Origin of the sequence: Methylohalomonas lacus, assembly GCF_024808875.1 — a bacterium.
Classification (GTDB): Bacteria; Pseudomonadota; Gammaproteobacteria; order Methylohalomonadales; family Methylohalomonadaceae; genus Methylohalomonas; species Methylohalomonas lacus.
Map to the genome: position 1 here is coordinate 115,344 of NZ_JANUCT010000003.1, position 80,905 is coordinate 196,248.

The 80,905-nt window shown below is 59.6% G+C and carries 88 protein-coding genes (1 of these 88 running past the window's edge); 56 read left to right on the forward strand and 32 right to left on the reverse strand.

Going from position 1 to position 80,905, the window contains the following annotated elements; all coding sequences use genetic code 11:
- Together J2T55_RS02775 and J2T55_RS02780 are read right to left on the reverse strand one after the other, a co-directional pair.
- Positions 1 to 1,226, reverse strand: partial view of a MotA/TolQ/ExbB proton channel family protein gene (locus tag J2T55_RS02775; RefSeq protein WP_259054105.1) — the 5' portion only. 130 nt of this gene lie to the left of the window's left edge; the window shows 1,226 of its 1,356 coding nt (coding positions 1–1,226); the start codon lies at positions 1,224 to 1,226; the stop codon falls past the left edge of the window.
- On the reverse strand, positions 1,223 to 1,999 hold the full coding sequence (locus tag J2T55_RS02780) for a DUF3450 domain-containing protein (protein ID WP_259054106.1): 777 nt from the start codon (positions 1,997 to 1,999) through the stop codon (positions 1,223 to 1,225). Before J2T55_RS02780 ends, J2T55_RS02775 begins: the two co-directional genes overlap by 4 nt.
- A 191-nt stretch (positions 2,000 to 2,190) precedes the next feature.
- On the opposite strand from J2T55_RS02780, the gene J2T55_RS02785 reads away from it, so the two are divergent.
- The 9 genes from J2T55_RS02785 (at position 2,191) to J2T55_RS02825 (ending at position 10,451) form a co-directional block, all read left to right on the forward strand.
- The gene (locus J2T55_RS02785) at positions 2,191 to 3,558 is read left to right on the forward strand and encodes a histidine kinase (RefSeq protein ID WP_259054107.1); all 1,368 of its coding nucleotides are present in this window, start codon (positions 2,191 to 2,193) and stop codon (positions 3,556 to 3,558) included.
- The gene (locus J2T55_RS02790; RefSeq protein WP_259054108.1) at positions 3,548 to 4,198 is read left to right on the forward strand and encodes a response regulator; all 651 of its coding nucleotides are present in this window, start codon (positions 3,548 to 3,550) and stop codon (positions 4,196 to 4,198) included. The genes J2T55_RS02785 and J2T55_RS02790 overlap by 11 nt, the downstream gene beginning before the upstream one ends.
- A gap of 187 nt (positions 4,199 to 4,385) precedes the next feature.
- Complete coding sequence (locus J2T55_RS02795; RefSeq protein ID WP_259054109.1) at positions 4,386 to 4,955, forward strand: hypothetical protein; 570 nt, start codon at positions 4,386 to 4,388, stop codon at positions 4,953 to 4,955.
- Positions 4,956 to 5,017: 62 nt separating this feature from the next.
- Positions 5,018 to 5,557, forward strand: a complete 540-nt coding sequence (locus J2T55_RS02800; protein ID WP_259054110.1) for a cytochrome b — start codon at positions 5,018 to 5,020, stop codon at positions 5,555 to 5,557.
- Between the two features lie 341 nt (positions 5,558 to 5,898).
- Entirely contained in the window at positions 5,899 to 6,378 is a 480-nt protein-coding gene (locus tag J2T55_RS02805; RefSeq protein WP_259054111.1) for a 4Fe-4S dicluster domain-containing protein, read from the forward strand.
- A gap of 15 nt (positions 6,379 to 6,393) precedes the next feature.
- Positions 6,394 to 8,259, forward strand: coding sequence for an aldehyde ferredoxin oxidoreductase family protein (locus J2T55_RS02810; protein ID WP_259054112.1), 1,866 nt, complete (start codon positions 6,394 to 6,396; stop codon positions 8,257 to 8,259).
- 150 nt (positions 8,260 to 8,409) lie between these two features.
- Complete coding sequence (locus J2T55_RS02815; protein WP_259054114.1) at positions 8,410 to 9,693, forward strand: NAD(P)/FAD-dependent oxidoreductase; 1,284 nt, start codon at positions 8,410 to 8,412, stop codon at positions 9,691 to 9,693.
- Between the two features lie 183 nt (positions 9,694 to 9,876).
- On the forward strand, positions 9,877 to 10,134 hold the full coding sequence (locus J2T55_RS02820; RefSeq protein WP_259054115.1) for a MoaD/ThiS family protein: 258 nt from the start codon (positions 9,877 to 9,879) through the stop codon (positions 10,132 to 10,134).
- A gap of 35 nt (positions 10,135 to 10,169) precedes the next feature.
- Positions 10,170 to 10,451 (forward strand): hypothetical protein, encoded by a 282-nt coding sequence (locus J2T55_RS02825; protein ID WP_259054116.1) that lies wholly within the window; start codon positions 10,170 to 10,172, stop codon positions 10,449 to 10,451.
- A gap of 448 nt (positions 10,452 to 10,899) precedes the next feature.
- On the opposite strand, the gene lpdA is transcribed toward J2T55_RS02825, so the two are convergent.
- The 9 genes from lpdA to J2T55_RS02870 form a co-directional block, all read right to left on the reverse strand.
- The gene (gene lpdA / locus J2T55_RS02830) at positions 10,900 to 13,050 is read right to left on the reverse strand and encodes a dihydrolipoyl dehydrogenase (RefSeq protein ID WP_259054117.1); all 2,151 of its coding nucleotides are present in this window, start codon (positions 13,048 to 13,050) and stop codon (positions 10,900 to 10,902) included.
- Positions 13,051 to 13,084: 34 nt separating this feature from the next.
- The gene (locus J2T55_RS02835) at positions 13,085 to 14,014 is read right to left on the reverse strand and encodes a radical SAM protein (RefSeq protein WP_259054118.1); all 930 of its coding nucleotides are present in this window, start codon (positions 14,012 to 14,014) and stop codon (positions 13,085 to 13,087) included.
- 3 nt (positions 14,015 to 14,017) lie between these two features.
- On the reverse strand, positions 14,018 to 15,055 hold the full coding sequence (locus tag J2T55_RS02840) for a methyltransferase domain-containing protein (RefSeq protein ID WP_259054119.1): 1,038 nt from the start codon (positions 15,053 to 15,055) through the stop codon (positions 14,018 to 14,020).
- A gap of 227 nt (positions 15,056 to 15,282) precedes the next feature.
- Complete coding sequence (locus J2T55_RS02845) at positions 15,283 to 15,705, reverse strand: SRPBCC family protein (protein WP_259054120.1); 423 nt, start codon at positions 15,703 to 15,705, stop codon at positions 15,283 to 15,285.
- Between the two features lie 46 nt (positions 15,706 to 15,751).
- Positions 15,752 to 16,147 (reverse strand): DoxX family membrane protein, encoded by a 396-nt coding sequence (locus J2T55_RS02850; protein WP_259054121.1) that lies wholly within the window; start codon positions 16,145 to 16,147, stop codon positions 15,752 to 15,754.
- A 23-nt stretch (positions 16,148 to 16,170) separates the two neighbouring features.
- Positions 16,171 to 16,758 carry a carboxymuconolactone decarboxylase family protein gene (locus tag J2T55_RS02855; RefSeq protein WP_259054122.1) on the reverse strand — a complete coding sequence of 196 codons (588 nt, stop codon included), beginning with the start codon at positions 16,756 to 16,758 and terminating at the stop codon, positions 16,171 to 16,173.
- 76 nt (positions 16,759 to 16,834) lie between these two features.
- A complete protein-coding gene (locus J2T55_RS02860; protein ID WP_259054124.1) occupies positions 16,835 to 17,431 on the reverse strand; it encodes a TetR/AcrR family transcriptional regulator in 597 nt (198 codons plus the stop codon).
- A gap of 66 nt (positions 17,432 to 17,497) precedes the next feature.
- Entirely contained in the window at positions 17,498 to 17,758 is a 261-nt protein-coding gene (locus J2T55_RS02865) for a zf-HC2 domain-containing protein (protein WP_259054126.1), read from the reverse strand.
- Positions 17,752 to 18,363, reverse strand: a complete 612-nt coding sequence (locus tag J2T55_RS02870; protein ID WP_259054127.1) for an RNA polymerase sigma factor — start codon at positions 18,361 to 18,363, stop codon at positions 17,752 to 17,754. Before J2T55_RS02870 ends, J2T55_RS02865 begins: the two co-directional genes overlap by 7 nt.
- A gap of 578 nt (positions 18,364 to 18,941) precedes the next feature.
- On the opposite strand from J2T55_RS02870, the gene J2T55_RS02875 reads away from it, so the two are divergent.
- From J2T55_RS02875 to J2T55_RS02895, 5 genes are all read left to right on the forward strand, one after another.
- The gene (locus J2T55_RS02875) at positions 18,942 to 20,219 is read left to right on the forward strand and encodes a porin (protein ID WP_259054128.1); all 1,278 of its coding nucleotides are present in this window, start codon (positions 18,942 to 18,944) and stop codon (positions 20,217 to 20,219) included.
- Positions 20,220 to 20,410: 191 nt separating this feature from the next.
- Positions 20,411 to 21,361 (forward strand): hypothetical protein, encoded by a 951-nt coding sequence (locus tag J2T55_RS02880; protein WP_259054129.1) that lies wholly within the window; start codon positions 20,411 to 20,413, stop codon positions 21,359 to 21,361.
- Positions 21,362 to 21,797: 436 nt separating this feature from the next.
- A complete protein-coding gene (gene pip, locus J2T55_RS02885; protein ID WP_259054130.1) occupies positions 21,798 to 22,790 on the forward strand; it encodes a prolyl aminopeptidase in 993 nt (330 codons plus the stop codon).
- A gap of 22 nt (positions 22,791 to 22,812) precedes the next feature.
- On the forward strand, positions 22,813 to 23,640 hold the full coding sequence (gene folP, locus J2T55_RS02890) for a dihydropteroate synthase (RefSeq protein WP_259054131.1): 828 nt from the start codon (positions 22,813 to 22,815) through the stop codon (positions 23,638 to 23,640).
- Positions 23,641 to 23,990: 350 nt separating this feature from the next.
- Positions 23,991 to 24,281, forward strand: coding sequence for a GIY-YIG nuclease family protein (locus J2T55_RS02895; protein WP_259054132.1), 291 nt, complete (start codon positions 23,991 to 23,993; stop codon positions 24,279 to 24,281).
- Between the two features lie 415 nt (positions 24,282 to 24,696).
- On the opposite strand, the gene pqqE is transcribed toward J2T55_RS02895, so the two are convergent.
- The 4 genes from pqqE to pqqA form a co-directional block, all read right to left on the reverse strand.
- Positions 24,697 to 25,875, reverse strand: a complete 1,179-nt coding sequence (pqqE, locus tag J2T55_RS02900; protein ID WP_259054133.1) for a pyrroloquinoline quinone biosynthesis protein PqqE — start codon at positions 25,873 to 25,875, stop codon at positions 24,697 to 24,699.
- Positions 25,844 to 26,122, reverse strand: a complete 279-nt coding sequence (gene pqqD, locus J2T55_RS02905) for a pyrroloquinoline quinone biosynthesis peptide chaperone PqqD (protein WP_259054134.1) — start codon at positions 26,120 to 26,122, stop codon at positions 25,844 to 25,846. The genes pqqE and pqqD overlap by 32 nt, the downstream gene beginning before the upstream one ends.
- A gap of 5 nt (positions 26,123 to 26,127) precedes the next feature.
- Positions 26,128 to 26,856 carry a pyrroloquinoline-quinone synthase PqqC gene (pqqC, locus tag J2T55_RS02910; RefSeq protein ID WP_407660018.1) on the reverse strand — a complete coding sequence of 243 codons (729 nt, stop codon included), beginning with the start codon at positions 26,854 to 26,856 and terminating at the stop codon, positions 26,128 to 26,130.
- A 196-nt stretch (positions 26,857 to 27,052) separates the two neighbouring features.
- Positions 27,053 to 27,127 carry a pyrroloquinoline quinone precursor peptide PqqA gene (gene pqqA, locus J2T55_RS13220; protein ID WP_407660022.1) on the reverse strand — a complete coding sequence of 25 codons (75 nt, stop codon included), beginning with the start codon at positions 27,125 to 27,127 and terminating at the stop codon, positions 27,053 to 27,055.
- 358 nt (positions 27,128 to 27,485) lie between these two features.
- Here pqqA and J2T55_RS02915 point away from each other — a divergent pair, with 358 nt between their 5' ends.
- From J2T55_RS02915 to J2T55_RS02930, 4 genes are read left to right on the forward strand one after another with little or no spacing between them, the layout of a single operon-like run.
- Positions 27,486 to 29,015: a DUF6513 domain-containing protein gene (locus J2T55_RS02915; protein ID WP_259054135.1), complete on the forward strand. Its 1,530-nt coding sequence runs from the start codon at positions 27,486 to 27,488 to the stop codon at positions 29,013 to 29,015.
- A gap of 5 nt (positions 29,016 to 29,020) precedes the next feature.
- A complete protein-coding gene (locus tag J2T55_RS02920; protein ID WP_310521965.1) occupies positions 29,021 to 29,596 on the forward strand; it encodes a DUF447 domain-containing protein in 576 nt (191 codons plus the stop codon).
- Positions 29,596 to 30,339, forward strand: coding sequence for a (5-formylfuran-3-yl)methyl phosphate synthase (locus J2T55_RS02925; RefSeq protein ID WP_259054136.1), 744 nt, complete (start codon positions 29,596 to 29,598; stop codon positions 30,337 to 30,339). The genes J2T55_RS02920 and J2T55_RS02925 overlap by 1 nt, the downstream gene beginning before the upstream one ends.
- A 22-nt stretch (positions 30,340 to 30,361) precedes the next feature.
- Positions 30,362 to 30,748 carry a 4a-hydroxytetrahydrobiopterin dehydratase gene (locus J2T55_RS02930; RefSeq protein WP_259054137.1) on the forward strand — a complete coding sequence of 129 codons (387 nt, stop codon included), beginning with the start codon at positions 30,362 to 30,364 and terminating at the stop codon, positions 30,746 to 30,748.
- 385 nt (positions 30,749 to 31,133) lie between these two features.
- Here J2T55_RS02930 and J2T55_RS02935 read toward each other — a convergent pair whose 3' ends face one another.
- Positions 31,134 to 31,367 (reverse strand): hypothetical protein, encoded by a 234-nt coding sequence (locus J2T55_RS02935; protein ID WP_259054138.1) that lies wholly within the window; start codon positions 31,365 to 31,367, stop codon positions 31,134 to 31,136.
- A 173-nt stretch (positions 31,368 to 31,540) separates the two neighbouring features.
- Between J2T55_RS02935 and J2T55_RS02940 the strand changes: the two genes are divergently transcribed.
- Positions 31,541 to 32,116, forward strand: coding sequence for a biliverdin-producing heme oxygenase (locus tag J2T55_RS02940; protein ID WP_259054139.1), 576 nt, complete (start codon positions 31,541 to 31,543; stop codon positions 32,114 to 32,116).
- The gene (locus J2T55_RS02945) at positions 32,109 to 34,175 is read left to right on the forward strand and encodes a sensor domain-containing diguanylate cyclase (RefSeq protein WP_259054140.1); all 2,067 of its coding nucleotides are present in this window, start codon (positions 32,109 to 32,111) and stop codon (positions 34,173 to 34,175) included. Before J2T55_RS02940 ends, J2T55_RS02945 begins: the two co-directional genes overlap by 8 nt.
- Before the next feature lie 45 nt (positions 34,176 to 34,220).
- On the opposite strand, the gene moaC is transcribed toward J2T55_RS02945, so the two are convergent.
- Entirely contained in the window at positions 34,221 to 34,718 is a 498-nt protein-coding gene (moaC, locus tag J2T55_RS02950; protein WP_259054141.1) for a cyclic pyranopterin monophosphate synthase MoaC, read from the reverse strand.
- Positions 34,719 to 34,833: 115 nt separating this feature from the next.
- Between moaC and J2T55_RS02955 the strand changes: the two genes are divergently transcribed.
- The 3 genes from J2T55_RS02955 to pqqB all read left to right on the forward strand — a co-directional run bounded on the left by J2T55_RS02955 (position 34,834) and on the right by pqqB (position 36,500).
- Positions 34,834 to 35,067, forward strand: a complete 234-nt coding sequence (locus J2T55_RS02955) for a MoaD/ThiS family protein (protein WP_259054142.1) — start codon at positions 34,834 to 34,836, stop codon at positions 35,065 to 35,067.
- A 1-nt stretch (position 35,068) separates the two neighbouring features.
- A complete protein-coding gene (locus tag J2T55_RS02960; RefSeq protein ID WP_259054143.1) occupies positions 35,069 to 35,506 on the forward strand; it encodes a molybdenum cofactor biosynthesis protein MoaE in 438 nt (145 codons plus the stop codon).
- A 61-nt stretch (positions 35,507 to 35,567) separates the two neighbouring features.
- Positions 35,568 to 36,500, forward strand: coding sequence for a pyrroloquinoline quinone biosynthesis protein PqqB (gene pqqB, locus J2T55_RS02965; protein ID WP_259054144.1), 933 nt, complete (start codon positions 35,568 to 35,570; stop codon positions 36,498 to 36,500).
- A gap of 1 nt (position 36,501) precedes the next feature.
- Here the strand turns inward: pqqB and moeA are convergent, their stop codons facing one another.
- The 3 genes from moeA to mobA are packed head-to-tail and all read right to left on the reverse strand — an operon-like array spanning position 36,502 to position 39,003.
- On the reverse strand, positions 36,502 to 37,779 hold the full coding sequence (gene moeA, locus J2T55_RS02970; RefSeq protein ID WP_259054145.1) for a molybdopterin molybdotransferase MoeA: 1,278 nt from the start codon (positions 37,777 to 37,779) through the stop codon (positions 36,502 to 36,504).
- 46 nt (positions 37,780 to 37,825) lie between these two features.
- Complete coding sequence (gene mobB / locus J2T55_RS02975; protein WP_259054146.1) at positions 37,826 to 38,395, reverse strand: molybdopterin-guanine dinucleotide biosynthesis protein B; 570 nt, start codon at positions 38,393 to 38,395, stop codon at positions 37,826 to 37,828.
- On the reverse strand, positions 38,392 to 39,003 hold the full coding sequence (gene mobA, locus J2T55_RS02980) for a molybdenum cofactor guanylyltransferase MobA (protein ID WP_259054148.1): 612 nt from the start codon (positions 39,001 to 39,003) through the stop codon (positions 38,392 to 38,394). Before mobA ends, mobB begins: the two co-directional genes overlap by 4 nt.
- Before the next feature lie 113 nt (positions 39,004 to 39,116).
- Here mobA and J2T55_RS02985 point away from each other — a divergent pair, with 113 nt between their 5' ends.
- On the forward strand, positions 39,117 to 39,323 hold the full coding sequence (locus tag J2T55_RS02985) for a DUF6494 family protein (RefSeq protein WP_259054150.1): 207 nt from the start codon (positions 39,117 to 39,119) through the stop codon (positions 39,321 to 39,323).
- 8 nt (positions 39,324 to 39,331) lie between these two features.
- Here the strand turns inward: J2T55_RS02985 and J2T55_RS02990 are convergent, their stop codons facing one another.
- From J2T55_RS02990 to J2T55_RS03000, 3 genes are all read right to left on the reverse strand, one after another.
- Entirely contained in the window at positions 39,332 to 40,198 is an 867-nt protein-coding gene (locus tag J2T55_RS02990) for a formate dehydrogenase accessory sulfurtransferase FdhD (protein WP_259054151.1), read from the reverse strand.
- Position 40,199: 1 nt separating this feature from the next.
- The gene (gene moaA, locus J2T55_RS02995) at positions 40,200 to 41,219 is read right to left on the reverse strand and encodes a GTP 3',8-cyclase MoaA (RefSeq protein ID WP_259054152.1); all 1,020 of its coding nucleotides are present in this window, start codon (positions 41,217 to 41,219) and stop codon (positions 40,200 to 40,202) included.
- 94 nt (positions 41,220 to 41,313) lie between these two features.
- Entirely contained in the window at positions 41,314 to 41,796 is a 483-nt protein-coding gene (locus J2T55_RS03000) for a CYTH domain-containing protein (protein WP_259054153.1), read from the reverse strand.
- Between the two features lie 65 nt (positions 41,797 to 41,861).
- Between J2T55_RS03000 and J2T55_RS03005 the strand changes: the two genes are divergently transcribed.
- Entirely contained in the window at positions 41,862 to 43,124 is a 1,263-nt protein-coding gene (locus tag J2T55_RS03005) for an AmpG family muropeptide MFS transporter (RefSeq protein ID WP_259054154.1), read from the forward strand.
- Positions 43,125 to 43,129: 5 nt separating this feature from the next.
- Here J2T55_RS03005 and J2T55_RS03010 read toward each other — a convergent pair whose 3' ends face one another.
- Entirely contained in the window at positions 43,130 to 43,579 is a 450-nt protein-coding gene (locus J2T55_RS03010; protein WP_259054155.1) for a hypothetical protein, read from the reverse strand.
- Between the two features lie 66 nt (positions 43,580 to 43,645).
- On the opposite strand from J2T55_RS03010, the gene J2T55_RS03015 reads away from it, so the two are divergent.
- Positions 43,646 to 43,921, forward strand: a complete 276-nt coding sequence (locus J2T55_RS03015) for a SelT/SelW/SelH family protein (protein WP_259054156.1) — start codon at positions 43,646 to 43,648, stop codon at positions 43,919 to 43,921.
- A 157-nt stretch (positions 43,922 to 44,078) separates the two neighbouring features.
- On the opposite strand, the gene J2T55_RS03020 is transcribed toward J2T55_RS03015, so the two are convergent.
- The 3 genes from J2T55_RS03020 to nadB form a co-directional block, all read right to left on the reverse strand.
- Positions 44,079 to 44,378, reverse strand: a complete 300-nt coding sequence (locus J2T55_RS03020) for a chaperone modulator CbpM (RefSeq protein WP_259054157.1) — start codon at positions 44,376 to 44,378, stop codon at positions 44,079 to 44,081.
- Positions 44,375 to 45,316, reverse strand: coding sequence for a DnaJ C-terminal domain-containing protein (locus J2T55_RS03025; protein WP_259054158.1), 942 nt, complete (start codon positions 45,314 to 45,316; stop codon positions 44,375 to 44,377). Before J2T55_RS03025 ends, J2T55_RS03020 begins: the two co-directional genes overlap by 4 nt.
- 124 nt (positions 45,317 to 45,440) lie before the next feature.
- A complete protein-coding gene (gene nadB, locus J2T55_RS03030; protein ID WP_259054159.1) occupies positions 45,441 to 47,081 on the reverse strand; it encodes an L-aspartate oxidase in 1,641 nt (546 codons plus the stop codon).
- A gap of 246 nt (positions 47,082 to 47,327) precedes the next feature.
- Here nadB and rpoE point away from each other — a divergent pair, with 246 nt between their 5' ends.
- The 12 genes from rpoE to J2T55_RS03090 all read left to right on the forward strand — a co-directional run bounded on the left by rpoE (position 47,328) and on the right by J2T55_RS03090 (position 59,012).
- Complete coding sequence (rpoE, locus tag J2T55_RS03035) at positions 47,328 to 47,909, forward strand: RNA polymerase sigma factor RpoE (protein ID WP_259054160.1); 582 nt, start codon at positions 47,328 to 47,330, stop codon at positions 47,907 to 47,909.
- 11 nt (positions 47,910 to 47,920) lie between these two features.
- Positions 47,921 to 48,562, forward strand: a complete 642-nt coding sequence (locus J2T55_RS03040; RefSeq protein ID WP_259054162.1) for a sigma-E factor negative regulatory protein — start codon at positions 47,921 to 47,923, stop codon at positions 48,560 to 48,562.
- Between the two features lie 4 nt (positions 48,563 to 48,566).
- Positions 48,567 to 49,541, forward strand: coding sequence for a MucB/RseB C-terminal domain-containing protein (locus J2T55_RS03045; RefSeq protein ID WP_259054164.1), 975 nt, complete (start codon positions 48,567 to 48,569; stop codon positions 49,539 to 49,541).
- A gap of 81 nt (positions 49,542 to 49,622) precedes the next feature.
- Positions 49,623 to 51,050 carry a DegQ family serine endoprotease gene (locus tag J2T55_RS03050; RefSeq protein ID WP_259054165.1) on the forward strand — a complete coding sequence of 476 codons (1,428 nt, stop codon included), beginning with the start codon at positions 49,623 to 49,625 and terminating at the stop codon, positions 51,048 to 51,050.
- 202 nt (positions 51,051 to 51,252) lie between these two features.
- On the forward strand, positions 51,253 to 53,049 hold the full coding sequence (gene lepA / locus J2T55_RS03055) for a translation elongation factor 4 (RefSeq protein ID WP_259054166.1): 1,797 nt from the start codon (positions 51,253 to 51,255) through the stop codon (positions 53,047 to 53,049).
- Positions 53,046 to 53,840: a signal peptidase I gene (lepB, locus tag J2T55_RS03060; RefSeq protein ID WP_259054167.1), complete on the forward strand. Its 795-nt coding sequence runs from the start codon at positions 53,046 to 53,048 to the stop codon at positions 53,838 to 53,840. The genes lepA and lepB overlap by 4 nt, the downstream gene beginning before the upstream one ends.
- 45 nt (positions 53,841 to 53,885) lie before the next feature.
- Positions 53,886 to 54,275 (forward strand): DUF4845 domain-containing protein, encoded by a 390-nt coding sequence (locus J2T55_RS03065; protein ID WP_259054168.1) that lies wholly within the window; start codon positions 53,886 to 53,888, stop codon positions 54,273 to 54,275.
- On the forward strand, positions 54,272 to 54,964 hold the full coding sequence (gene rnc, locus J2T55_RS03070) for a ribonuclease III (RefSeq protein WP_259054169.1): 693 nt from the start codon (positions 54,272 to 54,274) through the stop codon (positions 54,962 to 54,964). Before J2T55_RS03065 ends, rnc begins: the two co-directional genes overlap by 4 nt.
- On the forward strand, positions 54,961 to 55,860 hold the full coding sequence (era, locus tag J2T55_RS03075) for a GTPase Era (RefSeq protein ID WP_407660021.1): 900 nt from the start codon (positions 54,961 to 54,963) through the stop codon (positions 55,858 to 55,860). Before rnc ends, era begins: the two co-directional genes overlap by 4 nt.
- A gap of 10 nt (positions 55,861 to 55,870) precedes the next feature.
- Positions 55,871 to 56,602 (forward strand): DNA repair protein RecO, encoded by a 732-nt coding sequence (gene recO, locus J2T55_RS03080; protein ID WP_259054170.1) that lies wholly within the window; start codon positions 55,871 to 55,873, stop codon positions 56,600 to 56,602.
- A 65-nt stretch (positions 56,603 to 56,667) separates the two neighbouring features.
- On the forward strand, positions 56,668 to 57,396 hold the full coding sequence (pdxJ, locus tag J2T55_RS03085; RefSeq protein ID WP_259054171.1) for a pyridoxine 5'-phosphate synthase: 729 nt from the start codon (positions 56,668 to 56,670) through the stop codon (positions 57,394 to 57,396).
- Positions 57,397 to 57,431: 35 nt separating this feature from the next.
- Entirely contained in the window at positions 57,432 to 59,012 is a 1,581-nt protein-coding gene (locus tag J2T55_RS03090) for a peptide chain release factor 3 (protein ID WP_259054172.1), read from the forward strand.
- Between the two features lie 49 nt (positions 59,013 to 59,061).
- Here J2T55_RS03090 and rne read toward each other — a convergent pair whose 3' ends face one another.
- The gene (gene rne / locus J2T55_RS03095; protein ID WP_259054173.1) at positions 59,062 to 61,812 is read right to left on the reverse strand and encodes a ribonuclease E; all 2,751 of its coding nucleotides are present in this window, start codon (positions 61,810 to 61,812) and stop codon (positions 59,062 to 59,064) included.
- A gap of 407 nt (positions 61,813 to 62,219) precedes the next feature.
- Here rne and J2T55_RS03100 point away from each other — a divergent pair, with 407 nt between their 5' ends.
- The 3 genes from J2T55_RS03100 to sppA are packed head-to-tail and all read left to right on the forward strand — an operon-like array spanning position 62,220 to position 64,862.
- Positions 62,220 to 63,158, forward strand: coding sequence for an RluA family pseudouridine synthase (locus tag J2T55_RS03100; protein ID WP_259054174.1), 939 nt, complete (start codon positions 62,220 to 62,222; stop codon positions 63,156 to 63,158).
- Complete coding sequence (locus tag J2T55_RS03105; RefSeq protein ID WP_259054175.1) at positions 63,155 to 63,844, forward strand: HAD family hydrolase; 690 nt, start codon at positions 63,155 to 63,157, stop codon at positions 63,842 to 63,844. Before J2T55_RS03100 ends, J2T55_RS03105 begins: the two co-directional genes overlap by 4 nt.
- 49 nt (positions 63,845 to 63,893) lie before the next feature.
- Positions 63,894 to 64,862 (forward strand): signal peptide peptidase SppA, encoded by a 969-nt coding sequence (gene sppA, locus J2T55_RS03110; protein WP_259054176.1) that lies wholly within the window; start codon positions 63,894 to 63,896, stop codon positions 64,860 to 64,862.
- Between the two features lie 18 nt (positions 64,863 to 64,880).
- Here the strand turns inward: sppA and J2T55_RS03115 are convergent, their stop codons facing one another.
- Entirely contained in the window at positions 64,881 to 65,474 is a 594-nt protein-coding gene (locus tag J2T55_RS03115) for a Maf family protein (protein WP_259054177.1), read from the reverse strand.
- A gap of 107 nt (positions 65,475 to 65,581) precedes the next feature.
- Here J2T55_RS03115 and J2T55_RS03120 point away from each other — a divergent pair, with 107 nt between their 5' ends.
- The 14 genes from J2T55_RS03120 (at position 65,582) to J2T55_RS03185 (ending at position 76,983) form a co-directional block, all read left to right on the forward strand.
- A complete protein-coding gene (locus J2T55_RS03120) occupies positions 65,582 to 66,157 on the forward strand; it encodes a YceD family protein (protein WP_259054178.1) in 576 nt (191 codons plus the stop codon).
- Between the two features lie 72 nt (positions 66,158 to 66,229).
- Entirely contained in the window at positions 66,230 to 66,421 is a 192-nt protein-coding gene (gene rpmF, locus J2T55_RS03125; RefSeq protein ID WP_259054179.1) for a 50S ribosomal protein L32, read from the forward strand.
- Between the two features lie 108 nt (positions 66,422 to 66,529).
- Entirely contained in the window at positions 66,530 to 67,588 is a 1,059-nt protein-coding gene (gene plsX, locus J2T55_RS03130) for a phosphate acyltransferase PlsX (RefSeq protein WP_259054180.1), read from the forward strand.
- Entirely contained in the window at positions 67,585 to 68,553 is a 969-nt protein-coding gene (locus J2T55_RS03135) for a beta-ketoacyl-ACP synthase III (protein ID WP_259054181.1), read from the forward strand. Before plsX ends, J2T55_RS03135 begins: the two co-directional genes overlap by 4 nt.
- Before the next feature lie 210 nt (positions 68,554 to 68,763).
- Positions 68,764 to 69,696 (forward strand): ACP S-malonyltransferase, encoded by a 933-nt coding sequence (gene fabD / locus J2T55_RS03140; RefSeq protein WP_259054182.1) that lies wholly within the window; start codon positions 68,764 to 68,766, stop codon positions 69,694 to 69,696.
- Between the two features lie 28 nt (positions 69,697 to 69,724).
- Positions 69,725 to 70,471, forward strand: a complete 747-nt coding sequence (fabG, locus tag J2T55_RS03145; RefSeq protein WP_259054183.1) for a 3-oxoacyl-ACP reductase FabG — start codon at positions 69,725 to 69,727, stop codon at positions 70,469 to 70,471.
- A gap of 144 nt (positions 70,472 to 70,615) precedes the next feature.
- A complete protein-coding gene (acpP, locus tag J2T55_RS03150; protein ID WP_259054184.1) occupies positions 70,616 to 70,852 on the forward strand; it encodes an acyl carrier protein in 237 nt (78 codons plus the stop codon).
- Between the two features lie 108 nt (positions 70,853 to 70,960).
- Positions 70,961 to 72,199 carry a beta-ketoacyl-ACP synthase II gene (fabF, locus tag J2T55_RS03155; protein WP_259054185.1) on the forward strand — a complete coding sequence of 413 codons (1,239 nt, stop codon included), beginning with the start codon at positions 70,961 to 70,963 and terminating at the stop codon, positions 72,197 to 72,199.
- A gap of 98 nt (positions 72,200 to 72,297) precedes the next feature.
- Positions 72,298 to 73,131 (forward strand): aminodeoxychorismate lyase, encoded by an 834-nt coding sequence (gene pabC, locus J2T55_RS03160; RefSeq protein WP_310521966.1) that lies wholly within the window; start codon positions 72,298 to 72,300, stop codon positions 73,129 to 73,131.
- A 6-nt stretch (positions 73,132 to 73,137) separates the two neighbouring features.
- Positions 73,138 to 74,172 carry an endolytic transglycosylase MltG gene (gene mltG, locus J2T55_RS03165; RefSeq protein ID WP_259054186.1) on the forward strand — a complete coding sequence of 345 codons (1,035 nt, stop codon included), beginning with the start codon at positions 73,138 to 73,140 and terminating at the stop codon, positions 74,170 to 74,172.
- Positions 74,172 to 74,798, forward strand: a complete 627-nt coding sequence (gene tmk / locus J2T55_RS03170; protein ID WP_259054187.1) for a dTMP kinase — start codon at positions 74,172 to 74,174, stop codon at positions 74,796 to 74,798. The genes mltG and tmk overlap by 1 nt, the downstream gene beginning before the upstream one ends.
- Positions 74,795 to 75,775: a DNA polymerase III subunit delta' C-terminal domain-containing protein gene (locus J2T55_RS03175; RefSeq protein ID WP_259054188.1), complete on the forward strand. Its 981-nt coding sequence runs from the start codon at positions 74,795 to 74,797 to the stop codon at positions 75,773 to 75,775. Before tmk ends, J2T55_RS03175 begins: the two co-directional genes overlap by 4 nt.
- Positions 75,772 to 76,131: a PilZ domain-containing protein gene (locus J2T55_RS03180; RefSeq protein WP_259054189.1), complete on the forward strand. Its 360-nt coding sequence runs from the start codon at positions 75,772 to 75,774 to the stop codon at positions 76,129 to 76,131. The genes J2T55_RS03175 and J2T55_RS03180 overlap by 4 nt, the downstream gene beginning before the upstream one ends.
- Positions 76,132 to 76,200: 69 nt before the next feature.
- Positions 76,201 to 76,983, forward strand: coding sequence for a TatD family hydrolase (locus J2T55_RS03185; RefSeq protein WP_259054191.1), 783 nt, complete (start codon positions 76,201 to 76,203; stop codon positions 76,981 to 76,983).
- A gap of 373 nt (positions 76,984 to 77,356) precedes the next feature.
- Here the strand turns inward: J2T55_RS03185 and J2T55_RS03190 are convergent, their stop codons facing one another.
- From J2T55_RS03190 to J2T55_RS03200, 3 genes are read right to left on the reverse strand one after another with little or no spacing between them, the layout of a single operon-like run.
- The gene (locus J2T55_RS03190; RefSeq protein ID WP_259054192.1) at positions 77,357 to 77,494 is read right to left on the reverse strand and encodes a DUF3096 domain-containing protein; all 138 of its coding nucleotides are present in this window, start codon (positions 77,492 to 77,494) and stop codon (positions 77,357 to 77,359) included.
- 47 nt (positions 77,495 to 77,541) lie between these two features.
- The gene (locus tag J2T55_RS03195) at positions 77,542 to 78,678 is read right to left on the reverse strand and encodes an aminotransferase class V-fold PLP-dependent enzyme (protein WP_259054193.1); all 1,137 of its coding nucleotides are present in this window, start codon (positions 78,676 to 78,678) and stop codon (positions 77,542 to 77,544) included.
- 6 nt (positions 78,679 to 78,684) lie between these two features.
- Positions 78,685 to 79,404 (reverse strand): hypothetical protein, encoded by a 720-nt coding sequence (locus J2T55_RS03200; protein WP_259054194.1) that lies wholly within the window; start codon positions 79,402 to 79,404, stop codon positions 78,685 to 78,687.
- Between the two features lie 237 nt (positions 79,405 to 79,641).
- On the opposite strand from J2T55_RS03200, the gene J2T55_RS03205 reads away from it, so the two are divergent.
- On the forward strand, positions 79,642 to 80,481 hold the full coding sequence (locus tag J2T55_RS03205; protein ID WP_259054195.1) for a pirin family protein: 840 nt from the start codon (positions 79,642 to 79,644) through the stop codon (positions 80,479 to 80,481).
- The last annotated feature ends 424 nt before the right edge of the window (positions 80,482 to 80,905 follow it).

Sequence of the window (80,905 nt, forward strand, 5' to 3'; positions counted from 1 at the left end):
ATGGCTGCCAGCAGACCCAGTGCAGTCGTCACCAAGGCCTCGGATATGCCGGCCGACATGAGCTTCGGGTCGCCGGTGCCGAACAGCGTGATCGACTGGAATGTCTCGATGATGCCGGTAACGGTGCCAAGTAGCCCGAGCAGCGGCGTAACCGCGGCGAGAATGGCGATCGTGCCGAGCCCGCGCTGCAGCGGGTTGATCTCGCGCAGTATTGACTCGTCCAGCTTGTGCCCCAGCGTATCCGTGTCGACGTGCTTGTTGTCGAAATAGACCTGCATGATGCGTCCGAGCGGGTTGTTGCCCGGGCTCTTGTCACGCAATTGCCGGCGAACCTTGCGGTAGGCGCTCGACAGTACGAAGAAACGTTCGATGGCGACCAGCAGGCCGATCAGGGCCAATGCGAGAATCACGTAAGCGACGATGCCACCCTGCTGGATACGAGTGGTGAGATCCGGCGATTGCACCAGCAGGGCCAGCAGACTGCCCCGGGTGGGGTCGATGGCTACCGGGTGCATGCCATCCTCGGCACTTTCGAGTGCCCGCGCCTGAGCCAGATAGCGGTTGCTGGGCTGGCGCTGCGGTTCGACCAGCTTGCCGCCGTCTTCCAGATAGCGCAGGTACTTGCCATCGGCCAGCGCCACAAAGGTACCGATCCGGGTGACCTGGCGTTGTTGTTTTTCGCCCTGGAGATTGATCACTGGAGCATTGAATTGTGTTACAGCGCCGGCGGCGGCAATTTCGTCAAGGGTCATTTGCCAGAGCCGGCGGATTTCATCCAGCGACGGCAGTTCTTCGCTGGTGGCCAGCTGTTCGACGAATTCGGCGCGATCCGGTATCTGTGCCGATACCAGAGAGTTCTCCAGTGACGCCTGGATATCGCCGGCAATCTGGCGTATGACGCCATGCAGCTCGTCCAGGTAGCCCATGCGTTCTTTCAGCTGTGCTTCCTGCGCCTTGATGTTTTCGGCGTTGCTTTCGAATTCCTCACGCAACGACTCGCTTTCGCCTTCCAGCGCGGCCAGCTCGGCGCGGGCCTGTTCCAGCATCTGCTGCTGTTCGTCGCGGGCGTTGCGGAATTCTTCCAGCCGCTGGTTGAACTCGCGTTTTTCAGTAGCGCTTTCCTGGCGTACTTGCTCGACCAGCTGATCGAGACTCTGGGCCTGTGCCGGGGCGGTGGCGAGCCAGCCGCAAAGGCCCAGAAGTAGGGTCAGTGTCTGTTTTTTCATTCGGCTTGCTCCGGCGCCGGGACCGGTATCCTGAAGAAATCCGGTGGTGCTTCCTTACGTGCGATTTTCAGGCCCTTGCTGATGGCGGCATTGAAGTCCTGCGACAGGGTCTGCCAGCGGTTGTTCTCGTCGTCCCAGTAGCCGGACTCCTGACCGTCCAGGGTCTGGTAATAGAGGCCGACGCGGCCCACCCGCAGGAACTCCACGGTCAGCCGGTCGCCGTTGTCACGTTCGAGTTCGCCCTCGTAAACCTCCATGTTGCGGCCATAGTCCATCTCGATCTGGTAAGCTTCCATGATGCGGCGGAACTTGTCGGGCAGGTTAACGTCCGGGCGATACATCATTTCCTTGAGTGCGCTCAGGCGCGCCTCACGTTCACGCGGCAGAAACGGGGTGTCGACCTCGATCATTTCGTCGAGCACTTCGATCATGCGCGACATCAGCGGCACGATATTGCGCTGGGTCTCCTCAACCTCGTTCAGTTGCCGCTCGAACGAGGCCAGACGCTGATTCTGCTGTTCGACCTGCTTGCGCAACTGCTCGTTGTAGGATTTGGCATTCTCAATCTTGCGCAGGGTATCGCGGTATTCCTGTTCCATGGTCTCGGTTTCGTCGGCGAGCTGATCGACTTCCTGCTCCGAGCGCTCGGCCTGTTCCTGAACCTCGACGCGTTCGCCGACAGCCTGCTCGACCGGGCCGGCGATGGCCTGCGGCGCTACTGCCGGCAACGCCAGCAGGTAGAGAAGGTGGTAATTCCTGGGCTGACACCACATGGGGATTTTTCCTATGGGTTAGCGGCTAAATAAAAGTTATTGTCAAATGATAAAGGTTATCAAATAATATCGATGTTAGACAGTCCTTATCAATTGCGATTCATGTTCGCTTCAGCCGGCGTTGATATTGTCTGTACTAAAACGGACCCGCATAATCCGTTACACACCACAACCGATCAAGTTGATTATTCATGAGTCTGCGCACGCGCCTGAATCTGCAGATCACCCTGTGTTTCGGTCTGATACTGATCCTCGGCACCGTTTTCGTTATCCAGCAGGCGCGTCTCGCCGTGCAGGAGGAGGTCGGTTCCACCGCCAACCTGACGCTGCGCCTCATCGAGGTCGCGTTGTCGAATGCTGAACCGGGCCCGGAGCAGTCCGGTGGGGTACAGCGCAATATTGTCCGCCAGATCGCGCGGCTCGGCGAAACCCGCCACCTGCATATCGAGATCCTGCGCCAGGGCATGCCGGTTTTCGACACCCGGCGGGAGATGCACAGTCGTTACGACGCACAAGCGCCGCGCTGGTTCATCAGTCTCATCGGTCCGGCACCGATGGAATTCCGCAGGGTACTCACGACCAACGACGACGTCGATACGGAAATTGTCATCCGCGCCGATCCCAGCGACGAAATCGCCGAGGTGTGGGGCGATGCCCGTATCGTCCTCGGCCTGCTGGTGCTGGCCGTGCTGACCGCGAACATTCTCGTTTATTTTACCATTGGCCGCGGGCTCAAGCCGGTCGGCACCATTCTCAAGGCGCTGGACGGCATCGAGCAGGGCGATTATCGCTTGCGCCTGCCGCGTTTCAACCTGCCGGAGATGGGTCAGATTTCGGACAAGTTCAACCATATGGCCGAGGTTTTGCAACGTTCGCGCGACGAGAACCGCGCCCTGGCACAGCGTTCGCTGGCCATCCAGGAGCGCGAACGGCGCAACCTGGCGCATGAATTACACGATGAAATGGGCCAGTCGATCAGTGGCATCAAGGCACTGGCGGTCTCCATCAGCCAGCAGGATATCGATGACCGCGAGCAGATCGCCGCCAGCGCCGAGACCATTGTCGCAATCTCGAACGACATTTACGGCGTCGCCCGGCAGATGATGCGGCGCCTGCGTCCGGTCATCCTCGACGAGCTCGGCCTGGTCGTGGCATTGCAGGAAATGATCGACGACTGGAACAGCCGCCATGAGGATACGTTCTGTCACTTCAGCCATAGCGGCGAGCTCGGTAACTTTGACGAGGAGCTGAAGATCAGCGTTTACCGCATGGTGCAGGAAGGACTGACCAACATCAGCAAACATTCCGACGCCAACGAGGTGTACATTAATCTGAACCGCGACTCCGCTCAGGGGCAGGACGTTGTGCAACTGGAACTCAGCGACGACGGCCTCGGCTTTGACGCGCAAAAGGCCCATTGGGGGCTGGGTTTGCTCGGTATGCGTGAACGCTGCGAAGCACTGGGCGGGAAATTTTCCCTAGTCACGCAGCCGGGTAAAGGGGTATCAATAGACATTCTGCTACCGATCAACCGGGATATATCGCTCCATGACCAGTAAACCCAATCCCATTCGCGTCATGCTTGTCGACGATCATGCCGTCGTGCGTGCCGGCTATCGCATGTTGCTGAAGAACTCGGTGGATATCGAGGTGATCGCCGAGGCGGATAACGGCGAGTCGGCCTGCAAGCAGTACAACCAACTGCAGCCGGATATCGTGGTGATGGATCTGTCCCTGCCGGGTATCGGCGGACTCGAGGCCATACGCCGCATTATTGCCCGCGATCCGGATGCGCGCATCCTAGTGTTCAGCATGCACGAGGACACGATTTTCGTCGAGCAGGCGCTGCAGGCCGGCGCCCAGGGCTACATGACGAAAAGCGGTGCGCCGGAGGCACTGATCGACGCGGTACGGGCGCTGGCCAGCGGCAAAACCCATCTGGACAAGAATATTGCCGAACGCTTGGCATTCCAGAAAATGCGCGGCAAGGACACGCCGTTCTCCGGCCTGTCGACGCGCGAGTTTGAGATCTTCTGTCTGCTCGCCGAGGGCCACAGCACCAGCGACATCGCCAAGCGCCTGTCGCTGAGCTACAAGACCGTGGCCAACTACAGCACCCAGATCAAGAACAAGCTTGAGGTCGGCAGCATCGCGGAGATCGCCCGTCTCGCCATCCGCCACCAGATCGTCAATGTTTGATCCCGGCAGCGTAGCGCAGGAATTTTTCCTGCTCTTTTATGCCTCAACGTCCTGCATCTGAAGGCTTACTTTCAGTTTAAACTCATTTTACCTGAGCATTCTGGCCATCATGCTTGTCATTAGTCTGACAAATCGCTGAATTGATCTAGAATTAGTCTAAAATTCCAACAAGAGATATAGGTGCTGCATGGCAACATCATTTTTTCAATCGAGTTCGGGTTCATCCGCCTTCGGGCCGGCCTGGGCCAGCAGTCTTGGCGTGGTCGCCATCGTCCTCGGCGTTTTCCTCACCGGTCTGCACGGTACGGAATGGATGAAGCAGGTCGTTATGGTCAACCACTATTCGGACACTATGGAAAAGCCGGCCGCGGATTGCCCCGAGGAGGAGCTGGAAGAAGAGGGCATCAGCCTGGCCGAGTGCGAGTTCATGGTTGATCACATCTGGGGGCTGGGTCTGTCGACACCGGACTGGTTCCCCGGGACGCAGATGACACTGGCTGCCATTGGTACGCTGCTCGCTTTCCTGTCGCTCATTATCGGTGGTGCATTGGTAAATTTCAGACCGTGGGCGGTACCGGCCGCGATCACCGTATTCGCCGGGCTGACGGCGGTTGATGCTTTGCAGTTTGCCGCAGTGGTTAATGCCGGCCCGATCATTCGCGATATCTATCTATGGAATATCCTGCTATGGCTGTTGATCCACCTGTTGATGCTGACCGGTGCGATTGCCGGCCGTCACGTTGAGCGCAGTCAATAATCAAACTGTCAGACGGTTTCCTTAACACTGACATGAATAAAATCAAATAAGCGGAATTGGTTATGCAAAATCAAGGTTACAGTCGTACAGCGGTTTTCCTGCACTGGACAATCGCGGTATCCATCTTCTTCCTGTTCATTTCCAGCTGGTGGATGCTGGGTCTGCCGTTACCGTCGAAGGAATTGCAGTTCCGGGCCTTTCCATTTCAGCTACACAAGAATATAGGCATCACGCTCGTGTTGCTGTTGTTCATCCTGCTGTATGTGCGTTTCAAGCACCGGCCGGCACCGGTGGAATCGAGCATGAAGCCGTGGATGCACAAGCTCGCTTTGGCCGATCACGTGCTGTTGTATGTGCTGATCCTGGCAACCTGCGTCACGGGTTATCTGTCATCGGCGCACACCAAGTGGGATACCGTGTTCTGGTGGGTTATCGAGTTCCCGCGTATTGCCGCACCGAACGAGGATATGAACGAGTTCTGGGGTGAGCTGCACCTGTGGACAGCCTGGGCCCTGTTGGCGCTGGTTGCCGTGCATATCAGCGGTGCGGTGTATCATGCCTTCATCAACGACGGCATCGTCCGCCGCATGATGCGATGGTAATATTCGTATCTCGTCGTTCGTGAAGCGTATCTCGTGGACGGGATTCGGGATTGACAGATTAGCCCTGGCGGCAAAGTCGTCGTTGACGAACGAGATACGAGATACGAGATACGAGATACGAGATACGAAAAAAGCCCGCCACCGGCGGGCTTTTTTTATGCATTGTGCATCGCAATATCATGCTGTTTCCGGATTAAAGGAAACGCTTGTCCCGGTGCCGGCACTTGAGTAATCTAGAGTTGTATAACGTTGCATATATAAAGAATGGCACTAAGCCATCATGCCCGGACCGCAGATGATAATTATTCCATATCCTGAGACTGCCGGAGGGGGTAACCCTTATGTTGAAAGCGCTACAGATAGAGCCGGAGAAATGCACGGGCTGTCTGCAATGCGAGATGGCCTGTTCGTATCGCGCCGAAGGCGTATTTAATCCCGCCAAATCCCGCATCAAGATTTTCACCTTCCACGAGGAAGGCCGTTTCGTTCCCTATACCTGTACCCAGTGCACCGAGGCGTGGTGCATGCACGCCTGCCCCGTCGAGGCCATCGTCTACAACGAGGCAACAGGTTCCAAGGATGTGCTCGCCGACAAGTGTGTGGGGTGCAAGGTCTGCACCATTGCCTGTCCGTTCGGTACCGTGAACTACGATCAGGACAGCGGCGTTGTCTACAAATGCGACCTGTGCCAGGGCGATCCGGAGTGTTCCAAGGCCTGTCCGACCGAGGCGATCACCTACGTCGACGCCGACCATACCGGTTTGGACAGAATGCGCGCCCACGCTGCGAAAAGCGCCGGGCTCGATGCGCAACAGCACTGAGGCGGGAGGTGAACCATGGCCTGGACCCAAAAAGTATTACGCATCAATCTGACTGACGGCTCGATCAAACAGGAGCCGTTGAACATGGAGTGGGCGCGCGATTACCTCGGTCAGCGCGGTCTCGCTACCAAGTACCTGACCGAAGAGATCGATCCGAAATGCGATCCCCTCGGGCCGGATAACAAGTTCATCATGACCACCGGTCCGCTCACCGGCACCATGTCATCCACCGGTGGCCGCTACTCGGTCGTGACCAAGAGTCCGTTGACCGGCTGTGTTGCCTGTTCCAACTCGGGTGGCTTTCTTGGTGCCGAAATGAAGGCCGCCGGCTGGGACATGATCATTTTCGAGGGCAAGTCGCCGCAACCGGTCTACCTGTACCTGGAAAACGAGAAGGCCGAACTGTTGCCGGCCGACGAGATCATGGGCACCTCGGTATGGGCGGCCGACGAATGGATACACAAGAAACACCAGGATCCGCTGATCCGGGTCGCCACGATCGGTCGCGCGGCAGAGAAGGGCAATCTTTACGCCGGGGTCATCAATGATCTGCACCGCGCCGCCGGCCGTTCCGGGGTTGGCACCGTGATGGCGTCAAAGAACCTCAAGGCAGTCGCCATTCGCGGCACCCGCGGCGTCGGCAACATCAAGGATCCGGCGCGTTTCATGCAGGCGGTCAGCGACGGCAAGAAGGTGTTACATGATAATGCCGTGACCGGCCAGGGTCTGCCGAAGTACGGCACCCAGGTATTGATGAATGTTATCAACGAGGTCGGCGCCATGCCGACGCGCAACATGCGCGAGGTGCAGTTCGAGGGCGCCAGCAATATTTCCGGCGAGGCCATGCACGAGCCGCGCGAGTCGGACGGTAAGCCGAACCTGGTCACCAACGCCGGCTGTTTTGGCTGCACCATCGCCTGCGGCCGCATTTCCACCATCGACCAGGGCCATTTCTCGGTCGAGAACAAGCCCGAGTACTGGGATGCTTCCGGTGGTCTGGAATACGAGGCTGCCTGGGCGCTGGGCTCGGATACCGGCATCGACGATCTCGACGCGCTGACCTACGTGCAGTTCCTCTGCAACGAGGATGGCATCGATCCGATCACCTACGGCGCCACTCTCGCTGCGGCCATGGAAATGTACGAAATGGGTGCGATCGACAAGGAAACCACGGGTGGCATCGAACTCAGATTCGGCAACGCCGAGGCGCTGTGCCGGGTCACGGAACTGACCTGCCGCGGCGAGGGTTTCGGTATCGACATGGGTCTGGGATCCAGGCGTCTGTGCGAGAAGTACGGTCATCCGGAGCTGTCCATGACCGTTAAGGGGCAGGAATTCCCGGCCTACGATCCGCGCGGCGTGCAGGGCATGGGCCTCGGCTACGCGACTTCCAATCGCGGTGCCTGTCATCTCCGTGGCTACACGGTTGCCTCCGAGATCATGGGCATACCGGAGAAGACCGATCCCCTGACCACCGATGGCAAGCCGGAACTGGTCAAGGCGTTCCAGGACATGACCGCCGCGGTGGATTCCTCCGGCCTGTGCGTGTTCACCACGTTCGCCTGGACACTGGAGGATATCGCACCGCAGATCGACGCCGCCTGTGAGGGTGACTGGTCACCGGACAAATTGCTGGAAGTCGGTGAACGCATCTGGAACCTGGAGCGGGACTTCAATATCGCCGCCGGCATGACGGCCAAGGACGATACGCTGCCGAAGCGTCTGCTCAAGGATGCCGCCAAGACCGGTCCGGCCACCGGCCGGGTCAACGACCTCGACCAGATGCTGCCGAAGTACTACGAGGTCCGCGGCTGGACGGCAGATGGTGTGCCGACGTCGGAAACCCGTAAGCGTTTCGGTCTGAAGGCATTGTCGGCATAAGTGGCTGTCGCATCTGCAAACAGTAATTACATTCAATATTTATCGTCGTTACGAGCGTAGCGAAGTAATTTCGCTCAGGTTGCATCACGGAGATTGCTTCGTCGCTTCGCTCCTCGTAATGACGTATTGAATGAGTTCAGAGGAACTATTATGAAACATGTAATTATTGGAACTGGTCCGGCCGGTGTCATTGCCGCGGAAACCCTCCGCAAGATACAGCCCGATTCGGAAGTCATGCTGATCGGCGATGAGCCGGAGCCTCCCTATTCACGCATGGCGCTGCCGTATTACCTGATCGAGAAGATCGATGAATCCGGTACGCATCTGCGCCACACCGACGGCCATTTTGACAAGCAGGGCATCGAACTCGTCCAGGATCGCGTCGTCGGCATCGACAGCGGTGCAAAGACGCTGAGCATGGAACAACGGGATCCGATCAGCTACGACCGCCTGTTGTTGGCCACGGGATCCCACCCGGTGCGCCCACCCATCGACGGCATGGATCTGCCCGGCATTCACGCCTGCTGGACGCTGGAAGACGGCCGCAACATTGCCAAAAAGGCGAGGAAGGGTTCGAAAGTGGTGCTCATGGGCGCCGGATTCATTGGCTGCATCGTGCTTGAGGCACTGGCCAAGCGGGGTGTCGACCTTACCGTGATCGAGATGGAAGATCGCATGGTACCGCGCATGATGAACCAGACATCAGGCGGTTTGATCAAGAAATGGTGCGAGGCGCAGGGCGTTGCCGTGCATACTTCAACCCGGGTCGAGTCGATCGAGAAGGGTGGCCTGCTCGGCGGCGGTGGTCTGCGGGTCAATCTCGACAACGGCGAGACACTCAAGGCGGATCTTGTCATTTCCGCGACTGGCGTGAAATCGAATATCCAGTTCCTGGACGGCAGCGGCATCGAGACCGATACGGGTATTCTCGTCAATGATCATCTGCAGAGCAATGTTGACGGCATTTATGCGGCCGGCGATGTCTGTCAGGGCCGTGACTTCTCCACCGGTGAATACACCGTCCAGGCCATTCAGCCGACGGCCGCCGATCACGGTCGTATCGCGGCCATGAATATGGCCGGACACGATCTGAAACATCAGGGCAGCGTCAACATGAACGTGCTCGATACCATGGGGCTTATTTCCAGCTCCTATGGGTTATGGATGGGTGTCGACGGCGGCGATACGGCCGAATTGCAGGATATCGAACGCTATCGCTATATCAGCCTGCAGTTCCAGGATGACATCATGGTCGGCGCCCAGGCGCTGGGACTGACCGAGCACGTCGGCGTACTGCGTGGCTTGATTCAGACGCAGTTGCCGCTGGGCAAGTGGAAGGACCGGCTGATGCAGGATCCGACCCGCATCATGGAAGCCTATCTCGGCACCACCCAGGCCATTGGCCACAACGCTGACGTCATGCTCAAGGCCTGACGTTTCATTTAAAAGCAGTCCGCGAATGAACGCGAATACACGCAAATAATTTGCAATGGGTTGGGTTGCTCATCTGACCATGCTTGTCCGGAATCGGCTATAACAATCCAGGTTCCCGTCTGCTTTTAATCCAGAGCGGTATTTGCGTATATTGTGCGTTCATTTGCGGATATTTATTGATCAATGACCATTCACATTAGCCTCAAGCTGTACGCATCACTCAGTGACTATCTTCCTGACGATGTCGAGGGCAATATCGTCCGTATTGAACTCGACGATAGCGCGACACCGCACCAGGTCATTGACCGTTTCCGAGTCCCACGTCAGGAAGCGCACCTGGTGCTTCTGAATGGCGTTTACATCAAGCCGGAAGACCGCGACCAGTCCGCCTTCAACGATGGCGACACACTGGCCATCTGGCCGCCGGTAGCTGGCGGTTGAGTCACCAGCAAGCAGCAAGCTCGTTAACTGCGAACATGAAACGTACCCGGACGATGGCGTACACGCACGCCGAATTCAAACGCCTGCTGCCACACGCATTACAGAATCGTGACTACAGCGATCGCGGCAGGCAGATCGAGGCGAACGATAGTGGAACCCGCATTCTGATCCAGCTGGGCGATGAGTATGAACGACGCATCGCCTCGCTCAGCATGCCGGTATGCGACGTTACGCTGGAGCTGCAGGGCTTCAGTGACGACCAGGCTCAGGCCTTCCTGGACAAGTTCGATCGCACCTACCGGCGCGGTGGAGGGTGACTGGTTGATTGGTGACTGGTGATTGGTGGTGATTGGCAAGGTCCGGCCCCTGTGGGAACGAATCAACCAACAGCGCGAAGCGCACCCTTATCTCTTCCCCCTTGACGGGGGAAGTATGGATGGGGGTGTGGTTAGTAACTGGTTATTCGTGATTGGCAATGCTTGCCATTGTGGGAGCGCATTGACCAATAGCGCGCAGCGCCACCTTCTTCTTCCCCCTTGATGGGGGAAGGTACGGATGGGGGTGAATTAAACATCCTCGATAATTCAACCACCCCCACCCTGACCCTCCCCCATCAAGGGGGAGGGAATGGAATGTGGCTGGTAGTTGGTTAACTAGTTAATTGGTTATTGAAATTGAATTTTTCCCTTGACACCTGAACGGTATCGGTCACGCTTTTCCAATCACCAATCACCAATCACCAATCACCAATCACCAATCACCAGCCTACAGCCGCCAGGCATGGAATTTCTGGATCAGCTTTAGCAATCCCTGCGGCGCATGCGCGCGCTTCCATTCGCCGGCGGCGAACTTGTTGGCTTCCATCATGGTCGGGTAGGCGTGGATGGTGCCGAGGATCTTGTTGAGACCCAGGCCGTGGCGCATGGCCAGTACATATTCTGCAATCAGCTCGCCGGCCTGGGCGTTGACGATGGTGACGCCCAGAATACGATCGGAACCCCTGGCGGTCAGTACCTTGATGAAGCCCTGATCGATGCCTTCGGTAATGGCTCGATCCAGTTCGCTGATATCGTAGCGTGTTACTTCGTAATCAATGCCCTGTTCGTCGGCTTCCTTTTCATTGAGACCGACGCGGGCGAGTTCGGGCGCGGTGAACGTCGCGGCAGGAATCACGCTGTAGTCGGCCCTGAATTTTTTCGCGAAACCGAACAGCGCGTTGACGGCGGCAAACCAGGCCTGGTGCGCAGCAACGTGGGTGAACTGATAGGGACCGGCAACGTCGCCGCAGGCGTAGATGTTGGGGTAGCGCGTCTGCAGGTAGTCGTTCAGAACCAGAGTGCCGTTGTCGCGTGTTTCGATATCGAGCGATTCCAGATCCAGGCCCTCGGTGTTGCCCTGGCGGCCTACAGCGACCAGTACTTGGTCGAATTCAATGCGCTGTTCACTATCGTTGCTCTGCGTATGAAGCACCCGAGCGGCCTCTTCCCGCGTGAATTGTTTTGCCTTGTGGCTCAGCAGCAGATTGACGCCATCGGCCTGCAACGCTTGCCGCACGGCTTCGGCGGCTTCGGTATCCTCGCGTGGTAAAAGCTGTGGCGCCATTTCCACCAGCGTGACGCTGCTGCCGAGTCGGGCGAAACTCTGTGCCAGTTCACAGCCGATCGGACCGCCGCCGAGCACGAGCAGGCGTTGAGGTTTTTCCGCCAGCTGCCAGAGGTTGTCCGAGGTCAGATAATCGGTTTCCTCGATGCCGGGAATCGGTGGTACGGCCGGTCGGCCGCCGGTCGCAATAATGATGCTGCGTGCCGTCAGCCGTTCGCTGGTACCGTCGCGGCTGATTTCGACTTCCCAGGGTGACACCAGGCGGGCGTTGCCGCGACGGCAGTCGACACCAAGTTCGGAATAACGCTCGACCGAATCGTGTGGCGCGATTTGGCCGATCACGTCGCGGATGCGCTGCATGACTGCCGGGAAGTCGACACTGACATTTTCCGGCAGCCGCACACCATACTGATCCGCCTGCTTCAGTTCGTGTACCTGCCGGGCACTGCGAATCAGGGTTTTCGACGGTACACAGCCGGTATTCAGGCAGTCACCGCCCATCTTGTCGCGTTCGATCAGCGTGACGCCGGCTTTTACGGCCGCGGCGATATAGGCACTGACCAGACCGGCGGATCCGGCGCCGATGACAATCAGGTTGCGATCAAAATGCCGGGGTTTTTGCCAGCCGCGGTAAACACGCCGGTGCTGGATGAGATTAATGATGCCACGCGCGATCCAGGGGAAGATGCCGAGCAATACGAAGGCACCGATCAGTTCGATTGACAGCAGATCGCCAGTGCTCTGGATTTGTGCGATCTGTGTGCCGGCGTTGACGTAAACGATCGTGCCGGCGAGCATGCCGACCTGACTGACCCAGTAAAATGTCCAGGTCTTGATCGGTGTCAGCGCCATGACGATATTGATGATGAAGAACGGAAATGCCGGCACCAGCCGCAGCGTGAACAGGTACAGTGCGCCGTCCTTGGCAACGCCCTCATTGATTTTTTTTAGTCGCTGGCCGAATTTCTCCTGCACGCTGTCGCGGAATAGATAGCGCGCTATCAGAAAGGCCAGCGTCGCACCGATGCTGGAGGCGAATGACACCAGCAGAACGCCGGTAGCCAGGCCGAACAGGGCACCGGCCGCCAGGGTCATGATCGCCGCACCCGGCAACGACGCCGCGGTAATAATGACATAGCCGAGGAAAAAACCACCCAGCACCAGCAGTGGCCGGGCATCGGCATAGGCGCGGAATTCATCCAGCCGCGACTTCAGGTACTCCAGTGTCAGCAGTTCGTCGAGGCCGAAGTAAAAGTAGCCAAGCACAACGGCCGCGATAATCAATATCAATAGCCAGGTCTTGCCTGATTTCATGCTGTAGTCAGCTCCGGTTTTTTGGCTGGGTTGTTCAGGAGGGTGAATGCGCCTGGCTGCAGGAGGCGCCATAGCGGAAGCAGCTGAAGCAGCGGTGATGGCTCAGCATCACGGTTTCACGCAGGCTCTCGCTCAGGCTTGAACCCAGGTCATAGTCCGGATCATCGTCGACCAGGGTGCAGGCATACACGCGCATGCAACCGCGGTCCTTGACGATCATGCGGCTGTAGGCGCACATGAAATCGGCGCGGCTGGCTGCAGTATGGTAAGTGGTCATGCAGTGTTCGGTAATGGCCGGTGTATCGATTTGGTCGCCCGGCAGGCCGAAGTCGGGGAACCAGATGATATTCAGATCCTCGGGCAGGCCGTGTTCACGGAATATACGGCGGAAAGCGGCGGCGACTGCCGCGGAGTCCTCATCCGGTGACCATTGCCGCGCTACCGAGACCCGGAACCCCATGTTATGCAGCATGGCCATGCCGCGCAGCGCCGCGGCAAAGTTGCCGCGACCGCGGCCGGCGTCGTGGCGCTCGGCATCGGGGAAGTCGAGGCTGATGCGAAAGTCCACCGGATGGTTGGCCCTGAGCAGCGGTTCGATCTGGTCGATACGGTGCTGCAATGGTCGGGTGCCGTTGGTCAGTACCAGGCAGGGCGCGTGTGCCGCGGCGTATTCCAGAATGGCGGGAAACTCGCGTGCCAGGAACGGCTCGCCGCCGGTGAACGACAACTGGCTGGCACCGAGTGCGAAGGCTTCGTCGATGTAGGGCTGCACATCAGCGAATTTGACCAGTTGCAGCCGGGTGTCACCGGGTTTCGAGCCTTCGAGACAGAACGGGCAGGCAAGGTTGCAGGCGGTACCGGTGTGTATCCACAACTCGTCCAGGCGTTGCGTCCGGATGTAACCGCGCGGCTGACCGTCCGGCGTATACAGCCAGTGTGGTGATTTTTCCATTATCGCCGACATGGCTTAGCAGCAACCCGACTGGCTGGATTCGTCGTCGCTGAACGGCAGGTTGATACCGCAGCCCGGGAAGATACCGTGATGAGTGGAGAAATCACCGATGAATTCGAAATACGGTGCGAACCGGCTCTCGGCCAGCATGCGCCAGGTATTGCCGCACACGGGGAATACCCGGCCGCGCTCGATGTGGTGGTGATTGTCGAGTACGAAGGTATGCGGGTAGTGCTCGATGCCACCCTTGTAGATCACCGCCTGGCCGTAATCTTCGCAGGCCGGTTCCAGGTTATCGATTTTAAACAACCGGTAGGTGGCGGAATAGAACTTTGCCGGCGCCAGCCGCGCGGCGATGGCATCGTTGTCGATGCTCAGCGGCCGGTCCTCGACCAGTCGCGGATCGGCAAAGCCGGTCGTTTTCGCCAGGTTCAGGAAATCGTTCCAGTACAGGGCGCCGGCCAGGCATTCGCCGTACAGCACCGGGTCCTCGCGCAGCGCCGGATCGATGCGCCGGTCGCAGTAGACATCGGAAAAATAGAATTCGCCGCCGGGCTTCAATACCCGGTAGACCTCGCGCAGCACCTTTTCCTTGTCCGGGCTGAGGTTGATGACGCAGTTGGAAACGACGATATCGAAACTGTCGTCCGCCAGGTTCAGCTGGTCCAGCTGTTCGATGTAGCCTTCCAGAAACTCGACCGTATTATTGCGGAAACCGAACTGCTGGCGATGATAGTCCTGGTGGCGGCGGGCAATCGCCAGCTGCTCGGGCGTCATGTCGACGCCGACCACGCGGCCGGACGCGCCCGCCAGCCAGGCGAGCAGGTAACAGTCACGGCCGCTGCCGCTACCGAGATCGAGGATGGAAGTACTTTCCAGCAGTGGCGGGGCCACCAGGCCGCAGCCGTAATAATGGCTGACTACCTCGTCGTGTAACTGGCTCAGGCCCGGCTTCAGCCAGTCGGGCGGCGCCTGGTCACAGCAGGCGTTGGTCTGCAGATCCTGGCTGCCGGTCAGGGCCTTGCCGTAGTAGTCTTGAACTTCACTGTGCATGGTTACTTGTCCCCGGGCGCGGAAATAATGGGCTGTTTCTACCCCGCTTTAACGCGGGCAACAGACTATTGGATGCGTATAACCCCGTTCTGTTACGCAACGATACTGAATCGTCGCGCCATTTGTCGTAAAAATTGTAGAAAAAAGCTCGCGGACGACCGACAACCGTTAAGGGGTTAGGGGGAATAACGGTTGCGGGGGAGGGCCGCCCGCGAGGGATCGGCTGATCAGCTAAAGTGTTTTTTCAGGGCATCCAGCAGCGCCTTGTAGATCGGGTCACAAAACTCGGCGACACCGCCGCCGCTGTCTTCCCAGGAGGACGTCCACAGCACGAAGGTCTGGTTGCCGTCGGTGACTGGAAAAACCTGCACCTCACCGACGTAGCCGCTGACATTGTCGCTGGAAACGGCTTCGGGACCGTCATCGATGCTGTAGCGCACGACCCGGTTCTGGTCGTCCAGCGCCAGCAGGGTTTCATGAAACGCGTTGTTCAGAACCCGCTTGGCGCCAATCTGGGTGCCGGGCAGCTTGTTGCCGGCATCACAGCTTTCGATAACACCGCTGGCCCAGGACATATCGTGAAAATCCCTGAGCTTCGCCCAGACCTTGTCGATCGGCGCGGGAATGACGGTGGAATTGTAACAACTCATAATGTCGCTCCTTATTCGTTTTTGATTGCTTGAAGAAAGACGCTGTTCAATGCTTGACGGTCAGCAGCGTGTCCTGGTCGCGTAGCAGGTACAGAGCGATACAGGCTGCCAGCATCGGCCAGGCGGCGAAGAACAGCAGGCTGTCCCACGGTTGCAGGTATTTGCCGAAGCTGGCGAAGGTCGATACGCCGTGCAGCAGCAGGACTAGTCCATAGGTCCAGCGCTTGAACAGGCCGATGACAAAGGCGATGACCAGCGCGAGCTCCGCCAGGCCGACGGCCAGCATGATCGACTGTGCATTGGCGATGCCGTAGAAACCAGCGAAGACCTGCGCGGCGTGATCGGGATTGACGAACTTGTCCAGCGTCCACATCAGCATGACGATGAACACGCCGAGCCGGAGCAAGAGCAAGCTGATTTTCAGACGTTCTGTGTCAGGCATGGGGTAGGTCTCCCTGGATGCGTTCAGGCGGCGCTGCTGTGCGGATCGTTCCATGTACGGCCGGCAAACAGGCTGTCGACCTCGGTATGGAACAGGTGATTGGTGTAGTTGCTGAGCGTTTTCACGGCTTGTGCCAGCACGATGTCGAGGATATGCCGCTCGCTGAAACCGGCGTCCAGGAACGCCTGTGCATCCGCCGACGTGGGCCGGCCGCGGGTCTCGACCATGATGGCGGTAAAGCGGGCGAGCGCCGCCAGTCTGGGATCCGGGATCGTTTCATAATTGCGAACGGCATCGGTGACCACGCCGGGGACGCCGGACTGCTTGTCCGCCAGAAAGCTGTGTGCGGCCATGCAGTAATGGCAGCCGTTTTCGCGGCTGATGACCAGGAATACAACTTCCTGTTCGGCCGGCGCGAAAACCGAGTTCTCGCGAAACTGCTGGTAGCCGTGCAGATAGGTGTCGAGCAGCCCCGGGCTGTTGGCCATGGCCTGGTACATGTGCGGAACAAAACCCACTTGTGATTCGGCCTTGTCCAGCGCGGCCCTGGCGTCACCTTCGGCGGCCTCCGGGCTGACGGGTGCGAGGCTTGTTCGGTAAGGGGTTGTCATTACTGCTCCTTCTGTCTTCAGGTTGTCATGGACTCGAATTCAGGAACACTCGTTCCAAATTTGAGCAAAAAAATATTCAATCCAGCGCTGCGAGTACCTGCCGGGCTACGCCCTCGGCCCGGGATCGCCCGGCGCCACACTTCAGTAACGTGCGCAGTCCGCACATGCCGCTGACCAGGTAGTAGCCCAGGGCATCAGCGTCGAGCGTCGCGGCGATGACCTGTTCGGACTGGCCGCGGCGAATGGCCGCGGTGAATATATCGGCAAACTGCTGCAGCCCGGCATGCGCCTGCTGCGCCAGTGCCGTATCTTCATGACCCAGCTCGATGGCGGTATTCATCGCCAGGCAGCCCAGCCGCAGCTGCGGGTCGTCGGCACCGCGTGCAACCTGCATAAAGGTTGTCTCGATGAAGGCGCGGCCGGTTTCGGCATCCGCCAGCTGTTGTCGCAGCTGCGCGGCGAGGTCATCGCAGTAATTCTGCAGACAGCGACTGAACAGGTTTTCCTTGTTGCTGAAGGCCTGGTACAGACTGCTGCGCGACAACTGCGTCGCGTCGAGCAGATCGGCTATGGACGTCGCCTGGTAGCCCTGGCGCCAGAATACCTGGGTCGCCTGATCGATGACCCGCTCAATCTCGTAGCTGTTGGGGCGTCCTGCTGTCATGGCGGCCATTATAGGAATGCTCGTTCCATAATTAAAGCCAGTGTCATTCAACCCGATGAGCGCGGCCAGCATACTTCAGCTCGCCGGCGGGTCGGGCTGCTTCAACTCGGCCTGCCTGATTTCTGCCAGGACGCGTTCGACGGTTTCCGGCGGACAGGTTTTGTCGCTGTCGTGCTGACGTCTCAGCAGGGCCAGTAACCGTTGCAGCTGGCGTACATAACGCCGGCAGTAACGGCACATCATCAGGTGTAGCCGTACGCTCAGGCGCAGTCGGCTACCCTCCAGCAGATCCGGATTCGCCGTGGTTTCCTGGACCAGTTCGCGGCAGTTCAGCATTCGCCGGTTTCCTCATAGTGTTCAAGCATTCTGTACAGTGCGCCACGTGCCCGGTGCAATAGTACCCGGGCATTGGATGCGGACAATGCCAGCTCGTTACAGATCGTCTCGAAGGCCTCGCCGTCGATGTCGCGCAATTGGATCAGGGCCTGCTGGTTGCCGGGCAGTTGGGTCAGCGTCTTTTCCAGGCAGTCGGCAAGATTGCCTTGTGCCAGCAGCGCCTCGGGTGAATCCGCCTGCCATGCGGCCGGCGGCGAGCTCCAGCTGCCCTGGCTGTTGAAGCGCTCAAGGTAGGGATCTTCGCCGCTGCTGTCCTGCATGCGCAACTCGCTTTCGCGCTTGTCGTGCCTGAGTTGCATGCGCGCCTCGTTGACGGCGATGCTGCACAGCCAGGTCTTGATCGTCGAGCGGCCGGCAAACCGGCTGCAGTGCTTGTGCGCCTTGATCCAGGCCTCCTGTACGACTTCCTCGGCGTGCGCGTCGCCGACCATGGGGCGGACCAGACCGAGCAGGGCGGTGTGATAGCGCCGGATCAGTTCGGCGAACACGGCCTGGTCGCCGGCGCGCAAGGCATCGAGATCGATCGTGTCTTCGGGGCTTGCCATTAGTATTCCGGTTCACGAAATGGGGTGACTCATGAAGGTATCACAACACTATGGCAAGTCCATCGTACATGCCAGCCCGGGGCTGAGTCAGTCTGTACCGCCACGCTCTGGCCTCATTGTGTCGCCGGACTGTTGATAGTGTATTTCTAACTAGTTGATTTTATTTGACTATCAAGACATTGTTTCCATTGTTGCTTTAATGCAACAAAGCGGATGGAAGAGTGCTGTCCATAGACTGGAATGATGTTGCACTGCAACTTGATACGCGATCTGCGGATGATCGGCTAAGTCATTGCGTGACAGGCCAAAGCGTTTATCGCAGAATCAGCGTTGTTGCATCAATGCAACGAAAAAACGACATTCAGGTGGATTGTTGTTTTTTTGTAAAAAAATACTTGCAACTGTGGTTTTCGTGGTTTACTTTTTACGTGTCTTGAAGAAAGACAGTACTGTCGGTCTTCAGGCCTGCTCCACCGAACATTAATAAGTTGGGGGAGGGATAACAGGCTGGGGAGATCGCACTTAATCTCTAGAGTGCATTAAGTATTCACGCTTTGTGAGTTACTAGGAGGAAACAAATGAAAAACCTGAAGAAGAGCACGCTTGCTGCTGCAGTAGGTAGTGCGACTCTGGCCCTGGCGATGAGCGCACCGGTTCAGGCCGAAAGCTCCGTCGACATTTCGGGCTGGATTAACGAGGGCGTCATGTACTGGGACGACGGTGTCGACAGCGACATCAGTCAGCAGTCCGACAACGGCACCACCCTGGGCAGCCGTATCACTTTCTCCGGTACGACTGACCTGCAGAACACCGGCATGAACGCCGGCTTCGAGGTCATTCTCGAGCCGATTTCGAACACCACGCCGCTGATTTTCGGTAACCAGCAGAACATGCCGGACAACAACGCCTATGACGTCGGTGTGCTGGGTTCCAGCGTCAACGTCGGCGGTGCCTTCGGTAAGGTGACCGTCGGTCTGCAGTCCATGCCGACCGATAACATCGCCGTGCTGGCCGATCCGTCCGCCACCCTGTGGCCGTCGATCTCCCCGGTGTTCCGTGGTAACGGCTTCATGATTCAGGATACCGACGCGGTTAGTGTTACTGCTGGTGGCCTAAACGGTGGCGATCCCTTTGCCACGACCTGGGGTAACTTCCTGGGCTGTCTGACCGCGCCGACCCTGCAGGGTGCCGGTGGTATCGGTCTGGACTGCAATGGTATCTACCGCAGCGGCGTTCGCTATGACCTGCCGACCTTCGTCGACGGTCTGAACCTGGCGGTTGGCGCGTCCAATGACGACATGTATGACGTCGCCGCCAAGTACAACACCGAACTGGCCGGTCGTATCACCACCATGCTGCACCTCGGCTACGCCCACAACGGCGGCCCGAATGGTGGCCTGGCCTCGCAGGTGTTCTACAACAGCGCCGACAACTTCCAGGTCCAGTTGGGCTTGATGGATCAGCAGACCGGCATCTTCGGTACCTTCGCGTACCAGTATGAAGACGCCAGCCTGACCGACCTCGGTCGTTCCATCAACTATGAAGACTCGACCGACGCCTATTGGGGCAAGATCGGTATCAAGAAGAAGTTCAACGCCGTCGGTGATACCTCCTTCGCCGTGCAGTATGGCTCCTACAACGACCAGTACGGTCCGCTGGGTGCCGTTGGCGTCACCGGTTCCGAAGTTGAGCGTCTCGGTATCGAGGTCAGCCAGTACTTCGGCAGCAACCTGATGCTCTATGGCGTCTGGGAAAACCTGAGCCTGGATGTTGACGGTTCTTCCGCCGCCGCCCAGTCTCTGGATAACGGCGACGACCTGGATACCTTCACTCTGGGTCTGACCTACTTCTTCTAAGACTTGGAACGAAGTATCCAGCTGTAGACGTATCTAGCTGTAATAAAAGGGCCTCCTCGGAGGCCCTTTTTTATGCGCGTCTTCCGGGAGCGAAGGGCACTGCGGGCTTCTCCCACCGGGCCCGGATACGCTAAACTAATGATTTCCGGCAAGGTCGAACTTGCATTACTCACTCCATTCACCGGTCTGTTATGAAAACGATTACTAATCACCTGGTTACGGTTCTGTTCCTGAGCGCGCTGATGGTCTCCGGCAACGCCGCGGCGGCGCTGTTCGGCGGCGACGACGGCAGCGTCCTTTGGAAGTCCGGCAACAATCTCTACATCAAGTACGCCAAGCAGGACAGTGACAATTTTGGCAGCAACGACCACCCGGTTGAGCTGGATCCGCAGAACATCGTCACGGTACTGGAAGAACTGCGCTTTCAAGCGAAAAAATCCGGCCTGTTTTCCTCGGGCAAGGAAGAGCGCGTGTTTTCCGTGACCCAGGCGCGGCGCCTGGCCGAGTACCTGGCAATCGGCCTTAAGGAGGCGGAACCGAACCAGGACATCATCTTCACGCTGCAGAAAGAGGTCAGCCAGCTGCTTATTCTGACCGACCATGTATTCGTCTCCGGCCGCGCGTTCTACAAGGACGGCCGGCTCAACATCATCATTGGCGATTACAATCGCTTCAAGAACCAGGAATACGAGCGTGTCTATGACTCCTCCGGCCAGCTTGGCGGTGCCTACAATTTCAATCATGGCCGCCGCTCCAGTAGCGCCAACAATGTACCCGGCGCGGTCGTTAACATGGCCGGTATTCAGAACAAGGTCGTGAACAACAACCCGCGCCAGGACTGGTTCGTTCTGGACATTGACCAGGCGGCGAGCGCTATTGCCCAGCAGAAGGGCGAGCGGGGCAAGGAAGAAGGCGGCATGAGCCGCGAGATGCGCCTCGAAGCCGCGCGCATGCAGAAGGAGCAGCGCGAGCTGAAGCTGGAAATGGCGCGCATGCGCGAGCAGATGAAGAATTCCGGCGGCGACAACGGCGGCAAGAGCCCCGAGGAACGGCTTGAAACGCTGGAGAAGCTCTACGAGCAGGAAATGATCTCCAAGGAAGAGTACGAGACCAAGCGCGAGCAGATCCTGAGCGATATCTAGGCGCACAGGATGTAGAGTAGATTCCGGATAACCGCTGCGCGGTTTCCGGAATGACGAATGCTTGATTGCCCCGGAAGGCGATAGCTGTCATTCCGGCCTCCCGTGAGGGAGAGCCGGAATCCCGCATGCGGTGGGCGCTTTTGATAGATTCCGGATAACCGCTGCGCGGTTTCCGGAATGACGAATGCTTGATTGCCCCGGTAGGCGATAACCGTCATTCCGGCCTCCCGCAGGGAGAGCCGGAATGACGCATGCGCGGTGGGCGCTTTTGATAGATTCCGGATAACCACTACGTGGTTTCCGGAATGACGAATACTTAACTGCCCCGGAAAGTGATAGCCGTCATTCCGGCCTCACGACGCGAGCGCCGGAATCTGACGGGTCAGGACTCGTTGCAGCCTTCACACCTCATCCAATACTCAGGATAATCACCCCCATGCGCGAACTCTACCCGGAAATCGAACCGGTCGAAGCCGGTCTGCTCGACGTTGGCGACGGTCACCGGATCCATTACGAGGACTGCGGCAGCCGCGACGGCATCCCGGTGATTTTCCTCCATGGCGGCCCCGGCTCGGGCGCCAAGCCGCAGCACCGCCAGCTGTTTGACCCGGCGCGCTATCGCATCATCATCTTCGACCAGCGCGGCAGCGGCCGCAGCGAGCCGTTCGGCCGGCTGGAAGCCAATACCACGCAGCACCTGCTCGCCGACATGGAAACCCTGCGCGAGCGGCTGGGCATCGACCGCTGGCTGGTGCACGGCGGTTCCTGGGGCGCGACGCTGGCGCTGCTGTACGCCGAGACGTACCCGCAAAAGCTGCTCGGCCTGGTGCTGCGCGGCACGTTCCTGGCCCGTGCCCAGGACTACCAGTTCCTGCTCGGCCGCGGCGCTGAGCGCTTTTTCCCCGAGTACTGGGACGATTTCCGCCAGGAGCTGATCGACCTGGCCGAGGTGCGCGGCCACTCGGGTTTCGACATGCGGCCCGAGGCCATCGTGCAGCTGCTGCATGAAAGCCTGGGCGCCGACGAAGCCGACCAGGTGGAAAAGGCGGCCCGCGCCTGGGCCTGGTGGACCGGCCGGGTGGTGACCTATACCCTCAATGGTGAATTCAGTCTCGACGGTTTCGACGCCGACAAGCTGGTCAAGTCCGGCGGCATCGAGCTGCACTACGCCCGCAACGCCTACTTCATCGAGGACAACCAGATACTGGCCAACATCGGCCGGGTGCCGAATGTGCCGGTGCGCATCATCCACGGCCGCCGTGACATGATTTGCACGCTGTCGGCATCCTGGGCCGTGCACCGCGCACTGCCACAGTCGGAGTTGAAAGTGCTCGAGGATGCCGGCCATCTGGGCGGCGAACCGGCCATGATCAACGCGCTCGTCAAGGCCAGTGACTGGATGGCGGATCAGATCGAACCGGCCAACTGAACGCCTGAAGCAAGTAGCCGATATGCAATCGTTTTCCAGCCAGCAGCCGGCCATCATGGGGATTCTCAACCTGACGCCGGACAGTTTTTCCGACGGCGGCCGCTACACCGATGTCGAACGCGCGATTGAGCACGCCCGGCAGATGGTGGCCGAGGGTGCGGCCATCATCGACGTCGGCGGCGAGTCGACGCGGCCCGGCTCGCAGCGCGTCAGCGCCGAGGAGCAGCTGAGCCGCATCCTCGATATCATTCGCGCTCTGCGCGGCGATCTGCCCGCCGATATTGCCATCAGCGTCGACACGACCCGCGTGCCGGTCGCCGAGGCGGCCATCCGTGCCGGCGCCAACATGCTCAATGACGTTTCCGCCGGTCGTGACGACCCGCGCATGTTTGCACTGGCGGCCGAGACCGGCGTGCCCATCGCCATCATGCACATGCAGGGCGAGCCGGCGACCATGCAGGACAATCCCACCTACACCGATGTCGTCACCGAGGTCCGCGATTTTCTGCTCGAGCGCGTTGCCGTGGCGGAAGCCGCCGGTATCGCCCGGGAACAGCTGGTCATCGACCCGGGCATCGGCTTCGGCAAGACCCGCGATCACAACCTGCAGCTGCTGGCAGGCCTGTCTGAATTCGTGCAGACCGGCTACCCGGTCCTGCTCGGCACCAGCCGCAAGCGCTTCATGGGCGCGATTTGCCAGGAAACCGATACCAGCCAATTGATCGGCGCAACCTGCACCACCACCGTCATTGGCGCCCAGGCGGGCGTCAGCATCTTCCGCGTTCACGACGTCCGACCCAACCGCCAGGCCATCGAAGTGTCGAAGGCGATTGCTTCAGCGCGTTACTAGCGTCTGAGTATGGCTGGAAATGGATTCCGGATAGCCACTTCGTGGCTTCCGGAATGACGGTGGTTTTTCGATATCGGGAAGTAATTTTCCGTCATTCCGGCCTCCCGTAGGGAGAACTTGAATCTCCGTCGGAATGACGCCGAAGCAAAAACAGTCGTCATTCCGGCCGAGCGCATGCGAGAGCCGGAATCTCTAGCATGCGGTGGTGTTTTTAACAGATTCCGGATAACCACTACGTGGTTTCCGGAATGACGGATTCTTGATTGCCTCGGCGTGCGAGAATCGTCATTCCGGCCTCCCGCCAGGGAGAGCCGGAATCCGTACATTGCTCAGGAAGAGCTGAATTGCTTATGGACAAGCTGCCTTGTGTTTACATTCTGACGAATCGCCGTCGTGGCACCCTTTATGTCGGTGTCACTTCCAATTTACCCGGCCGCGTCTGGCAACACAGGAAAGATCTGGTTGAAGGTTTCACCCGACGCTATCGACTGCATACGCTGGTCTGGTTCGAGGTCCATGACAGCATGGTGTCTGCGATCCGGCGCGAGAAATCACTTAAGCATTGGCGCCGGCAATGGAAGATCGAATTGATTGAAAGCGTCAATGCCGAGTGGCGTGATCTTTATTCGGATCTGGCCTGAATGGATTGCGTTTGGCGCCGGAAAAATTCTCGTCATTCCGGCCGAGCGCATGCGAGAGCCGGAATCCATGCCGGTAAGGCCGCGGGTGGAAGGCGGCACGGGGATTCCGGATAACGACTGTGTCGTTTCCGGAATGACGACAGGTTGAAGCGGGGGAATGTTTTGCCGTCATTCCGGCCTGCTGCAAGGGAGAACCGAAATCTTAGATGGAATGACGCCGAAGCAAAAACAGTCGTCATTCCGGCCGAGCGCATGCGAGAGCCGGAATCCATGTCGGTAAGGCCGCGGGTGGAAGGCGGCACGGGGATTCCGGATAACGACTGTGTCGTTTCCGGAATGACGACAAGGTTTGATGCGGGGAAGTTGTTTCCGGTCGTCATTCCGGCCTCCCGCTAGGGAGAGCCGGAATCTTGTGCTACTCCGTCGTTTCCAGGTGCGGTTTTTTGGCGTCCTTCTCGATGTCCTTGGAGTTGCGCATGTTGCGGAACATCAGCGGTTTCTCGTCCTTGTTCGGATCCTGTTCCTTCGCCAGCTTGTTGATGCGCTCGACGTCGGCGTGCAGCTCGGCGTGATAGGGCGACTTGTCACACACCGGGTCGGCATTACGCGCGTCGCCGGTAAGCATGTAAGCCTGGCAACGGCAGCCGCCGAAGTCCTTGGTTTTTTCCGGACATGAGCGGCACGGTTCCTTCATCCAGTCGAAACCGCGGAAGACGTTGAAGCCTTCGGAGTCGTTCCACAGACCCTCGATGGTCCAGTCGCGCACGTTGGGGAATTCGATCGGCAGCTGGTGCGCGGCGTGGCAGGGCAGGGCCGTGCCGTCCGGGACGATGGTCAGGAACACCGAGCCCCAGCCATTCATGCAGGGCTTCGGTCGTGTCTCGTAATAGTCCGGGATGACATAGATGAGCTTCATCTTGTCCTTGTACTTTTCCTTGTACTTCTGGGTAACCTGCCAGGCATTATCCAGCTGTTCCTTGGTCGGCAGCAGCTGGTCGATGTTGATGCGCGACCAGCCGTAATACTGCGTGCTCGCCAGTTCGACGTAGTCGGCATCGAGATCGTTGCACATGTTGATGATGTCATCGATCTGCTCGATGTTCTTGCGATGCAGGACGATGTTCAGAACCATCGGGTACTCGTACTTCTTGACCAGGCGCGCCATCTCGTACTTGTGGTTGAAGCTCTTGGTGCCGGCGAGGTAGTTGTTCAGTTCCTCGTTACTGGCCTGGAAGCTGATCTGGATATGATCGAGGCCGGCTTCCTTGAAGGCCTTGATGCGATCCTCGTCCATGCCGACGCCGGAAGTGATCAGGTTGGTATAGAAACCCAGCCGCCGCGCCTCGGCGATCAACTCTTCCAGATCCTTGCGCACCAGCGGTTCGCCGCCGGAAAAGCCGAGCTGCGTCGCGCCCATTTCGCGTGCCTCGCGCATGACCCGGAACCACTCCTCGGTGGTGAGCTCGTCCTGGTACTTGGCGATCTCCACCGGGTTGGAGCAGTATGGGCACTGCAGCGGGCACTTGTAGGTCAGCTCCGCGAGTAACCAGAGGGGCTTACCTTTACTGCTTTGCTCGAATCCAGCCGTTGTCATGAGCTACCTCCATAAATTTGCGTACGTCCTGTTCGAGTTCAGCGTCCGGAAACTGCTGCTGCAGCTCGCTGATGATGTCGGCGACGCTTTGGGCGCCGTCGATGCGTTTCATGATCTCGCCGGCGCTGGGGCTCAGCTTGACCATGCCTTCCGGATACAGGACGACATAACAATTCTGTGCTTTTTCCCATTGCAGCCGGAACGTCGGCGCAATCTCGGGAATCGTTTGATCAGCTGTAATATCCATTCTTCTTATTCGACACAGTGATAGGGTGGTTTGTTCTCGATATAGGCCATCCACATGGCATCGAGCATGGTCCAGAGGATGTCGAGCTTGAACTGCAACAGGCCGAGCGCGTGTTCCTGCTGTTCGCGCGTGCGGAAATGATCCAGCGTGATGCTCAGGCCATGTTCGACGTCGCGGCGGGCTTCTCCCAGCCGCTTGCGGAAATAGTTGTAGCCGTCCGGCTCGATCCAGGTGTAATGCTTGGGCCAGTTGTCGAGCCGGTTCTGATGAATCTTCGGCGCGAACAGCTCGGTCAGCGATGAGCAGGCGGCTTCCTGCCAGGTCGCGTGCCGGGCGAAATTCACGTAGGCGTCGATGGCAAAGCGCACGCCGGGCAGCACGTGCTGCTCCGACTGGAGTTCCTCGCGGCTCAGGCCGACGGCCTCGCCGAGCTGCAGCCAGGCCTCGATACCGCCGTCGTTACCCTGGGTGCCGTCATGGTCGATAATGCGCTGCACCCACAGGCGGCGGGTGTCGCGATCGGTGCAGTTGGCCATGATGGCGGCATCCTTGATTGGGATGCTGGTCTGATAATAGAAGCGGTTGGCTACCCAGCCCTGGATGGCCTTCTTTTCCAGCTTGCCCGTGTTCATCAGGACGTGGAAAGGATGATTGATGTGGTAATACTTCTCTTTCGCGCGGAGTTTCTGCTCGAACTCCTCGCGGCTCCACGGTGTTTGTTCTTCGATACCCATCAGTTCAATATCCGCTTATTGATCGTTTATGTATTAAAAAGCCCTGTTGACGGCGTGTCTAACAGGGCTCACTGAAATTCCTGGTGCTTCGTGCACGCCCTTGCAATAACTGTGTCCCTGTTTCGATCCGGTTGGCTCAATCCGGCCTGGTATTGAAACCGGGAGTGGCAAACCACCCCCGGTCATACATAACAACTTACTTGTTGTTGATGTACATGGTCACTTCGAAGCCGAAGCGAATGTCGCTATATGCAGGAGTATCCCACTTCATGTTAATTCTCCAAGTTTAAGTTTAGTTTGAATGTGGAGAGTGTCATCTAACTCCCCGGTGCAAACAGCGACATCAGAGAAGCTGTGTTGCACTGAATACGCGTTGCCAGAACCGTGCCAGTTCTGGCCCGGACCGCCGTATTGGGGTAAAATATCACTCAAATCATAAGGTTAAAATCGTCACGCAAACCCATGGCGGGTCTTGCTGCGACCCGGACGGGCCCGGCAGGCCTGTTTATGGCTATGAGTGACCAGTTAGACTGGTTACAGACAACCAGCAACGCGGTATCGGTTCGAAGCCGATATAATGCCCGCCGCAACCCGATCGCGAGCAACCAGACCAGGCGCTTCCCCATAACATGTCCGAACACATCGTCTTTCTGACCGGCAAGCTGGCGGAGAAAAGCCTGCACCAGGTGCTGGAGTCCATGCAGCCGGAATTCAGCTACGAGGTGCGTAACATCGGTGTCAGCGTGGCCGCGCTGATGACGGTCAAGCTGATCGAGCGACGGCTGACGGCGCTCGACGGCATCGACCGCATCGTCGTACCGGGCCTGTGCCAGGGCGATATCGACGCACTGGCCGCGCAGCTTGGTGTCAGCGTGGAGCGCGGCCCGAAAGATCTGAAGGATCTGCCGGCGTATTTCGGCGGCAAGGCGTTTGCCCCGGATCTGAGCCGCTACGATGTGCGCGTGTTCGCCGAGATCGTCGACGCGCCGCAGATCGACGTGGCCGCTATTGTCGAACGCGCCGAACGCTATCGCCGCGACGGCGCCGACGTCATCGACCTCGGCTGCCTGCCGGGGCTGGATTTCCCGCATCTGGAAGACAGCGTCCGGGCACTGCGCGACGCCGGTTTCACCGTCAGCGTCGATTCGCTCGAAACCGACGAGCTACTGCGGGGCGGCCGCGCCGGTGCGGATTACCTGCTCAGCCTGAAGGAAAGCACGCTGTGGCTGGCCGACGAGGTCGCCAGCACGCCCATTATCATCCCTGAAAGCCCCGGTGACATGGACTCGCTTTATCGTGCCGTCGCCAGCCTGACCGGGCAGGGCCGCGAATGTCTGGCCGACAGTATCCTCGATCCGATCCATTTCGGTTTTACCGCCTCGATCGTGCGCTACCAGCAGCTGCGCGAACAGTGCCCGGATATTCCGATCATGATGGGCATCGGCAATCTCACCGAGTTGACCGAGGCCGATACCACCGGCATCAACGCCATCCTGTTTGGTATCATTTCCGAATTGCGGATCACCAACGTACTGGCCACCGAGGTCAGCCCGCACGCCCGCGCGGCGGTGCGCGAGGCGGACAGTGCCCGCCGGCAGATGTTCGCCGCGCGCGAGGCCAACAGCCTGCCCAAGGGTTATAGCGACGCACTGCTGACAACCCACTCGCGCAAGCCGTTTCCTTCCACGCCGGAGGAGATCAGCGAGCTCGCCGGACAGATCCGCGATCCGAATTACCGCGTGCAGATCAGCGAGGCGGGTATCCACGTGTTCAACCGCGACGGCATGAGTATCGGCCAGGAACCGTTTGCGATGTTCCCGGAACTGGTTCAGCTCGAGGACGATCCGCCGCATGCGTTCTACATGGGCGTCGAACTGGCGCGCGCGCAGATCGCCTGGCAGCTCGGCAAGCGCTATGACCAGGACGAGGAACTCGGCTGGGGCGTGGCCGTACCCGCCGCGGTGAGCGAAGAGGCCGGCGACACCGCGCGTGCCGCGCATGCCCTGAAACCGCAGAGCCGGCAGGAATTCAAGGAAGAGGGCAGTACAATGAAGGCCAGCCGGGCGCGCAAGCGCAAGCAGGCCGAGCGCGAACAAACCACCGATAACGACAACAGCGGCGCTGACGATCGCGACGACGATCGCAGCAGCAACGACTGAATATAATGATGATCTACGAAACCATCGTCACCACCCTGAATGCCGACGACAGCGTGCAGATTGCGCCCATGGGCCTGCGCCGGGTCGACGACCTGTATCTCATTGCACCGTTCCGGCCGTCGACCACGCTCGCCAATCTCGAACGCAGCGGCGTGGCTGTCGTCAACCTGACCGATGACGTGCGCGTGTTCGCCGGTTGCCTGACCGGCCGCTACGACTGGCCGTTGCAGCCGGCCGAAGTCGTGGCCGGGCGTTACCTCGACGCCGCCCTGTCGCACCTGGAACTGCGCGTCGAGCGCGTCGACGAGGACGAACTGCGGCCACGCTTCTACTGCCGGTGCGTGCATGAAGGCATGCACAAGCCGTTTCTCGGCTTTAACCGTGCCCAGGTCGCGGTGCTCGAGTGCGCGATACTGGTTAGCCGTCTCGATCGGCTGCCGCGCGAGAAGATCACCAATGAACTGGAATACCTGCAGATCGCCATGGACAAGACCGCCGGTGAACGCGAACGCCAGGCCTGGGACTGGCTGATGGAACGCATCAATGCCCACCTGGACGCCGACGCGGCACAGGACGCCTGATGAACGCCATAATGCCTCCGGTTACGCCGCAGTTCCTGGCCAGCGTCAGCAGTCTTGCCGAGGCCCGGCTGGTGGCTGCCCATGGTGCCGATATCATCGACCTCAAGGATCCGGCCCGTGGCGCGCTCGGTGCGTTGGCCGCGGCGGAACGCGCGCGTATTGTTACCGCGCTGGGCGGTCGCCACACGCTGAGTGCGACCATCGGTGACCGGCCGCTGGCCGCGGACGTTATCGCGCCGGCGATCACGGCGACGGCCGCCGCGGGTGTCGACATCGTCAAGATCGGCTGGTTTGGCAGGCAGCTGGACAGCGCCGTATTGGCCTGCCTGGCACGGGCGGCCGGGCAGGGCGTACGGGTCGTCGTCGTGCTGTTTGCCGAATACGGGGCGCAGCTCGATCATCTGCCGAGCCTGGCTGATGCCGGCCTGTATGGTGTCATGCTCGACACCATGGACAAGCAAAGCGGGGCGCTACGCGATAAACTCGGAGATGACGAACTGGCCGCGTTTGTCGCGCGGTCACGCGATGCCGGCCTGTACTGCGGTCTGGCCGGTTCGCTGAAACAGGCCGATATCGTGCCGCTGCTGTCGCTGCAGCCGGACTACATGGGCTTTCGCGGCGCGCTTTGCCGCGACAGTCAGCGTATCGCGACGCTTGATAAAGCGGCGGTGGAGGCCGTACGGTGCGCAATCAAGACGAACATTCATACACTGGCCGACCGCCCGTCGGTTGCCTGTGTCTAGCTGATTAAAGGAGATCGATACCATGGCTCAATGGCGCAACAAGGAAAAGGACGCAACCTACAGCGAAGAGGAAATCGAGGCCCGCCTGAAAGAGGAACTGCCCAACTGGTACTACGAGGACGGCTGGATCCGCCGCAAGTACAAGACCGCGGGCTGGAAAGGCACGCTGATGGTCATCAACACCGTCGGCCACCTGGCCGAGGCCGCTTTCCACCACCCGGACCTGACTGCCTCGTATGCCTTTGTCATCGTCAAGCTGATGAACCACGCCGCCAAGGGCGTCACCGACAAGGACTTCCAGCTGGCGAAGAAGATCGAGGAAGTCGTGATGTGGCAGCCGGCCCACGAGGAAGGCGATCTCGATGGCACGCCGGACGACCCGCGCTTCAAGTACATCAAGTACGACTGATCAGTTACTGGTCATTAGTGACTGGTGATTGGCAAAACCTGCCGAGAGTGAGAGCGGATTAAAATCCGCGAACCTCTCGTTACATGTTTCGCCAATGGTAATCGGCTTGTATGTTGATGGTGACGGCTCTCCCACTGAAAAGAAACGACGGCAACGGTAGGAGCGGCGACCCCGCCGCGAAACATGCGCCAAATCATTCGGCCCGAGGTCGGACCTCCTGCCGGGAGGTTGATTGGTGACCGGTGAACCTGCCAGTCACCAATGACCGCTCACCAGTTACCACACTACAACTGCCCCTCCGCCGTCCAGTGACTCGAACGACTGCCGGGCTTTGATGTTGGCGCAGCGCTTTACACAGCTTTCATGAATCGGCGGCCCATATCGCTCACTCGGCGGCCGAATCGTCCACATCATAACCAATCGCCGAGTCGTCCGTTTCATAGCCAAACACTGCCTGTTGCTCGGGCACGGGGATCCCGTGGCTTTCACAGCGCTCGCGGATGAGAACCTCGATCCAGTTGGTCACGCTGCGATGCTCGCGCCCGGCGGCGGTGCGGGCGGCCGCCTTGAGGTCGGGATCGATGCGCAGGTTCAGAGTGGCAATTTTGCGGGCGGTCATGGCTGGCACCTCGTGAATGACTGCGTATCATTGTTGCGATGTCTGGGAAATGTGAAAACTGCTATTGTATAACTAAACTATAGCGTGGGTTGGCAGGCTTGAATATAGATAGTGAACCTGGTCTGGTAGCCCGGTCACGGCAGCAAGGTGCAAGCCGTAACGCGACGCTGCCAGTGTCTGACGGCCTGTTGCTGGCACAGCTTCGTGTCGCTACCCGCGAGCAGCATGCACGGCTGGAATCTCTACCGGCGCTGCGGCGGCTGTTTGCCGACGACTATACCGTTGCCGAATATAGCCGTCTGCTGCAGTCGTTTTTCTCCCTCTTTAGCCCACTGGAAGCCGCCGTACAGGCAACAGGACGAAAGACGGCGGCCAGCCTGGGCTATGAATTGCGCAGTGAGGATCTGGCCGCGGATCTTAAAATATTGGCCGCTAAAACTGGTGCCGATACTGCCGTCCCGTCTGCACTGACCGGTTCCCGGGCGGCTGAAACCGGTTGCCTGTATGTGCTGGCGGGGTCGCGCCTGGGTGGCAAGGTCATTGCCCGGCAACTGGCGGGCAGCCTGGGCCTGACCGCGGATAGCGGCATACGGTTTTTTGCGGGATCTTCCGGTAACGAGGGACACAATTGGGCACAGTTCTGCCACCGCGCCGAATTGTCTTGTGATACCCCGCCGGCAAGAGAAGCTGCAGTGTCTGCCGCGGCAGCCACATTTGATCTGTTTTACCAGCAGCTCGCCGATGAATAATCCATTGACCGAAAAAGACGATCCCCGCGTCGCGTTGTATGAAGGATGTGAAGCCGAGCCGATTCATATTCCGGGTAGCATTCAGCCCCGGGGCGCACTGCTGGCAGTGGATCGGCACAGCGGCGAGATACTGCAGGTCAGCCTGAACACCGAACGGTACCTGGGATACCAGCCGGAGGGCCTGCTCGGCAAGGATATATCGTTCCTCATCGGGGCCGGGCCCAAGAAGCAGATCATGGACAGGGACCTGGCGCCGGTCTATCCGAATCTGAACGAACCCGTTCTGGTCACCATAGCGGGAGAAGATAATCACTCCCATGAATTGATCATGATGCCACATTTAAACGACGGCGTCGTGATACTGGAATTTGAATTTTATAATGAACAGGAGGCAGCACCGCTTGCCGCCTATCATCGGCTGCTGGCAACACTCAATCGTATCAGCCAATCCCGTTCCGAGGACGAACTGTTACAGCAGGCGGTCACAGAGGTTCAGGCGCTTACCGGATACGAACGCGTCATGTACTACCGGTTCAAGGAAGACGGTAGCGGTATCGTGACCCATGAGGCGCGTACGGACAGCAGCATAGGTTCCTATCTTGATCATCATTTCCCGGCTGCGGACATACCGGCCCGCGCGCGGGAACTGTATCGCCAGAATTCGCTGCGGTTCATTTTCGATCCCGAGGCCCGGGCCGTACCGATCCGGCCAGCGAACAACCCGCGTACCGGCAAGCCGCTGGATCTGACCTATGCTGTGTTTCGGAGCATCGCGCCTGTGCACATCGAGTATCTGCGCAATATGGGGGTAGGCGCGAGCCTGTCCCTTTCCATTGTGATTGATGATCATCTCGAGGGCCTGATCGCCTGCCACCATCGCTCGTCAAGTGCCGTTTCGCAATATCTCCGGGTTACCTGCCAGAGCGTTGCTGTCGCTGTAACTTCGCACCTGTCTAAACTGCGTGCTTCCAGTACCAGTAGCTGGAACAACGAAATCAGGGAGTCGCTGGAGCCGTTTATCAATGAAATTATTAATGGCCAGCGATTGGTTACCGCTTTTCGACACCATATTGACACACTTATGTCGCTCATGGATGCGGACAGCGCTTTTCTGCAGTTCGGTAAAGAACAGGTGGCAGCGCCCAAGGCAGCGGAAAAGCAGCCATTCCCCGTCCAGTTAAGGGGTGTTTGCACAGGGCCACCTGTCTACGCATCGGATCGTCTGGGGGAATTGAGAAGTCTTCCCGGTGAACTGCGGGAATACCTGACAGGCGGGATCGTCATCGATTTGGACAACGGTGACTTTCTCTGTCTCGGACGGCGCGAATATCTGGATGACATTGTCTGGGGCGGTGATCCGACCAAGCCGATGGTCAATGGTGACACTGAAAATCCTCGGCTCAGCCCCCGGTCCTCGTTTGCATCCTGGCGCGAGACGGTGCGCGGCAGAAGCAGGGCCTTTGGCGCCAGGGAGAAAACCATGGCAACCGCGCTGCGACATATCATGTTTGAGGCGAAGGCGCTGGAGTTCAGGCGCCTGGCAGAAGAGAAAATGCAACTCGAGGCCCGCACCGATTCGCTGACCGATCTGATCAACAGGAAGGAATTCTATCGTCGTGGCCAGGAAGAGATAGAGCGTGCACGGCGTTACGGCCGGGAATTAGCGCTGGTATATTTCGATATCGATCATTTCAAGGTCGTTAATGATACGCATGGTCATGATGCCGGTGACCGGGTGCTCCGGCGGGTGGCCGATCTCTGCCGGGAACGGCTGCGTGTCAACGATATCTGTGCCCGGCTGGGTGGTGAGGAGTTTGTAATCCTGCTGCCGGAAACCCAACTGCAGGCTGCCGTCCATCTGGCCGAATGCCTGCGCGAACAGTTCGAAAATGATAGTGTCAGTTACGACGATATAGAAATCCGTGTTACCAGCAGCTTCGGCGTTGCGGTGCTGGGCGCGGATCCCGATGAAACGCTGGAAACCGTACTCAAGCGTGCCGACACGGCGCTTTATCAGGCCAAGGCAGCGGGGCGTAACCGGGTGGTTAGCGACTTGTGACTGGTAAACCTGCCAATTACCAATTACCAGTCACAAGTCACTAAATTACGGCTGCCCGTCCGCCGTCCAGTGACCGGAGCGGCCGCCGGACTTTTCCAGCAGGCGGACGGCGTCGATCTGCATGCCGCGGTCGACCGCCTTGCACATGTCGTAAATGGTCAGCAGGGCGATCTGTACCGCGGTCAGCGCCTCCATTTCCACCCCGGTCTGATCGCGTGTCTCGGTGCGCGCCTGGCAGCTGACCCAGTGGTTGGTGTGGTCCGGCGAGAGCTCGACGCTGACGTGCGTCAGCGCCAGCGGATGACACAGTGGCACGAGTTCTGCAGTCTTTTTCGCAGCCATGATGCCGGCGATGCGGGCAACCGCCAGCACATCGCCCTTGGCATGTGTGCCCTCGGCAATCATGTTCAGCGTTTCGGCCTGCATGTGAATGCGGCCGCTGGCGATGGCTATGCGCTGCGTCAGGGCCTTGTCGCCGACGTCGACCATATGCGCCTCGCCGGCGCTGTTGAGATGGCTTAAGTGTCTGGAATCGTTGGACATGAGCGTTCGGTCACAGGTTTGTCAGGGCGTATTATGCGCCAAAGCGCCGGCCCACAATAGGGCCGGGCGACGATGTTAGAATGGCCGGGATAAAACGAATTCAACGGATTGCTGCATGAGCATACAGGTTAAATTTTTCGCCAGTTTGCGCGATGAGCTGGGCCGCGACAGCGCCGAGATCGAGGACGCCGGTGATATGAAAGTGGTCGATATCTGGCAGCAGGTTGCAGGTAATCAACCATTCTCGGGCAATATTCTGGCGGCGGTGAACATGGAATACGCGCAGGCCGACAGTCCGGTGCGTGACGGCGACGAGGTGGCGTTCTTCCCGCCGGTAACCGGAGGCTAGCATGATCGAGATCATCGACAGCCCGTTCGATCCGCACGCGCGACTGGCCGATTACCAGCGTTCGCTGCAAAGCGTCGGCGGTTACGGTGCCGAAGCCAGCTTCACCGGCTATATGCGTGACCATAACGATGGCGAACGCGTCACCGGCATGCACCTGGAATACTATCCGGGCATGACCGAACGGCATCTGCAGTCGATCGCCGATGAAGCGGCTCGCCGCTGGGAACTGCTGGAAGTGCTGATCCTGCATCGCGTCGGCGACATCGCAGTCGGTGAAGCGATCGTCCTGGTGGCCGCCTGGTCGGCGCATCGCGCCGACGCTTTCGAGGCCTGCCGTTTCATGATGGAAGATCTGAAATCGCGGGCGCCGTTCTGGAAGAAGGAACAGCTCGACCCCGGCGAACGCTGGGTGCAGGGCAACACGCCCGGCTACAAATAGCCATAATTTCGCGCCGTGATTGGCGCGGGCAAGACAATGTAATTGAAGGAGTGTGAGGCTTATGAAAATCTGTGTACTGGGCGCCGGCGCCGGCGGCGGCTTTCCGCAATGGAACTGCAACCATCCGAACAGCCGCCGCGCGCGGCAGAACGATCCGGCGGCGAAACAGCGCACGCAGTCGTCGATCGCGGTCAGCGCCGATGGCGATGACTGGTTCCTGTTCAATGCCTCGCCCGATTTGCGCAAGCAGATCACCGACAACGAGATACTGCATCCGAAAAAGGATCTGCGTCACAGCCCGATCCAGGGCGTGGTCCTGACCAACGCCGACGTCGATCACGTTGCCGGCCTGTTGAACCTGCGCGAGTCACAGCCGCTGCGCGTCTACGGTACCCAGCGGGTACTCGACGTTCTGAAGGCCAATACCATCTTCAATGTGCTCAATCCGAAATTCGTCAGCCGTGAGGTGATGAAACTGGATCAGCCGCTGGATCTGCAGAAAGCCGATGGCAGTCGTGCCGGTATCACCGTGATCCCGTTCGCCGTGCCCGGCAAGGTGGCGCTGTGGCTCGAGGACGAGAGCAAGGGCGATGACAATTTCGGCTCGGTGGAGGAAGACACCATTGCGCTGGAGGTCAAGGACGCCAGTGGCGAAACGCGTTTCTTCTACGTGCCGGCCTGCGCGAAGATGACGCCGGAACTGGCGGAGCGCTTGCGCGGTGCCGACCTGGTCTTCTTCGACGGCACGCTGTGGACCGATGACGAGATGATCCGCGACGGCGTCGGCGTGAAAACCGCCAAGCGCATGGGTCATATGAGCAATGCGGATGCGGACGGCAGCATCGCCGCGCTGAAGGATCTCGACATCAAGCGCAAGATCTTCATCCATATCAACACCACTAACCCGATCCTGCTCGACGACAGCGACGAGCGTCGCCAGGTGGAAGCGGCGGGCTGGGAAGTGTCCTACGACGGCATGCAGATCGAGGTCTGAACTAGACCAGTCCGTGAAACGGCTGCACGTCGACCCAGTCGCCGGGTTCGATGCCGCTGGCCTCGACGGGCAGCAGGATGAAGCAGTTGGCGTGTGACATGGAAGTCAGGATGCCGGAGCCCTGGGCGCCGGTCTTGTGCACGTTCAGCTCGCCGTCGTCACCCTGTGACAGGATGCCGCGCTGGAATTCGAATCGCCCGGGCCGCTTTTTCAGGCCCGACTGGCAACGCGCCCGCACGGTTATCGGGTCGGTGACGGCTTCGCCCATGAGCTTGCGCAGCGCCGGCTGCACGAACTGGTAGAAGGTGACCATGACCGAAACCGGGTTGCCGGGCAGGCCGAAGAACACGCAGTCACTGATGCGGCCGAAGGCCAGCGGCCGGCCCGGCTTCATTGCCACCTTCCAGAAACCGACCTCACCCAGCGCCTCGAGCGTGGTCTTGACGTAGTCGGCCTCGCCCACGGAGACGCCGCCGGAGGTGATCAGCACGTCGGCGCAGTCGGCCGCCTCGCGAAACGCGGTGTCAGTGGCTTCCGGCGTGTCGCGGACCACGCCCATGTCGATCAGCTCGCAGCCCAGCCGCTCCAGCATGCCGAAGAGGGTGTAGCGGTTGCTGTCGTAGATCATGCCCGGTTCCAGCGGCTCGCCGATCGAGCGCAGCTCGTCGCCGGTCGAGAAGAAGGCCACGCGCAGGCGCCGCCGCACCGTGATCTCGCCCAGCCCCAGTGACGCCAGCAGACCGAGCTCGGCCGGCTGCAGGCGTGTGCCGGCAGCCATCACCCGGGCGCCTTTGGCAATGTCCTCGCCGGCGGCGCGAACGTTGTCACCGCTGCGTGTGCTGTTGTCGATGATCAGCGTGTCGTCGCGGCGCTCGGCGCGTTCCTGGATGACCACCGTGTCGGCGCCGTCAGGCAGTATCGCGCCGGTGAATATGCGCACGCATTCACCGGGCTGCAGTGCCTGCGGGTAGGGCCGGCCGGCCCAGGCGGTGCCGGCGATGCACAGTTCGCGGTTGCCGTCGGCGGGCAGATCGCTGCCGGCCAGGGCGTAGCCGTCCATGGCCGAGTTGGTGCCATGCGGCACTGCCACCGGCGAGTGGATGTCCTGCGCCAGTATGCGGCCCAGCGCTGAGCGCAGCGCGACCTGCTCGTAGCCGCGCAGTGGTTGCAGGTTGTCGAGGATGCGCGCGCGTGCCGCCTCGACCGGCAGTGATTCGGAATCGTAATCGTCCTGGCAGCTGGGATCGTGATCGGGCCGGGTTTTCGGGGCTTCAGACATGGTTTTTATACGGCATTAAGTATAAGTTTTAATTCATTGAAATTAATCAATTATTATTAACGGTTTCGTTCACTGTTACGTGTGCACTGGCGGCCGTCAGGAAGCGCTCGATAATGAATTCGCCGATGGCCCGCGGATCGTTGATATCGAGCTGGACGCGATCGACCGCCAGAGGCGCCGGCGCGTCGTGGGCGACGGCAATAATGCTTGCATCATTCTGGCACAGCAGCGGTTTGCCCAGCGATGGCCGGTGCAGTTCGATCTTTGGGATGGCGTAGGGCTTGAAGCCCTCGACCAGCACCAGGTCGAGGCGGCTCTGGTCGAGCCGGTCGAGGTAGTCCTGCAGGCTGCTGCCATGGTCTTCATCCGGCGTCTCGCAGATCAGCGCCCAGCGCTGGCGCGAACCGATCAGCATCTGGCTGGCGCCGGCATGGCGCAGTTCGAAACTGTCCTTGCCCGGATGGTCGATCTCGAAGCTGTGATGGGCGTGCTTGATGACGCCGATCCGCAGGCCGCGCTCGCGCAGCAGCGCCAGCATGGCCACCAGCAGGGTGGTCTTGCCGGTGCCGCTGTAGGCAGCGAAACCGACCACCGGTACTTGCGCCTGCAGCGTCATGGCGACGCTGCCTGCAGGCGGTCAGCCAGCGCGCTGGCGTCATCGGCGCTGTTGATGTTCAGGAATGCTTCGGGCCGGTCGCTGAAATCGACCGTGGCCATGCGGTGCTGCGCGTACCACTGATCGATCTTGCGACCGTCATTGGCGAGGAAGGCGTTCAGCGACGGCAGCAGCTCGCGTGACAGCAGGGCAAACACCGGCTGCAGGCGCTCGCCGTTGTGTGCCACGGCCAGTTCCGCCTGTTGCGCCTGCAGATCGCGCTGCAGCCGCGCGACGAGGTCCGGCGGCAGCAGCGGCGAGTCGCAGGGACAGGTCGCCAGGTAGTCGGTCGTGCAGGCCTCGAGGCCGGACGCCATGCCGGCCAGCGGGCCGCAGTAGCCGCCGAGCTTGTCGGCGATGACCGGGTGGCCGTACGCGCGGTAGGTGGCGTGACTGCGGTTGGCGTTGATCAGCAGCGCCGCTGTTTGCGGCCGCAGCCCGTCCAGCACCCATTCAATCATCGGCCGCCCGGCCACTTGCGCGAGACCCTTGTCGATACCGCCCATACGCCGCGCCCTACCACCGGCCAGCACCAGGCCGGTCACATTATCTTGAATCAATTCAGCCATTGTTTTTAATAAGTTATAGTAATAATTTAATCTGAATTATTTACTATGTTCAGGGTCTATTCTGGATACATTATCGCATGACCTGCGGGTCATGGAGTTACCGGGAGTCAGTCATGAACGAAGAAACCTTTAACATGGGCGTACGTAAGCTGCTGAAGAAGGTCGGCGTGACCGCGCAGCGGGAAATCGAAAAGGCGGTCGACGAAGGCATCGAATCCGGCCAGCTGCAGGGTAACGAAACGCTGCGGGCCCGGGTCACGGTCCACATCGACGGCCTGGACCTGGATCACGTTATCGAGGGCGACATTCCGCTGGAATGACGCCCGGCTCAGCCGGCGTGCAGGCGCTTGGGCGGCCGCTCGCCGGCCTTGGCCGGCAGTTCGGCGTCGAGCTCGACATGCTCGAAACCGTTGTAGACCAGAAAATGCTTGCCCTTGGCGCGCGACAGCAGGGTCACGCCGAGATCCTGCGCCAGTTTCAGGCCCATGGCGGTGATGCCGGAGCGTGACAGCAGCACCGGGATATTCATCTGCGCGACCTTGATGATCATCTCCGAGGTCAGCCGGCCAGTGGTATAGAAGATCTTGTCGTCGCCGCCGATGTCCTCGATCCACATGCGCCCGGCGATGGAGTCGACGGCGTTGTGGCGGCCGACATCCTCGACGAAGCTGAGGATTTCGCTGTCCTTGCACAGCGCGCAGCCGTGTACGGCACCGGCCGAGCGATACACCTCGTTATATTCGTTCAGGTTCTTGAGCAGGCCGTAGATGGTCGACTGTTTCAGCGGTACCGGCGTGATGGTGATGTCGTAGAGCTGCTCCATGATGTCGCCGAATACCGTGCCCTGGCCGCATCCGGTAGTGACGGTGCGCTTGCCCAGTTTCTCTTCCCAGTCGCCGGTGCCGTGCCGTGTGACCACCGCGGCGGCGCCGACATCCCAGTCAACCTGCACTGAAACTATCTCTTCCAGATCCTTGATAAGCCCCTGGTTTTTCAGGTAGCCAATAACGAGGAATTCGGGCTCGCGGCCGAGCGTCATGAGCGTGACGATCTCGTAGCGGTCGACGTAGATCGTCAGCGGTCGCTCGTCGGCAATGTGCAGTTCGCGTGGCTCACCGTACTCATCAAAGGCGGTGACGGGCTGGGTGGGCGGCAGCCCGGCGTGACTCATGTCCGGGCGGTAGCGGGCGTTCATGTCAGCCGCCGGTCATGTTCATGTGGCGGAAGATGACCGGTTTCTCTTGCAGGTTGAAGTCGTGGCCCTTCGGCTTGATGGCCATGCTGTCGCGGATGGCCTGCTTGACCGGCTCGATGTCGCCGGGATTGGCACGCAGCACGCGCCGCAGATCGACCGAGTGTTCCTGGCCCAGACACAGCAGCAGCCGACCCTCGCAGGTCAGGCGCACGCGGTTGCAGGTATCGCAGAAGTTGTGACTGTGCGGCGAGATGAAGCCGACCCGGGTGCCGGTCTCGGCCAGCTGAAAATACTTCGACGGTCCGCCGGTGGTTTCGGTCGTCGGCAGCAGGGTGAAGGTTTCCTCGAGATCGGCCCGGATCTGGTCGCTGGAGTAGTAGGCCTCGTAGCGATCGTGTTCGCCGATGGCGCCCAGCGGCATTTCCTCGATGAAGCTGAGGTCCATGCCGCGATCGCTGGCGAAGCGCACCAGGTCGGTAACCTCATCGTGGTTGCGGTTCTTGAGGATGACGGCGTTGATCTTGGTGCGCTCGAAGCCGGCAGCGCGTGCAGCATCAATGCCGGCGAGTACTTTGTCCAGTTCGCCGACGCGGGTCAGGCGGCGGAAGCGTTCCGGATCGAGCGAATCAAGACTGATGTTCAGGCGCTTCATGCCGGCGGCTTTCAGCTGCTCGGCGTAGCGCGGCAGCTGTGAGCCGTTCGTGGTCATGACCAGTTCGCCGAGACCGGGCAGGGCGCCGATCTGCTCGAACAGTTGCATGACGTTGCGCCGCACCAGCGGCTCGCCGCCGGTGATGCGGATCTTGCTGACGCCGAGCTCGGTAAAGGCGCGGGCCACGGTCGCCAGTTCCTCCAGCGTCAGCAGCTGTTCGCGCGGCACGAATTCCATGTCCTCGTCCATGCAGTAGACGCAACGGAAATCGCACCGGTCGGTGACCGAAATGCGGACGTAATTGACCCGGCGGCCGAAGTTGTCGACCAGGATGTCGTTGCTGCTGTCTTGAGTGCTGATGTCCTGCATGGCGGTTCGGATTCTCGTGGGGTTGCCGGTTTCCCGGCAGAAACCATTTTACGCAGGCGCCTATAGGCGGTCAAAAGCGCCGTGTCAGTTTCAATTATGACACGTTCTCGGGCCAGGCGTTGAACGGCTGGCTGACCAGGCAGACGTTGTAATAGCGTGGGTCATCGGATACGTCGGCGCCCAGCCAGGGCGGCTGCTCGAATGCCTCGTCGGCAGAACCGAGTTCGATCTCGGCGACGATGAGCCCGGCATTGTCGCCATAGAACTCGTCGATTTCCCAGGTATGCTCGCCATACCTGACCATATGTCGGGTTTTTTCGATCAGCGGCTTGTCGGCCAGGGTGTCGAGCATCTCACGCGCTTCAGCGACCGGAATGGCGTAGTCGTATTCCTGCCGGTGGATACCGAGCGTCGCCGACTTGATGTTCAGGTTGGCGTCTTCGCCGCTGACGCGGATGCGAATGGAGCACTGCTGACTGTTGCCGAGATAGCCCTGCGCCATGTCAAGGGAACGTTCAACCTGGCCGCGCCAGCGGTCGTCTTTCAGCAGAAACTTGCGTTCGATTTCTTCAGGCATTCGACGATGGTAATCAGATTGCTGATGACAGACAATCCGGCGTTTGATTCGAGTGTATGCCGACAATGATGGAACGATTGTTTGCCGACAGGCGCCAGTGGTGTAACCGGCGCCTGTTCGTGACACTGTTGCTGGGCTTTTCCTCGGGCCTGCCGCTGGCGCTGTCCGGCGGCACGTTGCAGGCGTGGTTTGCCGACGTCGATGTGGATATTCGCGCGATCGGTTTCGTCTCGCTGATGGGGCTGCCTTACGCACTCAAGTTTCTCTGGTCGCCGTTGATGGACCGGTTCGTGCCGCCGATAGCCGGCCGGCGGCGTGGCTGGCTGTTCATCTGCCAGTTCCTGTTGCTGGCCACGATTGTCATGCTCGGTAGCCTGACGCCGGCCGAACACCTGCAGCCGATGCTCTGGCTGGCGCTGTTACTGGCATTCTTTTCGGCATCGCAGGACATTGCCGTCGACGCCTATCGCACCGACCTGCTGGAGGTACCGGAACGCGGCCTGGGCGCGGCGCTGTCGGTGGCCGGTTATCGGTTGGCGCTGCTGTGCGCCGGCGCCGGCGCCCTGATCATGGCGGATCAAATCGGCTGGCAGCAGACCTACTGGCTGCTCGCCGGCCTGCTCGGTCTCGGTCTGCTGGCCACCTGGCTGGGGCCGACACCGACCTTCGAGGCCGCCGCACCGCGCAGCCTGCGCGCTGCCGTCGTCGAGCCGTTTCGTGATTTTCTCAACCGGCGTGCCGCCATCGTCCTGCTGGTATTCATCGTGCTGTACAAATTCGGTGACGCCTTTGCCGGCACATTGACGACGGCATTCCTGATTCAGGGCCTGGGGTTCTCCACCACCGATGTCGGCGTGGTCGGCAAGGGCTTCGGCCTGGTGGCAACGCTCGGCGGCGCGCTGTTTGGCGGCCTGCTCATGTACCGCCTGCGCCTGTTCCGTGCCCTGCTACTGTTTGGCGTGCTGCAGGCGCTGACCAATCTCAGTTTCGTTGGCCTGGCCGAACTGGGTGCGGACACTGCCTGGACCTACTGGGCCATGGTCGGCGCGGTGGGGCTGGAAAACCTGGCTGGCGGCATGGGTACGGCGGCATTCGTCGCGCTGCTGATGGCGTTGTGCAACCATCACTATACGGCGACACAGTACGCGCTCTTGTCGGCGCTGTCGGCGGTCGCCCGGGTCATCGTCGGCCCACCGGCCGGCGAACTGGTGCATCAGATTGGCTGGGCACCGTTCTTCCTGCTGACCTTCCTGCTGGCGCTGCCGGGCCTGTGGCTGCTGCTGCGCCTGCGCCCGGTGATCGAGCAGGCGGACCGCGATCAGGGCTGACAGGCCTAAAAGCCGCCGACACCATGGCGGGTGCGCCGGCGCTCGTCGTAGCGGCCGTCACGGTAACCATGGCGGTAACCATGCTTGTAGCTGTAACGCTTGGCGCGGTCATGGTAGTAGCTGTGCGACCGGCCGTAACCGCTATGGCCATAATAATGGCCTGATGGGTACGCTTTCCTGTAGCCGTACGATTTGCCGTAATAATGCGACTTCGGCGCCTTGTAGTGGCGATAGTGTTTGCCCCGGTAATGGCCACCGCTGCCGTAGCTGAGCGCGAAGCCGGGCCGGGTCCGGTAATTGTGGTGATAGCCGTGGCCACCATGGCCGCTGCTTATGAATAGCTTGATGTCACCGGCGCTCGCCGGGGTGCTGATGGCCATGAGCGGCAACAGGCCGGCCGCCAGCATCACGTACTTGCCGGGCAGTCCACGCAGTAATGAGCCGATTGTTTGCATATCGCTTTCCTCATTCAGAGACTGATACGCTAAGTATGACTCAAGGGTCCTGACAGGGTTGCCGAAATGACCGCACCGCGGGTAGAAATCACATTCTGTTCACAATGTCGCTTCCAGCTGCGCGCCGGCTGGCTGGCGCAGGAATTGCTAATGACCTTCGGCGACGATCTCGGCGAGGTGGCACTGAAACCCGGGCATGGCGGTATTTTCGAGGTGCGGCTGGGGGACGAACTGATTTTTTCACGGCGCGAGTCGGGGCGTTTTCCCGAATCCAAGGAACTCAAGCAGTTGATCCGCGATCGTATCGACCCGCAGCGCGATCTGGGGCATAGCGACAGGTGAGTAGCTGGCTGGTTGGTAGATGGTAACTGGTTAATAGCGATTGGTGATCAGTAGGGGCGGCGACCTGCCGCGAACAGCTCCGGTTAACGGGTTATTGATGTTTGATTGCTCCTTGGCACTGAAACAGGGCCGGTCACGCTATTCTCAATCACCAGAATCACCGCACCCGGCGTCTGAGGCTTTCCAGTTCTTCCAGCAGCTCAATGGCCAGCGCGATGCCGGGCATGTTGACGTCGAGATCGCGCTGCAGGCGGGCGGCGGTGCGTACCCGGCGTACGCAACTTCCACTGAAAACCCAGTGACTGGCACGCACGTCGGCGGGTTCGAGTACACCTTCCTCGACCAGTTCGATGATCAGCGTGGTCTGCGCGCCGCAGAGTTGTGACAGTTCGTCCAGGCTCAGGCGGCGTTCGTCGTCAAATACATCAGCCTGCAGAATGTCGTCATCGTGGTTCATTTTGAACCTCCCGTGCGCTGCTTGCGGGGATCGAAAGCCGTCTGGTCGCGCATCTGTTCGTACAATTGTCTTACGGTATCGCTGTTGGCCGGCGGCGTCACGATCCTGAGTCTGACAATCTGGTCGCCGGCCGGCTTGCCCGGCAGGCCGCGACCTTTCAGGCGCATCTGCTTGTCGGTCTGTGACCCGGCCGGAATACTCAGGTTGACCTGACCGCCGAGAGTCGGCACCGGCACCTTGCCGCCGAGGGCAGCTTCCCACGGCGCGATAGGCAGATCCAGGTGGATGTCACGGCCGTCGACCTGGAATTGTGGATGCGGCTCGAATTCGACTTCCAGCAGCAGATCACCGGCCTGGCCGCCGCCGAATCCCTGACCACCCTGGCCGCGCAGACGGATATGCTGGCCGGCGGTGACGCCCGCGGGGATGCGCACCTTGAGTTCGCGCGGTTGCTGGCGTACGCGCCCCTGGTCGTCGGTTTCGGGTACGTTCAGCGTGATGCTGCGAGTGGCGCCGTGATAGGCATCCTCGAGACTAATGCGCAGTCGCGCGCGCTGGTCCTGGCCGCGAAACTTCGCCGAGCGGCCCTGCTGGCGGCCGCCACCGAACAGACTTTCGAAAAAATCGCTGAAGTCGCCGCCACCGAGGTCGGCATCGCTGAAGTGCCATTCCTGGCGCTGGTTTTCCCAGCCCGGCGGCGGCCGGAAGTCCTGACCGCCCTGCCAGTCATTACCCATTTGATCATAGGCCTGGCGTTTGTCCGGGTCCTTGAGCACCTCGTAGGCTTCCTGGACTTCCTTGAAACGATCCTCGGCGTCTGCTTCCGTGCTGACGTCGGGGTGATACTTGCGCGCCAGCTTGCGGTAAGCGCGCTTGATGGTGTCGGCATCGGCGTCACGATCGACGCCGAGGATCTTGTAATAGTCCTTGTATTCCATATTCCACGTCGCTCGTGAAGAGTATCTCGTTGATGGGATTCACGGCTGCCCGCAATTATCAACGAAATGGGGACAGTGTAGTGAATTTCAATCTGCTGTTGGAGGCCGGCGCAATGCCGGTCCCTCAGGCCGTCTGTGCGGCAGAGCTACGACGGGGCGGCGTCAGCACGGTGTCCCGGGGTGGCTGGCTGCTGTCCGGCAGCGGGTAGTCGGTGATGTAGTGCAGGCCGCGACTTTCGCGCCGGGCGAGCGCGCTGTGGATGATCATGTCGGCCACCGCGCAGATGTTGCGCAGTTCGATCAGATCGTTGGTCAGGCGGAAATTGCTGTAGTACTCGTGGATTTCGTTTTGCAGCAACTGGATGCGGTGCTGGGCGCGCTGCAGGCGCTTGGTGGTACGGACGATGCCAACGTAGTCCCACATGAAGCGTCGGATTTCGTCCCAGTTGTGCGAGACCACCACCTCCTCGTCGGAATCGGTGATCAGGCTTTCGTCCCAGTCGGGCAGGGCCGGTGCCGATGCGCCGGTATCGATCTGGCTGACGATATCCTGGTAGGCGGCATGGGCGAATACGACGCATTCCAGCAGCGAGTTGCTGGCCATGCGATTGGCGCCGTGCAGACCGGTGCTGGAGGCCTCGCCGATTGCGTACAGGCCGGCCAGGTCGGTGTGGCCGGCCGTGTCGACGACGACGCCGCCACACAGGTAGTGTGCCGCCGGCACCACGGGAATGGGATCGGCGGTCATGTCGATGCCGTATTTGAGGCAGGTTGCCTGGATCGACGGGAAGTGTTCATGGATGAATTCGGCCGGCTTGTGGCTGATGTCGAGATAGACGCAATCGAGGCCGAGCCGCTTCATCTCGTGGTCGATGGCGCGGGCGACGATGTCGCGCGGTGCCAGTTCGGCGCGCTCGTCGAACCGGGCCATGAATGGTTCGCCGTCGGGCAGGCGCAGAATGCCGCCTTCACCGCGGATCGCCTCGGTAATCAGGTAGGATTTCGCCTGCGGGTGGTACAGGCAGGTTGGGTGGAACTGGACGAATTCCATGTTCGCCACCCGGCAGCCGGCACGCCAGGCCATGGCGATGCCGTCGCCGGTACTGACGTCCGGGTTGCTGGTGTAAAGATAGACCTTGCCGGCGCCGCCGGAGGCGAGCACCACCGCGCCCGCGCCAAAGACCTCGACCTGGCCGCTCGCCTGGCTGTAGACGTAGGCGCCGAGGCAGCGATCCGCGGCCGGATCAGCGGCATGGCCGGTCTTGGTAGCGGTGATCAGGTCGACCGCGGTGTGATATTCGAACAGGTCGATGGCCGGATGCGCCCGCACCCGGCCCTCCAGGGTTGTCTCGATAGCGCGACCGGTGGCATCGGCGGCATGGATGATGCGCCGGTGGCTGTGGCCGCCCTCGCGGTTCAGGTGATAGTCGCTATGGCCGTCGGCGGTTTCGACCCTGGTGAAGGCGACGCCGAGCTCGATCAACCAGTCAATGCTGCGCGGACCCTGTTCGACCACGAAGCGCACGACATCCTCGCGGCACAGCCCGGCGCCGGCGATCAGCGTGTCATTGACATGGGATTCGACCGAATCCTGGGTGTCCAGAACCGCCGAGACGCCGCCCTGGGCGTAAAAGGTGGCGCCCTCGGTCAACGGCCCCTTGGACAATACCGCCACGCGCGCATGGTCGGCCAGCTGTAGCGCCAATGACAGGCCGGAGGCGCCGCTGCCGATGATGAGGACATCGTGATGGTATTGCTGTGGCATAAGCGGGAACTGTTATAATCGTCGGGAATTGTCAGAACAATTTTGAATATTGCATTGTAAGCCCTGAATCTCGCCAGAAGCATGGTTTTCGCAGCTTCGAAAATCCGGCAGGCGATTCAGTTCAACCCATCCAGCTGAACGGCATGACTCGGTCACCGCTGCACGCGGGTGGCCTGATGCGGCAAGAATTCAGGCCGTCCATGGTGATTGTAACAGCAAGAAGAATCTTATAGGGGACCGGGCGGAATGACCGCACGCGAATCAGATCAGGAGTTGGTCGAACGGGTCCAACGGGGCGACAAGCACGCCTTCGACCTCCTGGTTACCAAATACCAGCAGCGCATCATCAATCTCGTGGGCCGTTTCGTGCGGAACCCGAACGATGCCATGGATGTCACACAAGAAGCCTTCCTGAAGGCCTATCGGGCGCTGCCGAAATTCCGGGGTGACAGTGCGTTTTATACCTGGATGTACCGGATCGCGGTCAATACGGCAAAAAATTACCTGGCCGTACAGTCGCGCCGGCCGCTTGAGGCGGACCAGGACTATGATGAAATTGAACAAATTGACTCCAGCGGGGTTCTAAGGGACCAAGCGACTCCGGAACACATGCTGTTGCGGGATGAAATCCAGGACACGGTAATTCGTGCCATCGAGGAGTTGCCCGAAGATCTGCGGACCGCGATAACCCTGCGCGAAATTGAGGGGCTGAGCTATGAAGACATCGCAGAGGTCATGGAATGTCCGATCGGTACCGTGCGATCGCGGATATTCCGGGCGCGGGAAGCAATCGATAAACAATTAAAACCATTGGTAACAGATGAGTAGGGTGCAACAAAGTGAATAAATATGAAGAAATATCTATCTTCATGGACGGTGAATCCGGGCAGTCGGCCGAAACGGTCCTGAACTCGTTCCGGACGGATCCTGAACTGCTGGCCAGCTGGCGACGCTACCACATGATCGGTGACGCCATGCGCGGGCAGCTGGCGAGCGACATGCCGATCCGCGACCTGTCGCAGCGGATTTCGGCTGCCCTGGACGACGAACCCACCGTTCTGAGTCCACAATCGAATTCACGCCGCTTCGTCCAAAAGGCGCTGAAACCGGCCGCCGGCATGGCCATCGCTGCTTCCGTGGCGCTGGTTGCCATCGTTGGTTTGCGCGGTCTGGACCAGGCGACCAGTGTCAGCAGCCCGACGGCGCCAGCCGTAACCGGCGTGTCGGTGAATACCGCGCCGGCGGGGGACAGTTCTTTTGCCAATGACCCGGTGACCGGGCCGTGGCAGTCGACGCAGCCGGCGCCGCGTGCGCCGCTGGCGCGTACCGTGTCGACGGATGCCGCGCCGGCCAGCCAGCAGCAGGGCCAGTATGGCTTCAACAGTTACCTGATCAACCATAATGAGTACCGCGCCAACAGCGGGGTTTCCGGGAGCTTGCCGTACGCGCGCATCGTCGCGCCGAGCTATGGTGATCGCTAGTCCCATGTGGCAGGGTCTGTGGTTGCTGGGCCTGTGGCTGGTCGTTGTGCCCGCGCTGGCTGAAAACGGGGCAGGCAACAGTGATGCCGAGGCGCGCCTGCTGCTGGACAAGATGACCGAAGCCGGTCGCACGCTCGACTACGACGGTGTGTTCGTTTACCGGCGCAACCAGCACATGGACGCGATGCGCATCATCCACAAGTCGGAAGCGGGCCGGGAACGCGAACGGCTGATCTCGTTAAGCGGCCCGGCCCGCGAGGTCATCCGCAATGACGAGTCGGTGACCTGTATTTTTCCGGACGACCACTCGGTGCGCGTGGAGCGCAGTCGGCCCTATCAGTTGTTGTCGTCACAGTTCCCGAGCTCAGTGGACAAGCTGTCGGACAGTTACGTGTTCAGGGTGGCGGGTAGCGGCCGTACCGCTGGACGCGATGCCCGGATCGTCGAGATCGTGCCGCGAGATGATTTCCGTTACGGCTACCGTCTGTGGCTGGATGAAAAAAGTCACCTGTTGCTTAAATCGGAGCTGCTCAATGAAGACGGCAGGCCGATAGAGCAATTCATGTTTACCCACCTGGACATTGTTGACAGCATCCCGGACAGTCTCCTGGAACCGACGATTAACGGGACTGACTACAGCTGGTATGAAAATCCCGATGACAGCCACGAACCGGCCAGCGAAGATGACTGGCAACCCGGCTGGTTGCCTGCCGGTTTCAGTGTGACGGATCGCTCGCACGAACTCCTGGCCGACAGTCCGCGCCCGGTACACCATATGGTTGTTTCGGACGGCCTGGCGCTGGTATCGGTGTTTATCGAACGCCTCAGTGAGCAGGATGCAGCCAGGGTCGGTCCGTCCAAACTCGGCGCCGTCCATGCCTTTGCCCGCAAGACCGATGATTACCAGATCATGGTCGTCGGTGAAGTACCGGCCATTACGGTACGCAAAGTGGCCGACGCCGTCAGCCAGCAGCCCTGACGCCAATCAGCCGCCGTTCCGGCTGGTCTTTGCATCAGGGATGCGCCTGCAACGCTATACTTCAATCAGGATGAGTGATTCATGAAAGCGCCAATTGCCCGTTATCTCCTTGTCTTTTTGATGCTGAGCCTGTTCGGCATCAGTGTCGCCCAGGCTCGGTCGTTGCCGGACTTTACCGATCTGGTCGAGGAAAATTCGGCGGCGGTCGTCAATATCAGCACCACGCTGAAGGGCCCGGAAAATAAAATGCCGCCGGGTATGCGCAATCTTCCTCAGATTCCGGAAGACAGCCCGTTTTATGATTTCTTCCGTAAGTTCCTCGAGGAACAGCCGGATGGTGGTGGGCAGCCCTATGAGGATAACTCGCTGGGTTCCGGCTTCATTATTTCCAAGGACGGCTATGTCATTACCAACAATCATGTCGTCAAGGATGCCAGGGAAGTGGTCGTACGACTGGTCGATCGGCGTGAATTCGTCGCCGAAGTGATTGGCACCGACCCGCGTAGTGACCTCGCGGTACTGAAAATAGACGGTGAAAATCTGCCGACGCTGAAACTGGGTGATTCATCCAAGCTTAAGGTGGGTGAATGGGTGCTGGCCATAGGCTCGCCGTTCGGTTTCGATCACTCGGTGACGGCGGGTATCGTCAGCGCCAAGGGCCGCAGTCTGCCGAAGGAAAACTATGTGCCGTTCATCCAGACGGATGTCGCCATCAACCCGGGGAACTCGGGCGGCCCGCTGTTCAACCTGGATGGTGAAGTCGTCGGCGTGAATTCACAGATATATAGCCGTACCGGCGGCTTCATGGGGCTGTCGTTTGCCGTCCCGATCAACGTGGTTGAAAGCGTTTACCAGCAGTTGCGGGATAAAGGACGCGTTTCACGCGGCTGGCTGGGTGTATTGATCCAGGATGTTACGCGCGAGCTGGCGGAATCCTTCGACATGAAGCGGCCTCATGGCGCCCTGGTGGCACGCGTGCTGCCGGACAGCCCGGCGGCCAAGGCGGGTGTCGAGGTCGGTGACATCATCGTCAATTATGATGGTGAAGACATCGCAGATTCTTCGGATCTGCCGCCCATGGTCGGCAGCACCCATGTCGGCAGCGAGGTCGAGGTTGAGATTATCCGTGAGGGCAATGAAAAGCGCCTGAACCTGACCATCGAGGAGCTGCCCGACGATGACCAGACACTGGCCAACCGCGGCAAACCGGACAAGCCGGATGCCGCCAATCAGCTGGATATCAGCGTCCGCGACCTGACCGAGAGCCAGCGCGAAGAGCTGGAGCTGCCGGAAAACGGCGTACTGGTCGAGGAAGTGGGCCCCGGACCGGGGCGGGCTGCCGGTATTCGCTCGGGCGATATCCTGTTGATGCTGAACAATACCAAGGTCAAAAATGCCGAGCATTTTGCCGAGCTGGTTGGCGATCTGCCGACCGGCAAGTCCGTGCCGGTGCTGGTGCAGCGCCGTGGCGGGCCAATGTTCCTGGCCATCAAGATCGACCCGGAATAAGTCTGCATAGCTCAATAACGGCAACCGGGCCGCGCAGACGGCCCGGTTGCCAGTTTATAGGTTGGCCCAGATAGGCTAGAATTCGCGCGCCTGCTTGCTGATGACCAGCGGGCTGACGGCGAACAACAATTCACTGGCCAACCCGATCCCCCCGCCAGCAAGGCCAGGATGCCGGTTTTGGTCTTGCAACCAGCAGATGCCGATGGACCATATCCGTAACTTTTCGATTATTGCCCACATCGACCATGGCAAGTCGACGCTTGCCGATCGATTTCTACAGCTCTGCGAGGCGTTGACGGATCGTGAAATGTCGGCCCAGGTCCTGGATAGCATGGATCTGGAGCGGGAACGTGGCATCACCATCAAGGCGCAGAGCGTCAGCATCAAGTACAAGGCGGACGACGGCCAGGAATACCAGTTCAATATTATTGATACGCCCGGCCACGTGGATTTCAATTACGAGGTATCACGCTCCCTGTACGCCTGCGAGGGTGCTTTGCTGGTCGTCGATGCCGCCCAGGGTGTTGAGGCGCAGACCGTGGCCAACTGCCTGACCGCCATCGAGCAGAACCTTGAGGTCCTGCCGGTCATCAACAAGATCGATCTTCCGGCCGCCGACCCAGAACGGGTGAAGCAGGAAATCGAGGAAATCGTCGGCATCGATGCCAGCGAAGCCCTGTGCGTGAGCGCCAAGACGGGGCAGGGCGTACATGAAATCCTGGAACAGATCGTCAAGTACATACCGGCGCCCAAGGGTGATCCGGCCGGACCGTTGAAAGCCCTGATCATAGATTCCTGGTTTGATAATTATCTGGGTGTGGTCTCCCTGGTCAAGATCGTGGATGGTGAACTGTTTGCCGGGCGCAAGATGCGGGTCATGTCCACAGCCCATGATTACATGGTTTCCGAGGTTGGACTTTTTACGCCGAAGCGCCTGAAAGTCGATGTCCTGCGCACCGGCCAGGTGGGCTACGTGGTCGCGGGCATCAAGGAAATCGATGGCGCCCCGGTCGGTGACACGCTGACCCAGTCCGACCGACCGGCGACGGAGAGGGTGCCGGGCTTCAAGCAGATCAAGCCACGCGTCTTTGCCGGTCTGTTTCCGGTTGATGCATCGGACTACGAGGATCTGCGCGAAGCCCTGGCAAAACTGCGTCTGAATGATTCGGCGCTGCATTATGAGCCGGAAACCTCACAGGCACTGGGTTTTGGCTTTCGCTGCGGCTTTCTTGGCATGCTGCATATGGAAATCGTCCAGGAACGGCTGGAGCGCGAGTATGGCCTTAATCTCATTACCACGGCGCCGACCGTTATATACGAAGTCCTGACCAGCAAGGGTGAAACCCTGCAGGTTGACAACCCCTCACGATTGCCGCCGCTGGACCAGATCGAGATCATCTATGAGCCGATTATCCATGCCGATATTCTCGTGCCGCAGGAGCATCTCGGTAACGTGATAACGCTGTGCATGGAAAAGCGTGGTGTCCAGAAAAGCATGCAATACCTGGGGAACCAGGTTGCCATCAGCTTCGAGTTGCCGATGTCGGAAGTCGTCGTCGATTTTTTCGACCGGCTGAAATCGGCGACGCGTGGCTATGCCTCGTTCGACTATAATTTTGTACGCAATCAGGCATCGAACCTGGTCAAGCTGGACGTGCTGATCAACGGCGATCGCGTTGATGCCCTGTCGATCATTGTGCACAAGGACAAGGCGCAGATTCACGGTCGAGCACTGGCGGAAAAAATGAAAGAGGTCATCCCGCGGCAAATGTATGATGTCGCAATCCAGGCAACGATTGGTTCTCACGTGATTGCACGGGAAACGGTCAAGGCCTTGCGCAAGAACGTAACTGCCAAGTGTTACGGCGGGGATATTACGCGAAAGCGTAAATTGCTGGAAAAACAGAAAGAAGGGAAGCGGCGCATGAAGCAATTCGGCACGGTGGAGATACCACAGGCCGCCTTCATGGCCATACTGGACGTGGGGAAAGGAAAATGAGTTTCGATTTCTCAGCACTGCTGGTTTTGCTTACCGTTGTCAGTGGAGTGATCTGGGCATTTGATTCTGCAGTGCTGGCGCCCGGCCGCAAACGGGCGATTGAAGAAGCTCAAAGAACCGGCGAAGAAGATGCCGAAAACGTGCCGGTGCTGGTGGAGTATGCGCGCTCGTTCTTTCCGGTTTTCCTGATCGTTCTTCTGCTGCGCTCATTTATTGTCGAGCCATTCCGCATACCTTCGGCATCTATGATGCCGACACTCCTGATAGGCGATTTTATTCTGGTCAATAAGTTTGATTATGGTATTCGCCTGCCGGTCGTCAACAGCAAGGTCCTGGATCTGGGCGCACCTGAACGCGGTGACATAGCGGTGTTTCGCTACCCCAAGAACCCGGAAACACCCTACATAAAGCGAATAGTTGGCTTGCCCGGTGATAGAATTGCCTATCGTGATAAGCAGCTCTATATCAATGGCGAGTTGATGCCCCAGGAAACGGTGGGGCGTTATGAGACCAACGGCTCCGGTAACGACATGAACGGCGCCATACTGCGCCAGGAAGACCTTCTGGGCATGGAACACCATATTTTAATAGATTCAGACCGTTCCGGCTTCAAGGTTGATACGGTGGTCCCGGAAGGGCATTATTTTGCCATGGGTGATAATCGCGATCATAGTAGCGATAGCCGCTTCTGGGGATTTGTGCCGGAACATAATCTGGTCGGCAAGGCATTTTTCATCTGGATGCACTGGGATGGCGGTATAGAATGGAGTCGGTTGGGGACCATAGAATAAGTATGGTTGCATACGAACCTTAAAGGGGAGCTTGAGGAGACGGTTATGACATATTCCAGAAACCAGTACGGTCTGACGTTGATTGGCTTCATCATGGTGATAGTGCTGATCGGGTTCTTTGCCCTGGTGGCAATGAAATTATTCCCGCTGTATAGCGATAGTTTTGCCATCACTCAGTCGCTGAACTCGGTAGCCAGCCAGGCCGAGGCTGAAAAAATGTCTGAACGGGATGTGCGCAAGTATTTTCTTCGCAGTGCGAATATCAATGGCCTGTACCAATTTACTGAAAAGAACATAAACGACTATCTGACCGCCAACAAGGTGGGGCAGGAACCGCGTGAGATGTATATGTACTATGAGAATCGGACAACGTTGTTTGGCGATCTCGATGTTGTCCTGGTTTACGATGAAACGGTTCAGTTGGGCGGCAATTGAATAATAGTTGGCAGATACCAACAAGTTGTCTTGGGCATGATTTTAATGATGCTGAGCTACTTAAAACAGCGCTTACACATCGGAGTGTAGGTGCGGCTAATAATGAAAGGCTGGAGTATCTTGGTGATGCCATTCTCGGGTTTGTGATTGCTGAGGCGCTTTATCAACAGTTCCCGCAAGCCAGTGAGGGCAGTCTTACGCGTCTGCGGGCGGCACTGGTCAAGCGGGAGACCCTGGCGCGCCTGGGTCGCCAGCAGGAACTGGGTGACTTGATCCAGCTTGGCAGTGGTGAACTGAAGAGCGGTGGCTGGCGCCGGGATTCGATTCTGGCCAATGCAATGGAGGCGATTATCGGCGCCATCTATATGGATGCCGGCATTGAGATCTGTCGACAACGCATACTTGACCTGTACAGCCAGCTCTTGAGCGAAGTGTCCCCGGAAAAGGCGGGCAAGGATCCTAAAACCATGCTGCAGGAATATCTTCAGGCGAGGCACCTGCCCTTGCCAATCTATCGCATTGAATCAGAGAGCGGCGAAGCACATTCACGTGAATTCACTGTCGAGTGCGCCGTTGATGGGCTCGATGTAATAAGAGCTAGCGGGCGCAGCAAGCAGATGGCCGAGCAGGCTGCCGCAGAACAGGCCTTGCAGTACCTGCAGGTAGAAAAAGGCAGTGAAAATACATGATGTCCAGTGACAGCTCATTTCGCTGTGGCTATATTGGAATTTGCGGCCGGCCCAATGTCGGCAAATCCACTTTGCTGAACCACCTGATCGGTCAGAAACTCAGCATTACCTCGCGACGGCCGCATACGACCCGTTGGCATGTTCTGGGTATTCATACGACAAGCAATACCCAGCTTATCTTCATGGATATGCCGGGCCTTAAGCAGCAACGCAGTAATGCGCTCAATCGATTCATGCATCGTGAAGTGGCCGATGGATTGCTGACCATCGATGTAGCCGTTTTTGTTATCGAGGCCCTGCGCTGGACAGATGAAGACGAGTATGTCCTGGACCACATCAAGCAGGCTGATCGTCCGGTTATTCTGGTCGTCAACAAGACTGATCGTGTGTCTGACAAGAAAGCCTTGCTGCCCTTCATTGACTCGGTCAGTGCTAAACATGATTTCGCAGCGATTTTCCCTCTGTCTGCGCGCCATGACGACATGCAGTCATTGCAAGAGAAGCTGACCGATCTAATGCCCGAACAGCCTGCAATGTTCCCTGAAGACCAGATTTCGGATCGCAACGAGCGATTTTTTGTCGCTGAAATGCTGCGTGAACAACTGGTGCGCAATCTCGGCGATGAATTGCCGTATCGGCTTACGGTTGTCGTTGAAGATATGAAGGTTGAAAATAATCTTGCTCACATTCATGCCCTTATCTGGGTGGAAAGCGAGGGCCAGAAAGCCATTGTAATAGGCGAAAGCGGCGAACGGCTGAAAAAGATTGCCACCCAGGCACGGCTTTCCATGGAGAAGTTCCTCGATATGCGGGTCAATCTGAAAACCTGGGTCAAGGTGCGGGACAGCTGGACCGATGATGTTAAAAGCATGAGAGAGTTTGGCTACGACGGTTGAATATCCATAAGTGCGTGTCGAACCCCATAGTTGTTTTGTTCTTCATACGCGGGCCTATCGCGAAACCAGTCTGCTGATCGAGATATTTTCCCAGTTGCACGGACGCGTGGGACTGGTTGGTCGTGGTAGCCGCCGCCGGCAGAGTGGTCAGGCTGCCCTGGTTCAGCCGTTCCGACGCCTGTCTATCGCCTGGTCGGCCCGCGGTGAGCTGGGTACGCTCGTCAGCGTCGACGCCGAGGCCGCCCCGGTGGCCCTGACCGGTGCCGGTTTGATGGCCGGCTTCTATGTCAATGAGCTGATCATGCGACTGTTGCACCGTGACGAAGCCCACACGAAGCTGTTTGATGATTACGCCGAGGTCATGCTTCAGCTGGCACAGGTAACGTCTCACGAGCAGGCACTGCGGCTGTTCGAGATTCGTCTGCTCGAAGCAGTCGGTTATGGTCTGATCCTGGATCACGACATCGTAACGGGTACGGCAGTTCGTCCGGATGAGCTGTACCAGTATATAAGTGAACAGGGCCCCAGCCTGGCAGCGGAGCACATGCCCAAAGGTGTTTGTATCCATGGCAGCACACTCATTGAGCTGGCTGTGCAATCCCTGCAGAGCGAACAGTCATTGCGTGAAGCCAAATTGCTGCTGCGCCAGGAACTCGGCCGGCATCTCGGCGACCGGCCGTTGGCCAGCCGCAGCCTCTATCAGGCCTACCTGCAGCAAAATCGCAGCCTGCAGAAACCATAGCTATGGTCGGTTGCCGTGCGCAGCGGTAAAATGCCCGCTTTTCCGCACACGGGCAAGCTCGTTCCATGATGAAACTCGGTGTCAACATTGACCACGTGGCTACACTGCGCCAGGCCCGCGGTACCACGTACCCGCGCCCGCTGGAGGCGGCCCTGCTGGCACAACAGGCCGGTGCGGATTCGATCACTGTGCATTTGCGCGAGGATCGCCGTCATATCCAGGACCAGGATGTCGTCGAACTCAGGCAGATCCTGGCCATTCCCCTGAACCTGGAGATGGCCGTGACCGATGAGATGCTTGGCCTGGCCGAGTCGGAGCAGCCGGATTACTGTTGCCTGGTACCGGAAAAGCGTGAGGAGCTGACTACCGAGGGCGGGCTGGACGTGGCCGGTCAACTGCCGCGTATCACTGCTGCCTGTGAGCGCCTGGCGGTGGCCGGGATTCGCGTGTCCCTGTTTATCGATGCCGACCCGGTTCAGATCGAGGCGGCTATTCAGTCCGGGGCGCCGATGATCGAGATCCATACCGGGCACTATGCCGATGCCCGGAATGCAGCAACAATGGCGGCGGAGCTGGAGCGAATCCGGGTTGCTGTCAGCGACGCGCACCGGGCTGGACTGCAGGTCAACGCCGGTCATGGTTTGAACTATGACAACGTGCAACCGGTAGCCGCCCTGGCGGAAGTCGCCGAGCTCAATATTGGTCACAGTATCATCGCCCGGGCGGTATTGACCGGATTGCCCGAGGCTGTAACCAGCATGCGTGATTTGATGCGTACGGCGACAGCCCGCTAAATTCATCAACGTTTTATTTAGAGCTTCCACATCACATGAGTACTTTTTCGGAAGAAACCCGTCGCCGGCGGACCTTCGCGATCATATCGCATCCCGATGCCGGTAAAACCACCTTGACGGAACAACTGTTGCTCAAGGGCGGCGCGATTCAGCTGGCGGGAACCGTCAAATCGAGAAAGTCGGCGCGCTACGCGACCTCGGACTGGATGGAGATGGAAAAACAGCGCGGTATCTCGATTACCAGCTCGGTCATGCAGTTCAAGTATGCCGACAAGATCATCAATCTGCTGGATACGCCGGGCCACGCCGACTTCTCCGAGGACACATACCGGACATTAACCGCCGTGGACTCGGCGCTGATGGTCATCGATGTGGCCAAGGGCGTCGAGGACAGGACCCGCAAGCTGATGGAAGTGTGTCGTATGCGTAATACACCGATCATCACTTTCATTAACAAACTGGACCGTGAAGGACAGACGCCGCTCGAGTTGTTTGATGAAATCGAGCGGGAGCTTAATATCCAGTGTGTACCGATGACCTGGCCGGCAGGTATGGGCGCCAGTGCGAAAGGTGTTTATCACATACACCGCAAGCAGTTTTTGCCCTGGGCACGTGGCAATGCTGACAAGGGTTCACAACCTGCACCAATAGATGCGGACGATGATGCCGGTCTGCGCGAATGGCTGGGCGATGACAAGGATACGCTGTTTGAAGAGATCGAATTCATGCGCGAGGTTTGCCCGGACTTTGACGAAGCAGCCTTTCGTCGTGGCGAACAAACACCGGTTTTCTTCGGTTCCGCGCTGCGCAATTTCGGTGTTTCCGAGTGCCTGGATTATGTTTCCGACCATGCCCCCGGTCCCATCGAACATCAAACAAAAGACCGCGTGGTCAGACCCGAAGAGGAGAATTTCAGCGGTTTCGTCTTCAAGATACAGGCCAATATGGATCCCGCCCACCGTGATCGCATTGCATTTTTGCGGGTTTGCTCCGGCACCTACCGGAAAGGCATGAAAATTCATCATGTCCGCCAGGGGCGCGATATACAGATTGCCAATGCCATGACATTGATGGCCGGTGACCGTGAGCAGGTCGAGGATGCCTATCCCGGTGATATTATCGGTTTATACAATCACGGTGCGATTCAGGTCGGCGATACCTTCACCCAGGGTGAAAAACTCAAGTTCACGGGCATTCCGCACTTTGCGCCGGAGATGTTCCGTCGGGTACGCCTGAAGGATCCGCTCAAGACTAAGTCGTTGCACAAGGGCGTGAATGAATTATGCGAAGAAGGGGCCACCCAGGTATTCCGGCCACAGCTGTCCAATGACATTATTCTCGGCGCTGTTGGCGTACTGCAGTTCGACGTCGTTGCCTGGCGTCTGCAGCAGGAATACGGTGTCGATTGCGGCTATGAAAGTGTACCGGTGGCTACCGCCCGCTGGATATATTGCGATGACGCGAAAAAACTGGATGAATTCAAACGTCGCCAGCCGGAGAACCTTGCAGAAGATGGCAGCGGCGCACTTACCTACCTGGCGCCGAGCATGGTGAACCTGAATTTGACGATGGAACGTTGGCCGGACATCGAGTTTCTGGCAACGCGCGAACACTAGGGTGATAAAGGCGCGGCACCCTGATTAAGGGTGCCGCGTATTCGCCGATCTATTTAACTTCGGACTCTTCAGTCGGCTTGGTTTGGGTACCATCCGCGCTGCCCGATTCGCCGTTATCGTCCTGGCGCGGCTGGACACTGCTGCTGCCATAGAGTGAACGCGGCTGTTCCTGCGTCGTGTCGGTGGTATCAGCCTGCTGCTTATTGCTGCCTGTCCCCGGATCGTCATCCCGGTTGCCGGCATCATTCGCTGATGTTGCTGCGGCAGGTGCCTCATCCTGTGCACGCGGTTTGGCATCTGCCTGCGGTGCCGGCTGTTCGGTCGGTTTTTCGGTTTCACTCGCCGCGGTGTCCGCTTGCGTCTTGTCGGCGTCGCTAGCGGGCATCGCAGTTGCTGCAGTTTCCGCTGTTCCGGTAGCGTCGCTGTCAGGCTTGTTAGCGTCTGTTGTGGCTGCGGGCTTATTGCTCTGATTATTGCCCTGGCGGCGGTTACCCGATGACGCGGACCGGTTTTCCGATTGCTTCTCATCGGCCGCCTTGTTACTACCATCAGCGTCGTTGCCCGGCGAACCTTGTGACGACGTCTTGTCTGCCGATGACGCGCCATCAGTGTTCTGGTTGTTACTGTCGCCAGTATTGCTGCCGTCATTACGACGCCGGCGTCGACCGCCGCGCCGGCCGCGACGTGAACTGGAGCGGGGCTTGCGCGATTCGCTGCTGTCTTCAGTACTGGCGGCGGCATTGCTGTTCGCGCTGTCGCTCGCACTATTGGCCGTGCTGTCTCCAGTCGTGGCGTCGCCACTGCCACTGTTGGCGCTACTGCGCGCACCGCTGCTGTTGCTATTACTGCTGCCACTGCTGCGTTTGTTGCTGCGCCGGCCACGTTCGCGCTGGTTGCCGGAATTGCCGCGTGAACCCGAGCTGGACTGGCCGCGTCGGCTCGAGCTACTGCCGGAACGCTGACTGCTGGCACCGGATGCGGACTGTTGCGTGGCGGATTGCCCGGTCTCGGTGGTGCTGGCCGATTCGTTGGCCGACTGGCTGGCCGAATCACTGCCCGTTTCCGGCACGCCGAACAGGCTGCCGAACAGGCGTGAGATCAGCCCCTTGCTCTTGTTGCCATTGCCGGACGTGCCATTCGCGCCGGTGTCCTGTTTGGGCGCCTCGTGTTGCGGCGATGGCCGGTTGGGCATGACCTGCTTGACCACTGGCTGGGCGAGCGACTGCTTGCCGGGTAGCCCCGTTTCTTCCTCTTCTTCGTTATCGCCATCCTCATCCAGCGACAGCTTGTAACTGCTTTGCTGAACCTCGCCAAGCTGATCCTCGTCGTTTTTACGCAGCCGCTGTACCTTGTAGCGTGGCGTTTCCAGCTCGGCCTTGGGTATCAGGATGAGTTCGACATCAAGCCGGGTTTCAATGTCACGCAAACCACTGCGTTTTTCATTAAGCAGGAATGTTGCGACTTCCACCGGCAGGTGCGCGATGACCTTGGCGGTGTTCTCCTTCATCGCTTCTTCCTCGATGATGCGGAACACCGACAGCGACAGCGATTCGACACTGCGCAGGTGGCCGGTGCCGCTGCAGCGCGGACAGACGATATGACTGGACTCGCCCAGCGACGGCCGCAGGCGCTGGCGTGACATTTCCAGCAGGCCGAAGCGTGACAAACGATTGATCTGCACACGGGCGCGGTCGTCCTTGACGGACTCACGCAGCCGGTTTTCAACTTCGCGCTGGTTCTTGGCGTTCATCATGTCGATGAAATCGATGACGATGAGACCGCCAATATCCCGCAGGCGCAGCTGACGGGCGATTTCCTCGGCCGCTTCCAGGTTGGTGTTCAGCGCGGTTTCCTCGATGTCGCCACCGGCCGTGGCTCGCGCCGAGTTGATGTCGATGGTGATCAATGCCTCGGTGTGGTCAATGATCACGGCGCCGCCGGAGGGCAGGGTGACCTCGCGGGCGAATGCGGATTCGATCTGGTTTTCGACCTGGTAGCGGGTAAACAGCGGGTCATGCTCGGTATACAGCTTGAGTTTGTTCAGGTTGTGCGGCATGACCTGCGACATGAACTCATGTGCGCGGTTGTAGACTTCCTCGTTGTCGATGAGGATCTCGTTGATGTCCTGGCGCAGGTAATCGCGGATCGCGCGTATGATGACCTCGCTTTCGCGATAGATGAGGAACGGCGCTGAACGCTCCTTGGCGGCGCTTTCGATGGCCTCCCAGACCTTGAGCAGATAGTCGAGATCCCACTGCAGTTCCTCGCCGCTTTTGCCGACGCCGGCGGTGCGCAGGATCATGCCCATACCGGTCGGGATGCTGACCGAACTCATGGCCTCGCGCGCCTCGGAGCGATCATCGCCTTCGATCTGGCGCGACACACCGCCGGCGCGCGGGTTGTTCGGCATGAGTACCAGGTAGCGGCCGGCAAGGCTGACGAACGTGGTCAGGGCGGCGCCCTTGTTACCGCGTTCGGGTTTCTCCACCTGGACGATCAGCTCCTGGCCGACCTGCAGGTGATCCTTGATGTTGAAACGGCCGCGACCGCCGTCGTCCTTTTCCTTGAAAAGGGAGCGGGCGATTTCCTTGAACGGCAGGAAGCCGTGGCGTTCGGCGCCGAAGTCTACGAAAGCCGCTTCGAGACTCGGCTCAATCCGGACAACCTTGGCCTTGTATATATTGGATTTTTTCTGCTCGCGACTGGCTGACTCAATATCGACATCGTACAGACGCTGGCCGTCCACGAGCGCGACGCGCAACTCTTCCGGCTGAGTCGCGTTGATTAACATTCTTTTCATGATGAGCTACCTGCGTAGCGCTCGACCGGCGGACGACAAACGGCATCACCCGACATTGTGTGCTAATGTGGTGGCCAGTAGTCGACATTGGGGAGCGCTTCCTTAAAGACCACTCTTTACGGGGGGCGAGTGGTGGTTGAACCCTACCAGCAATCCTGCGGATCGCTGAATGTCATTTCCTGCGGTTTTGACACCGCGTACCGGACGGGCGGACCGACCGGTATTCAGGCAATAGTTTTATGGCTTTTAGCCAAGCCTGCCAAGTTACCTTGGGCTGGCTTGAAATACCTATAGTAACTTATTGATTTTTCTATATTAAAATAGCAAAATTTTAGCCGTGACAGGCTAGTGACATACTATAGCAGTGATACTGTAGCGCAGCAATCCAAACCGCTTGACAGGCCTGAATGCCCCCTCCAGACGAACAGACAAGCGGTGTCCAGAAGGTCACCGTGGACACCGACGAAAACGGCCGCCGGCTCGATAATTTCATCAGCAGCCGCCTGAAAAACATTCCGAAATCAAGAATCTACCAGATGCTGCGGCGGGGCGAGGTGCGCGTCAACGGCTCGCGGGCGCGGCCGGAGAAGCGCCTCGAGGCTGGCGATGTGGTACGCCTGCCGCCACTGTTTCAGAATCGGGACGACGCCCGCCCGGTCATTCCCGGGGCGGCGATTGCACGGCTGGAGCAGCAAATCCTCCATGAGGACGCGCGGCTGCTCGTTATCAACAAGCCCAGCGGTGTCGCGGTGCACGGTGGCAGCGGTGTGAGCTATGGCGTCATCGATATCCTGCGTGCCAGCCGCGGCGACAAGGCGCGGCTGGAGCTGGTACACCGGCTCGACCGGGACACTTCCGGCTGCCTGCTGCTGGCCAAGGACATGACGCTGTTGCGCACATTGCATGACCAGTTGCGCGATGGCCAGGTGCGCAAGGGCTACCTGGCCCTGCTGCGCGGCCAGCTCGGCCGGCGTCAGCTCGATATCGACGATCCGCTCAGCCGCCAGCAGGGCAAGTCGGGCGATCGCCGCGTGGTTGTCGATGCGGCCGGCAAGGTTTCGGCGACCCGTATCCGGCGACAACGCCAGTACAGCGACGCGACGCTGGCCGATGTCAGCCTGTTGACCGGGCGCACGCACCAGATCCGCGTGCATGCCGCGGCGGCCGGCCACCCGTTGGCTGGCGATGTGAAATACGGTGACAAGGCGTTCAACAAGCAACTGCGCCAACTCGGATTACGGCGCCTGTTTCTGCACGCCGCCAGCCTGCAATTGCCCGACCACGAGCAGGCCTTCGAGGCGCCCCTGCCCGACGAGCTGCAGGCCGTGCTTGAGCGACTCGCATGAAACTGACCTACAGGCTTTTGATTTTCGACTGGGACGGCACTCTGGCCGACTCCGAGGCAATAATCATCCGGGCCATGCAGGCGGCGATCGCCGAGCAGTCACTGCCGGCGCGTGGCGCTGACGCGGTCCGCGATATCATCGGTCTCGGCCTGGCCGAAGCCGTGCAGCGCCTGTACCCGCAGGCGCCGGCGGCGACGCTGCGCGAACTGGCCGGCACCTACCAGCAGGCCTACCTGGCGGCGACCACGCGGCCGGTACCACTGTTTCCGGGCGCGGCAGGTACGCTGGTTGCGCTGCGCCAGGCCGGTTACCAACTTGCGGTGGCCACCGGCAAAAGCCGACGTGGCCTGGAACGGGCACTCATTGACAGCGATTTGACGGCGCAGTTTGACGCCACGCGCTGCGCGGATGAGACGCTGTCGAAACCGGATCCGCTCATGCTGCACGAAGTCCTGGCCGAGCTGTCCGTCCCGGCGTCGGCCGCGCTGATGATTGGCGACAGCGAACACGATATCGAGATGGCGGGCCGGGCCGGTGTTCCGGCGCTGGGCGTCACCAGTGGCGTGCACCCGGCAGACCGTCTGCTACAATCCGGGGCCATCGATTGCATTGACAGCGTCGCCGGTCTTGGCGACTGGCTGTTGGCTGGTCAGATGGATAGCGCTGTCAGCCTGATGGTCGAATGATGCAGTCGTTAGGCACGATCCCCGCCCAATAACCGAATGGAAGAACTGAATGTCTGAAACACCCGCTACCGACAGCAAACCCGGCGAAGACAATGCCTGGGAGCGCAACCTGATCTCGCGGATTGCGCTGGAGGCATTGACCGAACAGCGCCGTGCGCGCCGCTGGAGTATCTTTTTCAAGATCCTGCTGGCGCTTTACCTGTTTGCATTGCTGTTGCTGTATTTGCCAGGCGACTGGACCAGTGCGCCTGTCGGTGGTACTAGCGGCTATACCGCGCTGGTCGAAATCGACGGCATCATCAGCAGCGATTCCACCGCCAGTGCCGACCAGGTGGTCACCGGACTGCGCCGGGCGTTCAAGGACAAGAATGCCAGGGGCGTAATTCTGCGCATCAACAGTCCCGGCGGCAGCCCGGTCCAGGCCGGCTACATCCATGATGAGGTGCTGCGCCTGCGCGAGAAATACCCGGAAAAACCAGTCTACGCGGTGATTACCGATACCGGCGCCTCCGGCGGCTACTATGTCGCCGTCGCCGCGGACAAGATCTACGCCAATCGTGCCAGTATTGTGGGTTCCATCGGCGTGATTTATTCGGGCTTCGGTTTTGTGGATACCCTGGAAAAACTCGGTATCGAGCGCCGGGTCTTCAGTGCCGGCGACGACAAGGCGTTGATGGATCCGTTTTCACCACTGGAAACCGATGCGATTCGACACATGCGTACGATGCTTGATGAGATTCACCAGCAGTTTATCGACGTGGTTCGCAAGGGCCGGGGTGATCGGCTGCAGGAACAGAACGCCGATTTGTTCAGCGGCCTGGTCTGGACCGGCGAGCAGAGCGTCGACCTCGGGCTGGTGGATTCCCTGGCCAGTGCCAGCGAAGTCGCACGCGACATCGTCGGTGCCGAGGAAATCGTCGACTATACGGTGCGTGAAAGCTATCTCGATCGTTTTGCCCGGCGCATGGGCACGACACTGGCCAACGAAATCGAGACGGAAGAATTCAAGTTGCGTTGAGCAGCCGCGTCGGCTTGCTCAGGGCAGGGCGATCCCTTCCTGGCGCAGCATTTCACACAGTTTGATGAGCGGCAGACCGATGAGCGCCGTCGGGTCGCTGCCGCTCATCGATTCGACCAGGCTTACGCCGAGTGCCTCGGAATGGAAACTGCCGGCGCTGTCGAAGGGTTTCTCGGCGGCTACGTAGCGTTCAATCTCGGCATCCGTATAGTTGCGGAACTTGACGCTGAACGGGACCACTTCAACCTGCTGACTGTGCCGGGCGGTATTGAACAGGCATAAGCCGGTCAGAAACTCGATCCGCCGGCCGCGCATCTGTTGCAGCTGGTAACTGGCGCGGCTGGCGTCGCCCGGCTTGCCGAGTACCGTATCCCCCAGCGTGGCAACCTGGTCGGAGCCGATGACCAGGCTCGCTTGCCGGCATTGTTCGGCGACCGCGCGGGCCTTGCCCAGTGCCAGTCGTTGCACCAGTTGCAGGGGCGGTTCACCGGGCTCGGCGGTTTCATCGATTGCCGGTGACTGGCAGGTGAAATCCAGCTGCAGACGCGTCAACAGTTCGCGCCGGTAGCGCGAAGAAGAAGCCAGAATGACGGCCGGGGTGGTATCAGTCATGGTGGTGATGCTTGCTTGAATGTGTGAACAGGCGGCGCAATTAGACTGGAAGCAGGCCGCCGCGTCAAACCCGGAACGCGGCTTAAGCTATTGCCAAAGCTGAATTTTTGACAGTTTCGCGGGCGCGCATTAATATTGCCCGCCTGATGCCGCCGGAGCTGCCCCAATTCATTCACCCGCTGCGCCTTGCCGGCCATGGTGAAACGTTGTCTGGCAGCTTTAAAATCAATGAGTTGAAGCGTCTGCAGGCGGCCGTGCTGGAGACCGATGGGACGCTGACGTTCAATCTGAAATTTGGCCGCGATGCGGCGGGCACAGCCTGTATAATAGGTAGTTTGTCCGGCCAGGTGGTGATGACCTGCCAGCGCTGTATGCAGCCGCTGACGGTGATTATCGACGCCGATGTGGCACTGGGTATTGTCCAGGGCGAGGCCGAAGCCGGCGAGCTGCCGGAAGAATACGAACCGTTACTGGTCGAGCAGCAGCCACTGAAGTTAAGTGAGCTGGTGGAAGACGAAGCCCTGCTGGCGCTGCCGTTTGCGCCTTTGCATGCCGCGGAAAGCTGCGCTGAGGCGGTGACAAGTGACAGCGCTGACGCGCCGTCAGAACAACAACAGGACACACACCGGCCGTTTGCCGACAAGCTGGCGGATTTGAAACCGTCGCGCGATAACGAACGGTAACGATGAATGAATTGCAGCGACAGGCAGTAGCCTGTCGGTCTTTACTTTTTAAATTAGCGGAGAGACAAGACAATGGCCGTACAACAGAATCGCAAATCCAGTTCGCGCCGCGATATGCGCCGCTCGCACGATGCCATCAAGGCGCCCGCCGTCAGTATCGATCCGAACAGCGGTGAGGTGCATCGCCGCCATCACGTCAGTCCGGATGGTTATTACAAGGGCCGCAAGGTCATCGATAACGACGACGACGAGTCGCTTGATTAAAGGCAGCTGCGGCCGCTTCGCCGGCCGTTGTTCTGTGACAATGACAAGCTGTCAACGCCGGCCCGGTTGACAGCACCAGCGGGTATCCCGGATAGCAACCGCTTCTGCATGACTGATCAGCATTCCCCGGCGCCAGCCAGTACGTTACCTCCGATCATCGCCCTGGATGCCATGGGCGGTGATCATGGCCCAGCCGAGATCGTACCGGCGGCGCTGTCCGTTCTTGAGCGCTATGCAGCCATCACCCTGATACTGGTTGGTCAGCGCGATGTCCTCGAGCCGATCCTGAAGCAGCACGGGGTCGAGGAGTCGGATCGTTTGCGCATCCATCACGCCAGTCAGACCGTGGAAATGCACGAGCTGCCGTCGATGGTGATGCGCAACAAGAAGGACTCTTCCATGCGTGTGGCCATCGACCTGGTCAAGGATGGTGAGGCCAGTGCCTGCGTCAGCGCCGGCAACACCGGCGCACTCATGGCCACGGCGCGGTTCGTCCTGAAAATGCTGCCGGGTATCGACCGCCCCGCCATTTGCGCCACCATGCCCGGCACCAATGGCCCCACGCATTTGCTGGATCTCGGCGCCAATGTCGATACATCCTCCGAACAACTGCTGCAATTCGGCATCATGGGATCCGAGCTCGTCTCGGCCGTGAATAACAAATCCGACCCGACCGTGGCGTTACTGAATATCGGTGCCGAGGAAATCAAGGGCAATGATCAGGTCAAGCAGGCTGCATCGCTGTTAAGCCAGAGCCCGATCAATTACGCCGGCTTCGTCGAAGGCAACGACATCTTTACCGGCAAGGTCGATGTTATTGTTTGTGACGGCTTCGCCGGTAATATTGCTCTCAAGGCAAGTGAGGGTGTGGCAGAATTCATCAGTCAACAGACACGCGCTGAATTCAAGCGCAGTCTGTACGGCAAGTTTGCCGCGTTGCTGTCGATGCCGGTATTGAATGCGATTCGGCACAAGCTTGATCCGCGCCGTTACAATGGCGCCAGTCTGCTCGGTTTGCGCGGCATCGTGATCAAAAGCCATGGCAGTGCCGACCGTGTTTCGTTTGCGCATGCAATCGAGGAAGCGATTATCGAGACACGCAAGAACGTGCCGGAACGCATCTGCAATGAACTTGAAACCGTGCTCAACGAGAGACGGGACAATTGAAAAACGCCCGCATCATTGGCACTGGCAGCTACCTGCCCGAACGGGTGCTGACCAACAAGGAACTGGAACAATGGGTTGATACCAGTGACGAGTGGATTCGGGCGCGCACCGGTATCGAGAAACGCCATATAGTCGCCGACGACGAGACCACCTGCGATCTGGCCGAGCGCGCGTCGCGGGCGGCGCTGGAAGCGGCCGGACTGCAGGTCGGTGACATCGACTTGATCATCGTGGCTACGACCACGCCGGACATGATCTTTCCCAGCACCGCCTGTCTGTTGCAGCAACGGCTCGACATACACGGCTGCGCGGCATTTGATGTACAGGCAGTATGCACCGGCTTTGTCTATGCGCTGGGCGTGGCGGAAAAATTCATCAAGACCGGTTCTGCGGCACGTGCGCTGGTAGTGGGTGCCGAGACGCTGTCGCGCATCCTCGACTGGAAGGATCGTTCAACCTGCGTACTGTTTGGCGACGGTGCCGGCGCGGTCATCCTTGAGTCCAGTGATGAGCCGGGTATCCTGTCGACCCATTTGCACGCCGACGGTGCTTATCAGGATCTGCTGCGCGTGCCGGCAGGGGTGTCACTGAATCCGGAGGTCGTCCGTCGTGGTGAAGCGACCATCGAGATGCAGGGCAACGAGGTGTTTCGCATGGCCGTCAACACGCTCGGTCGCATCGTCGATGAAACCCTGGCAGCCAACCAGCTGACCAAGGCCGATATCGACTGGCTGGTACCGCATCAGGCAAACGTGCGCATTATCGCGGCAACGGCACGCAAACTGAACATGTCCATGGATCACGTCGTGGTGACCGTGGACCAGCATGGCAACACCTCGGCGGCGTCGGTGCCGCTGGCACTCGATGTGGCGGTACGTGACGGTCGTATCAAGCGCGGCGAGTTGCTGATGCTGGAAGCCTTCGGCGGCGGTTTCACCTGGGGCTCGGCACTGGTGCGCTATTGAACAAACCGCAAATGAACGTCAATAAACGCGAATGGTTAATTGAGTCAGGAATGAAGCCCGATACAGCGTCGTTGCCAACATGCATGAATTGCACTGCTTCCTGGCGTACCTGTGTCTGTCGGATGGCGATGATTCATTCAAACGGCGCGACTATTTGCGTTCATTCGCGTGCATTCGCGGACCAGAGATTTTCGATTCGGGAGTAAAACGGTGGCACTTGCATTTGTTTTTCCCGGTCAGGGATCGCAGTCAGTGGGCATGCTGGCCGATCTGCAGCCGGTCAATACGATCATTCACAAGACGTTTGCCGAGGCTTCTGAAGTACTCGGTTACGACCTCTGGCAGCTGGTTCAGAATGGGCCGGAAGACGAACTCAATGATACCCGCCGGACGCAGCCGGCCATGCTGACCGCCGGTATCGCCGTCTGGCGTCTGTGGCAGGCTCGCGACGGTGCACGTCCGGATTACCTCGCCGGTCACAGTTTGGGCGAATACACGGCGCTGGCGGCGGCCGGGGCGCTGACGTTTGCCAGCGCGGTGAAGCTGGTGGAGCAGCGCGGCGAATTCATGCAGTCGGCCGTCCCGGCCGGCGGCGGCGCCATGGCGGCGATTCTCGGTCTTGATGACGCGCAGGTCGCGGCGGTTTGCGAACAGGCTGCCGGAAACGGTCATGTCGCGCCCGCCAACTTCAACGCGCCCGGCCAGGTCGTGATCGCCGGCGATCATGCTGCGGTGGAACGCGCCATCGAGGCCGCCAGGGACGCCGGCGCCAAGCGTGCCGTGGCACTGCCGGTAAGCGTGCCGTCGCATTGTGAGCTGATGCGCCCGGCCGCCGAGCAGCTGGACGCGGCGCTGGCGTCCGTGGACATCCAGTCGCCGGCGATCCCGGTGGTACACAATGCCGACGTCAGTATGCACAGTGATCCGGCGGCCATTCGCACGGCACTGGTGGAACAGCTCTATCGGCCGGTGCGCTGGGTCGAGACGATTCAGATCCTAAAAGACAAGGGTGTCCAAGGTGTGGTTGAATGCGGGCCCGGCAAGGTGCTGGCTGGCCTCGGCAAGCGCATCGATCGCAGCCTGCCGATCCAGGCGATACATGATGCGGCCAGCTTTGAGGCCGTGCTGAATCCGGCGACATAAGAACAAAACAGGGAACGGAGTCAACAACATGGAATCTCTCAGCGGACAGACAGCCCTGGTGACCGGTGCCAGTCGCGGCATCGGCCAGGCGATCGCGCTGGAACTGGGCCGGCAGGGCGCCACGGTGCTGGGTACGGCCACGGCCGAAGCCGGGGTCGAGGCCATCAATGCGACGCTGCGCGAGCACGCTATCGACGGTCGCGGTTATGTCCTTGATGTCGGCCAGGCCGAGTCGGTCAACCAGCTGGCCGGGCAACTGCAGGCCGACGGCCATACGCCGACCATTCTCGTGAACAACGCCGGTATCACGCGTGACAACCTGCTCATGCGCATGGGCGACGAGGAATGGCTGTCGGTTATCGAAACCAACCTGAATTCCGTCTATCGCCTCAGCAAGCTCGTGATCCGCGGCATGATGAAAGCGCGCGCCGGCCGCATCATCAATATCGCCTCGGTGGTGGGCCTGTCCGGTAATGCCGGTCAGAGCAACTACGCCGCCGCCAAGGCCGGCATGATCGGCTTCACCAAGTCACTGGCGCGAGAAGTCGGGCCACGCGGCATCACGGTCAATGCCGTGGCGCCGGGCTTCATCCAGACGGATATGACCGACGGTCTCGGCGACGAGCAGCGCGAAGCGTTGCTGGGCCAGACCGCGCTCGGGCGCCTCGGCCAGGTCGAGGAGATTGCCGGGGCGGTGGCGTTTCTGGCCGGGCCCGCCGCAAGCTACATCACCGGTGAAACACTGAACGTCAACGGCGGCCTGTACATGGCCTGAACCGAACGTAGAATCAACTTTAAGCATTTTATATAACTAATTAATTTGACAAGTAAATATTATCCAGCTTGCAAGTTAATTCCTTTTCCTTAAACTGTACACCGCACTTCGGTCTGTGCACCGTCCCGGGAGGATAGATAAACCATGAGTAGTGTAGAAGAACGCGTCAAGAAAATCGTCGTCGAGCAACTGGGCGTCAAGGAAGATGAGGTGACCATGGAGGCTTCGTTTGTCGATGACCTCGGTGCCGATTCGCTCGATACGGTCGAATTGGTCATGGCGCTCGAAGAAGAATTCAAGACCGAAATACCCGACGAAGAGGCTGAAAAGATCACGACCGTTCAGCAGGCGGTTAACTACGTTAATGCCAGTTCTGAATAAGTCTACCTTGCTGTTTTCTTCCAAGGCCGCGTCCGAGGCTCCCCGCGCGGCCTTTTTCTTAGGTGGCTTTTGTTGATCCGCCGTGAGTCGGTGGAAGGGTAAATCACTGTGACGAAGAGACGTGTCGTAGTCACCGGCCTGGGCATGGTATCGCCCGTTGGCAATACCGTGGCCGAGAGCTGGGATAATATTCTGGCCGGCAAGAGCGGTGCCGCGCCGATCAGTCATTTTGATACCACGGGTTTTTCGGTGACCTTTTCCGCCCCGGTCAAGGATTTGAACCTGGGCGATTACCTATCGCCGAAGGATGCCCGCAAGATGGACCCCTTCATCCATTACGGTATGGTCGCGGGGATCCAGGCATTGGCTGACTCCGGCCTTGAAGTCACCGAGGAAAATGCGCCACGCATCGGCGTTGCGATCGGTTCGGGCATCGGCGGTTTACCGGGCATCGAGAAGGGCACCCAGGCGTATCTCGAAGGCGGCCCGCGCAAGGTCTCGCCGTTCTATGTGCCCAGCAACATCATCAACATGATCTCCGGGCATCTGTCGATTCGTTACGGCCTGCAAGGGCCCAACATCGCCCTGGTGACCGCCTGTACCACCGGTACCCACAGCATTGGTGAAGCCGGCCGCATCATCGAGTATGGCGATGCCGACGTCATGGTGGCCGGTGGTGCCGAGATGGCAACCTCGCCCACTGGCGTGGCCGGATTTGCCTCGGCGAAAGCCCTGTCGACCCGCAACGACGCGCCGGAACGGGCCAGTCGGCCCTGGGATGTCGATCGCGACGGCTTTGTGCTCGGCGACGGTGCCGGTGTGATGGTGCTGGAAGAGTATGAACATGCCAAGGCACGTGGTGCGACGATCTATGCCGAACTGATTGGCTATGGCATGAGCGGTGACGCCTATCACATGACCGCCCCCTCCGAGGATGGCAGCGGTGCCGCGCGCTGCATGGAAAACGCCCTGCGTAATGCTGCCATCAATGTCGACCAGGTGAACTACATCAACGCCCACGGCACCTCGACGCCAGCCGGTGATATCGCCGAAACCCAGGCCATCAAGCGGGTGCTTGGCGACCACGCCCGCAAGGTCGCGATCAGCTCGACCAAGTCGATGGTTGGTCATTTGCTTGGTGCGGCCGGTGGTGTCGAAGCGATCTTCAGCGTGCTGTCATTGCGTGACCAGGTGGCACCGCCGACGATCAACCTGGATAATCCGGATCCGGCCTGTGACCTGGATTACGTGCCGCATACCGCACGTGAGATGCCGCTTGAGGTGGCATTGTCGAACTCGTTCGGTTTTGGCGGCACTAACGGTACGTTGATTTTCAAACGACCCTAGCCTCGTTCGGTAACGGCCTGTCGCCGTGACTTCAATCTGGCCGGAGACTGTATGATGTTCGTGTTTTCCGGCTTCATTACACGGGTTAAACTGCGCGCGTGAACCTGCCTGCATTGATCAATGGCCAGCCTGCGGACTCGATCGCCATTACCGATCGCGGTCTGCAATACGGCGACGGCCTGTTTGAAACCATCGCTGTAGTTGACGGCCGCCTGCTCTGCTGGCCGGAGCACATGGCACGGCTGGAGGAGGGCTGTCGACGCCTCAGCCTGTTGCTTCCGGATACGCAGCAGTTGCATGACGAAGCCCAGCAGGTCGCCAGCGATGCCGGGCGTGCCGTGCTCAAGCTGACACTGACCCGGGGATCGGCCGGTCGCGGTTACGCGCCAGCACCGGCAGCGATACCGAACCGTATCATCAGCCTGCACCCCTGGCCGGAATACCCGCAGCAATACCACACCGAAGGTGTGCGCGTGCGCCTGTGCACCAATCGGCTTGCCAGTAACCCGCTGCTCGCTGGTATCAAGCACCTGAACCGGCTCGAGCAGGTGCTGGCCCGCGGCGAATGGAGCGAACCGGACGTCGCCGAGGGCCTGATGCTTGATGGCGACGGCAATGTTATCGAGGGCACCATGAGCAACCTGTTCGTGGTCCGCCATGGCATTCTGGAAACGCCCGACGTCGTTAACGCCGGGATCGCCGGCATCATCCGTGGTCGGGTACTCGCGGCTGCGCACGATCTTGATATCGATGCCATGATAGCGACCCTGGATCTGCATGATATCGAGGCGGCCGAGGAGCTGTTTTTATGTAACAGCCTGATCGGTATCTGGCCGGTACGCGCGGTGGGCGACAAGACCTTCGCGCCGGGCGCGCTGACCCGGCGCCTCCGGGATTACCTGGTTCGCCAGGACTGGATCAGTCCCGACTGAACATTTATGAAACGCTGGTTACTCCGTATAGCGGTGTTCTGCCTGCTGCTGGCAATGCTGGCGGCGGTCTGGTTATGGCAGGATATGCAACGACAGTTGCATGCACCCATGCCGGTGGCAGAAACGACGACCCTCGAGATCAAAAGCGGCACCAGCCTGCGCGGCCTGAGCCAGGAGCTGGTGGCCCGTGGTTGGCTGGCACAGCCATACTACCTGCTGCTGCACGCTCGCTACACGGGTGACGGCGGCCGTATCAAGGCGGGCGAATACGCGGTAACGCCTGGCACGACGCCGCAGGAACTGCTCGATCAGATCGTCGCCGGCAGGGTTGTCCAGCATACATTGACGGTGGTCGAAGGCTGGAACTACCGTGATCTGCTGCGCGCGCTCAGACGCCACGAGCGCATCGAGAACACGCTGGCGCCGGAGCTCATCGATGACCCGGCCGGTCTGATGCAGGCCCTGCAGCTTGATGACGATCACCCTGAGGGCCGGTTCTACCCGGACACCTATCATTTCCCCAGCGGCACGACCGATGCCGATTTCCTGCGCCGCGCCTATCGCCGCATGGCCGAGACGTTGGCACAGGAGTGGCAAAAGCGCGGCGCGGACCTGCCTTACGATAATGCCTATGAGGCACTGATCATGGCATCCATTATCGAAAAGGAAACGGCGGTGCCGGCCGAGCGCGACGAGATCGCCGGCGTGTTCGTCCGGCGTTTGCAAAAGGGTATGCGGCTGCAGACCGATCCGACGGTAATCTACGCCATGGGCCAGCAGTACGACGGCAATATCCGGCGCAAGGATCTGCAGATTGATTCGCCGTACAATACGTATGTCAGCGACGGCCTGCCGCCGACGCCGATAGCCCTGCCGGGGCGCGAGTCGATCCATGCCGCGCTGCATCCGGCCGCTGGCAGTGCGCTGTACTTTGTCTCGCGCGGCGACGGCAGCCATTATTTTTCCGATACGCTGCGCGAACACAATCGCGCCGTCGCCAAGTATCAGCTCGGTCGCGACATCGACCTGGAAAAGGAATAATGCAGCCGACGGGACTGTTCATCACGCTCGAAGGGGTCGAGGGCGTCGGCAAGTCGACCCAGATCAAGCATGTCGCCGACTGGTTCCGGAAGCAGGGCCGCGAGGTCCTGACCACCCGCGAGCCCGGCGGCAGCCGTGCCGGTGAGGCGATCCGGCAAATCCTGCTGCGTCACAATGATGTCGCGATCAGTGCCGAAACCGAGCTGCTGCTGATATTCGCCGCCCGCGCCCAGCACTTGATCGAGATGATCCGACCGGCCCTGGCTGCCGGCCAGGTCGTGGTTTGCGACCGTTTCACCGATGCCAGCTACGCCTACCAGGGCGCCGGCCGTGGCATGGCCGTGGAACAGATTGCCCAGCTCGAGCAGTGGGTGCAGGAGGACCTGCGTCCGGATCTGACACTGTTGCTGGACGCGCCGGTGGAACTCGGTCTGGAACGCGCCGGCCGCCGCAGTTCGGCGGATCGCTTCGAGGCGGAAACGCTGGCGTTTTTCCAGGCCGTGCGCGAGGCCTATCTCGATATCGCACGGGGTGAACCCGAACGCGTCGTGGTCATCGATGCCAGTGATGATGAAATGACCGTACGCCGCAATATACGCGCCGTGCTGGAGCACGAGTACGCATGACGGTTTACGACATTTATCCATGGCACCGCACAGCCTGGGAACGTCTGCAGCAGCGCGTGGCGTCCGGGCGCCTGGCGCACGGTCTATTATTGACCGCACCGGCCGGTGCCGGCGCGGAAACCTTCGCCCGCCAGTTTGCTGCCAGCCTGCTGGACGCGGCCGGCAGTGAGCGTTCCACGGCATTGCTGGCGGCGGGTTCGCACCCCGATCTCATGATTCAGCAACCGGAAGAGGCGGGCAAGGCGATCAAGGTCGACGCCGTGCGCGAATTGATCGAATTCGTCAGCCTGACGGCGCAGTACGGTGCGCGCAAGGTGGCCGTCATCCTTGAGGCCGAGGCGCTGAACCGGCACGCCGCCAACATGCTGCTGAAGACGCTCGAGGAACCGCCAGCCCAGTCGCAGCTGATCCTGGTCAGCGCCCAGCCGGCACTGTTGCCGATTACCATTCGCAGCCGCTGCCAGGTAGTCGATCTGACGCCGGTGATGGATGAACAGGCGGAACGGTGGCTGCAGCAGGAGACCGGCGGCAAACAGGCCGACAGCGGCCTGCTTCTGGCCATCTCCGGTCAGGCACCGCTGGCGGCCCGCGATCTGACCGGCGAAGACGGTCTGCCGCTGCGCGATCAACTCATCGTCGATCTGGCCGATCTGCGCGCCAAGCGCAGCGATGTCGTGGCCGTGGCCGAACGCTGGAACAAGGCCGGCGCGCTGAGCGTCTACCGCTGGCTGTACCGGCTCACCCGTGACCTGGTGCGTTGCCGGGTGCTCGATGCCAGTGCTGCGATCAATCGCGACCAGTCTCAACGCATTGCCAACTTGACGGCCGGGCTGTCCTTGAGGCAAGTTATCAATTACCACGATTTAGTCATTAAGAATTATCGGCTTTTAACGGGACCGACCAATCCCAATAGTGCCGTACTGCTGGAGGACTTCATTCTCCACTGGCAGGGCACGGTGGAGACGCAACAGCCATGAGTGTACCCGGTGGACGTGATCCCAGGCAGGGCATTCTGTCCCTGACCATACGCGACAAGAGTGCCCTGTATGCCGCCTACATGCCGTTCGTTAAAAACGGCGGTCTGTTTATTCCCACTTCGAAAACCTACAAGCTGGGCGACGAGGTGTTCATGTTGCTGACGCTGATGGACAGCAAGGAAAAGATTCCGGTTGCCGGCCGCGTCGTCTGGATAACACCGCGCGGTGCCCAGGGCAACAAGACCCCCGGCGTCGGCGTGCAGTTCAGCGAACTCGACAAGGGCGCCACCCGCAACAAGATCGAAAACCAGCTCGCCGGCGCCCTGAAGTCCGATCGCGCCACACATACAATGTAATTTACGTCCCTCGTCGCTCGTGCCTCGTCACTCGAGGGACGAGGTACCAGTAACGAGGAACGCACACGCATGTTAGTCGATTCCCACTGCCATATTCCGCTGATGGATGACGCCGAGGCCGACGCGGTGTTGGCCGAAGCGCATGCCAATGATGTCGGTCACCTGCTTTGCGTGGCCGTCGATCTGGAAACATATCCGGGCGTGCTGGCATTGGCGCAGCGTTATCCCGAGGTCTTTGCCTCGGTCGGCCTGCACCCGAATCACGAAACCACAAGCGAGCCGACGGTGGAACAGCTGATCGAACTGGCCGCCGACCCGGACGTGGTCGCGGTTGGTGAAACCGGGCTGGACTATTTCCGCAGTGAAGGCGAACTCGAGTGGCAGCGCGAGCGTTTCCGCACTCATATACGTGCCGCAAAACAGGCAGCCAAGCCGCTCATTATCCACAGTCGCAACGCGCCGGCGGACACGATCCGGATACTGCGGGAGGAGGATGCCGCCGAGGTGGGTGGTGTCATGCACTGTTTCGTCGAGGACCAGGCCACTGCCGAAGCCGCCATGGCAATGAATTTCTACATTTCCTATTCCGGTATCGTCACCTTCAAGAATGCCCGGCAGGTGCAGGCCGCCGCCCGCGAGGTGCCGCTGGAACGGTTACTGGTGGAAACTGATGCGCCGTACCTTGCGCCGGTACCATATCGTGGCAAACCCAACCAGCCGGCCTACGTGCGGCATACGGCAGAATTTCTCGCCGAACTGCGCGGCGAGGACTACACACAACTGGCCGAACAGACCAGCCGCAACTTCTTTGATCTGTTCCGACATGCCCGGCCGGTATCTGGTTATTGGTGATTGGTTAATTGGCAGGAGCGGCGAGGGCGCCGCGAACTTCAAACAGTCATTGCGAGGAGCAACGCGACGAAGCAATCTCGCCGAGGTTGCCGCGGCACTAGCGTGCCTCGCAACGACGGGTTGAATCAACTTTCGGCCCGTGGTCGGGCCTGCATGGTTGACGGGTTATTAGTGATTGGCAATGCTTGTTTTCGTGGGAGCGCATTGTAATCCGTAAACCCTTCAGCGCATGTTTCACCGAATAAATTCGGCTCTTAACAGAGGCTCGGTAACTGCCAATCCCCGGCACCTTGACAAACAATGACGCTGAATCATGCTTTTCAGTCACCAGGTAAGAGCGGCGAATCCGCCGCGAAAGCAGTAACCAGCCAGCCTAAAGATTAAATAGGCCGACCACCCCGACCAGGATGAGATACAGCGCGATGATGTAGTTCAGCAGCCGCGGCTGAACGAGGATCAGTATGCCGGCGATCAGTGCTACCAGCGGTACGAGTTCGAAGTGTACGGTCATGTCTCATCTCCTGTTGCTGTTGTTGTTATGGTCAGCCACATACTCTATCAACACAGTTCCCTTATCAAGGTGACGGCCTTGTCAATTTTTTCCCGCGGCGTGTAGAAATGCGGCGACAGGCGAATGCCGCCGCCGCGGGGTGCGCAGATTACATTGTTTGCCATAAGCCGTGCATGCAGATCACCGGCATCCCGATCAGGGATGCGGAAGGTGACGATGCCGGCATGTCTTTCCCGGTTCGCCGGCGTGATCAGCTTAGCGCCTGGCACCGAGCGTAACTGCGCCATGGTGTAGGCGGCATTGTCCAGAACCTGCTGTTCAACATTCGCCATGCCGACATCCTGTAACAACGACAGACTGGCACTGAAAGCGTAAATGCCGAGCATGTTCGGACTGCCGCACTCGAAGCGCCGCGCGCTCGCGGCCGGACGCCATTCGCGCCGGCTATAGTCACCCATGTGCTGGACCATGTGCCAGCCGAATTCGTGCAGCTTGAGTTGGTAACGGTGCTCGGCCGCGCAGTAGAACGCGGCAATGCCTTCCGGCCCCAGTAACCACTTGTGCGCGTCCGCCATGACGAAGTCCGCCTGAATGGCCTGTACATCCAGGCTTTGGGCGCCAAGACTCTGGATTGCATCGACACAGAAGAGGATGCCATGCTCGCGACAGAAGCGCCCGAGCCGGGCCAGTTCGAGTTTCAGACCGCTGCCGTACTGTACTGAACTGACGGTCAGTACCCGGGTACGCCCGTCGCAGGCATCCATCAGCGCCTGCTCTGGATCAGTGACTGTCTGCAGGTCGACTTCGCGGAACTCGACGCCAAAGCGTTTCTGCGCCTCCCAGACGATGCGATTGGAAGGGAATTCCTCGTTGCTGCTGACCACGTTTTCGCCGTAACGCCAGTCGAGTCCGCCGGCAACCATTGACAGTGCCTCTGATGTGTTCTTGACCAGCGCGATGTCATCGACCGACGGCGCATTAATGAGGTCGCCGAGTTGCTGGCGCAGTTCAGCATCCCGGGTCAGCCATTGCTTGTAGCCGGCAGCGCCGCGCTGGCAGTTCTCCTGGGCAAATGCCTGCACGGCCGTCGCGGTACGCGTTGGCCAGGGTGCGACGGCGGCGTGATTGAGATAGACAAGATCCGGGTCGAGCGGGAATTCGGCCGCCAGTTGTTCGGCATTCATCGGTGGCTAGTTCTGGTCCGGGCTGACGTTGAATGTGGTTTTGTCGATACCGGTGTTGCCGGTTGCCGGGTCGTAGGCATAGACAGTGATTTCATAGCTGCCCGGCTGTTTCAGGCGCAGTGTGCCAGCGAACTGGCTGCTGGTGCCAGCATAATCGAGCACCTGTTCGCCGCTGGTCTCGCCGTTGCGCCGGATTAATGCCGTCACCTCGTACTGATCGGCATCCCACAGGCCGCCGGGCGTGACGGGACAACCGCACATCATCGTTACGTTGGCCGCGACAGGCACCTCGACAGGCGTGCCGCGCAGGCTCTTGTGCGCCGGCGGGTCGAGTATGTCGACGACAAAGCCGGGCATTTCAAGCAGCCAGCCGTTACCGCCGGTGACATGCTTGCCGGGTACGACCCAGCGGGTCGCGGAGACGGTATTCATGGCCTGCCGCTGGGCGAGAGGGCCGCGGGCCGTGACCCGGATTTGACGCGGTTCGTTCAGGTCGAGTGTGGCGCGGTAGCGCGCGGCCGCGTACGTGGCGACGACGCCCGCGCGTGGATGATGCTGCTTCATGATGCGATCGGTATCGCCGGTGCCGCCCGTGGTCTTGCCGAGGGCCAGCAGTTCACCGGTGTCGGCATCGTGCAGGGTGATTTCGACACCGCCCATGCTGGTGCCGATGAACTTGGCGCCCTGGCTGAGTACACGCACGTCGATATGGGTCTCGAGCGCCATTGCCGTGTTGCTCGCTAGTATCAGGACGATTATAACGAATATGTTATAATTTATTGATTTTAAAAGATTGTTATGTTTTGAAAATGACATTGTTCCTATGCTCCATGATGCCGTGAGCGGGGTTAGCAGGCTGTATTGTCAGGCATGATGTTCGATCCGCTGAAATCATGCCATGCTCATACCTGAGACCCGCATCGGCGGCCAGTGATTCAGCCATTAGTCGAGGTTTATCGAAACATGAATATCCAGCAGGTTTATCGCGGTATTCCCACCCAGGACGGCGCCGGCGTGTCGATTCGTCGCGCCATCGGCAGTCACCTCGTGCGCGAGATCGATCCATTCCTGTTGCTGGATGAACTGCATTCCGACAATCCGGACGACTACCTGGCCGGTTTTCCCAGCCATCCGCATCGCGGCTTTGAAACGATAACCTACATGCTACAGGGCAATATCCGCCACAAGGACAGCATGGGCAACGAAGGCCTGGTTGGCAGTGGCGGTGTGCAGTGGATGCGCGCCGGTCGCGGCATCATTCACTCGGAAATTCCGGAACAGTCAGAAGGCCTGCTGTGGGGATTCCAGATCTGGGTCAATCTTCCCGCCGCCGACAAGTTCGGGGCGCCGGCACATTACGACCTGCCGGCTGATACCATCCCGGAATTCGAAACGCCAGCCGGTGCCCGTGTGCGGGTGATAGCGGGATACACTGATGACGGCCGGGAAGGACCGTTACAGCGTTCGGATATCGACCTGCAGCTGTTTGATGTGCGACTGCCCGCTGATCGCGGTTTCAGCTGGAGCGTTGCGCCGGGGCATACGCTGCTGGTGTATGTCTATTCCGGCGAACTGGTGACACCGCCGGCGCGTTATCCACATGGCGCGCTGCTGGTCATCGATGCGAGCCAGGACTGGCAGCTGGTTGCAGGTGAAGAGGGCGCCGGTGTGCTGTTGCTGGCCGCGCGCCCGATCGGTGAGCCCATCGTCCGTGCGGGTCCCTTCGTGCTCAACACCGAAGCCGAGCTGCGCCAGGCGATTGACGACTTCCAGAACGGCCGATTGGTTTCATCTGACGGATAGGCGGTAAGATTCCGGATAGCCCCTGCGGGGCTTCCGGAATGACGTGGTTTTGCTAAATCGCGGCATTGGTCTTTCCGTCATTCCGGCCGACCGCAAGGGAGAGCCGGAATCTCCAGGTCATACCAAGCGAAGATTCCGGATAATTGCTTCGCAATCTGTTGTGCATGCGTCGAAGGGTTCACGGATTATGGTTCGCTCCCGCAGAAACCGGCTATTACCAACCGCAACCACTCCGTGGAGGCCCGACCCCGGGCCGAAAGTTGATTCAACCCGTCGTTGCGAGGCACGCTAGTGCCGCGGCAACCTCGACGGGATTGCTTCGTCGCGTTGCTCCTCGCAATGAACTGTGCCTGAAGTCAAGCGTATTCGGCCGAATAAGGCCGGTTGGTTGTGGCCACGGCAAAGGCCTGCCGCAGCAGTTTAT

What these genes read in the sequence shown, in the direction of transcription:
- J2T55_RS02810 (WP_259054112.1), top strand. Translation starts at nt 6,394, where the DNA reads ATGGCCTGGACCCAAAAAGTATTACGCATCAATCTGACTGACGGCTCG.
- J2T55_RS03175 (WP_259054188.1), top strand. Translation starts at nt 74,795, where the DNA reads ATGACGGTTTACGACATTTATCCATGGCACCGCACAGCCTGGGAACGT.
- J2T55_RS02815 (WP_259054114.1), top strand. Translation starts at nt 8,410, where the DNA reads ATGAAACATGTAATTATTGGAACTGGTCCGGCCGGTGTCATTGCCGCG.
- tmk (WP_259054187.1), top strand. Translation starts at nt 74,172, where the DNA reads ATGCAGCCGACGGGACTGTTCATCACGCTCGAAGGGGTCGAGGGCGTC.
- J2T55_RS03005 (WP_259054154.1), top strand. Translation starts at nt 41,862, where the DNA reads ATGATGGAACGATTGTTTGCCGACAGGCGCCAGTGGTGTAACCGGCGC.
- J2T55_RS02920 (WP_310521965.1), top strand. Translation starts at nt 29,021, where the DNA reads ATGATGATCTACGAAACCATCGTCACCACCCTGAATGCCGACGACAGC.
- moeA (WP_259054145.1), bottom strand. Translation starts at nt 37,779, where the DNA reads ATGTCTGAAGCCCCGAAAACCCGGCCCGATCACGATCCCAGCTGCCAG.
- J2T55_RS03100 (WP_259054174.1), top strand. Translation starts at nt 62,220, where the DNA reads ATGCCCCCTCCAGACGAACAGACAAGCGGTGTCCAGAAGGTCACCGTG.
- J2T55_RS03025 (WP_259054158.1), bottom strand. Translation starts at nt 45,316, where the DNA reads ATGGAATACAAGGACTATTACAAGATCCTCGGCGTCGATCGTGACGCC.
- J2T55_RS02925 (WP_259054136.1), top strand. Translation starts at nt 29,596, where the DNA reads ATGAACGCCATAATGCCTCCGGTTACGCCGCAGTTCCTGGCCAGCGTC.
- pqqB (WP_259054144.1), top strand. Translation starts at nt 35,568, where the DNA reads ATGAAAATCTGTGTACTGGGCGCCGGCGCCGGCGGCGGCTTTCCGCAA.
- moaC (WP_259054141.1), bottom strand. Translation starts at nt 34,718, where the DNA reads ATGTCCAACGATTCCAGACACTTAAGCCATCTCAACAGCGCCGGCGAG.
- rne (WP_259054173.1), bottom strand. Translation starts at nt 61,812, where the DNA reads ATGAAAAGAATGTTAATCAACGCGACTCAGCCGGAAGAGTTGCGCGTC.
- J2T55_RS02960 (WP_259054143.1), top strand. Translation starts at nt 35,069, where the DNA reads ATGATCGAGATCATCGACAGCCCGTTCGATCCGCACGCGCGACTGGCC.
- J2T55_RS02930 (WP_259054137.1), top strand. Translation starts at nt 30,362, where the DNA reads ATGGCTCAATGGCGCAACAAGGAAAAGGACGCAACCTACAGCGAAGAG.
- J2T55_RS02825 (WP_259054116.1), top strand. Translation starts at nt 10,170, where the DNA reads ATGAAACGTACCCGGACGATGGCGTACACGCACGCCGAATTCAAACGC.
- pip (WP_259054130.1), top strand. Translation starts at nt 21,798, where the DNA reads ATGCGCGAACTCTACCCGGAAATCGAACCGGTCGAAGCCGGTCTGCTC.
- J2T55_RS02945 (WP_259054140.1), top strand. Translation starts at nt 32,109, where the DNA reads ATGAATAATCCATTGACCGAAAAAGACGATCCCCGCGTCGCGTTGTAT.
- J2T55_RS03010 (WP_259054155.1), bottom strand. Translation starts at nt 43,579, where the DNA reads ATGCAAACAATCGGCTCATTACTGCGTGGACTGCCCGGCAAGTACGTG.
- nadB (WP_259054159.1), bottom strand. Translation starts at nt 47,081, where the DNA reads ATGCCACAGCAATACCATCACGATGTCCTCATCATCGGCAGCGGCGCC.
- J2T55_RS03190 (WP_259054192.1), bottom strand. Translation starts at nt 77,494, where the DNA reads ATGACCGTACACTTCGAACTCGTACCGCTGGTAGCACTGATCGCCGGC.
- J2T55_RS03090 (WP_259054172.1), top strand. Translation starts at nt 57,432, where the DNA reads ATGAGTACTTTTTCGGAAGAAACCCGTCGCCGGCGGACCTTCGCGATC.
- J2T55_RS03000 (WP_259054153.1), bottom strand. Translation starts at nt 41,796, where the DNA reads ATGCCTGAAGAAATCGAACGCAAGTTTCTGCTGAAAGACGACCGCTGG.
- J2T55_RS03180 (WP_259054189.1), top strand. Translation starts at nt 75,772, where the DNA reads ATGAGTGTACCCGGTGGACGTGATCCCAGGCAGGGCATTCTGTCCCTG.
- J2T55_RS02860 (WP_259054124.1), bottom strand. Translation starts at nt 17,431, where the DNA reads ATGGCCGCCATGACAGCAGGACGCCCCAACAGCTACGAGATTGAGCGG.
- rpoE (WP_259054160.1), top strand. Translation starts at nt 47,328, where the DNA reads ATGACCGCACGCGAATCAGATCAGGAGTTGGTCGAACGGGTCCAACGG.
- pqqC (WP_407660018.1), bottom strand. Translation starts at nt 26,856, where the DNA reads ATGGGTATCGAAGAACAAACACCGTGGAGCCGCGAGGAGTTCGAGCAG.
- J2T55_RS02800 (WP_259054110.1), top strand. Translation starts at nt 5,018, where the DNA reads ATGCAAAATCAAGGTTACAGTCGTACAGCGGTTTTCCTGCACTGGACA.
- J2T55_RS03020 (WP_259054157.1), bottom strand. Translation starts at nt 44,378, where the DNA reads ATGAACCACGATGACGACATTCTGCAGGCTGATGTATTTGACGACGAA.
- J2T55_RS03195 (WP_259054193.1), bottom strand. Translation starts at nt 78,678, where the DNA reads ATGAATGCCGAACAACTGGCGGCCGAATTCCCGCTCGACCCGGATCTT.
- J2T55_RS02880 (WP_259054129.1), top strand. Translation starts at nt 20,411, where the DNA reads ATGAAAACGATTACTAATCACCTGGTTACGGTTCTGTTCCTGAGCGCG.
- mobA (WP_259054148.1), bottom strand. Translation starts at nt 39,003, where the DNA reads ATGGCTGAATTGATTCAAGATAATGTGACCGGCCTGGTGCTGGCCGGT.
- acpP (WP_259054184.1), top strand. Translation starts at nt 70,616, where the DNA reads ATGAGTAGTGTAGAAGAACGCGTCAAGAAAATCGTCGTCGAGCAACTG.
- J2T55_RS02985 (WP_259054150.1), top strand. Translation starts at nt 39,117, where the DNA reads ATGAACGAAGAAACCTTTAACATGGGCGTACGTAAGCTGCTGAAGAAG.
- folP (WP_259054131.1), top strand. Translation starts at nt 22,813, where the DNA reads ATGCAATCGTTTTCCAGCCAGCAGCCGGCCATCATGGGGATTCTCAAC.
- lepB (WP_259054167.1), top strand. Translation starts at nt 53,046, where the DNA reads ATGAGTTTCGATTTCTCAGCACTGCTGGTTTTGCTTACCGTTGTCAGT.
- moaA (WP_259054152.1), bottom strand. Translation starts at nt 41,219, where the DNA reads ATGCAGGACATCAGCACTCAAGACAGCAGCAACGACATCCTGGTCGAC.
- era (WP_407660021.1), top strand. Translation starts at nt 54,961, where the DNA reads ATGATGTCCAGTGACAGCTCATTTCGCTGTGGCTATATTGGAATTTGC.
- pqqE (WP_259054133.1), bottom strand. Translation starts at nt 25,875, where the DNA reads ATGACAACGGCTGGATTCGAGCAAAGCAGTAAAGGTAAGCCCCTCTGG.
- J2T55_RS02780 (WP_259054106.1), bottom strand. Translation starts at nt 1,999, where the DNA reads ATGTGGTGTCAGCCCAGGAATTACCACCTTCTCTACCTGCTGGCGTTG.
- J2T55_RS02855 (WP_259054122.1), bottom strand. Translation starts at nt 16,758, where the DNA reads ATGACAACCCCTTACCGAACAAGCCTCGCACCCGTCAGCCCGGAGGCC.
- fabG (WP_259054183.1), top strand. Translation starts at nt 69,725, where the DNA reads ATGGAATCTCTCAGCGGACAGACAGCCCTGGTGACCGGTGCCAGTCGC.
- rpmF (WP_259054179.1), top strand. Translation starts at nt 66,230, where the DNA reads ATGGCCGTACAACAGAATCGCAAATCCAGTTCGCGCCGCGATATGCGC.
- pdxJ (WP_259054171.1), top strand. Translation starts at nt 56,668, where the DNA reads ATGATGAAACTCGGTGTCAACATTGACCACGTGGCTACACTGCGCCAG.
- J2T55_RS02955 (WP_259054142.1), top strand. Translation starts at nt 34,834, where the DNA reads ATGAGCATACAGGTTAAATTTTTCGCCAGTTTGCGCGATGAGCTGGGC.
- J2T55_RS02895 (WP_259054132.1), top strand. Translation starts at nt 23,991, where the DNA reads ATGGACAAGCTGCCTTGTGTTTACATTCTGACGAATCGCCGTCGTGGC.
- J2T55_RS02840 (WP_259054119.1), bottom strand. Translation starts at nt 15,055, where the DNA reads ATGCACAGTGAAGTTCAAGACTACTACGGCAAGGCCCTGACCGGCAGC.
- J2T55_RS03105 (WP_259054175.1), top strand. Translation starts at nt 63,155, where the DNA reads ATGAAACTGACCTACAGGCTTTTGATTTTCGACTGGGACGGCACTCTG.
- J2T55_RS02790 (WP_259054108.1), top strand. Translation starts at nt 3,548, where the DNA reads ATGACCAGTAAACCCAATCCCATTCGCGTCATGCTTGTCGACGATCAT.
- lepA (WP_259054166.1), top strand. Translation starts at nt 51,253, where the DNA reads ATGGACCATATCCGTAACTTTTCGATTATTGCCCACATCGACCATGGC.
- J2T55_RS03205 (WP_259054195.1), top strand. Translation starts at nt 79,642, where the DNA reads ATGAATATCCAGCAGGTTTATCGCGGTATTCCCACCCAGGACGGCGCC.
- J2T55_RS02785 (WP_259054107.1), top strand. Translation starts at nt 2,191, where the DNA reads ATGAGTCTGCGCACGCGCCTGAATCTGCAGATCACCCTGTGTTTCGGT.
- J2T55_RS02935 (WP_259054138.1), bottom strand. Translation starts at nt 31,367, where the DNA reads ATGACCGCCCGCAAAATTGCCACTCTGAACCTGCGCATCGATCCCGAC.
- J2T55_RS02870 (WP_259054127.1), bottom strand. Translation starts at nt 18,363, where the DNA reads ATGGCAAGCCCCGAAGACACGATCGATCTCGATGCCTTGCGCGCCGGC.
- lpdA (WP_259054117.1), bottom strand. Translation starts at nt 13,050, where the DNA reads ATGAAATCAGGCAAGACCTGGCTATTGATATTGATTATCGCGGCCGTT.
- J2T55_RS03065 (WP_259054168.1), top strand. Translation starts at nt 53,886, where the DNA reads ATGACATATTCCAGAAACCAGTACGGTCTGACGTTGATTGGCTTCATC.
- mltG (WP_259054186.1), top strand. Translation starts at nt 73,138, where the DNA reads ATGAAACGCTGGTTACTCCGTATAGCGGTGTTCTGCCTGCTGCTGGCA.
- sppA (WP_259054176.1), top strand. Translation starts at nt 63,894, where the DNA reads ATGTCTGAAACACCCGCTACCGACAGCAAACCCGGCGAAGACAATGCC.
- J2T55_RS02805 (WP_259054111.1), top strand. Translation starts at nt 5,899, where the DNA reads ATGTTGAAAGCGCTACAGATAGAGCCGGAGAAATGCACGGGCTGTCTG.
- J2T55_RS02915 (WP_259054135.1), top strand. Translation starts at nt 27,486, where the DNA reads ATGTCCGAACACATCGTCTTTCTGACCGGCAAGCTGGCGGAGAAAAGC.
- pqqD (WP_259054134.1), bottom strand. Translation starts at nt 26,122, where the DNA reads ATGGATATTACAGCTGATCAAACGATTCCCGAGATTGCGCCGACGTTC.
- plsX (WP_259054180.1), top strand. Translation starts at nt 66,530, where the DNA reads ATGACTGATCAGCATTCCCCGGCGCCAGCCAGTACGTTACCTCCGATC.
- J2T55_RS02990 (WP_259054151.1), bottom strand. Translation starts at nt 40,198, where the DNA reads ATGAACGCCCGCTACCGCCCGGACATGAGTCACGCCGGGCTGCCGCCC.
- J2T55_RS03185 (WP_259054191.1), top strand. Translation starts at nt 76,201, where the DNA reads ATGTTAGTCGATTCCCACTGCCATATTCCGCTGATGGATGACGCCGAG.
- J2T55_RS02820 (WP_259054115.1), top strand. Translation starts at nt 9,877, where the DNA reads ATGACCATTCACATTAGCCTCAAGCTGTACGCATCACTCAGTGACTAT.
- J2T55_RS03045 (WP_259054164.1), top strand. Translation starts at nt 48,567, where the DNA reads ATGTGGCAGGGTCTGTGGTTGCTGGGCCTGTGGCTGGTCGTTGTGCCC.
- J2T55_RS02875 (WP_259054128.1), top strand. Translation starts at nt 18,942, where the DNA reads ATGAAAAACCTGAAGAAGAGCACGCTTGCTGCTGCAGTAGGTAGTGCG.
- mobB (WP_259054146.1), bottom strand. Translation starts at nt 38,395, where the DNA reads ATGACGCTGCAGGCGCAAGTACCGGTGGTCGGTTTCGCTGCCTACAGC.
- J2T55_RS03050 (WP_259054165.1), top strand. Translation starts at nt 49,623, where the DNA reads ATGAAAGCGCCAATTGCCCGTTATCTCCTTGTCTTTTTGATGCTGAGC.
- J2T55_RS02845 (WP_259054120.1), bottom strand. Translation starts at nt 15,705, where the DNA reads ATGAGTTGTTACAATTCCACCGTCATTCCCGCGCCGATCGACAAGGTC.
- J2T55_RS03200 (WP_259054194.1), bottom strand. Translation starts at nt 79,404, where the DNA reads ATGGCGCTCGAGACCCATATCGACGTGCGTGTACTCAGCCAGGGCGCC.
- J2T55_RS03015 (WP_259054156.1), top strand. Translation starts at nt 43,646, where the DNA reads ATGACCGCACCGCGGGTAGAAATCACATTCTGTTCACAATGTCGCTTC.
- J2T55_RS03115 (WP_259054177.1), bottom strand. Translation starts at nt 65,474, where the DNA reads ATGACTGATACCACCCCGGCCGTCATTCTGGCTTCTTCTTCGCGCTAC.
- J2T55_RS02835 (WP_259054118.1), bottom strand. Translation starts at nt 14,014, where the DNA reads ATGTCGGCGATAATGGAAAAATCACCACACTGGCTGTATACGCCGGAC.
- J2T55_RS02865 (WP_259054126.1), bottom strand. Translation starts at nt 17,758, where the DNA reads ATGCTGAACTGCCGCGAACTGGTCCAGGAAACCACGGCGAATCCGGAT.
- J2T55_RS02795 (WP_259054109.1), top strand. Translation starts at nt 4,386, where the DNA reads ATGGCAACATCATTTTTTCAATCGAGTTCGGGTTCATCCGCCTTCGGG.
- J2T55_RS02850 (WP_259054121.1), bottom strand. Translation starts at nt 16,147, where the DNA reads ATGCCTGACACAGAACGTCTGAAAATCAGCTTGCTCTTGCTCCGGCTC.